Here is a 113795-nt window from a genome sequence, read left to right as displayed (position 1 = left end):
CCACCGGAACCTCGGCGGGCAGCGGCAGGACGGGGGCGGGTGCTGCGCCCGCCGCAGCGGGTGCGACGAAGGCGCAGGCGGCGGCGACGGCCACTCCGCCCAGAACACGTCGCGCTGCGACGCGCGTTCCCGTTGTCCCGATGTCCCGCATGATGTCCCCGTTTCTCCTCCGGCCGCCTCGAACCGATCCGAGGCGACCCACGATGCACTATCTGCCCGTCACCGCCGTGCGAGGCAGTCGGGCGCGGGGTCACTCTATGTACACGGAGTGACGGTTGTACAGCAGCTCACCGGTCGATCGACCCGTGTCGCTCGCTCCGATTCGAACGGTAGTCTGTTAATAGAGTGTCTGGTGTTGTCAGAGTGAACAGTGATGCGATCGTTACTGCTGTGAGCCGTGTCGCGTGACAACGCGGCGGCCCCGTGGTGCAGAAGAGTCACGTCGCACGGTGCGGATAGGCTGCGCTCTGGCTTCGACCCCCGTCGATCGGAAGAACACTCGTGAGTGAAGTACGGCGATCGGCCGGGCGCACGTTGCTGGCAGCAGCACCGGCCCTGTTCGTGATCTCGCTGATCCTGCGTGTGGTGTGGACCGTCGCCACCCCCAACGGCAGCAACTGGGTCGATCTCCACGTGTACGTCGACGGTTCGGCCCGCCTGTTCAGCGGCGACCTCTACGACTTCACCTACTCGGAGGAGACTCCCGACTTCCCCCTGCCCTTCACGTACCCACCGTTCGCCGCGCTCGTGTTCTATCCGCTGCATTTCCTGCCGTTCCCGGTGGTGGGCGCTGCCTGGATGATCGCCACGATCGCCGCGCTGTACGCGGTGGTCCGGCTCGCACAGGGCATGGTCGGGTCGGGCCTCTGGTCCGGACACCGGGCGGCGTTGCTCTGGACGACGGTGGGCCTGTGGACCGAGTCGATGCGCACCACCCTGGACTACGGCCAGGTCAACGTGTTCCTGGTTCTGCTGGCGATGCTCGCGGCCCGCAGCGCCCGCTGGTGGCTGTCGGGTGCCCCGGTCGGCGTCGCGGCAGGCGTCAAGCTCACCCCCGCCATCACCGGCCTCTACTTCCTGGCGCAGCGTCGGTGGGCGGCCGCCGCGTTCTCCGCCGTCGCCTTCGCGGCGACGGTCGCGATCAGCTTCCTGCTCGTGGGGTCCGCCGCGACGACGTACTTCACCACCCTGCTGGGCGACGCGGACCGGATCGGTCCCGTCGGCTCGGTGTGGAACCAGTCCCTGCGCGGAGCGCTGTCACGCGTGGCCGGGCAGGACGTCGGCCAGGGGCCGGTGTGGCTGGTCGCGGCGGCCGTGGTGCTGGCCGCGGCATTCCTGGCCTGGCGGACGCTGGCACGCGACGATCGCCTGGGGACGCTCGTCGTCGTCTCGTTCGTGGGCCTGATGATCTCGCCGATCTCCTGGTCCCACCACTGGGTCTGGGTGGTGCCCATGTCGATCTGGCTGATGCACGGTCCGTTGTCGGGCGCGCCGGGAGCGCGCGTGCTCGCGGGGTACTGGCTCGTGGTCACCCTGATCGGCGTGCCGTGGATCCTCAGCTTCGAACAACCGTCCATCTGGGACATCTCGCGCCCGTGGCCACTCGCTCTGGCGGGATCGGTCTACGCCGTCGGCACCCTGGCACTGTTCGTCTGGATCGCGGTGGTGGGCCGCCGCGTCACCTCGCCAGGCGGTCGATCGCGGCCGCGAGCAGGACGTCCTTCCCGGTGAGTCCACCCGCGGAGTGCGTCGACAGCCGGTAGGTCACCGACCGCCATCGGACGTCGATGTCCGGATGATGGTCCGCCGATTCTGCCTCCTCCGCGACGCGCCGGACGAGGTCGATCGCCTCGAGGAAGCTCGCCGACTCGACGGTGCGGACCAGGGTGTCCCCGTCTCGCTGCCAGTCGGTCAGGCGGGTGAGTGCGTCGTCGATCTCCGTGTCGTTCAGCAAGTCGGCCATACTGCGATGGTGCCAGTTCCCGAGCCCGCGCTGGTGGTCGCGGGCGCCCTCGTCGAGAACGGGCGCCTGCTGCTCGCGCGTCGCGCCTTCCCGCCGGAACTGGCGGGACTCTGGGAACTGCCCGGCGGCAAGGTCGACCCCGGCGAGACCCCCGAGGGCGCACTGGTCCGGGAACTGCGCGAGGAACTGGGTATCGAGGTGACCGTCGGCGAGCCCGTCGGTGTCGACGTCGCACTCTCGGCGACGCTGACACTGCGCGCCTACGCGGTCACACGGTTCTCCGGGACGGCGACGGCACTCGAGCACGAAGCCCTCCGCTGGGTCGACGCGGCGGATCTGCACGGAGTCGATCTGGTGCCGGCGGACGCCGCGTGGCTGCCGGATCTCGCGGCGCTGCTGTAGTCAGGCCGCGCGGGCCTTCTTCAGACCCTTCTTCAGGTCCTTGCCCGTGACACCTGCTTGTTCCAGTTTCTTCATCCGCATGATCACCACCGGACACGTCAGACAGCGAGTCTTGCTGCGGCAGCACTTCTTCTTGGCCTTGCCGCGAGCGACCTTCGATGCCGAGGACATCGGGTGAGGGTACCCTGAGGTGGAGCCCGTGCCGACCGTCCCGGCCTGCGTGACCGCCGTCACCCGAGCCGACCGAGTAAACTGATTCGGTCGCGCTTCTCGTCGGCGACGCAGCGCGCTCTCTGGGAGAGGAAGCCGCTCGCTCTTCACCCCGCATTCGACCCAGGAGATTTCACGCGTGACCAGCCCCACCGCCAGTCAGACCGTACCCACCACCTTCCGCAACGTCGCCATCGTCGCGCACGTCGACCACGGCAAGACCACGCTCGTCGACGCGATGCTGCGCCAGTCCGGTGCCTTCGAGGAACGCGCCGAGGCCATCGACCGCGTGATGGACTCGGGTGACCTGGAGAAGGAGAAGGGCATCACGATCCTGGCCAAGAACACGGCCGTGCACAAGCGCAACGCCGACGGCAGCACCACCGTCATCAACGTGATCGACACCCCCGGCCACGCCGACTTCGGTGGCGAGGTCGAGCGCGGCCTGTCCATGGTCGACGGTGTCGTGCTGCTCGTCGACGCCTCCGAGGGCCCGCTGCCACAGACGCGCTTCGTGCTCCGCAAGGCGCTCGCCGCGTCGCTGCCCGTCATTCTCGTGGTCAACAAGACCGACCGTCCCGACGCGCGCATCGAGGAGGTCGTCTCCGAGAGCCACGACCTGCTCCTCGACCTGGCGTCGGACCTCGACGACGAGGCCTCCGAAGCTGCCGAGCTGGCCCTCGACCTCCCCGTCCTGTACGCCTCCGGCCGTGAGGGCAAGGCGTCGACGAAGCAGCCGGAGAACGGACACGCTCCCGACGCGGAGAACCTCGACGAGCTGTTCGAGATCCTGCTCAGCTACATCCCGGCACCGAAGGGCAACGTCGAGGCGCCGCTGCAGGCTCACGTCACCAACCTCGACGCCTCCGCCTTCCTGGGCCGTCTCGCCCTGGTCCGCATCCACAACGGTGAGCTCAACAAGGGCCAGACCGTGAGCTGGATGCGCGAGGTCGACGGCGAGCCCGTCGTCCAGAAGGCCAAAATCACCGAGTTGCTCACCACCATCGGTGTCGAGCGCGTTCCCGGTCAGAAGGGCGTCGCCGGTGACATCGTCGCCGTCGCCGGCTTCCCGGACATCATGATCGGTGACACGCTGGCCGACCTCGAGAACCCGGTCGCCCTGCCGCGCATCACCGTCGATCAGCCGGCCATCTCGGTGACCATCGGTACCAACACGAGCCCCCTGGTGGGACGCGTGAGCGGCCACAAGCTGACCGCCCGCATGGTCAAGTCGCGTCTGGACCAGGAGCTCATCGGCAACGTCTCGCTCAAGGTCCTCGACATCGGTCGCCCCGATGCGTGGGAGGTCCAGGGTCGTGGCGAGCTCGCGCTCGCCATCCTCGTCGAGCAGATGCGCCGCGAAGGCTTCGAGCTCACCGTCGGCAAGCCGCAGGTGGTCACCCGCCAGGTCGACGGCAAGCTGCACGAGCCCTTCGAGGAGCTCACCATCGACACTCCCGAGGAGTACCTCGGCGGCGTCACGCAGCTGCTCGCCGCCCGTAAGGGAAAGATGGTCCAGATGACGAACCACGGCGCAGGCTGGGTTCGTATGGAGTTCATCGTCCCCTCGCGCGGTCTCATCGGCTTCCGCACGGACTTCCTCACCGACACGCGCGGCACCGGCATCGCCAACGCCGTCTTCCACGGTTACGCACCGTGGGCCGGCGAGATCCGCGCGCGCCACACCGGCTCGCTCGTCTCGGACCGTCAGGGCAGCGTCACCCCGTTCGCCATGATCCAGCTGGCCGACCGCGGCACGTTCTTCGTCGAGCCCGGTGCGGACACCTACGAGGGCATGGTCGTGGGCATCAACCCCCGCCAGGAGGACCTCGACATCAACGTCACCCGCGAGAAGAAGCTGACCAACATGCGTCAGTCCTCCGCCGACGTGATGGAGACCCTCGCCAAGCCGAAGAAGCTCGACCTCGAGATGGCGATGGAGTTCTGTGCCGGCGACGAGTGCGTCGAGGTCACGCCGGAGGTTGTCCGCGTGCGCAAGGTGCACCTCGACTCGAACGAGCGTGCGCGTGAGCGTTCGCGCAGCAAGTCGCGTGACAAGGCTGCTCTGTAATCATGTCGGTGGCGCGGGTGGGTGCGGCGCTGGCCGCTGCCCTGCTCGCGCTGTCCGCGTGCACGGCCGATCCGCCGCCGCCGATCCAGAGCACCGAGACGGCCACGACGACGCCTCCCGCAGCGCCGGCGGCCACGGGTAATCCGGTCGTGGTGGCCATCGACGACGTCGGTACGGGATTCAACCCGCACCTGCTGGCCGACCAGTCGCCCGCGAACACCGCGGTGTCCACGCTGGTGTTCCCCAGCCCCTTCCGCCCCGCGTCGGTGGGGACAGGAGTCGAGTGGCTGCCCGACGCGTCGCTGGTGCTGTCGGCCGAGGTGACGTCGCAGGCCCCGTTCACCATCACCTACCGGCTGCGCAACGAGTCGCAGTGGTCGGACGGTGCGCCCATCGCGGCCGAGGACTTCCGCTACCTGTGGCAACAGATGATCGACGCGCCCGGCGTGGTGGATCCCGCAGGCTACGAGGCGATCGACGACATCGCGTCCTCGGACGGTGGCAAGACCGTCACCGTCACGATGGCGACGCCGTACCCTGCGTGGCGCGAGCTCTTCGAGAATCTGTTGCCCTCCCATCTGCTCAAGGACTCGCTGGGCGGCTTCGAGCGCGGACTGCGCGACAACGTGTCCGTCTCCGGCGGACACTTCCGCATCGAGTCGATCGATCGTGGCCGCGACGAGATCCTGCTCGAGCGCAACGACCGCTACTGGGGGTCACCCTCCACGCCCGATCAGATCCTCCTCCGACGCGGGGGCAGCGACGCCCAGCTCGCCGACTCGATGCGCTCCGGTGACGCCCAGATCGCCGAGGTGCGTGGCGGTTCGGCGACACTGGCGCAACTGGGCGCCATCCCCAACGTCCGCACGGACACCCGGTTCCGTTCGCGGACCCTCGAACTGACGTTGAACGGCCGGGTGCCGGAACTCGCGGACGCCGACGTGCGCCGCGGCGTCATGGGTCTGCTGGACGTGGACCTGCTGTCCACCGTCGCGTCGGGTACCGGCACGGCCGCGAACACCGTTCGCGCGCAGGTTCTCTCGCCGTCCCAGCCCGGCTACGTCCCCACGGCTCCGCAGACTCTCCCGCGGGACGAGGCACTGCAGCTGCTCGCCGACGCGGGATTCGTTCCGGTGCCGCTGCCGCCGGCCCTGGCTCCCACCTCGGGCCAACCCACCGCGACGACGACGCCGGTGCCGGGTACCACGCGCGCGCTGACCGTCGTGATCGGCGCTCCCGAGAACGACGCGGTCGCGGTCGCGGTGGCCAACACGGCCGCCGATCAACTCCGCGACGCGGGCGTCGACGCCAGCGTCGCTCCCACCGATCCGGAGGAGTTGTACGGCACCGCGCTGCTTGAGGGCACGGTCGACGCCGTCGTCGGGTGGAGCCACGTGGGTACCGATGTGGCCACCGCCTGGTCGTCGCGCTACGGATGTGCAGCAACCGATCCCGCGACGTCGACGACGACGGCACCCGATTCCGACGCCGACCCGGTGGCGGCGAGCAACCTGTCCGGAGTCTGCGATCCGTCGCTCGAGCCGGTGATGGACCAGAGCCTGAGAGGCGACGTGAACCCGACCGAGGCCGTCATCGCGGCGCAGCCGCAGCTGTGGAACCTGCACACCGTGCTCCCCATCGCGCAGGACAGTTCCGTCGTCGCCGTCGGTCCCGGCGTGAGCGGCGCGACGCTCGCGGGGCCCGTCGAACTCGGTGTCTTCGGGGACGCGGACGACTGGATGCGGGTGACGCCGTGACGGAGCGGCCCCGGATGCTGGTCGTCCATGCGCACCCCGACGACGAGACCATCACCACCGGCGGCACCATCGCCCGCGCCGTGCGGGCGGGCGTGGACGTGACGGTCCTGACCTGCTCGCTCGGCGAGGAGGGTGAGGTGATCGGGGAGACGTGGGCCGGACTGGTCGCGGATCGCGCGGATCAGTTGGGCGGGTACCGCATCCACGAGCTGACCGTGGCGCTCGAGGCGCTCGGATGCCGGCCGCCGCGGTTTCTCGGCGGTGCCGGGCACTGGCGCGACTCGGGCATGGCCGGAACCCCCGCGGCACGCCACCCGCGTGCCTTCGTCAACGCCGACCCGGACGAGGCCGTCGGCGCGATGGTCGAGGTCATCCGTGACGTTCGCCCGCAGGTCCTCGTGGCCTACGACCCCGAGGGCGGCTACGGCCACCCGGACCACATGCAGGTGCACCGGCTGGCTGGACTGGCCGTCGAGGCGGCGGAGGACCCTGCCCGGTTCGCCGAGACGGGGCCGGCCTGGTCGGTGGACAAGATGTACTGGACGGTCACCGGTCTGCATCAGTTGACCGCAGGCCTGAGCGACCTCGGCGACGTCCCCCAGCAGTGGCGCATGCCTGTCGAGGGCGAGCTGCCGAGCGTGCCCGACGACACGATCACCACGTCCGTCGACGTCCGCCCGGTGCTCGATCTCAAACGACTCGCGTTGCGCGCGCACCGAACTCAGGTCACCGTCGCGGAGTCCGGTCGGGTCTACGCCCTGTCGAACGACATCGCGCAGCCAGTCCTCGAGGACGAGCAGTACATCCTCGTCCGCGGCGATCTCGGACCGGTCGACTCGTCGGGGCGCGAGACCGACCTGTTCGCGGGGATCGTGTGACGGCCCCCAGTGTCTGCCCGGGGACGGTGTGCGGGTCCGAACCGGGCTCGGTGCCGGGTTATGCTGTGAGCGGCATCACCGGACGGGGTCGGACGTACCCGGTGAGTTCGACTCGAAGGAGCTCTTCCCATGAATTTCGATCTTCAGTACGCCATCGTGGCGTTCGTGGATTCCCTGCGACCCACAGCCGATCTGCAGCGCGAGATCTACCTGAACTCCGTGGGCGGCTTCGCGACGTTCGTGAGCAACTACCTCACGTCGATCGGGTTCCCTCCTCGCTGACGTTCACGGCGCCGACAGGATCGGCGCGATGACGGGCCACGCCGGGGAGGGCGTGGTGTCCGGCATCAAGGCGTCGATCGTCGGCGCATTGGTGCTCGACGGGTTCCTGTGCGCCGTGACCGCAGTGCTGTTCCTCCCGCTGTATCTCGGAAGCACTCCGTTCCCCGTCAGTGGTGTCCTCGCCGGCATCGTCAACGTGATCCTCGTGCGGGTCGCGTTCTCGGTGACGCACAACGTCTCCCGCGCCGCTCTCCCGGTCGCGGGATTCTTCGTGGGTCTCGTGCTGGCCATGCTGGGGGGACCGGGTGGAGACGTGCTCGTCGTGGCCGACTGGCGCACCCTGGTCCTCGTGGCAGGCGGGTTGCTTCCCGCTGTGGTGCAACTGTTCGCGTTGCGCATGGGTCAGTTCGCCGAACTCGGACGCGGCTGACTCCTGTCGATTCCGGCGGCGTCGGCCGCCGCGGCGAGCACCTGCTCCACCATGGCCGGCGTGAGCCGTCCGGTGAAGGTGTTCTGCTGGCTGACGTGGAAGCACCCGAACAGATGCAGGTCCGGCAACTCCTTCTCGGGTGACGTCAGCACGACGTGCGCACCGTGGCCGAACTTCGGGCGCGGTCGGGGGATCGTCCACCCCGCGCCGTCGAGGACCGGAAGCAGTGCCTGCCAGCCGAATCCGCCCAGGACCATCACTGCCCGAACGGTCGGCGCCAGGATGTGCAGTTCCGTCTCCAACCAGTGACGGCACCGGTCGCGCTCCTCCGGTGTCGGCTTGTTGGCCGGGGGAGCGCAGTGCACCGGCGACGTGATGCGCGTGCCGATCAACTCGAGGCCGTCGGCGATGTGGGTCGCCGTGGGCTGCGTGGCGAGGCCGACGGCGTGCATGGCCGCGTAGAGAACGTCGCCGCTGCGGTCGCCCGTGAACATCCGCCCGGTGCGATTCGCGCCGTGAGCCGCCGGCGCCAGGCCGACGATCAGCAGCCGAGCGTCCACGGGGCCGAAACCCGGAACCGGTCGGCCCCAGTAGGTCTCGTCACGGAACGCGGCACGCTTCTCGCGCGCCACCAGCTCACGCCACTCCACCAGGCGCGGACACGCGCGGCACTCCGACACCGCCACATCGAGTTCGGGGATGCTCCGGGGTGTACCGGAGGCGGGTGTCACGGGCGCTCGACCCACACGTCGCCGGCACCGGGCTGAGCGCTCTCGACGATCGACCACGCGTGGTCGGCGGGTACGTCGAGGACCGTGTAGCGGCCCGTGCCGGCCGCGGTGGCGGCGACGATGGTCGCGACACCGGCCCGTCGCTGGAAGAAGGTCTGCCGGACACCCCAGGCGACCACGCCGTCGGTGTCGAGGACGACGCGTCGCCGGTCGAGGCTGCCGTGCTCGGTGATCAGAACTCCCGGGTGGGCACGGTGGCCCAGGGCGGCGTACCGATCGAGCGCCAGGGCGACGGCGGCCACCACGAGGAGCGCGACGCCGATCCACGCGGCGATCGGGACGTCCCGGCCGGTCGACCGGACCACGAGGAGTGCGACAGCGACCAGCAGGACCGGCCCGACGGCGCGGGTGAGCCTGCGCCGCAAAGCCGCCGGTCCGTGCTTCTGCAGTGTCACCGTGGCCGGCGCGCTCTCCGGCAGACCCGCCAGCACGTCGTCCATCGTGTGGCGGGCGGCCCGGAGGGGAGCGGGCGGCAGGAGCAGCGACGACTCCTTCTCCGAGGCGGACACCCCGGTCATGACTGCGTCGAGGCGCGCTCCGCGCGCCCACCGCAGGACCAGCGGTCGACGCAGCGTCGCGCCGCGGAGGCGGTCGCGGTCCAGCGTCGTGTGTCGCGTCGACAGCAGTCCGTGGCCGACGCGGAGCCTGGTGCCGTCGTCGGTCACGGAGAGGTTGCCGTAGACGACCAGGTAGCGCACCACGGAGACGATGCTCGACACGACGAGCAGCAGGGCCGCGGCGACGACCACCGCGACCACGATGCCGAGGCGCAGAACGGCCTGATAGGTGTCGTCGAGGGCCGGCGAAGAGGCGATGTCACCGGCGAACCCGGACTGGAACACGAGCCCGAATCCGGCACCGACGACGACGATGCCCGTGGCCGTGAAGGGGGCGAATCGAACCCAGCCGGTACGGAAGTGGGCGATCTCATGTTCGGGCGTCACGGCGGGTTCGGTCACTGCGACCGGATCCACTCCCACCGTCCGGCCGGTGCTCGCCAGCAACTCCTCACGCAGGGCGGGGACCAGGTCGGAGGCGAGGGCGTTCAGCTCGAACGAGTCGGCCTTGTCCGACTTCTGCTGACCGGTGCCCACGGTGAGGATCGACAGTCCCAGCAGTCGGTGCAGCGGCCCGGCTCGCACGTCCACACTGCGGATTCGACCACGCGGAATGGAGAGCACCTTCTTCTGGAACAGCCCGCGGCGCAGCTGGACGTCGTCCGAGCCGATGCGGTACCCGGTGGTGAACCAGCGCAGGATCGCCGCGCCCACGAGGAGGACCACGACGATCAGGCCCCAGACGTGCGTGCCGCTCTGCGATCCGAGGACGAGGGACAGCAGGAGCACCGGCAGCAGGCGGACCAGCTCGGTGACCGGGTGGATCAGGAGCATGCGCTTGTCGAGTCGCAGCCACGGCAACTCGTCGACGCGCAGGCCGGCGTCCTGCGTCACGTGGCGTCGCCTCGTGAGCGTGCGGCCGCCGCGGTGATGGCGGCGACGGTGCGATCGGCGGTCGCGAGGTCGAGCCCCGCGATCTCCAGAGCTCCCGCGGAGGACGCGGTCGTCACCGTCACGGTGGCCAGTCCGAGTGCCCGGTCGAGCGGCCCGCGCTCGGTGTCGACGGTCTGCACTCGGGACAGGGGAGCGATGCGCCGTTCCTGAGTCACCCAGCCGGTGCGCGTGTGGACGGCGGTGTCGCTCAGTTCCCAGCGGTGCACCCGATAGCGCCACTGCGGCGCGATGGTCACGTGCGCTCCCGCGAGGACCACCACGGCGACGGCAGCGGCCACCACGGGCGTCCAGGACGGGCGCTCGACGTTCACCGCGAGCACCACGGCCCACACGATCACGGCGACGACCACCGGGAGCCACAGCAGGGCGGCTGCCACGGCCCACAGAATCTTCGCCCGCGGATCGGGGCGATGCGCGGGGTCGGTGAGGACCACACCGGGACTGTTGTCGGACACGTCGCATCACCCCTGCTGTGGCACGCCTCCGGCCGGAGGGCGCATGATCGAACGGTGACGATGTTGCCCGATCCGAGTACTCCCGCGCGCGCCGACACCCGAGTGACGCCTCCCGACAGCCCGGCACCGACCGCATCGGCGCTGCGGCGTGCGCTGCGCCGTGCCCGCGACGGTGTGGTGATCAGTGTCGACGAGGCGACCACGCTGCTGCACGCCCGCGGCGACGACCTGACCGATCTGTGCGCGTCCGCGGCGCGGGTGCGGGACGCGGGACTGCTCGCCGAGAACCGCCCCGGCACGGTGACCTACTCGCGCAAGGTGTTCATTCCCCTCACCCGGCTGTGCCGGGACACGTGCCACTACTGCACGTTCGTGACGGTCCCCGGCAAGCTGCGCGCCGAGGGGCACGGGATGTTCCTCGAGGCCGACGAGGTGCTCGACATCGCGCGGCGCGGTGCCGAACTGGGATGCAAGGAAGCGTTGTTCACGCTCGGCGACCGCCCCGAGGCTCGCTGGCCCGAGGCGCAGGAGTGGTTGGACGCGCGCGGCTACGACTCGACGCTGGACTACCTGCGGGCGATGTCGATCCGCGTGCTCGAGGAGACGGGTCTGCTCCCGCACCTCAATCCCGGAGTGATGAGCTGGGAGGAGATGTCGCGCCTCAAGCCGGTCGCACCGTCGATGGGCATGATGCTCGAGACCACCTCGCGTCGACTGTTCGAGGAGAAGGGGCAGGCCCACTACGGCAGCCCCGACAAGGACCCCGAGGTGCGTCTGCGCGTGCTCACCGACGCCGGTCGTCTCACCGTTCCGTTCACCACCGGCATCCTCGTGGGCATCGGCGAGACGATCCGTGACCGCGCCGAGTCGATCATGGCGATCCGGAAGTCGCACAAGGCATTCGGTCACGTGCAGGAAGTGATCGTGCAGAACTTCCTGGCCAAGGACGACACCGCGATGCGGTCCGCACCCGATGCCGGCCTGGAGGAGTTCCTCGCCACCATCGCCGTGTCCCGCATCCTTCTCGGCCCGGCCATGCGCATCCAGGCGCCGCCGAATCTGGTGTCCGCGCAGGAGTGCGCGGCGTTGCTCGCCGCGGGCGTCGACGACTGGGGCGGTGTCTCGCCGCTCACCCCCGATCACGTCAATCCCGAGCGGCCGTGGCCGAACCTCGACACTCTCGCGCAGCTGTCCGCGGACGCCGGCTTCACGCTGACCGAACGCACGGCGGTGCAGCCGCGGTACGTCCTGGCGGGCTCACCGTGGATCGATCCGCGGATCTCGGCGCACGTGCGTGCGCTCGCCGACGACGCGACCGGGCTGGCGGTGCCCGAGACGATCCCGTCCGGTCTGCCGTGGCAGGAACCCGACGAGGTGTGGGAGTCCACCGGCCGCGTCGACCTCCACACCGGCATCGACACCGAGGGCCGCAACACCGAGACGCGCAGCGACATGGGCAGCGCGTTCGGCGACTGGGAGTCCATCCGCGAGCAGGTGGCGCACCTCGCGACCCTGGACAGCGTCGACCGCGACGTGGTCGCCGCCCTCCGCGCCGCGGAGAAGGATCCCGGCAACTGCACCGACGAGGAGTACCTGGCGCTGGCCACCGCCGAGGGTGCGGCGCTCGACGCGGTGACCGCCTTCGCCGATCAGCTGCGCCGCGACGTCGTCGGTGACGACGTCACGTACGTCGTGAACCGGAACATCAACTTCACCAACATCTGCTACACCGGGTGCCGCTTCTGCGCCTTCGCCCAACGCAAGGGCGACGCCGACGCGTTCTCGCTGTCGACCAGCGAGGTCGCCGACCGGGCCTGGGAGGCGCACGTCCTCGGCGCCACCGAGGTCTGCATGCAGGGCGGCATCGATCCGGAGCTGCCCGTGACCGGATACGCCGACCTGGTGCGCGCGGTGAAGGCGCGGGTGCCGTCGATGCACGTGCACGCCTTCTCGCCCATGGAGATCGTCAACGGTGCCTCGCGCGGTGGCCAGTCGGTGCGCGACTGGCTGACCGAACTGCGGGAGGCCGGGCTGGACACCATCCCCGGGACGGCGGCGGAGATCCTCGACGACGAGGTCCGCTGGGTGCTCACCAAGGGCAAGCTGCCCGCCCAGACGTGGATCGACGTCGTCACCACGGCGCACGAGGTGGGACTGCGGTCGAGCTCGACGATGATGTACGGCCACGTCGACAATCCCTCGCACTGGGTGGGACATCTGAACGTGCTCAAGCGGATCCAGGACCGCACCGGGGGTTTCACCGAGTTCGTGCCGCTGCCGTTCGTGCACCAGAGTTCGCCGCTGTACCTGGCGGGGGCGTCACGACCCGGACCGACGCAGCGCGACAACCGGGCCGTCCACGCACTGGCGCGGATCATGCTGCACGGCCGCATCGACAACATCCAGACGAGCTGGGTGAAACTCGGCGTGACGGGAACTCGGGTGATGCTGAACGGCGGCGCCAACGACCTGGGTGGCACGCTGATGGAGGAGACGATCTCGCGGATGGCGGGATCGCAGCACGGATCGGAGAAGACCGTCGAGGAACTACACGCGATCGCCGAGGGAATCGGACGACGCGCAGTCGAGCGCACCACCGCCTACGCAGACCGGACGGAAGCAGCATGAGCGCTGATCGATTGGGCGACGAGCGCGTCGCCGGAGTTCTCAAGGCCGCGGTGCGCGTGATCGTGCCGGTCCTCGAACTGCTCGCGGACCGTGACCCGCTCGGCCTCAAGAAGCGCACGTTCCGCGAGCAGGCGGACGCGAGCGGCACGAAGGTCGACGCGGCGCTGAACGCCGTCGCGTCGGTGTTCGACGCCGCCGACACACCGGGAACCAAGGCGTGGGAGTCGATGACCGTCGACCAGCGCGTCTCGTGGTGGGTCGGCCGCGTCGGCGGGATCGGCACCGTGGCGGTGGCGTTCCCCGGCATCTTCGGTGTACTCGCTCGCCGACTCCCGCTCGGCGACGTCCTCGGGTTCGCGAACCAGGCCATCGTCCTGGTGGCCGTCGCCCGCGAGTACGGCATCACCGAGCAGGACGAGCAGGTCCGCCTGCTGGCATCGGTGCTGTGCAACCGCGAGCTGCCGAAGGGTGCCAGCATCCACGCGCCCGAACCCGACGTCGACGGCGTCACGGACGACAGCCGTGTCACCGAGCCGTCCGGTCGCTTGTCCCGGTCCCCGTTCGCGTTGCTGTCGACCTTGTGGTCGGTCACCAAGATCCTCAAGGCCGTCACCGACGAATTGGACAAGCGGCCCCGCAGCCGTACCGTTTACAGATGGCTCGGTAACCTGCCCGTGGTCGGTGCGGTCGCCGGGTACTTCGGCGAGCGCGGCGCACTGTCCCGAGCTGCGAAGCTGGGGCGCCGGTGGGTCGAGCAGAACAGCACGTCCGCGTCGAACGCGTCCCCGCGGGGCCGCGACACGCTCAGAGTTCGGAAAGGCTAAGGAGAACCTCAGTGCCGTACACGATTGCTGAACCGTGCGTCGATGTCCTCGACAAGGCATGCATCGAGGAATGCCCTGTCGACTGCATCTACGAGGGTGGACGCATGCTCTACATCCAGCCCGACGAGTGCGTGGACTGCGGTGCCTGCGAGCCGGTGTGCCCCGTCGAGGCGATCTTCTACGAGGACGACGTCCCCGAGCAGTGGTCCGCCTACGTCAGCGCCAACGTCGACTTCTTCGACGAACTGGGCTCACCCGGTGGCGCGGCCAAGGTCGGCAAGACCGACTACGACCCGCCGTTCATCAAGGCTCTGCCCCCCATGGGTGAGAACTGAGCGTGACGGACGCACCCGTCGTCTCGCGTCGGTCGCCCGCTGTTCGTCGATCCGTGGCGAGCCTGTTGCCCGAGTTCCCGTGGGACACGCTGGCCGACGTCACCGCGCTGGCGCGGTCGCATCCGCACGGCATCGTGAACCTGTCCGTCGGTACGCCGGTGGACCCGGTCGCCGACGTCGTCCGTGACGCTCTCGCGGCGGCCTCCGCGCAGCCGGGGTACCCCACGACAGTGGGCACACCCGAGCTGCGGGCGGCCGCCGTCAGTGCGCTCGCACGCCGCTACGGCATCGGTGGGTTGGACGAACGCTCGATCCTGCCGGTGATCGGAACCAAGGAAGTCATCGCCTGGTTGCCGACCCTGCTCGCGCTCGGCCCGGACGATCTCGTCGTCATCCCGGAACTGGCGTACCCCACCTACGAGGTCGGGGCGCTGCTCGCGGGATGCCGCACACTGCGCGCGGACGGGGTGTCGCGTCTCGGTCCCGAACGCGCGTCGCTGATGTTCGTCAACTCGCCGTCCAATCCCAGTGGCCGGGTGCTCGGTGTCGCTCACCTGCGCAAGGTGGTCGAGTGGGCCCGCGAACGCGGCACGATCGTCGTGTCGGACGAGTGCTACCTCGGACTCACCTGGGAGGGACGCGCCGTCTCGATCCTCGACGACGAGGTGTGCGGCGGGGACACCACCGGCCTGCTGGCCGTGCACTCGCTGTCCAAGACGTCGAACCTCGCGAGCTACCGCGCCGGCTTCGTGGCCGGCGATCCCGCCCTGGTCGCGGAACTGCTCGCGGTCCGCAAGCACGCGGGCATGATGGTTCCCCTTCCGGTGCAGGCGGCCATGACCGCGGCGCTGAGCGACGACGAGCACGAGAACGTGCAACGCGAGCGTTACCGCGATCGTCGGACCGCGCTCGCCGCCGCCGTGGTGGCGGCCGGATTCACCATCGATCACTCCGAGGCCGGCCTGTACCTGTGGGCCACGCGCGGTGAACCGTGCCGGGACACCGTGCGCTGGCTCGCCGAACGCGGCATCCTCGTCGCTCCGGGGGAGTTCTACGGTCCCGACGGCGGCACCCACGTCCGCATCGCGCTGACGGCGACCGACGAGCGCATCGCCGCTGCCGTCGCCCGTCTCACGGTCTGAGCCCGGCCGTGGGAGCGCTCGACCGTGCGCAGGAGGATCTGGCCCGCGGGGAACCATGGAGTGCGCGCAAGCGCCTGACAGCGCTGCTGGATCAGGACGCCGCCTCGCAACCCGCGCTCGACCTCCTCGGCTACGCGTGCCTGGCGATGGACGACCCGGCCGGTGCCGGTGCGGCCTGGTTCCTCACCGATCGAGACGACGCCGACCCGCTGGTGCGGCACGCGCTCGACTCGTTCGTCGCCGCGTGCCCGACGCCGCTGGTGCTCGCGCGCCGGCTGCCCATCAACGCGCCGTCGCGGGCCTATCCGCCCCGCGTGCGCGAGCGGCTGGCCGTGCTCGAGTCGCGGGTGCGTGCCAGCGGCGAGGAGTGGGAGCCGCCCGGCGAGGTGCACTACTTCGCGCAGGAGGGCGTCGACGTCGAGGCGTTCGACGAGTGGTCGGACGCTCCCGCCGCGTCCCGGTCCGGTGTGAAGATGGTCGCCGCCGTCCTCGTGGTCGCCATGATCGGCACCGCGTCCATCGCGACCGTTCTCACCGTCTTCTTCTGACGACGCGCCGCCGCGAGGCCGAGGACGTGTCGGGGGCCGGTGGTACAGATGGAGTCATGAAGGATTCGCTGACCGGATGCGTCGAGTGTCTCGGCGCTCTCGACCACTGTCACGGCACGCTCGTCGTTCACCTGCACGGTGCGGTCGAGTGCACCGACGGTGCCTGTGTTCTGCTGCACGCCGTCCGGCACACCCTCGTCGTCGACTGTTCCGCGGTCGCCGGGGGCTGCACGTGCATCGAGGTCACGGAGCAGCTGCGGGCGTCGTGAGAGACTGCTCGGTGTGCTGCTCCGGTCTCTGAACTCGTACGCGATCACCCACGGCGGCGACGTCGACGACGCGGTCACCGTCGGTGACGTCGTCCTCTCTCGAAGCGATCTGCTCGGGGCAGCCACGTCGGTGGCCGAGCGCATCATGGGCGTCGACCGGGTGGCCGTCCTCGCCGAACCGACCGCCCGCACCGTCGTCGCCGTGGTCGGTGCGCTCATGGCCGGAGTGGCCGTGGTGCCCGTGCCCCCGGACTCCGGGCCGACCGAACTCGACCACATCCTCGCGGACTCCGGTGCCCGCGGGTGGCTGGGTGTCGCGCCCGAGCACGACGGCGGTCTGCCCGTCGTCCCGGTCCGCATGCACGCACGGTCCTGGCACAGCTACGCGGAGCCGTCGGACGATGCGACCGGTCTCGTGCTCTACACCTCGGGAACCACGGGCCCTCCGAAGGGCGTGATCCTCAGCCGCGGTGCGCTCGCCGCCGGCATCGACGCGCTCGCCGAGGCGTGGGGGTGGACGGCGAACGACACTCTGGTGCACGGACTCCCGCTCTATCACGTGCACGGGCTCGTGCTGGGAGTCCTGGGTCCGCTGCGACTCGGCAGTCGAGTGATCCACACCGTCAAGCCCTCCGCGGAGCGGTACGCCGCGGCGCGGGGAACGATGTACTTCGGGGTTCCCACCGTGTGGTCGCGAGTGGCGGCCGACCCGGAGTCCGCCGCGGCGCTGTCGCACGCTCGGTTGTTGATCTCGGGCAGTGCCCCGCTGCCGGTGCCGGTGTTCGAGAAGATCGCCGCTCTCACGGGTCTCGAGCCGATCGAGCGCTACGGCATGAGCGAGACCCTCATCACGCTGAGTACGCGCGCCGACGGTGAGCGACGACCCGGTTGGGTCGGAGTTCCGGTGCGCGGCATCGAGACTCGGCTGCGCGGTGAGGACGGGTCGGAGGTCCCACGCGACGGGGAGTCCATCGGTTCGTTGGAGGTGCGCGGCCGGTTCTTCGACGGTTACCTGAACAAGCCGGAGGCCACCGCGGCCTGCTGGACGGACGACGGGTGGTTCCGGACGGGAGACGTCGCGGCGATCGACCCGGCGGGCTTCCATCGGATCGTCGGCCGGGAGTCGACGGACCTGATCAAGACCGGTGGGTACCGCGTCGGCGCGGGCGAGGTGGAGACGGCGATCCTCGGTGTTCCCGGAGTGCGTGAGGTGGCGGTCGTGGGACTGCCCGACGACGATCTCGGCCAGCGCATCGTGGCGTTCGTCGTGGGTGACGAGGTGGAGCCGAGAGCAGTCGTCGACTCTGTGGCACAACAGCTCTCGGTGCACAAGCGGCCGCGTGAGGTACGCGTGGTGGACTCGTTGCCGCGGAACGGGATGGGCAAGGTCCGCAAGAACCTGTTGGAGTAGCGTCGGGAGGCATGACCTCCTCCACTCGCATCGTCCTGGCCTCTCGTCCCACCGGCGCACCCACTGCCGAGAACTTCCGGACCGAGACGGTCGATCTCCCCGAGGTCGGCGACGGTCAGGTCTCGCTGAAGACCCTGTACCTGTCGCTGGACCCGTACATGCGCGGCCGGATGAGCGACGCCGAGTCGTACGCGGAGCCCGTCGAGGTGGGCGACACGATGGTGGGCGCCACGGTCTCCGAGGTGATCGAGTCTCGAAGCGACGCCGTGTCGGTCGGCGCCGTGGTGCTCGGCTACACGGGGTGGCAGTCGCACGCGGTGGTCGACGCGTCGTCCGTGCGAGTGCTGGATCCGGAGAAGGCGCCCGTGTCCACCGCGCTGGGCGTGCTGGGGATGCCGGGCTTCACCGCGTACTCCGGCATGACGAAGATCGGGCAGCCGAAGGCGGGGGAGACCGTCGTGGTCGCGGCGGCCAGTGGGCCCGTCGGCTCGGCCGTCGGCCAGTTCGCGAAGATCAAGGGTGCGCGCGCCGTCGGCATCGCCGGCGGTCCCGAGAAGTGTGCGTACCTGATCGACGAGCTCGGCTTCGACGCCGCCGTCGATCACCGCGCCCCGGACTTCGAGGATCAGTTGAAGGCCGCGACTCCGGACGGCATCGACGTCTACTTCGAGAACGTGGGCGGCGCCGTCGCGAAGGCGGTGCTCCCGCGGCTCAACCTCTACGCACGCGTGCCGGTGTGCGGTCTGATCGCGCAGTACAACGACACGCAGGCACCGGAGGGTCCGGATCGGCTGCCCGGCTTCTTCACGCGCGTGCTGACGAAGAGCCTGACAATCCGCGGCTTCATCCAGAGCGAGTTCGTCCCGGAGCTCTACAAGGACTTCCTGCGCGAGGTCGCCGAGTGGATCGACAACGGGTCGTTCCGCTACCGGGAGGACGTGGTCGAGGGTCTCGAACACGCTCCCGAGGCGTTCTTCGGGCTGCTCGAGGGCAAGAACTTCGGCAAGCTCGTCGTCAAGGTGGCGTGACGGTTAGAGTACACGTGTGCACTCGAATCGCGATCGGAACGAAGTAGCGGGCGCTGCCGACGTCGTGGCCACGGCCATCGACATCCTCAGCCGCCCTGTCCAGGGGACCCACCGCGCGATCAACGATGTGGTGTTCGGGGTGCTGGGCCGTTCCGCGGCACCCGTGCGCATCCTGAACGAGGGCATCGCCGACCTGGTCTACGAGGCTGTGCGCGGGGGCGGTGTGGCGGCCGCCGAGGCTGTCACCGCGGTGTCCCGGCTGTTGCCCGAGGACCGCGTGTCCCACGCGGTCACGTCCACCGCGGCCGGATCGGTCGTGGTCGGCGCCGTCAACGGGCTGCTGGGCGACCGGCTCGCCGCCGAGGGCAACGACCTGACGGTGGAACTGGGGCCGCATCACGAGCGCCGCATCGTCGGGAACGACACCGCGATGCTGACCACCGCGTATCCGAAGGCCACGGGTCACGTCGCCGTGCTCGTGCACGGGCTGGGGGAGACCGAGCAGGCCTGGTACTACCGCCACGACGGGCGGGGCAGTTACGGCGAGGCGCTGGCCGCGCACGGCATCAGCGCGGTCTGTCTGCGGTACAACACGGGCGCCGGGATCGAGGACAACGGGGCGGCACTGGCCGGCCTCCTCGACGAGCTGATCGCGGTCTGGCCCGTCCCTGTCGAGCGGATCGACCTCGTCGGGCACTCGATGGGCGGGCTCGTGGTGCGGCGTGCCTGTGCGGTCGAGGCGAGCAGGGCGACCTGGCTGCCGCTGGTGCGCACGGCCTGCTACCTGGGCACCCCGCACGAGGGCGCACCGCTCGCGACGGGCGTGTACCACCTCTCCCGTGCTCTGCGGAAGGTGCGGCAGACGGCGGTGTGGGCGGACCTGCTCGACGTCCGCAGCCGCGGCGTGGACGACCTGAGACTGGCCACGGACGTGGCGCTCGCCCCCGGGATGCGGCACGTCGCGGTCGCCGCCACCCTGGCCGCCGACGACACGGCCTGGTGGGCCGACGCCGTGGGAGACGGACTGGTGACGCTGCGCAGCGCACGGGGGCCGATGACGGAGTTGCACACGCTCGTCGGCACCGGGCACCTCGCGCTGCTGTCGGATCCGCGGGTGCTCGACGTCCTCACCGAACTCATGGCGGACGCGACACCGGCAGAGATCGACGACGTCACCGAGCCGGACGAGACGGTGGCCTGAGACCACCGTCCCGCGTCAGACCAGGCTCTCCTGCCACGCCGTGTTCAGGTGCGCGAACCTGCCGTCGCCGGCGACGAGGGCCTCCGGGGTGCCGTCCTCGACGATCCGTCCGTCGGCCATGACGAGAACACGGTCCGCGATCGCGACCGTCGACAGGCGGTGCGCGATGATCAGTGCGGTCCGGCCGTGCAGGATCGTCTCGAGGGCGCGCTGGACCAGGCGCTCGCCGGGGATGTCGAGGCTGGACGTGGCCTCGTCGAGCACGATCACCGACGGTGCGGCGAGGAACACCCGCGCGAAGGCCACCAGCTGTCGCTGTCCGGAGGACAGACGTCCACCGCGCTTGCGCACGTCGGTGTCGATGCCCCGCGGCAGTGCGGCCAGGAACGGGGTGAGGCCCACGGCGTCGGCGGCCGCCCGCACCTCGTCGTCGGTCGCGGACGGTCGGCCGAGTCGGATGTTGTCCGCGATCGATCCGGAGAACAGGAACGATTCCTGCGTCACCATGACGACGTTGCGACGCAGGTCGTCGTCGGCCAGGTCGCGGAGATCGATGCCGTCGAGACGGATCCGGCCGTCCGTGGGGTCGTAGAACCGCGCGAGGAGCTTGGCCACCGTCGACTTGCCGGCACCGGTGGCGCCGACCATGGCGACCACCTGTCCGGCCGGCACGTGCAGCGAGAAGGGCTGCAGCACCAGCGCGTCCGCGGCGTAGCCGAACGAGACCCGGTCGAACTCCACGTCGCCGGCCGCGATTCCGATCGGCACCGGGGTGGTGGGAGGCGCCACGGTCGGTTCCTCCTCGAGTACGCCCGAGATCTTCTCGAGCGCCGCCGCGGCCGACTGGTACGCGTTGAACACCTGCGCGAGTTCGTCGAGCGGCCCGTAGAAGCGGCGGAGGTACAGCACGTAGGCGGCGAGCACGCCGATGTCGAGGGCACCGCCGATGACCCGCATGCTGCCCACGACCACGATGACGGCGAGGGTGGCGTTGCCGATCCAGCGCACGATGCCGGTGTAGCTCGCCATTCCGCGCAGCGCGGTGGTGGTGGCGTCCCGGTACTCGGTGTCCTCCGCGAGCAGGATCGCGTCGTTGCGGCGCTCGCGGCGGAACACCTGGACGGCGCGGATGCCGACCATCGACTCGACGAAGTGCACCACGACGCGCGCGATGGACACCCGGGTGCGTCGGTAGGCGCGGCGCTGGCGGCGCTGCGACCAGCGTGTGATCAGTAGCAGCGGAACGAATCCCGCGAGCACGACGAGGGCCAGCGGAACGTCGAGCCAGAACAGGATGATCGCGATCGAGACCATCGACAGGATCGCGGTCAACGCATCGTTGAGCGCGCTCTCGAGAAGCGTCTGCAGCGATTCGACGTCGCTGGTCAGTCGCGAGATCACCTTGCCGGACGTGTACTTCTCGTGGAAGGACAGCGACAGTGCCTGCGCATGGCGGAACACCCGCTCGCGCAGATCGAACAGGATGTCCTGGCTCAGGCGGCCCGAGACCATGAGGAACGCGTACGTCGTGGCGGCGCCGAGGAACCCGACCACGACGTATCCCGCCACGGTCCACACCAGCGGCGCCCATCGTCCGTCGACGGCAGCGGCGACGCCCGTGTCGAGAGCGTGGGCGATGAACAGCGGTCCCGCGACGAACGCCAGGTTGTCCAGGAAGATGATCGCCATCGCGAGGACCGTGCGGCGGCGGTGCGGACGGAGCAGCGAGAAGAGCAGTCGACGTGAGCGACCGGCCAGGACGAGGTTGCCTGCCCGGTCCACGGCGGTGTCCTCACCGCCGACGCCGCGCCAGTCGGTGTCAGCCATGATCTCGCTCCGCTCCCGACATCGAGCCCATCACGTCGCGGTACGCCGCCGAGGTGGCGAGCAGGTGCTCGTGCGTCCCGGTCTCCATCACCGTGCCGTGGCCGAGGTGCACGACGCGATCCGCGAGCGCGGCGGTCGAGGGGCGGTGTGCCACCAGCACGGTCGTGGAGTGCGCGAGCACGGTGCGCAGCCTGCGCTGAACCGTCGCCTCGGTGTCCACGTCGAGTGCGGAGAGCGGATCGTCCAGCACGAGCACGCGGGGCCGGCCGAGCACCGCCCGCGCCAGCGCCAGACGCTGGCGTTGACCGCCGGACAGGCTCAGTCCCTGCTCGCCGATCCGGGTGTCGAGGCCCCACGGCAGCTTCTCGACGAAATCCGTCGCGTGCGCGATCTCGAGTGCCTCCGCGACGTCCTCGTCCGTCGCGTCGGGGCGGCCCAGCGCGACGTTCTCGCGCACACTGGCCGAGAACAGCACCGGCTCCTCGAAGGCGACCGAGACCACGGAGCGCAGATCCGCCAGCCGCATCGACCGGACGTCGACACCGTCGAGAGTGATCGCGCCACCGTCGACGTCGAAGAGCCGAGGAATCAGCGTCGTCAGGACGGACTTCCCCGTTCCGGTGTTGCCGACGAGAGCCACCGTCTCGCCCGGACGCACCTCGAACGTGACGTCGTGCAGGAGGTGGTCGGATGCGTCCGGGAATGCGAAGGAGACGTGGTCGACGCGGATGTGCCCCCGCACCGGGTCGGGCAGGGGAACGGGGGAGACCGGATCCACGATGGTGTCCGGGGTGTCCATGATCTCCCAGTACCGATCCGCCGCCGTCCGCGCGTTGTTCAGCTCGGCGAGCAGGAAACCGAAGGACTCGATGGGCCACAGCAGGAAAGCGACGATGGCCATGGTCGCCACCAGAGTTCCGGCCGTCAGGGTCCCCGTCACGATGGCGTACGTCCCGTAGGCGAGCATGCCGCCGACGGCCACCGGTGGCAGTCCGACGATGACGGTCCACAGGATCGCCAGGTATCGGACCTTGGTGAGCTCGGTCGTGCGGAGCGTCGCGGCCTGCGCGAGGAAGCGGCGTCCCAGGTGGGCGCTGCGGCCGAACGCCTTGAGCACCCGGATGCCGTGGATGGACTCCTCGACGGTGGTGGTGACGTCGCCGGCCTGGTCCTGGGCGTCGCGTGCGACGACGCGATAGAGCTCCTCGAACCGGACGCACGCCCACACCAGCGGAATCGCCACGACGAGCATGATGACGCCGAACTGCCATGCGCGGGAGAGCAGGACACCGAGACCCACGACGAGGGTCACCGCGTTGATGATGATGAACGGTCCGATGAAGGCGACGAAGCGGCGCAGCGCGGAGAGGTCGGAGATGGCGCGGGAGAGCAGTTGGCCCGATTCCCAGCTGTCGTGCGCGGCCACCGACACGTGCTGCAGCTTCGCGAACACGTGCGCGCGGGCCGTGATCTCGAACTGACTCGACGGCCCCGACACCAGGTAGCGACGGATCCAGATGCCGGCGGCATCGATCGTTCCCAGCAGCAACACCAGCGCCGCAGGGCACCACACGCCGGCGACGTCGCCGCGGGTGATCGGGCCGTCGATGATGCTCTGGATGACGAGCGGGATCACCAGGCCGGTGAGCGTGGCGATCAGCGAGACCACGATGGACCCGACGAAGTACCAGCGATACGGCGCCAGGAACGGGGCGAAGCGGCGGAGCGACGAGGTCACCGTCGCGGAGGACGCCTCGACCGCACGTCTCGTTCCGCGATCGAGCACTCCGGTGGACACACACGACTCCTCACGTACCGCTCGACTGTCTCATCGAGCCGTACTCGGAGCCAACCGATTTATCGCGGGGCCTGTTCCCCCCCGTTCTCACGTCACCTCCGCTTCGCGTCACCGAACGGTTCGTCGCGTTCCTGGACGGCCTGCCGGAATCCGACGGTGGCAGCGCGGGTCTGGAACGCGAAGCCCTCCCGGGTGTGCCGGGCGACGCCGTCGAAGACCGTGCTGATCATCGTGGAGGTGTGCACGCCGGAGCTGATCAACGCGCTGTTGAGCGCCAGCTTGACCATCATCAGCTGGTTGATCGGCATGCGCGCGATCCGTGCGACCAGTTCCTCGGTGCGGGCGTCGAGCTGATCCGCGGGCACCGATTCGACGGCGAGACCCCACTCCGCCGCCTGCGCCCCGGTGAGACAGTCACCGGTCAGGAGCAGTCGTTTGGCTCGCTGGTCGCCGAGGCGGTGTGCCCACATCCCGGCGGCGGGAACGCCCCAGACGCGGGTCGGCGGGTAGCCGATCCGCGTGTCGTCCGCACAGATGATCTGGTCGGCGTACAGAGCGATGTCGGTACCGCCGGCCACGGCGAAACCGTGCAGCTTGGCCACCACCGGCTTGTTCGCATGCAGCAGGCTGGCGAATCCGCGGTTGAATCGGCTCATCATCGCGTAGTCGATCATCGGGTCCCACTGGCCCGACGGATCGTGGTTGCGGGCCTGGACGACGGGGTCGAGAACCGTCCCCGTCGTGTCCACGGCCCCGCTGTCGCCCCGATCGAGATTCTCGGCGTAGATGGACAGGTCGTAGCCGCCGCAGAACCCCTTGCCGCGGCCGGACAGCAGCACGACGTGTACTCGCGGATCGAGATCCGCCCGCTCGACGGCCGCCGCCAGTTCGACGGGGGTGTCCGCGGTGATGGCGTTGCCGTGCTCCGGTCGATCGAAGGTGATCCGGGCGACCCGCCCGTCGACCTCGTAGGTGAGCGTCCGGAACGTCGGGGAGTCCTGCTGTGGAGTCCGGCCGGTGAAGGGGGAGTCGGCTCCCTCGTCCCACCCCTCCCGCCACGGGGCGGGTGCGTCGGTCACGCCGGAACCTTCGGCATCGATCGCTCGATGATGGCGGCCGTGTCCACCCCGGTCGGCAGGGTGCCGTACACGCTGCCCCAGTCGCCGCCGAGTCGGCTCGTCGTGAACGCGTCGGCGACCGCGGGGTGGCCGTGCCGCACGAGCAGCGAGCCCTGCAGTACCAGTGCCATCTCGCCGACGACGCGGCGTGCCCGCTGTTCGAGGGTGGCGATGTCGGTGAAGGAGTCCTTCAGCGACCGCACCGCGGCGTCGAGCGCCGCATCGGCTCCGCGGCAGCCGTCGAGCTCGTCGAAGAACACGGCGAGCGTCTCCGGCTGTCGTGCCACGGCGCGCAGGGTGTCGAGCGCCGCGACGTTGCCCGAACCCTCCCACACCGACAGCAGTGGAGCCTCCCGGTAGAGCCGCGGCATCCTCGACTCCTCCGCATACCCGTTGCCGCCCAGGCATTCCAGGGCCTCCGCCGCATGCGCCGGGCCGCGCTTGCACACCAGGTACTTGCTGACGGAGAGGCTGATGCGCCGTAGTGCGGCGGCATGCTCGTCGCCCGCAGCTGCCTGATCGGTGAGCGCGGCGAGCCACAGGGCGACGGTCGTCGACGCCTCGGACTCGATCGCGAGATCGGCCAGGACGTTCCGCATGAGCGGCTGGTCGACGAGGTTCTTCCCGAACGCCTGCCGGTGCACCGCATGATGCACGGCCTGAGCGGTGCCCGCCCGCATTCCCGTGGCCGACCCCAGGGTGCAGTCGAGCCTCGTCATGTTGACCATCTCGATGATGGTCCGCACGCCGCGACCCTCGTCGCCGACGAGCCAGGCGGTCGCGTCGTCGTACTCCACCTCGCTCGAGGCGTTGGAATGGTTGCCCAGCTTGTCCTTCAGGCGCTGGATCGCCATGGCGTTGCGAGTGCCGTCCGGGAGGACGCGGGGCAGGAAGAAGCACGACAGGCCGCCGGGCGCCTGCGCGAGGACCAGCAGGACGTCCGACATCGGCGCCGACGTGAACCACTTGTGGCCGGTGATCCGGTACGAGCCGTCCGGCTGCGGCACGGCCGTCGTGCGGTTCGCCCGGACGTCGGAACCGCCCTGCTTCTCGGTCATGGACATGCCCGCGATCAGACCCGTCTTGGTCGCGGGAGGACGGTACGAGGGGTCGTACGTCGACGAGGTGAGCAGCGGTTCGTACAGCGCGGACAGTTCCGCGTTCGCTCGGAGTGCGGGAACGACGGCGTACGTCATGGAGATCGGGCACCCGTGCCCCGCGTCCACCGCGCCCCACACGCTGAACTTCGCGGCACGGATCAGATGCGCGTTCGGTGACGGGTCGCGCCACGGCGCCCCGTGCATGCCGAATTCGACTGCCGTGCGCATCAACTCGTGGTACGCCGGATCGTAGACCACCTCGTCGATGCGGTTCCCGTAGCGGTCGTGCGTGTGCAGGACGGGCGGATGCTCCTCGGCGAGATCGCCCCAGCGCTGCGCCTGCTCGCTCCCGGCCAGCCGACCGAGCCGGTGCAGCTCGTCGAGCGCGTCGTCGGCGCCCTCGCGGTGCAGGGCCTCCAGGACGACCGGGTGGTCGGCGACGTCGTGGCCGATGAGTGGCGGAACCTGATTGGTGACGGTGTGCGTGGGGGTCATGACGCTCTCCTGTCGGTCGGGGCGCCGAGGGCGCGGAGTGTGAAGGTCTCGAGTGCGGCGAGAACGCGAGCGTCGGCCTCGCCGCGGGCGAGTGGGACGACCAGTGCCTCGCCGATGGCGCCGACGATGCACGCCGCCGTCAGGGGCGCGTCCTGGTCCGGGAGTTCACCGGCCTCGACGGCGGCACGGATGGCGGCGGCGAACGCGTCCGCGAACGACTGCCGGAAGGCGAGACGCTCGGTGTCGACGAGGGCGTCGATGGGCTCGGCCAGCAGCGCGTACGCGAGAGTCGGTGCGCGACAGGCGCGATCGCAGAAGGTGCGGACCGAGGCGAGCAGGCTGTCGGTGTGGGTGCCGGTCGCGGCGGCGCGCACACCCGCCGCTGTCGCGGCGGCCACCTCGCGGCTGCAGGCGTCGCGGAAGACCTCGGCGAACAGTTCGCCCTTGCCGGGGAAGTAGCGGTAGACGGTGCCCACACCGATGCCGGCGCGGGCGGCCACGTCGGCCATCGAACATGCGGCGTACCCCCGCTCGGCCACGAGAGACAGTGCAGCGGCGACGATTCGAGATCGGGCGGCATCGAGCCGCTCCTGGACCGCAGCGGTCCGTCGGTACACCATGGCAAGAAGTGAACGCCCGTTCCGCACTGGTGTCAAGGACGGAACGGTGATTCACATGTTCGGGAGGGCAGGACTACCAGCGCGACCCGACGCGATTGTTGACCAGCAGCGTGCCGTCCGGATCGAGACGGGACTCGGGACGGAACACCATGACGGCGTCGTCCTCGTCGGGCGGTGTCGGCTCCTCCGTGTTGCCGATGCCGCCGAGCAGTCCGCGCCACAGCACCCAACCGCGCCGCTCGTAGAACCCGACGGCGTCGGGCAGGGAATTGAGCACGCCGACCACGTCGTCCGACTCGATCTGCTCCTCGATCGCGGCCATGAGCCGCGCACCCAGCCCGGTGCCCCGGAACTCCGGGTCCAGGGCGACGGCCTCGACGAAGCCGCCGTCGAACTCGTCGCCGCCGTGGTGGAGAAGGCGCGGCACCACGGCGGCATGGCCGATGATGCGGTCGCCGTCGCGGAGGATCACGTGGGTACCGCCCAGGGCGTGCTGCCAGTCGTGCGGGGTGAAGCGCTCGCCGAAGGCGCCGCGCACCAGCCCCTCGCACGTGTGGGCGTCCGCGTCACTCAGATCGTCGGTGATCACCGACTCGAGTCGCGGTTCCTGCTGTATCGCTTCCTGGCTCACGGTCCCCCCGGACGCAGCCTGCCGCCGAATCGCTCAGTCGTTGGCGTGCAGGATCGAGTTGAGCTCGACGCCCGTACCCTTCCACGGCACGACCTCGACGGCACCGGAAACGGAGTTACGACGGAAGAGCATGTTCGACTGCCCACTGAGATCGGCCGCCTTGACGACGGTGCCGTCCGGGCCGGTGACCTTGGTGCCCGCGGTGATGTAGAGGCCCGCCTCGACGACGCAGTCGTCGCCGAGGGAGATGCCGAGGCCCGCGTTGGCGCCGAGCAGGCAACGCTGTCCCACCGAGATGACGGCCTTGCCGCCGCCGGACAGGGTGCCCATGATCGAGGCGCCGCCGCCCACGTCGGAGCCGTCGTCGACGACGACGCCGGCGGAGATGCGGCCCTCGACCATGGACGAGCCGAGCGTGCCGGCATTGAAGTTCACGAAACCCTCGTGCATGACCGTCGTGCCGGACGCGAGGTGGGCGCCGAGGCGCACGCGACCGGCGTCGCCGATGCGGACACCGGTGGGGAGCACGTAGTCGACGAGTCGCGGGAACTTGTCGACGCTGAAGACGGTGACGGCGCCCCGTGCACGGAGACGGGCGCGCGTCGCCTCGAAGCCGTCGACGGCCGCCGGGCCGTGGTTGGTCCACACCACGTTGGACAGCAGGCCGAACTGGCCGTCCAGGTTGAGGCCGTGCGGCCGGACGAGGCGATGCGAGAGCAGGTGCAGGCGCAGGTAGACGTCGTGCGCGTCGACCGGGGCGTCGTCGAGGGAGGAGATGGTGGTCCGCACCGCGACGATGTCGAGGTCGCGGGCGTCGTCGTGTCCGACCAGCGCGGCCAGTTCCGGGGGAACGTCCGCCGCGTCGAGCCGTGCGGTGCCGGTCTCGGCCACCTCGGCCACCTCGGCGAGCTCGGGAGCGGGGAACCAGGTGTCCAGCACCGTTCCCGACGGGGTGATGTGTGCTATGCCGACTGCCGATGCTCCTGTGGTCACGGGGACCGAGCCTAGAGGACGACCGGACGGCCGGGCGAACGTAAGGTCGGCTGCGTGAGCGCACCGATCTCCCTGGACCTGCACGCCGATCCCGTCGACCTCACGGCGGCGCTGGTGGACGTTCCCAGCGTCTCGCGAGACGAGGCCACGCTGGCCGACGCGGTGGAGCGGGCGCTGCGCGAGCAGACCACGGGATTCGAGATCGTGCGCTCGGGCGACGCCGTGCTGGCCAGGACGAACCGGGGGCTCCCGACGCGGGTGATCCTCGCGGGTCACCTGGACACGGTCCCCATCGCCGACAACGTGCCGAGTCGTCGCGAGCGCGGGCACGCCGAGGGCGACGTCCTCCACGGATGCGGAACCGTCGACATGAAGTCGGGGGACGCGGTGTTCCTGCACCTGGCGGCGACGGTCGCGGAGCCCACCGCGGACCTGACGCTGATCTTCTACGACTGCGAGGAGATCGAGGCGTCGGCCAACGGTCTGGGTCGCATCGAGCGGGAGATGCCCGAGTGGCTGCGCGGAGATGTCGCGATCCTCGGTGAGCCGTCGGGTGGCTACATCGAGGCGGGGTGCCAGGGGACGCTCCGCATGCGGTTCACCGCGACGGGGACGCGCGCCCACTCGGCCCGATCGTGGCTGGGGGACAACGCGATCCACAAGTTAGGCCCGCTGTTCGACCGGCTCGCCGCGTACATGCCGCGCAGCGTGGACATCGACGGCTGCGTGTACCGGGAGGGACTGCAGGCGGTCCGTGTCAGCGGCGGCGTCGCCGGGAACGTGGTCCCCGACGAGGCATTCGTCGACGTCAACTTCCGCTTCGCCCCCGACCGCAGTGTGGAGCAGGCGATCGAGCACGTGCGCGAGGCGACCGACGCGGAGCATCTCGATCTCACCGTCGAGGTGACCGACAGGTCGCCGGGCGCGCTGCCGGGTCTGGCCGCACCGGCGGCGGCGGCGCTGGTCACGGCGGCGGGGGGAGAGTTCCGCGCCAAGTACGGCTGGACCGACGTCTCCCGGTTCTCCGCGCTGGGCATCCCGGCGGTGAACTACGGTCCAGGCGATCCCAACCTCGCGCACAAGCGCGACGAGCGTGTACCGGTGCAGCAGATCACCGATGTCGCCGACGTCCTGCGCCGGTATCTGACCGCCACCGACGCCCACTAGCCTCTCCCTCATGGGAGCGCACGAGAGCCGGGAGAACGCCGGCGAGAGGTCCACGAACTACCGCGGGCCCGTCATGGACCGACGGGAGTTCGGTGGGTCCACCACCGATCAGCGGCTCCTCGACTCGCGGGGCTCCGCCGACTGGCTGCACACCGATCCGTGGCGTGTGCTGCGGATCCAGAGCGAGTTCGTCGAGGGCTTCGGCGCACTGGCGGAACTGCCTCGGGCCGTCACGGTGTTCGGGTCGGCACGGACGTCGCGCGAGTCCGCGGAGTACGCGCTCGGCGTCGAACTGGGCACCGCGTTGGCCGGCGCCGGCTACGCCGTGGTGACGGGCGGGGGACCGGGCGCGATGGAGGCCGCCAACAAGGGGGCCTGCGAATCGGGCGGGTTCTCGGTCGGCCTCGGTATCGAGCTGCCCTTCGAGCAGTCGCTCAACGAGTGGGTGGACCTCGGCGTCAACTTCCGCTACTTCTTCGTCCGCAAGACGATGTTCGTCAAGTACTCGCAGGCCTTCGTCTGCATGCCGGGCGGATTCGGCACGCTCGACGAGTTGTTCGAGGCACTCACGCTGGTGCAGACCCGCAAGGTCACCCGGTTCCCCATCATCCTGTTCGGCACGCAGTTCTGGGGCGGGCTGCTCGACTGGATCCGCACCACGCTGGTGGCCGCCGGCACGGTGTCCGAGGCGGATCTCGAGCTGATCCGCTGCACGGACAGTGTCGCGGAGGTGGTCCGCTGGGTCGACGAGAGCCGGGCGGCCGAGATCGCGGCGACCGAGTCGCGGGCGAGCGAGACCGAGCAGTGACCGGGTCGATCGCGGTCTGTGTCTACTGCGCGTCCGGCCCGGTGGAGCAGCATCACCTCGATCTGGCCGCCGCCGTGGGCACCGAGATCGGACGTCGCGGCGGCACGTTGGTGTCCGGGGGCGGCAACGTCTCCATGATGGGCGCCGTCGCCGCGGCCGCACGCGCCGCGGGGGCATTCACGGTGGGAGTCATCCCGCAGGCCCTGGTGCACCGCGAGGTGGCGGACATCGATGCCGACGATCTGGTGGTCACCGAGACGATGCGCGAGCGCAAACGCATCATGGACGACCGGGCGGACGCGTTCATCACGCTCCCGGGCGGTATCGGCACGCTCGAGGAACTGTTCGAGACCTGGACCGCCGGATATCTGGGAATGCACGACAAACCGGTCGTAGTCTTGGATCCCGTGAACCACTTCACACCGCTGTTCGACTGGATGCGCTCGCTCGTCGGGACGGGATTCGTCTCCGAGCGCTCGCTCGATCGCCTGGTCGTCACGGCGGACGTGGACACGGCTCTGACGGCGTGTGGGCTCGTGCAGGGCACGCGCACCGTGAACATTACCAATCAGTAAGGTAAGCGTCGTCACAGCCGGAGACGCAGCCGGCTCGCCAGGGGAGGGAACCACAGCATGGGTGCCGAGGCTCGTCACAAGGTCGGATTGCTCGACATCGCCGCCACACTTCCGAAGATGACGGCGGCGCTGCCCAGTGTCCTCCGGGGTGTGCCCGGGTTCCTGCGCAAGCCCGACGACAAGGAGTCGATCGGCCACATCTTCCAGCGCGTCGCGGCGAAGACGCCGGACCACCCGTTCGTACGTTTCGAGGGAGACACCCTCACGTACGGCCAGGCCAACGATCTGGTGAACCGGTACGCGAGCGTGCTCACCGACCGCGGCGTCCGGCGCGGTGACGTCGTCGGTGTGCTGGCCAAGAACTCGATGCGCACGCTGCTGGTGGCCCTGGCCACCGTCAAGCTCGGCGCCACGGCCGGAATGCTGAACTTCAATCAGCGCGGCGACGTGCTCGAGCACAGTCTCGGCATCCTCGACGCGCGCGTCCTCGTCGTGGACGGCGACTGCGTCGAGGCCCTCGAGTCCCTCGACGAGGCGCTCCCGGAGAAGGTCATCCTGCACGCGGACGAGCTGGACGAGAAGGCGGCGTCGGCGAGCGCGGAGAACCCTGCCACCACGGCCGAGGTCCAGGCCAAGGAGAAGGCGTTCTACATCTTCACCTCCGGCACCACGGGCATGCCCAAGGCCAGCCTGATGAGCCACTTCCGCTGGATGAAGTCCATGTCCGGTCTCGGCAGCATGGGCGTGCGTCTGGACAAGAACGACGTCCTCTACTGCTGCCTCCCGCTCTATCACAACAACGCGCTGACGGTGTCCCTGTCGTCCGTGCTGGCGTCCGGCGCCACCATCGCCATCGGCAAGCAGTTCTCGGTGTCCAACTTCTGGAAGGACGTACGCGAGAACGAGGCCACCGCGTTCACCTACATCGGTGAGCTGTGCCGCTACCTGCTGACGCAGGACGAGACCCCGCAGGACTCCGACAACACGATCAAGCTGATCGTGGGCAACGGGCTGCGCCCGGAGATCTGGGAGGAGTTCACCACCCGCTTCGGCATCGAGCGCGTGGCGGAGTTCTACGGCGCCAGCGAGTGCAACATCGCGTTCATCAACGCCTTCAACATCGACCGCACCGCAGGCTTCTGCCCGTTGCCGTACGCCGTCGTCGAGTACGACGACGAGACGGGCAAGGCCAAGCGGGACGACAACGGTCGGCTGCGCAAAGTGGGGTCCGGCGGCGTGGGCCTGCTGCTGTCGAAGATCACCGACCGCGCGCCGTTCGACGGGTACTCCGACGAGGAGGCCACGAACAAGAAGCTCCTCAAGGACGGGTTCAAGGACGGCGACTGCTGGTTCGACACCGGAGACCTGGTGCGTCAGCAGGGCTTCCGGCACGTGGCGTTCGTCGACCGTCTCGGCGACACCTTCCGGTGGAAGGGCGAGAACGTCGCCACCACCCAGGTGGAGGGCGCGCTCAACTCGCACCCCGACGTCGATCAGGCCGTGGTCTTCGGTGTCGATGTTCCCGGTACCGACGGCAAGGCGGGCATGGCGGCGGTGACCCTGCGCCACGACAAGAGCTTCGACGGCGCGAGCTTCGCCGAGCACGCCTACAAGAACCTGCCCGGCTACGCCGTGCCGCTGTTCATCCGCGTCGTGGACTCGCTCGAGGCCACGTCCACGTTCAAGAGCAAGAAGGTCGAGCTCCGCAAGGTGGGCTACGGCGACGGCGACGGCGACCTGTTCGTCCTGAAGGGCAAGTCCGGCGGTTACGTCGAGAGCTACGACGAGTACGTCGACGAGGTCGGTGCCGGCAAGCTGCCCAAGGGCTGAGGTGGCCCCCGGGGACGGGCATCATGGTGGTGTGAGCGCACCCGAGACGTCCGTCCCCGCCGACACCCTGTGCGGTAGACCGGTCGTGACCGACCGTGCGCTGGTCATGGCCATCGTCAACCGCACCCCCGACAGCTTCTACGACCGCGGCGCGACGTTCGAGGACGACGCCGCGATGGACGCGGTCCGCCGTGCGGTGGACGAGGGTGCCGACCTCGTCGACATCGGCGGTGTGAAGGCCGGACCCGGCGCCACCGTCGACGCCGCCGAGGAGACCCGACGGGTCGTGCCGTTCGTCGCCGCCATTCGCGCCGCGTACCCGGATCTGGTGATCAGCGTGGACACCTGGCGGGCCGAGGTCGCTCGGCTCGCGTGCGCCGAGGGCGCCGATCTGATCAACGACACGTGGGCCGGCGCGGACCCCGAGCTCGTGCACGTCGCCGCCGAGGTCGGTGCCGGCATCGTCTGTTCGCACACCGGCGGAGCCGTTCCCCGGACCCGGCCGCACCGCGTTCGCTACCCCGACGTGGTCGCCGACGTGCTCTCCGAGGTGACTCGATCGGCCGAGAACGCTCTGGCCGCGGGCGTGCGAGCGGACGGGATCATCATCGATCCGACCCACGATTTCGGCAAGAACACCTATCACGGGCTCGAACTGTTGCGTCGGATCGACAGTCTTGTAAACACCGGATGGCCTGTCCTGATGGCACTGAGCAACAAGGATTTCATCGGGGAGACTCTGGGTGTAGGACTTGCCGAACGGTTGGAGGGAACATTGGCCGCGACAGCTTTGACGGCATCACAGGGTGCTCGGATGTTCCGGGTGCACGAGGTGGCAGCGACGAGACGGGTGGTCGACATGGTGGCAGCGATAGCAGGCACCAGGGCTCCCGCCCGGACGGTACGGGGTCTGGCATGACACTCGCAGGCATGCTCACCCCCGCGACCGACTGGGATCGCGAGAACAGCTGGGAATCACCCTCCTGGACCCTCGAGGAGCTCGAGGCGGCGAAGGGTGACCGGACCGTGTCGGTCGTGCTTCCCGCACTGAACGAGGAGGAGACCGTCGCCGGTGTCCTCGACACCATCTCGCCGCTCCTCGGGCGACTGGTCGACGAGTTGGTGGTGCTGGACTCCGGGTCGACCGACCGGACCGCCGTGCGTGCGACGGCCGCCGGTGCCACCGTCGTCTCCCGGGAGGAGGCGGTTCCCGAACTCGCCCCCGCTCCCGGCAAGGGGGAGGTGTTGTGGCGCGCGATCGCGGCCACGACGGGCGACATCATCGCGTTCGTGGACTCCGACCTGATCGATCCCGATCCGCAGTTCGTGCCCAAGCTCCTCGGGCCGTTGCTCATGGGGGACGGCATTCATCTGGTCAAGGGCTACTACCGCCGGCCGCTGAGCGGGTCGACCGAAGCACACGGTGGTGGGCGCGTGACCGAACTGGTGGCCAGACCGCTGTTGGCCGCGCTACGTCCCGAGCTCGGAAGGGTCATCCAGCCGCTGGGCGGGGAGTACGCGGGCACCCGCGAACTGCTGTCCTCGGTGCCCTTCGCGCCCGGGTACGGCGTGGAGATCGGTCTGCTGATGGACACGTACGACCGGTTGGGCATGGACGCGATCGGGCAGGTGAACCTCGGAGTCCGGCGTCACCGCAACCGGCCGCTCGTGGAGCTGGGGGCCATGAGCCGTCAGATCGTCGGAACCATGCTGGCGCGCGCCGGCATCGCCGACTCGGGAGCCGGTCTCACGCAGTTCGTCCTCGACGGGGAGACCTTCGTGCCCTCGATCACCGACGTCTCGCTGGCCGACCGGCCGCCCATGCGCACGGTGCGGCCGTGGGCGGGCAAGTCGGGAGTCGAGAAGTCGGGGGGCTGACAAGTCGGGGGGCTGAGAAGTCGGGGGGCTGAGAAGTCCAGGCCGGCAGAGGCGCACCACCGCCGCGGATCCTGTCGCCTCGTCGTGACAGGATCCGTGTCATGGTGACGATCCTGCTGTACGTCGTCGTGATCGCGGTCGTGGCCGCGGCCCTGTTCCTCCTCGCGTCCGTCGTCTTCGGCCGTGGGGAGGAGATGGAACCGTTGCCGGAGGGGACCACGGCCACCGCGCTGCCCGCTCGTGGCATCTCCGGGCGCGACGTGCGCGCGCTGCGATTCTCCCTCACGCTGCGCGGGTACGACGCCCGCGAGGTCGACTGGGCCCTCGATCGACTCGCGGTCGAGATCGACAGCTTGCGGCTACGCCTGCGCGAGGCCGAGCCGTCGGAAGCCGTCGTGGAGGAAGCGCCCGGTGACGACGTCTGAGTCCGGTCTCCGGATCGGTTCGGACGGACGGGCCCGCTGCCTCTGGGCCGGTGACCCGACGACCGATCCGCTGTACGCCCGGTACCACGACGAGGAATGGGGCGTCATCGTCCACGGTCGCGACGCGCTCTACGAGCGGATCACCCTCGAGGCGTTCCAGTCGGGGCTCTCGTGGATCACGATTCTGCGCAAGCGGGACGCCTTTCGAGCGGCGTTCGCGCACTTCGATCCGACCGTCGTCGCACGGTGGGGAGACGACGACGTCGAACGCCTCATCGGTGACGCGGGAATCGTCCGCAACCGCGCGAAAATCGTTGCAGCGGTGCGCAATGCGCGGGCCATCGTCGATCAGGACCTCGATCTCGACGCGCTCCTGTGGTCGTTCGCACCGCCGCGCCGCGGTCGCCCCACGAGCCTGCAGGACGTTCCCGCGGTGACACCCGAGTCCACCGCTCTCGCGCGCACTCTCAAGAAGTCCGGCTTCGCGTTCGTCGGTCCCACCACGGCGTACGCGCTGATGCAGGCGACCGGAATGGTCGACGATCACCTCGCCGGATGCTGGGTTCCCGCGCGCTAGTACACACCCGTGTCCCGCTCGTTCGAGGGTGTCCATTGCCCACGGATCCGGAGGATAGGGAACAATAAGTGCACGAGCCTCGTCGGACCCCGGCGAGGCGCGACCGAATTGATGCAGCGCGCGATGCAGGGCAGCGCAGATCTGGAGGGAGCAGAGAATGGCGGCCATGAAGCCCCGGACCGGGGACGGTCCGCTCGAGGCGACCAAAGAGGGACGAGGAATCGTCATGAGGGTTCCACTCGAAGGCGGAGGACGCTTGGTCGTCGAACTGACTCCCGACGAGGCAGCCGCTCTGGGCGACGAGCTCAAGGGCGTCACCAGCTGACACCACTCCTGTCATCACCGTGAGAACAGCCCCACCGGCCGACCCTGACCGGTGGGGCTGTTCTCGTCCCGACCGAACGAGCGACCCACCACGACGAGCGGAGGAACCGTGAACGACGATGCGGTGGCCCTGCTCGCGTGCCCACACTGCGGGTCGGACCTCGAGGCCGACGATCCGGACTCGGGATCTGCCGCGCTGCTGTGCGACCGCGGGCACACGTTCGACGTCGCGCGCCAGGGATACGTCAGCCTGCTCTCCGGGTCCGGCGGCAAGATCGTCGGCGACTCCACCGAGATGGTCGCTGCACGCGCCGAGTTCCTCGACCGCGGGCACTACGACCCGCTGATGGACGCCGTGGCCGACGCCGTGGGGGACCGGCGCCGCGTGCTCGATGTCGGAGTGGGCACCGGGCACTACCTCGCCCGCGTGCTGGACGCGGGCGTCCCCGATGCCGTCGGCGTCGGTCTCGACGTGTCCAAGGCGGCTGCGCGCCGCGCCGCACGATCGCACCCGCGGGCGTCCGCGGTGGTCGCGGACGTCTGGCAGAGCATCCCGGTCCGCTCCGGCGTGATCGACGTGGCCCTGTCGGTGTTCTCGCCGCGCAACGCCGAGGAACTCGCGCGCGTGCTCGCACCCGCCGGGGTGCTGGTGGTGCTCACCCCCACCGAGCGCCATCTCGTCGAGTTGGTCGACGATCTGGGTCTCGTCCGGGTGGACGAGAACAAGACGCAGAGGTTGGGCGACACGCTCGGCGGCCGGTTCGAGCGGGTGCGCCGGGTCCCGATCACCTACTCGACCACGCTCACGCGGGACGAGATCGTCGACGTCGTGAGCATGGGGCCGTCGGCGCGCCACATCCCGGCGGCGGATCTGCGCGCGCGGGTCGACGAGATGCCGCCCGCGCGCGAGGTCACCGTGTCGGTGACCCTCGGTGTCTACGCGCGGGCCGCGGCGTAGACCTCCATCGTCTGCTGCGCGATCGACTCCCAGGAGAACTCGGCGACGGCGCGCTCGCGACCGGCGACACCCTGCCGCGCTGCTCGACTCTCGTCGGCGACGAGGTCGTTGACCGCGGCGGCCAGGTCCGCCTCGAACGTGGCGGTGTCCGCGGCGTCGTAGTGCACGAGAGCCCCGGTACGGCCGTCGGCCACGACCTCGGGGATGCCGCCCACGTCGGACGCGACGACGGCCGTCTCGCAGGCCATCGCCTCCAGGTTGACGATGCCGAGGGGCTCGTACACCGACGGGCACACGAACACGGCGGCCGCCGAGAGGATCTGGCGGATCTGCTCGGTCGGCAGCATCTCGCGGACCCAGAACACGTTGCCGCGGCTCTCGGACAGGGCGGTGACGGCGCGCTCGGTCTCGACCGCGATCTCCGGGGTGTCGGGCGCACCCGCGCACAGCACCAGCTGAATGGACGGATCGAACGAGTGGGCCGCGGCGATGAGGTGCCCCACGCCCTTCTGCCGGGTGATGCGGCCGACGAACGCGACGATGGGGGCGTCGGTGCGCACGCCGATCGCCTCGAGCGCGGACGGCGCGCCGTCCGCGGGGCCGCCGGCGTGCCACACCTCGGTGTCGATGCCGTTGCGCACCACGTGAACTCGGTCCGGATCGATGCGTGGGTAGCAGTCCAGCACGTCGGCCTTCATGCCGTCGCTGACCGCGACGACGGCGTCGGCGTACTCCATGGCGTTGCGCTCGGACCACGACGAGATGCGGTAGCCGCCGCCCAGCTGCTCGGCCTTCCAGGGGCGGCGCGGTTCCAGCGAGTGCGCGGTGAGCACGTGCGGGATCCCGTACAGCTCGGCCGCGAGGTGGCCGGCGAGGCCGGTGTACCAGGTGTGCGAGTGCACCACGTCGGCGCCGCCGGCGGCGTTCGCCATCCGCAGTCCCGTGGAGAGCGTGGTCAAGGCCGGGTTCGCGTCGACCAGGGCCGGGTCCGGCGAGTGCACGACGGCGGTCTCGCGCGGCGCGCCGATGCAGTGCACGTCGACCTCGCACAGTGCGCGGAGACGGTCGACCAGCTGCGTCACGTGAACGCCCGCGCCGCCGTAGATCTCGGGGGGATATTCCTTCGTCATCATCGCCACTCGCATGAGAGGAACGTAACGCGTCGGTGTGCATTCGGCCTATACGTAGCGATTGCTCGTCACAACCGGATAGGTTGGCTGTTGTGAGGACCCAGCCGCATGTACTCGGAATCGTGCTCGCCGGAGGTGAGGGCAAACGCCTGTATCCGATGACAGCCGATCGCGCGAAGCCCGCGGTCCCGTTCGGTGGTGCGTACCGCCTGATCGACTTCGTGCTGAGCAATCTCGTCAACGCCGGCTATCTGCGGTTGTGCGTTCTGACCCAGTACAAGTCGCACTCGCTCGACCGGCACATCTCCCAGACCTGGCGGCTGTCGGGTTTCGCGGGTGAGTACATCACCCCCGTGCCCGCGCAGCAGCGGCTCGGGCCCCGCTGGTACACCGGCAGTGCCGACGCCATCTTCCAGTCCATGAACCTCGTGTACGACGAGGATCCCGAGTACATCGTCGTGTTCGGTGCGGACCACGTGTACCGCATGGACCCCGAGCAGATGGTGCAGCAGCACATCGATTCCGGTGCCGGTGTCACGGTGGCCGGCATCCGCGTACCGCGCGCCGAGGCAACGGCATTCGGCTGCATCGACAGCGACGCCTCGGGCAACATCACCGAGTTCCTCGAGAAGCCGTCGGACCCGCCCGGAACGCCGGACGACCCCACCATGACGTTCGCGTCGATGGGCAACTACGTCTTCACCACCAAGGTGCTCGTCGATGCCATCCGTGCCGACGCCGAGGACTCGGATTCCGATCACGACATGGGCGGCAACATCATTCCCGCGCTCGTCGCGGCCGGGAAGGCATCGGTCTACGACTTCAAGGACAACGTCGTCCCGGGTGCGACCGAGCGGGACAAGGGCTACTGGCGCGACGTCGGCACCCTGGACGCGTTCTACGACGCGCACATGGACCTGGTGTCGGTCCACCCGATTTTCAACCTCTACAACAAGCGGTGGCCGATCCGCGGCGCCGCGGACAACCTGCCGCCCGCCAAGTTCGTGCAGGGCGGTCTGGCTCAGGAGTCGATCGTCGGAGCGGGATCGATCCTGTCCGGCGCGACGGTGCGCAACTCGGTGCTGAGCTCGTCGGTGATCATCGACGCGGGCGCCACCGTGGAGGGCAGCGTCATCATGCCCGGAGTGCGCATCGGTCGTAATGCGGTCGTCCGCAACGCCATCCTGGACAAGAACGTGGTGGTGAACGACGGCGAGATCATCGGCGTCGACCGCGAGCGGGACAGCGAGCGGTTCAACGTGAGCGCCAACGGCGTGGTCGCCGTCGGCAAGGGTGTCTGGATCTAGGTCACTCCGGCACGCGCGAGGCGCACAGCAGGCCGTCGCCGAGGGGAAGGACGACCGCTGTCAGGCTGTCGTTCTCCGCGATGGCGCGGGCGGCCGCGCGGACGGCGACGGTGGCCTCGTCGCGTGACGAGGCGTCCGCGACGCGTCCACCCAGCAACGCGTTGTGCAGGATCAGGGCGCCACCGGGGCGGAGCATCCGCACGCCCTCCGTCACGAATCCGACGTGGTCCCGCGGCGTCGCGTCGACGAACACCAGGTCGTAGGACGCGTCGGCAAGGCGGGGGAGCACGTCGAGGGCGCGGCCGTTGATCAACCGGGTCCGCGATGCCCCGATGCCGCCGGAACGGAACGCCTCCTTGGCGGCGCGCTGATGCTCCGGTTCGGTGTCGATGGTGGTGAGGACCCCGTCGGGCCGCATCCCGTCCAGCAGCCACAGCCCGCTGACGCCGGCGCCGGTTCCGACCTCCACCACCGTGCGCGCTCCGGACAATTGCGCGACCATGCTGAGCACGGCACCGACGGACGCCGGTATCGGCGCGGCGCCCAGATCCACGGCGCGCTCGCGCGCGGCCTGCAGGATCTCGTCCTCCACGACGGAGGCTTCGGCGTAGTGCAGCATCTTGGCGGCGTCGGCAGTCACGAAGGGACCCTAACCCGCCCACGAACTCCTCGCGTCCAGACTCTCAGCCCACACTCAGCCTTCTCACACGGGTCGCACACCTGCCCGCGACATAGTTTCCTTACGCGGGTTCGTCGGATCGTCCTCACGCTTCGGTCGCGCCGAACACGGGTAACACCACATCGCACGTCGACACCACGCGCCGCGATGATCGCCCGAGTAGGAGGATTGAACGATCCACATGATCACCAGCCCGCGCGAACACGCTGCCCTCACGTCCCCGACCTCCCGCCCCGCCGCAGAGTCCGAGCAGACCGTCGACGGTCCGGAGGAGCTGTCCGGCACCGCGGTGTTCGACGCAACCGGAGACGCGACGTCGATGCCGTCCTGGGACGAACTCGTCCGCGAGCACGGTGACCGCGTCTACCGCCTCGCCTACCGGCTGTCCGGCAACGCGCAGGATGCCGAGGACCTCACGCAGGACACCTTCATCCGCGTGTTCCGCTCGCTGCAGAACTACCAGCCCGGCACCTTCGAGGGCTGGCTGCACCGCATCACGACGAACCTGTTCCTGGACATGGTGCGTCGCCGCAACCGCATCCGCATGGAGGCGCTGCCGGAGGACTACGACCGGGTGCCGTCCGACACCCCCGATCCCGAGCAGATCTACCACGACGCCCGGCTCGACCCGGATCTGCAGGCGGCGCTCGACTCGCTCGCTCCCGAGTTCCGTGCAGCCATCGTGCTGTGCGACATCGAGGGTTTGTCCTACGAGGAGATCGGCGCGACCCTGGGGGTCAAGCTCGGCACCGTCCGTAGCCGTATCCACCGTGGCCGCCAGGCGCTGCGCGACCACCTCGCCGCCAGTCGGCGCACCCGCGAGTCGCTGACCTCGGCCGAGTAGCCGCCGGCGCGAGTACCGTTCTGTGGGGAACGGATGCGGGCCGGGAACTCCCGGCCGGTGCCGTGCGTTTCACCCCGAGACGATCCGCACATCGGCACGGCATGAAGTGGAGGCAGCATGACTCGGTTTCGTGATCCTCGGCAGTTCAGCCCCACCGACCACCTCGCCAGTGAGGCGGTGGCCGCCTACGTCGACGGCGAACTGCGCATGAACGCCTACCTGCGCGCCGCGCGGCACGTGTCGGAATGCGCTTCGTGTGCCGACGAGGTCCAGGCGCAGCAACAGGCCCGTGTCGCCCTCCAGGGCTCGCCGGAGATGTCCATGCCGTCCTCACTCCTGGGTCTCCTGCACCAGATCCCGCACTGCACGTCTCCCGAGCCCGGCCGATCCGAACCCGGCATCGGCTCCGGCCTGCGTCATGGCCTGGGGTCGGTCGTCGGGTCACGTTTCCGGCGCCGGTAGCGTGCAGAGGTGACTCCAGCCGACGAGTACCGACCGGACCCCACGGCTTCTTCGGCGGACGGGGGAGCACCCGACGACGATGCGCCGCGGCTTCCTCCGCGTCCGCTCTACCGGCCCACCATCGACGCGCACGTGGTGCGGGCGTTCGGTCGCCCCCACGGCATCCGCGATTCCTTCGGTGACGCGCAGACCCGGCGACGGGACAGTTCGTCGATCCGCGTCGCGGCGCCCGATCCCGTCCTCACCGAGGCCTTCGGTCGGCCGCCCGGTGTCGCCGAATCCCTGGTGCGCGAGCCCGAGGCGCCCGAGGTCGAGCAGGAACCCGAACCTCAGAACCCGTGGCGCGTGCCCTCGTCGGCTGTCACGACGGTCTCGCCCGCGCTCGACGAACCGGAACCCGCGCCGCTGACGCCCGGCACGAGACTGGGTGCGCGGGACGTACTGTTCGGCCGCCGAGTCTCCGCCGGCGCTCTCGCCTCGCTCGCGGGTGTCGCTCTGGTCATCGGCCTGCTCGGCGGCGTCGTCGGTAGTGTCGCGGCCGATCTGGGCGGCTCGCTGACCAGCTCGCGCGTGACCCTGGAACAGGGCGGCAGCGAACTCCCGCAGGGCCAGGTGGCCAGGGTCGCCGAGGCCGTCCTGCCGTCCGTGGTGTCGGTCCAGGAGACGTTCGGCGGCAACGCCGGCACCGGCTCGGGAGTCGTCATCGACGGAGCCGGCTACATCGTCACCAACAACCACGTCATCTCGATGGCTGCGACCAACCCGGGCGCGACGCTCAACGTGACGTTCTCCGACGGCACCAAGGTGCCCGCGCAGATCGTCGGCCGTGACACCAAGACGGATCTGGCCGTTCTGAAGACGGACGTCGCAGACCTCAGCGTCGCCCGACTGGGCCGCTCGTCGGACGTGGCGGTCGGCGACGACGTCGTCGCCGTCGGATCTCCACTGGGACTGAGCAAGACGGTCACCCGCGGCATCGTCAGTGCGCTCGATCGTCCCGTGCGACTGTCCGGGGAGGGCACGGACACCGACGCCGTCATCGACGCGGTCCAGACCGACGCGGCGATCAACCCCGGTAACTCCGGGGGTCCCCTGATCGACGCCGAGGGTCGCGTCATCGGCATCAACTCCGCGATCCGCAGTGAGAGCGGGGGATCGGTGGGACTGGGCTTCGCCATCCCCATCGACGACGTCACCGAGGTCGCGCAGTCCCTCATCCGGACCGGCGCGATGAATCACCCCGACATCGGCGTCAACGCGCGGTCCGTCGTCAACGACGCGCTCAGCGGTGCGCAGATCGCCAACGTCACCGCCGGTGGCCCCGCTCAGCAGGCGGGTATCGCGGAGGGCGACGTGATCGTCCGCGTCGGCGACCGCACCGTCTCCGGTGCCGACGAGCTGACGGTCGCCGTCCAGGAGCAGGAGATCGGTACGCCGGTGCAGGTGCAACTCGTCCGCTCGGGGCGGACCGTCGACGTGACGGTCACTCCGGTGTCGGATGCGTAAGGTGTAGACGTGTTCTCGAACATCGGCTGGGGCGAGATGATGGTTCTTCTCGTCGCCGCACTCGTCATCCTCGGTCCCGAGCGTCTGCCCGGGGCCATCACGTGGACCACCCGGTCGCTCCGGCAGGTCCGTGACTACGCCAGTGGGGCCAGCCAACAACTCAAGGACGAGCTGGGGACGGACTTCGACGATCTTCGCAAGCCCCTGGCCGACCTGAACCAGCTCCGCGGCATGACCCCGCGCGCGGTCATCACCAAGCACCTGCTCGACGGCGACGACTCGATCTTCACCGGGAAGTTCGACGAGAAGCCGCAGTCCGGGACACAGTCGTCGACCCCGCAGTCCGGGACGCCGAACATGACGAAGTCCAGCGGGTCGGCGCCGTTGCCGACCGGGGACCGTCCCCCGATCGACCCCGACGCGACCTAGGTCCTTCCGGCCGTCAGAGGTGCCGGGTGGTGTCGATACCCAGGCTCATGCCCGCGAGGCCGCGACTACGGACCGACAGCTTCTCGGCCACCTCGATCATGGCCTTGGCCGCGGGCGACTCCGGATCGCTGAGCACGATCGGAACGCCCGAGTCGCCGCCCTCGCGCACCGCGGTGTCGAGCGGGATCTGGCCCAGCAGCGGGACCTTCGCGCCGACCGCGGTGGTGAGTCGCTCCGACACGGCCTGGCCGCCGCCGGAACCGAAGATGTCCATCCGCGATCCGTCGGGCAGCTCGAGCCACGACATGTTCTCCACCACCCCGACGACTCGCTGACGCGTCTGCAGGGCGATGGCGCCGGCACGTTCCGCTACCTCGGCCGCGGCCTGCTGCGGGGTGGTCACGACGAGGATCTCGGCGCCGGGGATCAGCTGGGCCACCGAGATGGCGACGTCGCCGGTGCCCGGCGGCAGGTCCAGCAGAAGAATGTCCAGGTCGCCCCAGAACACGTCGGCGAGGAACTGCTGCAGGGCGCGGTGCAGCATGGGACCGCGCCAGACGACGGGCGTGTTGCCCTGCGTGAATTGCGCGATCGAGATCATCTTCACGTCGTGCGCCACGGGCGGCATGATCATGCGCTCGACCTGTGTGGGGCGAGCGTCGGTACCGAGCATGCGGGGCACCGAGTGGCCGTAGATGTCGGCGTCGAGGACGCCCACCGACAGTCCCTTGGCGGCCATCGCGGCGGCCAGGTTGACGGTGACGGACGACTTGCCGACACCGCCCTTCCCCGACGCCACCGCGTACACGCGGGTGAGGGAGCCGGGCTGAGCGAACGGGATGACCGGCTCGGCGGAATCTCCCCGCAACGACTTGCGCAGTTCGGTGCGCTGCTCGTCGTTCATGACGTCGAGCTCGACGCGGATCTCACCGACACCGGCGACGTCGGCCACGGCCTTGCGTACCCGGTCGGAGATCTCCGTCTTCATCGGGCACCCGGCGGTGGTCAGATAGATGCCGACGTCCACGGATCCGTCGTTACCGAGCGCGACACTCTTGACCATGCCGAGTTCGGTGATGGGCTTGCGAATCTCGGGATCGTTCACGCGCGCGAGGGCGCTGCGAACGTCCGATTCGGTGGCTACGGGCATCTCTCCATGGTATGCGGTACCGCGTCAGTGAATTCGGGGCAGGTCCGCTTCGGAGGGGGCGATGCCGGTGGAGTAGGCGACCGACCACGCGACCACGTTGGCCACGTAGGCCATCGAGTTGTTGTAGCGCAGGATCGCCTGTGTGGCCTGGATCGGATCCGCCATGTTCAGGCCGCCGTCGCACAGGTACTTCCCGGTGGTGGCGGCGCTGTCGAACAGGTTCTGCGGGTCGGCCCTGCCGTCCCCGTTCCCGTCCGTGGCGTAGTGCTTCCACGTCGCCGGCAGGAACTGCATCGGCCCCACGGCGCGGTCGTACGTGGTGTTGCCGTCGAGCTCGCCGCCGTCGGTGTCCATGATCACGTTGTTGCCGGCGAGGCTGCCGTCCAGGACCGGTCCGAGGATCGGCTCGAACAGCGTTCCGTCGGCACCCGCCTTGCCGTCGTTCGCGTGGGTGGACTCGACCCGGCCGATACCGGCGAGGAGGGCCCAGTTCATCGAGCAGCCGGGGGTGGTCTGCGCCAGGAGGGTCTCGGCGCTCTTGTAGGCGGCGACGTTGATGCCCGGGACGCCGAGCGGGCCGGCCGCGAGGGACTCGGGCAGCGCGGGGGCGGGAGCGGGCTCCGGCGCGGGCGGTGCCACGGGCTCGGGCGCGGACTGCGTGGTGGGTGCGGGCGCGACGTCCACTGCCGGGGCCACGTCGGTGGGCTCGAGGGCGGACTCGCTGGCCGTGGTGTGCGTGCGGAGGAACGGGATGTCGGCGCTGGCGCCGTAGCCACTGGCCACGGTGATCGCTCCCGCGGGGATCAGACCGGTCAGCGCGATGACCGTGTTCCGTCGCAGAGTGGAAGACGATCGTTTGCGGTGCCGACCCACGGATACACAACCTCCTCGCCCCCGCGAGACTCGTGATCCGCGACGACTGTTCCCGCCCCGTTCCGGGGCGCTTCCGACCTTTGCTGTCGGAGCGAGGCTACCTGATCCGTTGCCGATCCGTTACCGGCCCGTGATGTGAGCCACGACCAGTCACGGTGTCGTGACGGACGTGTCCTGCTCAGGTGGGGCGGGTGGTGCCATTGGTGCAGGAGGGCACAGGAGACACGGGATCGTGGGGAGCTCGATGACCGGGAGCGGCGGCAGTCCGGGGATGCCGAACGCCGGCGGTGGTGTCACCGGAGTGAGCGAGGTGTCCGGCATCGCGGTGGTCGTGGCGGTGGTCGTCGGAGCCGCGGTCGAGGGATCCGTGACCTGGCCGGCGGCGGCGGCCGCCGCGGCGACGGCCAGCGCGTCCGCGGGGGAGGGCGCCGCCTCGCCGATCCGGCCGACGACAGGGGTGCCGCCGCCGGAGTACGCGGCGGACCAGGCCAGCACGTTGGCGGTGTACGCGGCGGAGTTGTTGTAGCGCAGGACGGCTGTGGTCGCCTGCGCCGGATTCGTCATGTCCAGGCCGCCCGAGCACAGGTACTTGCCCGCGGCGAGAGCCGCGTCGAAGACGTTGTTCGGATCGCTCCGACCGTCGCCGTTGCCGTCCGAGGCGTAGCCGGCCCAGGTGGCGGGGATGAACTGCATCGGCCCGACCGCACGGTCGTGCCCCGCGTCCCCGTCGAGCGCGCCGCCGTCGGTGTCGGTGATGACCGCGTCCGCGGCCGATCGTCCGTCGAGCACCGGGCCCAGCACGGACGTGATCGTGGTGCCGGCGGCATCGGTGCGGCCGCCGCCCGCGTGGCCGGACTCGATGCGCCCGATGGCGGCGAGCAGGTGCCACGGCAGGTGACAGCCCGGTGTCGAGGTGGCGAGCTGGGCCTCGGCGGAGCGGTAGGCCTGCAGGACGAGTTCGGGAATGCCGAGTGCGCCGACGAGCACGGCGGACAGCGGCGCCGCAGCAGCGGCCGGGGCGCCCGCGGGCGCGGCGACGGCTGGTTTCGGAGACCGGAACGCGACCGGTTGCCGATCGGCGGGCTCGACCAGGCCGACAGCGCGCTCCCGTGGTGGGAGTGTGGGCGCCGCAACCGATTCGGCGGCCGCCATCGCGACGGAACCGTGCGCGGAACTCGGCGTCACCGAGCCGGCGGCCAGCGTGACCGCGCTGAGAAGAAGAATCGAGGCACTCAGTGCACCTCCGAGTCGAGAGTCTCGACCGACGCGCATACGACAAACCCCCACGAACACTCGGCTGCGCACTCACCGAGACCCGACGCGCAGTGTGACCGAGGTTACCGTCGCGTGTCCTCGCTGTGGTCGAAACGAGTTGTTTCCTCGACGGAAGGGGCGGCGGCGAACGAGGTGGAGTCCTCGTCGACCGACTTCTTGCGAGACTTCTTGCGCGCCTTCTGTTCCTCGGCCGCCGCCTGCGCGGGATCGAGCAGCGCCGCGCGCAGGTCGTCGAGTTCGCGGCGGAGGTAGTCGCGCGTGGCGACCTCGCCGACCGCGATCCGGAGCGCAGCGAGCTCACGAGCGAGGAACTCGGTGTCCGCCTTGGTCTGCGCGGCGCGCGAGCGATCCTCCTCGAGCGACACCCGGTCGCGGTCGTCCTGCCGGTTCTGAGCGAGCAGGATCAACGGGGCCGCATAGGCGGCCTGCGTCGAGAACGCCAGATTGAGCAGGATGAAGGGGTAGGGGTCCCACTGCAGGCTCACCGCGAAGACGTTGAGCAGGATCCACACGATGACGATCCCCGTCTGGATCGCCAGGTATCGCCCCGTACCGAGGAATCGCGCGACGTTCTCGCCGGTCCGGCCGACCGAGTCGACGTCGATGTCGAGCTTGAACCGTCGGGATCCGCGTGGAGTGTCGAGGCGCTGTCTGGCGGTCGCCGCCGACTTCTCACTCATGTCCCACGTGCTCCTGTTCGCGCCAGTCGTCGGGAAGAAGGTGGTCCAGGACGTCGTCCACGGTCACGGCGCCGATCAGATGCTCCTCGGCGTCCACGACCGGTCCGCAGACCAGGTTGTACGCCGCGAAGTATCGCGTGACGGCGGCGAGACTGTCGTCCGGGGAGAGCGTCGACAGTGTCGTGTCGATCACGCCGCCGACCAGACTGGCGGGCGGTTCGCGCAGCAACTGCTGGAGATGGACGCAGCCGAGGTAGCGGCCCGTGGGCGTGGCCGTCGGCGGTCGCACGACGAAGACCAGTGACGCGAGGGCGGGCGTGAGGTCGGGGTTGCGCGCACGAGCGAGCGCCTCGGCGACCGTCGCGGACGCGCTCAGCACCACCGGTTCCGGTGTCATCAGACCACCCGCCGTGTCGGGGGAGTGCTCGAGGAGACGTCGCACCGGCTCGGAGTCCTGCGGATCCATCAGGCGCAGCAGCGATTCGGCCTCCGGCTCCGGCAACTCGCCGAGCAGGTCGGCTGCGTCGTCGGGGTCCATGGCCTCGAGCACGTCGGCGGCACGGGCGGGGGCGAGCGCCTGCACCAGGTCGATCTGATCGTCGTCGGGCATCTCCTGGATGACGTCCGCGAGGCGCTGGTCGTCCAGGGCGAAGGCGACCTCGAGTCGCCGCTTCTCCGGGAGGTCGCGGATCGCGTCGGCCACGTCGGCGGGCCGGAGTCCCTCGAACTGGGCGAGAAGCTGTGACACACCCTGACCCGGCAGGGACAGATCGGACCAGGTGAGGCCCTGCACGTTCTGCCAGTCGAGCACGTGGATGCTGCCGCGGCGACCCAGCCGGGTGCGGTGGGGGCGCACGGCGACGCGCGCGATGACCCAGTCCCGCGTGCGGGTCTGCTCGATACCGAGGTCGACGACGACGCAGTCCACGCCGTGCAGGTCCTCGGCGTCCGGATCGTCGGTCCGGACCCGCGAGTCCAGGACCTGGGCCAGGGCCAGCACCTCGCCCGGTCGCTGGACGAAGCGGCGCATACTGACGTTGCCGGTGGTCAGCGTCACCGACGTCGGTTCGACGGCCGTCACGCGCAGCATCGGAACGAAGATCTTGCGCCTCGTGGCCAGATCGACCACGAGGCCGAGGACGCGGGGTTGCTGGCGGCCGACGCGCACGGTCACGACGATGTCGCGGACGCGGCCGATGCTCTCACCGTCGGGTCCGAGCACCACGAGGCCCGCGAGCCTGGCGGCGAACACCTTGTTCACTGCTGCCATGGGCGCAACAGTAGACGGGGGCCTCGCACGCGGTGCGGGCCGATAGTGTGCCGTGGTGACCACCACAGTGCCGCGCGCCCGCCTCCGACGCTCCGTGCTCGCCGTGCCGGGCAGCAGTCCGAAGATGATGCGCAAGGCTCTGAGCCTGCCCGCCGACGCCGTCTTCCTGGATCTCGAGGACGCGGTCGCGCCGGCCGCCAAGGCGCAGGCGCGCATCGACGTCGCCGACGCGCTCGGATGGGACGGGTGGGGCACGCAGCTCCGGCTCGTGCGGGTCAACGACTGGACGACGGAGGCCACGTTCCGCGACGTGCTCGAGGTGGTCGGACGGGCGGGTGCCCACCTCGACGCCCTCGTCCTGCCCAAGGTGCGCTCGGCCGGTGAGGTGCAGGCGCTCGATCTGCTTCTGACACAACTCGAACGCGAGTCGGACCTGCCCGTCGGCCGCATCGGGATCGAGCCGCAGATCGAGGACGCCGTGGGTCTGCTCCACATCGACGCCGTCGCGACGGCCTCGCCGCGGGTGCAGACCCTGGTGTTCGGGCCGGGTGACTTCATGGCCGACGTCGGCATGCGCACCCTCACGGTGGGGGAGCAGCCGCCCGGCTACGAGCGCGGCGACGCCTACCACCACGTGCTGATGACGATCCTGCTGTCGGCGCGGGCCCACGGGCTCCAGGCCATCGACGGACCCTGGGTGCAGGTACGCGACACCGACGGGTTCACCCGCGCCGCCCGGCATTCCGCGGCTCTGGGCTACGACGGCAAGTGGGTGCTGCACCCCTCGCAGATCGACATCGCCAACGAGACGTTCTCGCCGCGCCAGGCCGACGTCGACCGCGCCCACGACATCGTCGAGACCTACCGTCGGTACCTCTCCGTCGACGGGGGAGCGCGCGGGGCCGTCATGGTGGGGGACGAGATGGTCGACGAGGCGGGTCATCGAATGGCTCGGGCCCTCGTCGAGGCCGCCGACGCGGCCGGCATGGTGCGCAGCGGTGCGCGGCCCGCACCGGACCCCACGACCGACCCGCCAGCAGGCACAATGGAGTCATGACGAACCCCATGTCGCAGTCCGGCCGCCCCGGACAGGGCCTCCCCACCCCGCCGTCGGGCTGGCCCATCGGTTCCTATCCCACCTACGCCGAGGCGCAGCGCGCGGTCGACTACCTCTCCGATCAGGAGTTCTCGGTCCAGGACGTCACCATCGTGGGTGTCGACCTCATGCAGGTCGAGCGTGTCATCGGTCGCCTCACCTGGGCCAAAGTGATTGGCGGCGGCATCATCTCGGGCGCCTGGCTCGGTGTCTTCCTCGGACTCGTTCTCGGAATCATCACGAACACCAACTACCTGAGCGCGCTCCTCGTCGGTGTGCTGGGCGGCATCGTCTTCGGACTGATCTCGGCCACCATTCCCTACGCGGCGACCAAGGGGCAGCGCGACTTCGCGTCGACGATGCAGTTGGTCGCGGGGCGGTACGACGTGCTGTGCGAGCCGAAGACGGCCGAGAAGGCGCGCGATCTGCTGGCGCGTCTCGCCATCTGACCTCTCACCACCGACCCGTCGGTACCGAAAGCATCACGGGATTGCAACAAGCCACCGTTTTCCTCTCAGCTTTCGACTAGGTTCCACTTCGCAGGGAATGCGTGTCCAACGAAGCACACGCTGCGGAGTCGGGCCGACTGTGGCGCCTTCTCTTGCGGCAGAGGAGGCGGTCGTGCCGAAGAGGTACAGGGCGAGGAAACTCGCAGCGACAGGGGCCGCCGCGGTGGTGGCCGGAAGTCTGTTGGCGGGGTGTGGATCCTCCGACGACGGAATCGTGTTGAGCTTCTACACCGCCGCCGACGGCGCGGAGCAGTACGCGGCGGCGGCGCAGGCGTGCACCGAGCAGTCGGGCGGCGCGTACCGGGTGGAGCAGCGCACGCTCCCCAAGAGCGCCAACGATCAGCGCCTGCAGCTCGCTCGCCGTCTGGCGGGCAACGACCGCACGCTCGATCTGATGACACTCGACGTCGTCTGGACCGCCGAGTTCGCCGAAGCCGGTTGGGCACTTCCGGTTCCGGACGATCTCGAGGCGAAGCTGCGTGACGGATCGGTGCTCGAGGGCCCGCTCGCCACCGCCGAGTGGCTCGACCCCGAGACAGAGCAGAAGGACAAGCTGTACGCGGTCCCGCTGAACTCCAACACCCAGTTGCTCTGGTACCGCCCGGACATGGTGCCGAACGGCCAGCCCCCGGCGACGTGGGACGACCTCATCGCCACCGCCGGCGAGAACGCCGCCTCCGGCAAGCCCGCGGCCATCGGTGTGCAGGCGAAGCAGTACGAGGGCTTCATGGTCTGGTTCAACACCCTCCTCGAGAGTGCCGGCGGATCCGTCGTCGGCGAGGACGGCACCACCGTGACACTGAACGACACCCCCGAGCACCGCGCGGCCACCGAGAAGGCGCTCTCGATCATCAAGAGCGTCGCGACCGCTCCGGGCGCCGACCCCTCGGTCTCCCAGAGTGACGAGGGCACAGCACGTCTCGGCGTCGAGGCGGGCACCATGTTCGCCGAGGTGAACTACCCGTTCGTGCTCCCCGGACTCAAGGAGAACGCCGCCGCGGGCGGCGTGTCCTTCCTCGACCTGTCCACCGTTCCCGCCGACCAGCAGGACGCGGCGGTGAACGAGGTGTTCCGCAGCGCGCCGTACCCCTCGGTGAACCCCGGTGAGCCCGCCAAGGTCACCATCGGCGGGTTCAACATCGGTGTCGCCAAGACCACCGAGCATCCCGACGAGGCGTGGGCCGCCGTCGCGTGCCTGACCGACGAGCAGAACCAGCGCAACAACGCCGTCGACGGCGGTGTGCCGCCGGTGATCCGCTCGCTCTACGACGATCCCGAGTTCCAGGCCGCCTACCCGGCATGGGAGGGCGTTCTCGGCTCGATCGAGAGTGCCGCGGTCCGACCGGTGTCGCCCGCGTACCAGTCCATCTCGATCCTCCTGACCGACGCGCTCAACCCCCCGCAGGACATCGATCCCGTGGGAGACGTCGACAGGCTCGCCGATCTGGTCCGCCAGGCCGTGAACTCCGAAGGGCTGATCCCATGACCGTCACCGACGAGCCCCGACGCCCGCAGAAGCACGCCAAGGCGGCCGAGGCGGTGTCCGAGGGCAAGAAGGCGGAGCGCCGACTGGGGCTCCTGCTGGTCGCTCCCGCCGCGATCCTGATGATCGCCGTCACCGCGTATCCCATCATCTACGCCTTCTGGCTGAGTCTGCAGAAGTACAACCTGGCATTCCCGGACGACAAGGAATTCGTCGGCCTGTCCAACTACGTCTCCGTCCTCACCGACGGCTACTGGTGGACGGCGTTCGCGGTGACCGTGGGCATCACCGTCATCTCGGTGATCATCGAGTTCGTCCTCGGCCTCGCGGTCGCGCTGGTCATGCACCGCACCATCTTCGGGCGCGGCGTCGTCCGCACCGTCGTGCTGATCCCGTACGGCATCGTCACCGTCGCCGCCGCGTACAGCTGGTACTACGCGTGGACACCGCAGACCGGCTACCTGGCCAACCTGCTTCCCGAGGGCAGTGCGCCTCTGACACAGCAGCTTCCGTCGCTCGCCATCGTCGTGCTCGCCGAGGTGTGGAAGACGACGCCGTTCATGGCACTGCTGTTGCTCGCCGGTCTCGCGCTCGTTCCCGACGATCTGCTCAAGGCGGCCCAGGTGGACGGCGCCGGCGCGTGGACCCGACTGATCCGCATCATCATCCCGTTGATGAAGCCGGCCATCCTCGTGGCGCTGCTGTTCCGCACGCTCGACGCGTTCCGCATCTTCGACAACATCTACGTTCTGACGAAGGGCAGCAACAGCACCGGTTCGGTGTCGATCCTCGGGTACGACAACCTCTTCGGGGCGTTCAACCTCGGTATCGGGTCGGCCATCAGCGTGCTGATCTTCTTCTGCGTGGCCATCATCGCCTTCGTCTTCATCAAACTGTTCGGGGCCTCCGCACCCGGCTCCGACGCGGAAGGACGCTGACCCATGGCAGCCACCACGAAGACGAAGGCCGGCTGGTCCATCGTCAACCTTCTCGTCCTGCTGTACGCACTGATCCCGCTCGTGTGGATCATCAGCCTGTCGTTCAAGCCGGTGGCGAACATCGCCGACGGCAAGTTCATCCCGACGACGTGGACGTTGGACAACTACAAGGGCATCTTCCAGACGTCCCAGTTCACCAGCGCCCTGATCAACTCCATCGGCATCGGTCTCATCACCACGCTCATCGCGGTGGTCATCGGCACGATGGCGGCCTACGCCGTCGCTCGTCTCGACTTCCCCGGCAAGAAGCTCCTCGTCGGCGCCGCGCTGCTCATCGCGATGTTCCCCCAGATCTCGCTCGTCACACCGCTGTTCGACATCGAGCGTGCGCTGGGCCTGTTCGACACCTGGCCGGGCCTGATCATCCCGTACATCACGTTCGCGCTCCCGCTCGCCATCTACACGCTGTCGGCGTTCTTCCGTGAGATCCCCTGGGAGCTGGAGAAGGCCGCCAAGATGGACGGTGCCACCCCGGGCCAGGCGTTCCGCAAGGTCATCGCACCGCTCGCGGCACCGGGCATCGTCACCGCGGCGATCCTCGTCTTCATCTTCGCGTGGAACGACCTGCTGCTCGCCATCTCGTTGACGGCCACCGAGCGTTCGGTCACGGTGCCGGCAGCGATCTCACAGTTCACCGGTAGTTCGCAGTTCGAGGAACCGACGGGCTCGATCGCGGCTGCGGCCGTGGTCATCACCATCCCGATCATCATCTTCGTCCTGTTCTTCCAACGTCGTATCGTGGCGGGCCTGACGTCCGGCGCAGTGAAGGGATAAGTCCATGGCCGAAATCGTTCTCGACAAAGTGACCAAGCTGTACCCGGACGGTGCCGCGGCGGTGAGCGACGTCGACATCACCATCGCCGACGGCGAGTTCATCATCCTGGTCGGACCCTCCGGCTGCGGAAAGTCCACCACGCTCAACATGATCGCCGGCCTCGAGGACATCTCGAGCGGCGAGCTGCGCATCGCCGGTGAGCGCGTGAACGAGCGGGCACCGAAGGATCGCGACATCGCGATGGTGTTCCAGTCGTACGCGCTCTACCCCCACATGACGGTGCGCGACAACATCGCCTTCCCCCTGACACTCGCCAAGATGAGCAAGGAGGACATCGCGAAGAAGGTCGACGACGCCGCCCGCATCCTCGACCTGGGCCAGCACCTCGACCGCAAGCCGTCCAACCTCTCCGGTGGTCAGCGTCAGCGCGTCGCGATGGGACGCGCGATCGTCCGCAGCCCCAAGGCGTTCCTCATGGACGAGCCGCTGTCGAACCTCGACGCCAAGCTGCGCGTGCAGATGCGGACCGAGATCGCCCAGCTGCAGAAGCGTCTCGAGACCACCACGGTGTACGTGACGCACGACCAGACCGAGGCCATGACGCTCGGCGACCGCGTCGTCGTGCTCCGCGGCGGACTGGTGCAGCAGATCGGCTCGCCGCAGGAGCTCTACGATCGCCCGCGAAACCTGTTCGTGGCGGGCTTCATCGGGTCGCCGTCCATGAACTTCGTGTCGGGTCGTCTGACGGACGGCGGGGTCACCACCTCGCTCGGCGAGATCCGGTTGAGCGACGAGGCGCGGCAGAAGATCGCCTCGAAGAACGCGAAGGGGGACGTCGTCGTCGGCATCCGCCCCGAGCATCTCGAGGACGCTTCGCTCGTCGAGTCGTACCAGAAGATCAACGGCAGCACGTTCTCGGCGCGAGTCGAGGTGCTGGAGTCGATGGGGTCGGACAAGTACATCTACTTCTCCGCCGAGGGCCCCAAGGTCACCTCGCGCGAACTCGACGAGCTGGCCGCGGACTCCGGCGCGGACGGCGGCCAGTTGGTCGCTCGACTCTCGGCCGAGTCCGCCGCTCGCATGGGTGAGTCCATCGAGCTGTGGTTCGACCAGAAGCGGGTGTCGGTGTTCGACGTCGAGTCGGGTGCCAACCTGACGCTCTGACCGCTCGAACGCGACGACGGCCCCCACCGCACGGTGGGGGCCGTCGCCGTCTCGGTCGGCGCCCGTCTCAGTTCGGCGCGGCCTCCTTGAGCTGCGCGATGATCTCGTCGTTCCAGATGTGACTGCGCACCAGGCGGTAACGCTCGCGCGCCACCCACATGTAGGCCTCGGCGTCGGTGTGGCGGGTCAACATGCCCCCGACGGACCGCACCATCCGGACGACCGGCAGGAACTCCTCACCGAACCAGCGGCGGGCGACGGTGCGCCGGTCGACGAACTCGCCGAGCTCCTGCATCAGCCGGAAACCCCAGGCCTCCACCGCATCCGAGAGTTCGGCGTACTGCCACGGATCCGTGAACTCGATCGCCTCGCGCGACTTCCCGGTGAGGGGGACACGGCTGAGGAAGATGCGCCGGTGATCCTTCACGAGGAGATCGCCCCTCGTGGAGATGCCGTCGGGGGAGATGCGGGTGATGATCTCGGTGACGTAGGCCTCGATGGTGAGACTGTGCATCGCGCAGGCGATGGACACGCGATGGTGCCCGTCGATGACGAAGTGCATGCCGCCGACGCGATACACCTCGATGGGCGGCATCGGTTCGCCGCGGCGCCAGGCGGTGGCGAGGCGCTGCCAGCGTTCGCGTGTCCGCGTCGACGTCGGGCGGAAGTACCGGTCGAAGTCGCGGGTGCGATCCACGCTGCCCACGATCGAGTCGACCCGGATGACCTCGAGTCCGACGCGGCGCTCCCGCACCTTGCCCAGGGCGGCGACCACCTCGTCGAACGGCAGGATCGTGTTGATGTCGTCCGGTTGACGGCGCAGCCAGCCGACCAACCGCGCCACGTCCGCGCGCCGGCGCTGGCGGGAGAAGTCGTTCTGCGCGTCGGCAGCGGGGAATCCGGTGTCACGAGCCATGACGTCGCCTCTCGATGATGGGCGCGGTGTCGCCGCCCGGGGTGATGTCGATCAGGGCGTAGCCGACGGTGTTGATCACCGTGGCTCCGTGCAGCTGTCGGTCGGCCGGCCTCGTGCCGTGCGGGTGGATGTGTCCGTGGACGAGGAGCTGAGGCCGCAACCGCTCGGTGAGCGGATCGAGACACCGGAAACCGCGGTGTGGTGCGTCCTCGGCGTCGCCGACACCGAACGGTGGGCTGTGGGTCAGCAGGACGTCGACCCCGTGTGCGTCCGCTCCGCGTCGCAGCAGCGGGTGCCAGGTGTGGGTCCGGATCAGGGAGCCGGAGCGCCGCTTCTGCTGCCGTTCCGTCCACTGGTTGGGTCCGTCGCGGTAGCGGATGGACCCGCCCAGCCCCGCGATCCGCAGACCGGCGGCGCTGACGATCCGTCGATCGGCGTTGACGGCGCCGTCCGGACCGGGCCAGCTCGACGGCAGCCCGGCACGCATCCAGCCGGCTCGACCGGCCGAGTACCCGGTGAGGTCGGCGTCGTGGTTGCCGGGGACGAAGACGCACGGGGCGTCGGCGGCCTCAGCGAGGTGCTCGAGGTACTCGAAGGGCAGGTCGCCCGCACCGAGGACCAGGTCGACGTCGAACGGGAGTGTGCGGGCGTTCCACAGGCCTTCGACCACCTCGTCGGACACGGTCAGCACAGTCACCACACGCAGGACCGTACCGGCACGCCGGTCCCGTCGGAGCCGGTACGGACGTCGTGGGGTTGGATGGACGGTGTGAGTGGGAGCGACGTGACAGCGCAGGTGCGAACCCATCTGCAGACGGTGCTCGGTCAGGACGACCCGTCCAGCGCGTCCGTGACCTTCCTGGGCCTCGAGCCGCTGGAGGTGTTGCTGTTCGCTGCCGACGTCGAGGGAGTCGTGCGGTTCACCACTCTCGGGTGCTCGCGGCATCCGATGGCCGACCCGTCCGACATGGTCACCGACTCGCAGCGAGGCCCGCGCGCCGAGCTGATCCTGGCCCTGCGCGGAGTCGACGAGTCCGTCGCCGAGGTCTGGCGCACGCTCGCCGTCTTCGCCGCGTCGCCCGCGGTGGAGGGCATCGTGCTGGTGCCCGACGCCCTGCTGGACGCCGGCGAGCCTCTCTGGCCCGGCGCTCCGTTCACGGCGGTGCTGTTGACGGCTGAGTCCGGAGTGGCCGACCTCGAGCTGCCCGAACCGTACGATCCGGTGCGGTTCCTGCGGGCAGTCCCGATCACCGGCACCGAGGCCGCGTGGGTGCGCCTGCGCGGAGCCGATGCGTTGCGCGACGCGTGGACCGAGGCGGGCATCGACATCGCCGACCCGCGGCGCTCGGCGGCGTCGCTGCGCCCGCCCACCTGAGCGCTCGCGCACCTGACAGACTGGGCGCGTGCTGATCGATCTCCACACCCATTCCACGTCGTCGGACGGAACCGAGACGCCCACCGAGCTGATCGCCACGGCGACCGCCGCGGGCCTCGACGTGATCGCGTTGACCGACCACGACACCACTCACGGCTGGGACGAGGCCGTGGCCGCGGTGACCGCGACGCCCGGTGCGCCCACCCTCGTCCGTGGCATGGAGATGTCGTGCCAGGGCCGCGGAGCCGACGGTGACCCGGTGACGGTGCATCTGCTCGCGTACCTCTTCGACCCCGGGCACGTCGCCTTCGCCGAGGAGCGCAGCCGGTTACGTGGGGAGCGGGAAGTGCGCCTGCGCAGCATGATCGACCGTATGGCGGCCGACGGCTACGACGTCGACGCCGACACCATCCTCGCCGCGGCAGGTCCGTCGGCGGGCCGCCCGCACCTCGCCCGTGCACTCGTCGCCGCCGGAGTCGTCGAGACCGTGAACGACGCGTTCACCGACCTGCTGCGGACCGATGGGACGTACTACGTCGAGAAGGCGGACACACCACTCGACCTCGCCGTCGAGTTGATCGCCGACGCCGGGGGAGTGCCCGTCATCGCCCACGCCCGCGCGCGCACGCGAGGTCGACTCCTGCACACCGACCACATTCTGGAGCTCGCCGCCGGTGGGCGACTCGGCGGACTCGAGGTCGATCACCCCGACCACAGCCCCGAGGACGCGGACGTCCTGCGCGACATCGCGCGCGAGCACGATCTCGTCGTGACCGGATCCTCCGATTACCACGGCACCAACAAGACGACGCCGATCGCGGCCCGCACCACCGCCGAGGACCAGTTCGACGCGTTGGTGAGCCGGGCGACGGGCGTGCCGCTCGTCGTACCCGGAGGCCGCCGGTGAAGGCGCTCAGCGGATCCATCACCGCGGGTCTCGTCGTCCTCACGGCGCTCGTCATCGCCGCCGCCGTCGTCGGCGGTGATCGGGGATTCCCCGGCCCCGGCACCGCGTCCATCGCGTGGCACGTCGCCGCCGTCGTCGCGGCGCTCCTGCTCCAGCGGATCGCCGACCATCGCTCGCGTGGGGTGTCGTTCCTCGGCTCACTGGGCGTGCTGGTGGTCGCGGGAGCGCTGCTGTGGACGCAATGGTGGGGCTGACGAGACAAGGGTGAGGCTGACCGGCACCTGTTTGCTCCCGAGGAACCGGCGGTGGCACACTGGCTCCACTCGCGATCACCGCCACCCCGTGGTGATCGACCCCGGTCACCGCTCGTCGGTGGCGCGCGAAGTCGGCTCACCCGCCGCGCACGCATCGAGATGTCGCCTGCCCTCGGTTCTCATCCCCCGGGCGCGCATCTCGACTTCCCCTCACGCCTGTGATCCGCACCCTCCGTGCGGACGATGAAGGAGCGCCCAGTGACCGCCGCAACAGATCCGACCGAAGATCTCACGACCATCACGGACGACGAGATCTTCCTCAGCCACGTGGGCGGCAAGCTGTCCGTCGAGCTCACCGCGCCGCTCGAGACCAAGCGCGACCTCTCCATCGCGTACACCCCCGGGGTGGCCAAGGTGAGCAGTGCGATCGCCGCCGATCAGGAGCTGGTGAACAAGTACACCTGGACCGAGCGACTCGTGGTGGTGGTCAGCGACGGCTCCGCGGTATTGGGTCTGGGCGACATCGGCCCGCGCGCCTCGCTGCCCGTCATGGAGGGCAAGGCGGCACTGTTCAAGAAGTTCGCCGGCCTCAACTCGATTCCGCTCGTGCTCGACACCAACGACGTCGACGAGATCGTCGAGACGCTGATCCGCCTGCGGCCCAGCTTCGGAGCCGTGAACCTCGAGGACATCTCGGCACCCCGGTGCTTCGAGATCGAGAAGCGCGTCGTCGAGGCACTCGACTGCCCGGTCATGCACGACGACCAGCACGGTACGGCCATTGTCGTCCTGGCTGCGCTGAAAGGCGCTGTGGCAGTGCAGAAGCGCGAGCTCGCGGGTCTGCGTGTCGTCATCTCCGGTGCGGGAGCCGCGGGCGTCGCGTGCGCGAACATCCTGCTCGCCGCGGGCATCTCGGACGTGGTGGTGCTCGACTCGAAGGGCATCGTCGGTGCGGATCGCGCCGACCTCAATCCCGTGAAGGTCGACCTCGCTTCGCGTACCAACCCGCGCGGCCTCTCCGGGACGGCTGCCGACGCCCTGACCGATGCGGACGTGTTCCTCGGGGTCTCCGCGGGGAAGATCGGGCACGAACTCATCGCCTCGATGGCAGACGACAGCATCGTCTTCGCCCTCTCCAACCCGAACCCGGAGATCCATCCGGAGGACGCGAAGAAGTACGCCGGCATCGTCGCCACCGGACGCAGCGACTTCGCCAATCAGATCAACAACGTGCTCGCGTTCCCCGGTGTGTTCCGCGGTGCTCTCGATGCGGGCGCGCGGCGCATCACCGAGAACATGAAGCTCGCCGCCGCGGACGCGATCCTGTCCGTGGTCGGCGACGATCTGAGCGTCGACATGATCGTGCCCAGCCCACTCGACCCGCGGGTCGCTCCGGCCGTCGCGGCGGCAGTGGCCGCGGCTGCGAAGGCGGACGGCGTCGCCTGAGAGGTCTCAGAGACGGGGCGCGCGGCGCAGCCGCCCCGTCCCGGGCGCCGAGACCCACACGGCGAGGGCCAGCAGGCCGTCCGCCACGAGAGCCAGCACGGCCACCAGGATCGCGCCGACCACCACTCGGTCGTAGCTGTAGAGCGCCAGACCGTCGAAGATGTACCGCCCGAAGCCGCCCAGGTTGACGAAGGCGGCGACGGTGGCGGTGGCGATGACCTGCAGGGTGGCGTTGCGGATGCCCCCGAGCAGCAGCGGCAGCGCGTTGGGAATCTCCACCCGCAGCAGCACCTGGCGTTCGGTCATGCCCATCGCCCGTGCCGCGTCCACGACGGTGGCGTCGACATTGGCCACACCCGCATACGTCCCGGCGAGGATCGGCGGAATGCCCAGGAGCACGAGGGCGATCAGTGGTGGCACCAGGCCCAGCCCGAGCAGCAGGACGAGGAACGTCAGCACGCCGAGCGTCGGCAGCGAGCGCAGACTGTTCACCAGGCCGACCAGGGCCACCTCGCCGCGGCGCAGGTGCCCGATCAGCAGTCCCAGCGGAACCGCCACGACGACGGAGAACAGCACGGCGAGAAAGCTGTACCAGACGTGCTCGGTGAGACGCGTCGCGATGCCGGTGCCGCCGGACCAGTTGGCGCCGTCGAGGATGTAGCCGATCGCGTCGGAGAAGATGCTCATGCGCGGGCCCCCGTCACTCGTCGCCGGCGCGTCGAGGGCACACCGGCGCGGGTCCACGGCGTCAACGCACGCCCGAGCAGGAACAGCAGCGCGTCGAAGACCAGGGCCAACACGACGATCGCGATGATGCCCGCCAGGATCTGGTCGGGGTAGTCGCGCTGGTAGCCCTGGGTGAAGAGCTGCCCCAGACCACCGATGCCGATGACCGACCCGACCGACACCATCGAGATGTTGGTGACCGCGACGACGCGGACGTTCGCGACGAGCACGGGAAGTGCCAGCGGCAGTTCGACGGTCGCGGCGCGGCGGAACCGTCCGAAGCCGACCGCGGTGGCCGCGTCGACGACGGCGGGGGACACCGAGTCGAGTGCCTCGGGCACTGCGCGGACGAGCAGCGCCGTGGAGTACACCGTGAGCGCGATGACCACGTTCAACGGATCGAGGACACGCAGTCCCGCGATGAGCGGGATGGTGACGAACAGTGCGAGCGAGGGGATCGTGAACGCGACGCTCGCCACCACCAGGGTCAGGCGCCGCAGCCAGCCCACCGTGCGCACGGCCGCGCCCACGGGCACCGCGACGACCAGTCCGACGAGCAGCGGCACCAGCGACAGGTACAGGTGGGTCCGCGTCAGCTCGAGGACGATGTCGATGTTGTCGATCAGCCAGCGCATCAGGGCTTCTCGAAGTACTGGCGGCCGCGCTCGCGGTCCTCGGCTCGACGCTGGTCCGCCAGCAACGCCACCACCTCGGTGGCGTCGATACCGCCGAGGACGGCGCCGTTCGCGTCGACCGCCACGCCGACGCCGGACGGCGACGAGATGGCCGCGTCCAGCGCCTGTCGCAGATCGCCCGACGGCGGGTACAGCGAACCGCCCGCGGAGGTGCTGTCCGCGATGCTGGCGCCGGACTTGAGCGCCTCGAGGCCGGTGACGTCCATCCAGCCTCGCGGACGGCCCTCGGCGGAGACGACGAGAAGCCACTGGCCCTGGTCGAGACGGATCGACGCCGCGTCCTGTTCCGACGCCGTCGTGATGGGATGCAGGGACACCCCGTCACCGTGGCGGAACGACAGTCCACGGTAGCCGCGGTCCCGACCGACGAAGGACGCGACGAAGTCGGTCGCGGGAGCCGACAGCACCACGTCCGGGGTGTCGTACTGCTGCAACGTTCCGCCGGTGCCGAACACGGCGATGCGATCGCCGAGTTTGATGGCCTCGTCGATGTCGTGCGTGACGAAGACGATGGTCTTCTTCAGATCGGCCTGCAGCCTGAGCATCTCGGTCTGCAGGTCTTCGCGCACCACCGGATCGACGGCGCTGAACGGCTCGTCCATCAGCAGGATCGGAGGATCTGCCGCCAGGGCACGCGCGACCCCGACGCGCTGCTGCTGGCCGCCCGACAGCTGAGCGGGGTACCGGGTGGCCAGCGACAGATCGAGGCCGACGCGCTCGAGGACCTCCATCGCGTCGCGACGGGCCTCCTTGCGTGAACGACCCGTCAGCACCGGAACGGTGGCGACGTTGTCGACGACGGTGCGGTGAGGCAGCAGGCCGGCGCTCTGGATGACGTAACCGATGCCCAGCCGAAGCTTGACGGCGTCGACGGTTGAGATGTCTCGACCATCGACGCTGATCGTGCCCGACGTGGGCTCGATCATCCGGTTGATCATCCGCATCGAGGTCGTCTTGCCGCAGCCCGACGGGCCGACGAAGACGGTGAACGACCGGTCCTCGATCCGGAGATCGAGAGAGTCGACCGCGAGCGTTCCGTCCGGGTACTGCTTGGTGACTCCCTCGAACGAGATCACGAGACCGGCTTGTCCAGACCCTGCTCGACGACCCAGGCGTTCGCGGCGGCGGCGGGCTCGGTCTTCGCGTCGCCCGACACCTCCTGGTTCAGCGCCAGCAACTCGACCGTCGTGAGCTTGGCCGACACGGCGTCCAGGACGGCGGTGAGCTTGTCCGACTTCTTCGACGAGTTGTAGACCGGGACCACGTTCTGCGCCGGGAAGTTGTTGTCCGGGTCGCCCAGTGCCACGAAGTCGTTCTCGACGATCGCGGGCGTGGTGGTGAACAGGTTCGCCGCGGTGATGTCCCCCGCAGCGAGGGCGGCCACGGTGGCCGGGCCGCCGCCGTCGGAGATCGGGACGAAGTTGGCGGCCGGGATGTCGACGCCGTACTTGTCGCGCAGGCCGGGCAGGCCGACGGGACGCTCGGCGAACTCGGGCGGCCCACCGAACTTGACCTCACCCGCGTACGGCGCGAGATCGGCGATGTTGGTCAGGTTCCAGCGCGTCGCGGTGTCCCGCGTGACGACGACGGCGTCCTTGTCCTCGCCGGGGGCCGGCGTGGATGCCAGGAGATCGTCGCTCAGTGCCGCCGTGAGGGCGGTGTTCACCTCGTCGGGCGCCGTGGCCGTGGCCTCGGGGTCCAAGTACAGCAACAGGTTTCCGGTGTAGTCCGGGATGAGGTCGATGGAGCCGTCGCGCACGGCCGGGATGTAGGCCTCACGGCTGCCGATGGACAGGCGTGTGCTGGCGTCGAAGCCGTTGGCCTTCAACGCGTCGGCGTAGATGTTGGCGATGATCTCGGACTCGGTGAAGTTCGCGGAACCGACGACGATGGTGTTCGGATCGCCTCCGCTACCACCCTCACCGCCGCTGCTCAGTGGATCGGAGTCGCCGCCGCAGGCGGACAGGGTGAGTGCTGCAGCGGCCACCAGAGCGGTGGCGGCGACGCGCACGGAACGTGAGGTGGTGCGACGTGTCGTGTTCACTGTTCGAGTGTAACGATAGGCCCCGACACCGGCCCGCTTTCGGCGCCGGAACGCCGGTACCGGGTTCGAGAGGATGGTCGATGCAGGTCTGCAGGTCGGCCGTCGCGGCGCTGCTCGCGGCCTCGGTGGTGGCCGGGTGTTCGAGTACCGGCGGCCCCGAGGGGACGACGCGCTCGCAGCCGCTGGTGGTCGCCGACACCGGAACTCCGGTGCAGACGGTGCTGGCGCACCTGTACGCCGACGCGCTGTCACGCGGGGGAGCGGCCGCTCGGGTGGACACGGTCGACGGTCTCCCCGGCGCGCTCGCCGGCCTCGACGACGCCTCGGTCGCGCTCGTCCCCGGCTTCACCGGATCGTTTCTGGCGCAACTGGATCCGTCGTCCGCCGCGCGGGCGCCGGAGGACGTCTACGCCGATCTGGCGCGTGCACTGCCGGAGTGGCTGGCGGTCACCGACCAGGGTCTCGCCGAGAACGGGCCGACGGTGTCCGTCACCGCGGCCGCGGGATCGGCTCTCCCCGAAGCCACTCTGTCGGCTCTGTCTCCGCAGTGTTCCCGCCTGTCCGCCGCCGTCGACCCGGCCGTCGATGCGTCCGCGGTGACACGGGCCCTCGCCGAGAGTTACGACTGTGCGTTCGCTCCTAACGGCCCCACCGAGGTGACGATCGTCCGGGCCACGGACCGGGTCGCCGTGGTCGATGCGACCGACGTGGTGCTCGCCGACGATCGAGACGGCCTCACCGCCGACGTCCTCGTCCCCCTCGTCCGCAAGGGCTCCGTGGACGAGACACTGGACCGTCCGCTGCAGATCATCGCCGGCGAACTCACCACTGCGGATCTCGCGGAGATGGTCGACCGTGTCCGCGGCGGCGAGGATCCGGGCGCGGTCGCCGCGAGTTGGCTAGGGACGCAGTCGTTCTGAGTGGGCGGTCGCGTCGCGGACGAAGGCGCCGATCTCCCGGACCGCTGTCGCCGCCTCGGCCAGCAGGGTGGCCTGCAGGTGGGCGACGTGCCACAGATCCGTGAGTTCGGTGCACCGCACGGAGACACCGGCCTCGGTCAATGCGTCGACGAAGCGAAGGATCTGGGGCCGCAGGATCTCGTCGGCGGAGTATTGGATCAACGTCGAGGGGAAGCCGGTCAACGTGCCACGCACGGGGGCGTAGCGCGGATCGGTCGGGTCGCCGTCGCCCAGATACTGCCGCGCCGAGTTCCGCAACCAGCGAGCGTCGAGCAGGAAGTCGCGCGGCGCCGGGAAGTCCTGGTCCGCCGGATCGGCCCACGGGGAGATCATCGCGACGCAGGACGGTGGTGTGCCACGGTCGACGAGCGCCTGTGTCGTCGCCGCGGCCAGACCGCCGCCGGCCGAATCACCGACCACGGCAATGTGATCGGCCGCGACACCGTCGGCGACCAGCCCCTCGAACACGGCCAGTGCGTCCTCGAGCGCGGCCGGGCAGGGATGCTCCGGAGCCAGACGGTAGTGCGCCGCCACCACGACGGCGCCAGTGTCGCGGGCGAGCGACGACGTGACGACGCGGTGCGTCAGCGGCGACCCCAGCGTGTACGCACCGCCGTGCAGATACAACACGGCGGTGCGGCGGACGGTGGCACCGACGGTGACCCGTTCGACCGGGACACCGCCCACGGTCTCGCTGCGGATCACCGTGCCCTCCGGCAGCGGTAGGGACCGGGCCGCTACCTCGAGCAGTGTGCGCTGCACCGGAACCGGGAGGCGCGGGTTCAGAATCACCCGGAACACGGGCTTCAGAACCCGCGACACCACAGGCAACGGCAGAGTCATCGGTCGCATCGCCCGAACCTACCGTCAGCCCTACCGCTGGGTGGTCGTCCGCGGCAGGACGCGCGAGGACAGCCTGACGATGATGTCCTGGTACCGCGATCCCGTGATGCGGGCGAGGGCGTCGAGCGCGCGGGCGTCGTTGCCGATGAGCACGCGGGCCTTGTTCTTCTCCACTCCGCGCAGGATCACCAGGGCGGCCTGCTCCGGGGTGGTCTTCGCGAGGCGACGGTCGAAGAACTCGGCCACCGACTTCTGGTCCTGGCCCTCGGCGACGGTCGCGTTGCGGGCGATCGCCGTCTTGATGCCGCCCGGGTGGACACACGTGACGTGCACCGGGTGGCGGGCGATCAGCATCTCCTGGCGCAACGCCTCGGTGAAGCCGCGCACGGCGAACTTGGCTGCGTTGTACGCGGACTGGGACGGGATCGACAGGAGGCCGAACAGGCTGGACACGTTGACCACGTGACCGTCTCCCGACTCGACGAGATGCGGGAGGAATGCCTTCGTACCGTTGACGACGCCCCAGAAGTCGACGTCGATCACGCGCTCGAGATCCTTGAACTCGGTCTTCTCGACGTCGCCGTGGAAAGCGATGCCGGCGTTGTTGTAGATCTGGTTCACCACACCGAAGTGCCGACGCACGATCTCCGCGTAGTCGAGCACGCTGCCGCGTTCGCTGACGTCGAGGTGGTCGCTGCGGACCTCTCCGCCGCGCTGCTCCACGGCCGCCACGGTGGCGGCCAGGCCGACCGAGTCGACGTCGGACAGCGCGAGTCGTGCTCCGCGCGAAGCCAGTTCGAGAGCCAGCGCACGGCCGATCCCCGATCCGGCTCCGGTCACCACGGCCACTCGTCCACGGAACTCGCTCATCGGGAGATCGCCTTCTCGTCGTCGTTGTCGGTCGTCGCAGGGGTGGGGGTGCCGTCGACGGCGCTCACAGGCCTCGTGACGTCGCCGGCCGCGAGGGCGTCGTATGCCTCGAGGTCGAAGTTGCGGGTGATGCGGCGGAACTCGAAGGTGAAGTCCGGCCACAGCGTCGTGTTGTTGCCGTGCTTGTCGAGGTACCAGCTCGCGCACCCGCCGTTGAGCCACACCGTCTTGTTCAGCTTGGTCTGCAGGTCGGCGTTGAACTCGTCCTGCACCTCGCGGCGCACCTCGACGACACCGAGATCGTGCTTGTCGATCGTGTTGAGCGCGTCGATCACGTAGTTCAGCTGCGACTCGATCATGAACACCATCGAGGTGTGCCCCAAGCCCGTGTTGGGTCCGACCAGGAAGAACAGGTTGGGGAAGCCCGCGACCGTGGCGCCCTTGTATCCCTGCTGTCCGCGCTCGTCGAAGACCTCGGCGAGCGAGCGGCCGTCCTTGCCGAAGATGCCCTGGAAGGTGGGGGAGTCGGTCACGTGGAATCCGGTGGCGACCACCAGGGCGTCGATCTCACGCTCGGTTCCGTCGGCCGTCACGATGGAGTGCGCCCGCACCTCACGGATACCGTCGGTCACCAGGTCGACGTTCGGTCGATCCAGTGCCGGGTAGTAGTTGTTGGAGATCAGCATGCGCTTGCAGCCGATGCGGAAGTTCGGCGTCACCTTGCGGCGCAGCTCGGTGTCGCGGATGCCCTTCGCGATCTGTCGGCGCGCGATGAACTCGAACGCCTTCATGAGCTTGGGGACGCGGGTGAGGCCGACGACCTGGGTCTCACGTGCGGCGTAGATGCCGGTGCGTGAGAGACGCTGGTAGCCGGGGAGGTACTTGAACGCCAGCTTCTCGATGCGGGTGTACTCGCGGTCGAAGCGCGGGAGGACCCACGGGGCGGTGCGCTGGTAGACGTCGAGATGGGCGACCGTCGGCGCGATGGCCGGGACGATCTGGATCGCGGAGGCGCCGGTACCGATGACGGCGACGCGCTTGCCCTCGAGGCTCGCGTCGTGGTTCCAGCGGGCCGAGTGGAAGATCTCGCCCTGGAAATCGGTGATGCCGGCGATGTCCGGGAGGTTCGGCTCGCACAGGGCGCCGACGGCGGACACGACCTTCTTGGCCGTGAAGTTCCCCCGGGTGGTCACGATGTCCCACTGCGAGGTGGCGGTGTTCCAGCGGGCCGACTCGACGTGGCAGTCGAAGACGTGGCGGTCGTACACGCGGTACTGCCGCGCGACGCTCTCGATGTACTTCTGAATCTCCGGCTGACGGGAGAACGAGCGGGTCCAGTCCGGATTCAGCGCGAACGAGTACGAGTAGAGGTGCGAGGGCACGTCGCAGGCGGCACCGGGGTAGGTGTTGTCGCGCCACGTGCCACCGACGTCGCTGCCGCGCTCGAGGACCAGGAAATCGGTGCTTCCCTGCTGGCTCAGCTTGATCGCGGCGCCCAGTCCTGCGAAACCGCTGCCGATGATGATGGTGTCGACGTAGCGTGCAGCGACAGCGTCGGTATCTGTAACTGGAAGACTCATGAACCCAGACTAGGTCCTTATTGAGCGCAGGTCAACAGTTACTGACGAACGTTCAGTAGTATGGAGCGCATGGACAGCGTGAAGCGAACGCGGCTCAGTCCGGAACAGCGGCGGGCCCAGCTCATCGACCTGGGGGTCGAGATGCTCTCGGAGCGCACGCTGGACGCCATCTCGGTCGAGGACATCGCCGACCAGGCGGGCGTGTCGCGTGGGCTGCTCTTCCACTATTTCTCGTCCAAGCACGACTTCCACGTCGCGATCGTCGAGCACACCAGCCGACAGATGCTCGACGCCACCGAGCCGCCCGTCGGGCTCGACCCGTTGACGACGCTCGCCGTGGCACTCGCGTCCTACGTCGACTACGTCACCGAGCACCGCTCCAGCTACGTCTCGCTGCTGCGCGGCACCGCGAGCGGGGATCCCGACATGCGGGCCGTCTTCGAGCGCACCCGCGACGTCATGGTCGAACGGACGGTGTCGCAGCTCCCGCTGCTCGGTGTCGAGCGCACCCCGCGGATCGCGCTGGCCATCCGCGGCTGGGTGGCGTTCTGCGAGGAGGTCACCATCACCTGGCTGAACCAGGAGGACCTCAGCCGGGACGAGCTGATCGAACTGCTGGTGCACGCGCTGCCTGCCGTGGCGCTGCCGACGGCGGACACGACCGAGTTGTCGTGGGCGAGTGCCGACGCGGGATGACACCTCGAGCGACACCCCCTTCGATCGACGGGTCCGCACCAGTAACGTGAGGGCGTACACCGGCGCACGAGCGGCGGTCGGCAGCACGAGAGGACGGCCTTCGATGGGCGCGCAGATCAGTATCCCGACCGAGACGCGACACTCGGGAATCCTGGGTATCGGGGCTTACCGGCCCGAGCGTGTCGTCACCAACGAGGAGATCTGCAAGACCATCGACTCGAGCGACGAGTGGATCCGTACCCGTACGGGCATCGAGTCCCGCCGTTTCGCCGGGGAGAACGAGAACGTGGTCTCCATGTCGATCGAGGCCGGACGCCGCGCCCTCGAGAACTCCGGCGTGGATGCCGCCGAGATCGGCTGCGTCATCATCGCGACGTCCACTCACCTGCTGCTCACACCGCCCGCCGCGTCGATCATCGCGGACGCACTCGGCACCGGTGGCCCCGGCGCCTTCGACCTCGGCGCGGGCTGCGCGGGCTTCTGCTACGGCCTCGCACTCGCCTCGGACATGGTCCGCGCGGGCACGTCGGACAAGGTGTTGGTCATCGGCACCGAGCACCTGAGCGTCACGACGCGACCCGACGATCGCGGCACGCGCATGATCTTCGGCGACGGTGCCGGCGCCATGGTCGTCGGCCGCACCGAGGAGCCCGGCATCGGACCGGTCGTCTGGGGTTCGGACGGCTCGCAGGCCGACGCCATCAAGCAGGACAAGGACTGGTTGCAGTACTTCGCGGACCTGAAGGAGGATCCGAACGCCGATCGTCCGTGGATCGCGATGACCGGTATCGCGGTCTTCCGCTGGGCGGCGTTCGAGATGGCCAAGGTGGCACGCGAGGCCCTCGACAAGGCGGGCGTCAAGGCCTCCGAGCTGGACGTCTTCGTGCCGCACCAGGCGAACTCCCGCATCACCGATCTGCTGGCGAAGAGCCTCGAGCTCGCCGAGGACATCCCGGTGGCACACGACATCGCCGAGGCCGGCAACACCTCGGCCGCCTCGATCCCGCTCGCGGTGGAGGAGGTGCTGCGCACCGGCAAGGCGAAGAAGGGCGACACCGCCCTGCTGCTCGGTTTCGGTGCCGGCCTGTCGTTCGCCGGCCAGGTCGTCACGTTGCCGGAGGCCCCGACCGCCTAGGCGTGTCAGAGGTGGCGCAGGAACCGGTCGGGGGCGTCGAAGAACGCCGACCAGTCCCGGACGACCTGCGCCTCCTCCCACGTCGTGGACGACAGACCGTCCTCGCCGAGTTCGAGCAGGCGTGCACCCGGCATGGCGGCGAGCACCGGCGAGTGCGTCGCCATCACGATCTGTGAGCCCTCCTCGACCAGTTCCTTCATCACCGAGATCAACGCCAGACACGACTGGAACGACAAGGCCGCCTCGGGCTCGTCCATCAACCAGAGTCCGACTGCGACAGGGCGATCCGCGACATAGCGCAGAAACGACTGTCCGTGGGACAGCGCGTTGTAGACGACGTCGGTGTCGCGGACTCGCCGTGCGTCCGCGGACTCGAACAATCCGTGCATCGTCTCGGCGCGCAGGAAACACCCGCCCTGCGGCCGCGGTCGGGCACCGTGGCACGTCAGGTGCTTGTGCAGGTCGGTGTCCTGCGCCCCGCCGCCGGGTGACCACATCGCGTCGGCCGCACCGAGACCGAAGGCCCAGCACGCGGCCAGCGCCTCCATCAGCGTCGACTTCCCGGTTCCGTTCTCCCCGACGATCACGGTCACGGGACTGTCGAAGTCGAGCCCGGTGCGCACGATCTCGGCGACCACGGGTACCTGCAGATACCACGAAGCCGGGTCGAATCCCCTCCGTGGAGTGAACTCGACCCGGCTCAGTGGCAGCGTCACAGGTGAACGATCACCCGTTGAAGGCCGTGTCGATGATCTCGGCCTGCTCGACCGCGTGGACCTTGCTCGAACCCGACGACGGTGCGGACATCGGACGCCGCGAGACGCGCTTGATGCCGGACAGACGCTCGGGCAGCAGCTCCGGGAACGCGAGACCGAACGTCGGCCACGCACCCTGGTTGGCCGGCTCCTCCTGGACCCACCGGTACTCGGTGGCATTGGGGTAGCCGTCCAGCGCCTCCGCGATGCGGCGGCTCGGAATCGGGTAAAGCTGCTCGACCCGCACGATGGCGACGTCGTCCCGCTTGTTCTTCTGCTTGAAGGCGAGCAGCTCGTAGTACAGCTTGCCGCTGACCATGAGCACCCGCTCGACCTTCTTGCGGTCACCGTCGCCCGAGTCGTAGGTGGGCTCGTCGAAGACGGAGTGGAACTTGCCGTCGGTGAAGTCCTCGATGTTGCTGACCGCAGCCTTGTTGCGCAGCATCGACTTCGGGGTGAACACGACCAGGGGCCGCTGGATGCCGTCACGTGCGTGACGACGCAGCAGGTGGAAGTAGTTCGCCGGCGTGGACGGCACCGCGACCGTCATCGATCCCTCGGCGCACAGCTGCAGGAACCGCTCGATGCGTCCCGAGGTGTGGTCGGGGCCCTGGCCCTCGTGGCCGTGCGGCAGCAGCAGCACGACGTCGGAGAGCTGACCCCACTTGGCCTCACCGGACGAGATGAACTCGTCGATGATGGACTGGGCACCGTTGACGAAGTCGCCGAACTGCGCCTCCCACAGCACCAGCGCGTCCGGGTTGCCCACGGAGTAGCCGTACTCGAAGCCGACCGCCGCGTACTCGCTCAGCGCGGAGTCGTAGACCAGGAACTTGCCCGGATCGTCGCTGCCGAGGTTGTGCAGCGGCGTGTACTCCTCACCGGTCTTGCGATCGATGATGACCGAGTGCCGCTGCGTGAACGTGCCGCGACGGGTGTCCTGGCCGGACATGCGCACGAGCTTGCCCTCGTCGATCAGCGTGCCGAGTGCGAGCAGCTCGCCGAACGCCCAGTCGACCTTGCCCTCGTAAGCCATCTCGCGACGCTTGTCGAGGACGGGCTGCACGCGCGGGTGCACGGTGAAACCGTCCGGGACGTTGACGAACGCGTCGCCGATGCGGTGCAGAACCGACTTGTCCACCGCGGTGGTGAGCTTGGCGGGCAGCTGCTGGTCGAGCTCGACGGACTCGCTCGGCTCCGGGGTGTACTTCTCGAGTTCGCGCACCTCGTTGAAGACGCGTTCGAGCTGGCCCTGGTAGTCGCGGAGTGCGTCCTCGGCCTCCTTGAGGCTGATGTCGCCACGACCGATGAGCGACTCGGTGTAGCTCTTGCGGACGCTGCGCTTGGTGTCGATCACGTCGTACATCGCCGGCTGCGTCATCGAGGGATCGTCACCCTCGTTGTGGCCGCGACGGCGGTAGCAGATCATGTCGATGACGACGTCCTTGTGGAACTTCTGACGGAAGTCGACCGCCAGTCGAGCCACCCAGGCGCACGCCTCCGGGTCGTCGCCGTTCACGTGGAAGATCGGTGCGCCGATCATCTTCGCGACGTCGGTGCAGTACTCGCTGGAGCGCGAGTGCTCCGGCGCCGTCGTGAAGCCGACCTGGTTGTTGACGACGATGTGCACGGTGCCGCCGGTGCGGTACCCGCGCAGCAGCGCGAGGTTCAGCGTCTCCGCCACCACGCCCTGGCCCGCAAAGGCCGCGTCGCCGTGCAGCATGAGCGGCAGGACGGAGAAGCCGTCGGACGAGTCGCCCTTGTTCAGCATGTCCTGCTTGGCGCGGACCAGGCCCTCGAGGACCGGGTCGACCGCCTCGAGGTGCGAGGGGTTGGCCGTGAGCGACACCTTGATGTCGTTCTCGCCGAACATCTGGATGTAGTTGCCCTCGGCACCGAGGTGGTACTTCACGTCGCCCGACCCGTGTGCGGCGGCCGGGTTCATGTTGCCCTCGAACTCGGTGAAGATCTTCGAGTACGGCTTGCCGACGATGTTGGCGAGCACGTTCAGGCGTCCACGGTGCGGCATGCCGATGACGACCTCGTCGAGGGCGTGCTCGGCGGACTGGTCGATGACCGAGTCCATCATCGGGATGACGGACTCCGCGCCCTCGAGCGAGAAGCGCTTCTGTCCGACGTACTTCGTCTGCAGGAACGTCTCGAACGCCTCGGCCGCGTTGAGCTTGCTCAGAATGTACTTCTGCTGAGCGACCGTCGGCTTGACGTGCTTGGCCTCGACGCGCTCCTGGAGCCACGCCACCTGGTCGGTCTCGAGGATGTGCGTGTACTCGATGGCGGCGTGCCGGCAGTAGGAGTCGCGCAGCACGCTGAGCACGTCGCGCAGCTTCATCTTGTCCTGGCCGTGGAAGCCGCCGACCTGGAACTCGCGGTCGAGGTCCCACAACGTCAGGTCGTGGCTGATCACGTCGAGGTCCGGGTGCATCCGGAACTTGTCCTTGGTGAACATCAACGGATCCGTGTCGGCCATGAGGTGGCCACGGTTCCGGTAGGCCGCGATGAGCTCGAGGACGCGCGTGTTCTTGTCGACGCCGCCGGTGGGCAGGTCACGACGCCAGCGGATCGGCTCGTACGGGATGGCCAGACCGTGAAAGATCTGGTCGTAGAACTCGTCGCTGATCAGCAGGTTGTGGATCGTGCGAAGGAAGTCGCCCGACTCCGCACCCTGGATGAGGCGGTGGTCGTACGTCGAGGTGAGCGTCATCAGCTTGCCGACGCCCATCTCGGCGATGCGCTCCTCGCTGGAGCCCTGGAACTCTGCGGGGTACTCCATGGCGCCGGCGCCGATGATGGTGCCCTGGCCGTTCATCAGACGTGGAACCGAGTGCACGGTGCCGATGGTGCCCGGGTTGGTCAGCGAGATCGTGACGCCGCTGAAGTCGGCGGCGGTGAGCTTGCCGTCGCGCGCACGACGGACGATGTCCTCGTAGGCAGTGTGGAACTGGTTGAACGTGAACTCCTCGCACCCCTTGATCGCGGCGACGACGAGTGACCGCGAACCGTCCTTGCCCGGCAGGTCGATGGCGAGGCCGAGGTTGGTGTGCGCGGGGGTGACCGCGTTGGGCTTGCCGTCGATCTCGGCGAAGTGCCGGTTCATGTTGGGGAACGACTTGACCGCCTGCACGATGGCGTAGCCGAGCAGGTGAGTGAACGAGATCTTGCCACCGCGGGTGCGCGCGAGGTGGTTGTTGATCACGAGACGGTTGTCGATCATCAGCTTCGCGGGGATGGCGCGCACGCTGGTGGCCGTCGGGATCTGCAACGAGGCGGCCATGTTCTTGGCGACCGCGGCCGAGGCGCCGCGGAGCACCTTGGTCGTGTCCTCCTTCGGCGCGTCCGACTCCGGCTGTGCGGGCGGCACGGCCGCGGACTTCTTCTCGGCCGGACCGGCGGCGGCGGTCGACTTCGCGGGGGCAGCTGTGGTCACGGGCTTGGTCTCCGCCTTCGGTGCCGGCTTGTCGGTCTTCGCGGCGGCCGGCTTGTCGGCCTTCGGCGCGGCAGGCTTCTCCGCCTTCGGCGCAGCAGGCTTCTCCGCCTTCGGCGCAGCTGCCTTCGCGGAAGCGGGTGCGGCTGTGGTGGTCTCGGTGTCGGTGGCGGGATCGCCGCTACCGTTCTGCTCGGGCGTGTAGTCGGCGAGGAACTCGTGCCAGCTCTCGTCGACCGACGACGGATCGGTCTTGAAACGCTGGTACATTTCGTCGACCAACCACTGATTCTGTCCGAACTGTGTTGTAGAGCTGCTGCTCACGGCAGGTGTTCGCCTCGTTTCCTTCTTCGTTCTCGCTCAGCGCACGGCACGATCAAGGTTAGACCTTTCGGTCCGCGGCCGTGTGTCCGGATCACCCTTGTGATCGGCTTCACCGGTGTGTGGCGTGGTCGTGCCGTCGCCGGGTGCGTGACCCGCGCCACTCGCAGCCGTGGTACGGCCCTCGGTGGTTTCCCAGAGTTCGGCGTAGAAACCGTCCGAGCGCACCAGGTTCTCGTGGGTTCCGCTCTCCACGATGCGCCCGTCGTCGACCACCACGATGAGATCGGCCCGCGCGGCGGTCGCGAGGCGGTGCGCCACGATCACCGATGTCCGACGGGTGGTCACGGTGCGGCCGGCGTCCAGGACGGCTCGTTCCGTCGCCGGGTCCAGGGTCGCCGTCGCCTCGTCGAGCAACAGGATGTCGGGATCGACCAGCTCGGCGCGCGCCAGCGCCAGTAACTGCCGGGTTCCCGCCGCGAGGCCGCGGCCACGTTCTCCGACGGGCGTCGCCATGCCGAGGGGGAGCGCGGCGATGGCGGGCAGTGCCCCCACGGCGCGGGCCGCGCTCTCGATGTCGGCGCGCGTCGCGTCCGGACGCCCGAAAGCGATGTTGGAGGCGATGGTGCCGCTGAAGAGATGCGCCTCCTGCGGAACGACTCCCAGACGTCGGCGGTAGTCGCCGAGCGGGTACGACCGCACGGGCACGTCGTCCACGACGACGTCCCCGGTGGTCGGGTCGTAGAACCGCGCCATCAACTTCACGATGGTCGACTTGCCGGCGCCGGTGCGACCCACCAGTGCCACCGTCGATCCCGCCGGAACGTGCAGGTCGACCGACGTCAGCGCATCCCGCGGAGCCCCGGCGTAGCGGAAGGTGACGTCCTTCAGCACGATGTCGCCGCGCAGTCGCGGTGGGACCGAGACCGGTGTCGACGACCCGGTCTGCTCGATCGAGCTGCGGGTGCGCAACAGGTCACCGATGCGAGTGAGACCCACGGACGCCTGCTGATAGCCGTCGAACACCTGGGACAACTGTTGGATGGGGCCGAAGAGCAGACCCAGGTACAGCACGAAGGCGACGAGGGCGCCGGCCGAGGTGCGCCCGTCGGCCACGCGGTACGCACCGACGAGGACCACGGCGGCGAGGGCGAGGTCCGACAGGAACGCGATGAACGGGAAGAACACCGAGATGGCCCGTTGCGACCGCATCCGGCTGCGGCGGTACGACTCGGAGCGGGCGAGGAACGAGCGTGCCGCAGCCGGCTGATGCCGGTACGCCTGCGTGACCCGTAGTCCGGTGACGTTCTCCTGGAACTCCGCGTTGACGGCCGAGATGCGCTCGCGTGACGTCGAGTACGCGCGAGCGGAGATGCGACGGAACACCAGCGTCGCCACCACCAGGATCGGGACGACCGACAGGGCCACCGCGGCGAGGACGCCGTCGGTGAGGATCAAGGCGGCCGACACGCCGACGATCGTCAGGAGGCTGACGACGGCCGTCGAGAGACCCGTCTGCATGAACGCCGACAACGCGTCCACGTCGGTCGTCATGCGGGTCATGATCCGGCCGGACAGTTCTCGCTCGTAGTAGTCGAGGCCGAGACGCTGCAGGTGTGCGTAGCTGCGGACGCGGAGCCCGAAGAGCACGCGCTCACCGGCCCGCGCGGTCACCACCGTCATGGTGCGGACCACGAGCCAGTCGACGATCACCAGCGCCAGCGCGATTCCCGACACCGCCGCGAGGATTCCGGTGGACCTCTCGGCGACACCGTGGTCGACGGCGAACCGCACGATCGACGGGAAGGCGATGGTGACGGCCGAGTCGAACGCCAGGCAGACCATGACCACCGCGAGCAGTCCGGCGACGGGGGCGAGGGTGCGCCGCAGGGTGAACGTCGACTCGTCCCGCCGAGCCGTCGCGGTGTCGACGCGCGGGTCCTCGTCGGCCGGGGCGAGTCGGGTCAGGATCTCGGTCATGGCCTCGGTGGGCACGGCGCCGCCGAGTGACGACGCCATGTGACCGCCCGGACCGGGAGGGCCGCCGGCAGCCGCGCCGTCCGCGCTCGCGCGGGAGGCGGGTGAGGACGCGAACTCGGTGGAGTCGCCGTCGTCCGGCCACAGCGAGTCGGCGGACACGTCGTCCTGCGCCGGCTCGGACTTCTCGCCTGCGCCGGACATCAGCGCGCGGAACAGGGGGCAACGCTCGTCGAGTTCGGCCTCGGTACCGATGTCGACGATGCGCCCCCGGTCCAGGACGGCGACGCGATCGGCCAGCGCGAGCGTCGACCTACGGTGCGCGAGCACCACCGTCGTCCGGCGTGGACCGGAACGCAGCCGGTCGAAGATCGCTGCCTCCGTGCGGGCATCGACGGCCGAGGTGGCGTCGTCGAGGACCAGGACGCGCGGGGAGGACAGCAGGACCCGCGCGAGCGCGATGCGTTGGCGTTGGCCACCGGACAGCGAGAGCCCGCGCTCACCCACCGTGGTGTCGTAACCGTCGGACAGGTCGCGGACGAAGTCGTCGGCCATGGCGCGCGTGGCCGCGTCGCGGACACTCGCCTCCGACGCGTCGGGGGCACCGAGGGCGATGTTGCGCGCGACGCTGGAGGAGAACAGGAACGGATCGTCGAACGCGACCGACACCGCCGCGCGGAGGTCGTCGGCGGACAGGTCGGCGATGTCGACGTCGCCGTTCTCGGACGTGAGCACGATGCTGCCCGACGACGGTCGGTAGAACCGCGGCAGCAGCATGGACAGGGTCGACTTGCCGCTGCCGGAGGGGCCCACCACCGCCACCGTCTCGCCCGGCGCGACCGTGAGGTCCAGTCCGTCGAGCACGGGGGCGTCGGGGTCGAAACCGAATCGGACGTCGCGCAGACGCAGCCCCAGCGGTCCGTCCGGGATCGGTACCGGATTCTCGGGTTCCTCGTGCGCCGGCCGGGTGTCGATGACGCCGTACACCCGTTCGACCGCGGCACGGGACAGCTGGGCCATGACCACGACGGACGTGAGTGTCCGGGTCACGGCGGCCATCGTGGCGACGTAACTCGCGAAGGCCAGGAACGTGCCGACGGTGATGGAACCGGACAGAGCCAACCACCCACCCAGGGCCACCACACCCACCAGACCGAGCTGCGGCAGCGCCGCCATGCCAGGGGCGAATCGGGAGTTCACGACGGCGGCGCGCAGGCGCTCGGCGTACAGCCGCCGGCCGATGCGCTCCAGCGTGTCCACGGCACGCGATTCCTGGCCGAAGCCTTTGACCACGCGCACACCGGTGACCGTCTCCTCCACGTGCCCGGCCAGTTCCGCGGCCTGCTGCTGGGCCGACCAGGTGGCCGCGTACAGCGTGGGGCGCATGCGGACGACCAGCACGCTGATGGCCGGTACGACGGCGAGCGCCACCAGGGTGAGCAGCGGCGACAGGTACGCCATCACGCCGAGAGCCAGGACGAACTGCAGCAGGGCGCCCGCCGACAACGGGACCATGGCGAGCAGACCCTGCACCAGCTGCAGGTCGGTGATCGAGCGCGACACCACCTGACCGACCTGCACCTCGTCCTGCCGCTCGCCGTCGAGGCGGTGCAGCGACGCGAGCAGGCGTTGGCGCAGTCCGTGTTGCACGTCGATGGACAGGGCGCCGGCGAGGAGGCGCCGCCCGAACTGGCACGCGAAGCGGACGACGGCCAGTCCGGCGATGGCCGCGGCGATGGTGGCGATGTGGTCGGTGCGGCTGGCCGACGCGCCGTCGACGGCGGCGCGGGTGAGGAGGGGGAACATGATGTCGATGGCAGCGGCCACGAAGGTCACCGCGAGTGCGCCCACCGCGACGCGGCGATGAGCGAAGCAGTCCGACGCCAGCCTGCGGATCCACCCTCGCGAATCGGGAGTGCTCACGTCACGTCTCGGCGAGTGGTGCGCAGCCACCCGGCTCCGGCGATGCCGATGGTCCACAGCAGCAGTCCGATGACGGCAGCGGAGAACGGAAGCAGCATGTCGCCGTCCGTCCCCTTGTCCGCTGCCATGATCGCGACGGTGGTGGCTCCGGGGAGCAGGGCGGCGACCGCCTCCGCGCCGATGCCGCTGAGCACCGCGATCACGACGAGCTCTCCGATCGGTATCCACGCGACCACGACGATCGCCGCGATGGCAGGGGAGCCGGTGAGCAGCCCGAGCCCGCAGCCGAGGACACACCACAGCGCGGAGACGACGATGCCGAGAAGACAGACCGCGATCACCAGTCCGTCGTCCACCACTGTGTTGCCCCCGAACAGTGCGAGCGACGCCACGCTGACGAGGACGGACACCACGGCGTACGCGGCACCGACGGCGGCCGAGACGAGAATCCTGGCGGCCACCACCTGACCGCGACGCGGCGCGGCGAGGAAGGTCGTGGACGCGGCGCCGTGGCGCAGGTCGGTCGCGGCGTGCACCGCGCCGAACACGGCGGCGAACAGCACCGACACGCCCACGGTGACGTACAACCCGATGAGAGCGGCGACGCGATTGGCGTCGTCGACGCCGGTGAGCGCGTCCGACGACGCGATGGCGGCGTACACGGCGCTGGCGAATCCGCCGATCAGCACGGGCGGTAGACCCAGTGCCCACCACGACCGCAACGATCCGACCCGGCGGATCTCCGCTCGGAGCAGACCGCCTGCCGTGGGGCTCATCGCCGAGCTCCGGTGAGGGCTGGATGCGGACCGACTGGGGTCGTGAGGGACAGGTAGATCTGCTCGAGGTCCACGGCGGACACCACGGTTCCGTGGACGGTCACCCCGGACGCGTGCGCCGTCGACCGGATCACGGCCTCGCCGACACCGGTGACCACGAGTCGGCCGTCGGGACCCAGCACGGCGTCGGTGTGGCCGGACGCGGCGAGGCCCAGTGCCAGGGCGGCGGGGTTCGAACTGTGCACCAGAATTCGGGCGGGACGGGTACCGCGGAGCTCACCGATACTGCCGTGGAAGACGACCGAGCCGCGGTCGAGGATCACGACGTGGTCGACGACCGCCTCGAGCTCGCGAACGACGTGGCCGGACACCAGAACGGAGCCGCCCGCACGAGCGAATCCGCGCAGGAAGTCGCGGAGCCACACGATGCCGCCGGGGTCGAGACCGTCGGTCGGCTCGTCCAGCACGAGGATGCGAGGTGTGCCGAGCAGTGCCGCCGCGAGCGCGAGGCGCTGCCGCATCCCGAGAGAGAACTCGCCGACGCGGCGACCGGCGACGTCGTGCAGACCGACGAGTGCGAGCACCTCCTCCACACGGGAGTCGGCGACACCGAGGACGGGCGCGAGAGTGCGCAGGTGTGCGCGCGCCGTGCGGCGGGGGTGCGCGCCGCCGCCGCCGAGCACGGCACCGACGGCGCGGCCCGGCTCGACGAGTGCCGCGTACGGCAGGCCCTCCACCAGCGCCGCACCCTCGTCGGGCTGTACGAGCCCGAGGAGCATTCGCAGCGTGGTCGACGTGCCGGAACCGACGGGTCCGAACAACCCGGTCACCGATCCGCGCGGTACGACGAACCCGATCCGCGCGGCGGCGACCGCGGTTCCGTACGTCTTGGTGAGGTCACGCGCCTCGAGCGCGTGTCCGGGGCTCGTCTCGGTGGTGACGTGCACGCGTCAGGCGTCCGGCTCGACGACGCCCGGTGCGTCCTGCCACCGCGCCGGCGGCGGCCCGAAGGCGTCCCGTGCATTGGTGACGACGCCTTTGCCCAAGGCGCGGTTGCCGGCTCCGCCGATGACGGCTCCGATGCCCGCGGGCAGCAGCGTGCCGAGCATGACCGCCCCTCGCTTCGCGGCGTACTTGGCGACGAACTTGCGGACGAGCCGCTTGTTCAGACTGCCGAGGTTCGCGCCGGGGATCCCGGCGGTGAGCACGCGGCCGACGTTGCCGCGGCCCAGTGTCCTGCCGACGATCTCCCGGCCGGACTCACCGAGAGCGACCGCCAGCACCAGCGCACGCCGCTGTTCGTGGTCGTGCACGGCGATGCCGTGGACAGCGGCCACCGACAGGGTGAGCAGTGCGGAGGCCTCGACGAAGAAGGCCGTCTCGGTGCCGACGGCAGCGACCGACGCGACGGTGCCGATGCCGGGCACCGCGGCGGTGGCCCCGGCAGCCCCGCCGCTTCCCGTCACGGCGTTCAGGAACGTCTTCTCCAGGCGACCGATGATCTGCGCCGGCGACTCGGTGGGATGCGCGCGGCGAATTCGCCAGACGTACTTCTCGACGGCGGGGCCTTGCAGTCGGCTCCCGTTGTCGAGGATCGACACCAACGCCTTCTCGACGCGTCCTGGATCCTCGGCCATCGATCGGTCCTCCTCGTCCGCAGCGTGTGCACGAATGCCGTGCGGCCTCGCTCGTACCGTTCTACCGTGTGCCCATGACAGCCGTGTCGGACGGCGCGACCGCGGTGCCGTCGCTGCCACTCCGCGGCCTCGTGCGTCGCTACGAGGGGTACCGCCTCTCCGGCTTCGCGCCGGGCTCGCACGTCGGCATGCCGTCCGTCGACCTGACGATCATTCTGCCGATCGGGCCACCGCTCACGATCTCCCGCACCGCGATGGCGGATCAGCGGCCGGGGGAGTTCGGTGCCCTCGCGTCGGGTCTGGGGACCGAACCCGTCGTGATCGAGCACGACGGCGAGCAGCATGGTGTCCAGATCACGGTGACGCCGGCGGGGTGCCGCGCGCTGCTCCACGTCCCGCCCGCCGAGTTGCGCCAGTACATCGTGCCGTTGGAGGGCCTGCTCGGGCGCGATGCCGCTCGGCTTCTCGACGGCGTGCACGCAGCGACCGGATGGCGTGAGGCATTCGCGCTGCTGGACCGCACGCTGTGCGCGCGACTGGGCCGGGCCCCGCAACCGGATGCCCGGCTGGAACGGGCGTGGGCGCGGACCACCGGCCCCACCGCGATGTCGGTGGAGCAGGTCGCCGCGGAGGTCGGATGGAGCCGTCGACGCCTCGAGACCGCGTTCGCCTCCGAGTACGCCGTCACGCCGCGGGACGCGGTCCGGCTGGGGCGCTTCGCCCGAGCGCACGCGATGCTGCGGGTGGCCGAACCGCCCCGGCTCGCCGAGGTGGCGTCGGTCTGCGGCTACTTCGACCAGGCACACATGGCACGGGACTGGCGCGCGCTGGCGGGATCGGCGCCCTCGGTGTGGCGTGCGAACGAGGTGTTCGCATCCGTACAAGACGAGCGCACCTCCGCGGCGACAGGATCGACGGCATGACCGAGACACAGCACACCGAGACCACCCCGACCGTCGTCTGGCCCGCACTCCGCTACGACGACGCGCGTGCCGCGATCGCCTTTATCGTCGACGTCCTCGGCTTCACCGAGGCCGCCGTGTACGGCGAGGGGGAGCGCGTCGACCACGCCGAGCTCGTCCGCCCCGGCGGCGGAGCCGTCATGCTCGGCTCGGCGCGACCGGACAGCACCATCGCGGGCCTGCCGCCCGGAGTCGGCGCCGTCTACGTTGCCGTGGGACAGGACGAACTGACGCGACTGCACGATCGCGCACGGGATGCAGGGGCTCGTATCGTGGAACCGTTGCGTGACGAGGACTACGGGGGACAGGGCTTCACCTGCCGCGATCCCGAGGGCGTGCACTGGTCCTTCGGCACCTATCGGGGCCATTCGGGCTGATAGTGCTCCGCGCCTGTCGACGGCTGGTTTGGCCTGCTCGCTCCGACCCGGTAGCATGGAACGTCGGTGCGTTCACGCGTGCCTGCACGAAGTGTGGTTACGAGACGTCAATCAGGTGTGCAAACCAGGATCGCGGAGGATATGGCAAAGAAGGACGGCGCAATCGAGGTCGAGGGCCGAGTAGTCGAACCCCTGCCCAATGCGATGTTTCGCATCGAGCTGGAGAACGGTCACAAGGTGCTCGCTCACATCAGCGGCAAGATGCGGCAGCACTACATCCGCATCCTCCCCGAGGATCGCGTCGTGGTCGAGCTGTCTCCCTACGACCTGACACGCGGGCGGATCGTCTACCGCTACAAGTAGTCAAGAGTCCCCGGTTCCTCGCGAGCCGGGGATCAACCATGTCCGAGGTTCGACGCGTTCGCGCGTGATCCTCGGACGCGACCAGGAGATCGAACAGACGTGAAGGTCAAGCCGAGCGTCAAGCCGATCTGCGAGAAGTGCAAAGTGATCCGCCGTAACGGCCGGGTCATGGTGATCTGCGACAACCTGCGCCACAAGCAGCGTCAGGGCTGATCAACCCCCCTCTCGAAGATCTACTTGGCTCCACATGCCAGAAGAAGACCTCCCAGCACCAGCTGCCCACACGCGGGTAGTACACCCCCGGCCGCGGAGGCCGGGGCCCCGAGCACCACATGTATGGGGACGGACTGGGAGCAGACCTCCGCACGAATGAAGGAAAACGCCACATGGCACGTCTAGCCGGTGTGGATCTTCCGCGCGAGAAGCGCATGGAGATCGCACTCACCTATATCTACGGCATCGGCCGTACCCGTTCGCAGGAGATTCTCTCCGCCACGGGCGTCAGCCCCGATCTCCGGAGCAAGGACCTCACCGACGAGGATCTGACCAAGCTCCGCGAGTACATCGAGGAGTCGCTCAAGGTCGAGGGCGACCTGCGCCGCGAGGTGCAGGCCGACATCCGTCGCAAGATCGAGATCGGCTGCTACCAGGGCCTTCGCCACCGTCGTGGTCTGCCCGTCCGTGGACAGCGCACGAAGACCAATGCGCGCACCCGTAAGGGACCGAAGCGCACCATTGCCGGCAAGAAGAAGGCGAAGTAATGCCCCCGAAGTCACGCACCTCCGGTCCGAAGAAGACCCAGAAGACGCGCCGCAGGGACAAGAAGAACGTCCCGCACGGCAGCGCTCACATCAAGAGCACGTTCAACAACACGATCGTGTCGATCACCGACCCGTCGGGCAACGTCATCTCGTGGGCGTCCTCGGGCCACGTGGGCTTCAAGGGCTCGCGCAAGTCGACTCCGTTCGCCGCTCAGCTCGCTGCCGAGAGTGCCGCGCGCAAGGCGCAGGAGCACGGCGTCAAGAAGGTCGACGTCTTCGTGAAGGGTCCCGGCTCCGGCCGCGAGACCGCGATCCGTTCGCTCCAGGCGGCAGGCCTCGAGGTCGGCACCATCTCCGATGTCACCCCCCAGCCGCACAACGGCTGCCGTCCGCCCAAGCGCCGTCGCGTCTAGCGGGAAGGAAGTAACAGAACATGGCTCGTTATACCGGACCCATCACCCGCAAGTCGCGTCGACTGCGCGTCGACCTCGTCGGAGGCGACCAGGCCTTCGAGCGTCGCCCGTACCCGCCCGGCCAGCACGGCCGCGCGCGCATCAAGGAGAGCGAGTACCTGCTCCAGCTGCAGGAGAAGCAGAAGGCACGCTTCACCTACGGCGTCATGGAGAAGCAGTTCTCGCTGTACTACAAGGAAGCGAACCGCCTCAAGGGCAAGACGGGTGAGAACCTGCTCCGCATCCTCGAGACGCGTCTCGACAACGTCGTCTACCGTGCGGGCCTCGCTCGCACGCGTCGTCAGGCACGCCAGCTGGTCACGCACGGCCACTTCTTGGTCAACAACAAGAAGGTCGACATCCCCAGCTACCGCGTCTCGCAGTACGACATCATCGACGTCCGAGAGAAGTCGCTGAGCACGCTGCCTTTCCAGATCGCCCGCGAGACCTACGGCGATCGTCCCGTTGCCGGTTGGCTGCAGGTCGTTCCGAACCGTCTCCGCATCCTGGTCCACCAGGAGCCGGAGCGTTCGCAGATCGACATCCCGCTGACCGAGCAGCTCATCGTCGAGTACTACTCGAAGTAAGGCGCTTCGCGCCCCGTGCGCCTTTTGCGTATCTCCGGATACGCAAAAAGCGCACGGGGCCGTAGGCCACATCCCGAGCGTCAAATAGCGGACGCTCTTCCCAGGAGGACATCAATGCTCATTTCTCAGCGACCCACGCTGACCGAAGAGGTCATCGCTGACAACCGCTCGAAGTTCGTCATCGAGCCCCTCGAGCCTGGCTTCGGGTACACCCTCGGCAACTCGCTTCGCCGCACGCTTCTCTCGTCGATCCCCGGCGCTGCTGTCACCAGCATCCGTATCGACGGCGTTCTGCACGAATTCACCACGGTCCCCGGCGTGAAGGAGGATGTCACCGACATCATCCTGAACCTCAAGGGTCTCGTCGTGTCCTCGGAAGAGGACGAGCCGGTCACCATGTACGTCCGCAAGCAGGGCCCCGGCACTGTCACTGCAGGCGATATCGTTCCTCCGGCCGGCGTCACCGTGAACAACCCGGATCTGCACATCGCGACCCTGAACGACAAGGGCAAGCTCGAGATCGAGCTCGTCGTCGAGCGTGGCCGCGGATACGTTCCGGCTGTTCAGAACAAGGCGTCGGGCGCCGAGATCGGCCGTATCCCGGTCGACTCGATCTACTCGCCCGTGCTGAAGGTGACCTACAAGGTGGAGGCCACCCGCGTCGAGCAGCGCACCGACTTCGATCGGCTCGTTCTCGACGTGGAGACCAAGAACTCCATCACCGCGCGGGACGCGCTCGCCTCGGCGGGCAAGACCCTGGTCGAGCTGTTCGGGCTTGCCCGTGAGCTCAACGTCGAAGCAGAAGGCATCGAGATCGGACCCTCGCCCGCCGAGGCCGATCACATCGCATCCTTCGGTCTGCCGATCGAGGATCTGGACCTCACCGTCCGGTCCTACAACTGCCTCAAGCGCGAGGGTGTTCACACCGTCGGCGAGCTGGTCGGCCGTACCGAGTCGGATCTGCTGGACATCCGTAACTTCGGACAGAAGTCCATCGACGAGGTCAAGGTCAAGCTGCACTCGCTCGGCCTCTCGCTCAAGGACAGCCCCGCGACGTTCGATCCGAGCACTGTCGCCGGATACGACGCCGCCACCGGTACCTGGAGCGACACCGACACCGCCGTGAGCGATGCCGACGGCGCCGAGCAGGACTACGCCGAGACCGAACAGCTCTGACGCACTCGCGTCCCGAGCTCTTGATCAGGAGAGATTGACATGCCCAAGCCCACCAAGGGTCGCCGTCTCGGCGGATCGGCGTCGCACCAGAAGGCGATTCTCGCCAACCTGGCGACGGCGCTGTTCGAGCACGGACGGATCACCACCACGGAGTCGAAGGCCAAGCGCCTCCGCCCCTACGCCGAGAAGATCATCACGCACGCGAAGGCCGGCTCGCTGGCTCACCGTCGTGAGGTCATGAAGGACATCCGCAACAAGGACGTCGTTCACACTCTGTTCGCAGAGATCGGCCCGCACTTCGCCGAGCGCGCAGGCGGCTACACCCGCATCATCAAGACCGTCCCCCGCAAGGGTGACAACGCTCCTCAGGCCATCATCGAGCTCGTTCGCGAGCAGACGGTGTCCAACGAGGCGGACCGTGCTCGTCGTGTCCAGGCATCGCAGGCCGCGCCTGCCGCCACGAACGACGAGACCGCCGCTGACGAGGCTGCATCCGATCAGAACGTCGTCGAGGCCGTCGAGGCCGAGGCAACCGACGCTCAGGTCGAGAATGCAGACGCTGTCATCGAGGGTGTCGAGGCAGAGGACGCTCACGCGGCCAACGCCGATGAGGCAGACAAGAAGTAAGAGTGTCCTCGGACTCTCTGGGCGAGCCCGTCACCCCTTCCGGGGGTGGCGGGCTCGCCCGTTTGCGTCTCGATGTCGCCTACGACGGCACTGCCTTCGCCGGCTGGGCTCGACAACGCGACCAACGGACCGTGTGCGGTGTGCTCGAGCAGCGACTGTCCGCCATCTTCGGTACCCCACTCGAGCTCACCGTGGCCGGGCGGACGGATGCCGGCGTGCACGCCGAGGGCCAGGTCGCCCACGTCGACGTGCCGCGAACCGCGTTGGCCCGCATCGATCCTCGCGATCCCGACCGCGCACCCGACCCGTCGTTGCTGGTGCGGCGACTCGCGCGTTTCCTGCCGACGGACGTCCGCGTCCTGCGTGTGACGTTCGTGTCCGACGATTTCGACGCCCGGTTCTCCGCACTGCGGCGGCACTACGAGTATCGATTGTCCACCGCGCCCTACGGAACTCCGCCCCTCCGAGCGGGTTTCGTGGTGCCGTGGACCCGCACACTCGACGTGGCGGCGATGCAGGAGGCGTCGTCGACCCTCGTCGGCCTCCACGATTTCGTCGCCTTCTGCAAGCGCCGTGACGGTGCCACCACCGTGCGGGAGCTGCAGCGCTTCGACTGGGTGCGGGACGGAGACGATCTCACCGCGCACGTGAGCGCGGACGCGTTCTGCTGGTCGATGGTGCGTTCCCTGGTCGGGGCGATGCTGGCTGTGGGCGAAGGACGCCGTGACCTGACGTGGGTACGCGGCCTGCTGGGAGCCGGTGCGAGGTCGAGTTCGATCACCGTGGCCCCGGCGCACGGCCTGTCGCTGGTGCGTGTCGACTACCCGGTCGATGCGGAGCTGGCCGATCGCAGTCGCACGACCCGGGCCACGCGATCGTTGCCCGGTGCCTGCTGCGGCTAGCCTCTTCAGGCATGGCTCCTGTTCTCGGCGTGATCATCGGCTCGGTCCGGACGGGGCGTGTCGGCCCCACAGTGGCTCATTGGTTCGTGCGCCGCGCCTCGGCGGACGGGCGATTCGAGGTCCGGGTACTCGACCTCGCGGATGTCGTTCTGCCGATGGATCTCTCGGGTGGCCCCGGTGTCGACGAGCTGACGCGCTGGGTGGACGTCTGCGATGCCTTCGTGCTCGTCACTCCCGAGTACAACCACGGTTACCCGGCATCGCTGAAGCTGGCACTGGACTCGGTGAAGCTCGAATGGCGAGGTAAGCCGGTGGGTTTCGTCTCCTACGGCGGCACGGCCGGGGGAGTGCGCGCTGTGGAGCAGCTGCGCCAGGTGGTCGCGGAGCTGCACATGGCATCCGTGCGCGACGCCGTGCTGTTCCCCCGAGTGAAGAAGGCGTTCGACGCGCACGGTGAGACGTCCGACGGTGCCGCGATCGATGGCGCACAGCGGATGATCGATCAGTTGCTGTGGTGGTCAGAGGGCGCCGGTCAGCCCTACCCGCGCGGCTGAGCCCGGTCGTGGGAGACCCCGCGGTCGACCGATGGCCTCGGTCTCGGCCGCGGTGGTGACGAGCCGCAGGGTGATGCTCCGCGACGCCATCGTCAGGGACACCTCGTCGGTGACGTCCGGGGACTGGTCGATCACGATGTCGGTCCCGCCGGTCGACGAGGCAGGGTTCACCCGCAGCACCGTTCCCGGTACCGGAGTCGGTCTGTCTCCGGCATGATCGGCGACCACCAGATCCACCGCGGTGCCGGACTCGACGTCCGACACGGGAGTCACCACCGAGAGGGTGCCCGAATCCGCCACCGCGACGGCGAGATGGCGCCATGCATGGGGTCGGTCGGTCATCACCAGGACCACCGCACCGACGGCCACGGCGCGGAAGACGATCTGGTGGACCACGTACAGCTCGCCGTGGACGTCGACGGTGTCGACGTCCTTCCCGAACACACGTGCGGTGACGGTGGTTCCGTCGGAGTCGACACCGACGACCTGACCGCATCCCGCGACCGGCAGCACGAGGGTGCTCCACTGCGCTCCCTCGACGGGGTGCGTGGGCGTCGCCGGCCGGGCGGTCGACACGAGGACGTCCTCCAGGCCCTGTCGATGCAGGCCGTCGAGCGTGCTGGATCCCGCGACCCGGATCGATCGGCGCTGCGGCGATTCGGCCGACAGGTAGCCGTAGGTCGCCGTCGCTTCGGTGGTGGTCGAGAGGGCCGCCCGGACGGCGAGACTCGTGACGTCCGCGTCGTGATCGCCGATCGAGTCGACCGCCGCCGCGGTCCAGGCGGACGGTGCGAGCCGCCGTGAGCGCCAGGTCGATCCGCCGAGCCGGGCGAAGCGCCACTGCGGACGGACGTGACGCAGGGGAACCCCACTCGTCACCAGAAGATCCGCCGCACGGATCTGATCGGCGGTGAGAAGGCTGCCCACGAGACCGTGGGTGCGCAGGACGTGCTGCAGTCGGGCCATGGTCGTGGCGAGCATCTGCACCGACCCCGCAGCAGTTCCGCCCCGACGCGCCGCGGCCGTCTCACCCTCGTGGACGTCGGTCGAGAGGGAGAGGAAGGTTCGCCGCCGCGCCACCGACGCGAGCGGTCCGGCCATGGACAGGTAGCAGTCCGCGGCGCGGCGACCCCGTGCCGGACGCGTGCCGACGGAGGTGACACCCAGGTGGGTGGGCGTGTCCGTGCCCTGCGACAGTCGGTCGACGAGGTCGCGGAGCGGCACCACGGCGTCGGGTGTCGCACCGCGTGAGCCGACCGTCGACCATCCGGCCGCAGCCGGTTCGACGTGGAGTTCCGCGACGATCGTCAGGTCGGATCCGTTCCACACCACACCGATCGGACCGCCGGGACGATCGAACGACAGCACCGTGCGCGCGGGTACCGGTCGATGCGCGAGAAGCCGTGGCCACGCCGAGAGGTGACCCACGACAGGACGCCGGTCCCGGGGGAGGCAGAGTCCGATCACGACGACCACTGCGGCCGTGATCGCCCATCGTGCAGGCACTCCCGACGTCGTGAGCGCGACGGCCACGCCGAGCGCCACTGTCTGCGACACCACGACGTCGCGTGCGGCCGTCATCCCCGGGCGAGTCTCGGACACCATGGCTCCTTCTCTGCGGTCGATGTACTGTGCCCTCACGCGGGACCCCTCCATCGGGTCCGGCGTGTCCGGCGGGGGGCCGGGCCGCGTCGCCGCGGCACCGAGGGCAGGGGATATCGATGGCAGGAACACCGACCACGCGATGGCAGATCGGTGCGCATCGGTTCTCTGTGAGACGGCTCGATCACGCACTGGTCCTGGGCGACACGTCGATGCGGCACGAACCGCTGCGATCGACGGCGCGGGCCTCCGCGGTCGGCGTCGTCGTGGCGGTCCTGATCCTCGCCGGTTGCGCCGCACTCGCCTTCGTCCGACCGGCCGCACGTATCGGTGATGCCGTGATCGTGCTGGACGACGAGAGTGGCGCTCTGTACGTCGTCGAGGACGACACGCTCCACCCCGCGTCCGATCTGGCGTCCGCCCGGTTGTTCGCCGGTCGGCCGGACGAGCCCACCGCGGTCGGTCCGGACGAGATCGCTCGACGCGCCCGAGGCGCCGCGATCGGTATCGGCGGTGCGCCGCAGGCGCTTCCGGTCACGACCGGTGCGATGGTCTGGTCCGTGTGCGAGGAGTCGGACAACGGCACGACCGATGTGACCGTCGAACCGGTGGGGACGCAGTCCGTCGCACCGCGTCGCGCACTCGACCCCGACGACGCGCTGGTGTGGCGCCGCGACGGCGTCGACTACCTGGTGCACGGACAGGTGCGCGCGCGGGTGGACCTGCAGAACACCGCCGTGACCCGAGCCCTCGGCCTGGAGGACGCGGTACCCACTCCGGTGTCGGCGGGGCTCTTCGACGCGGTGCCCGAAGCGCCGGAGATCGTGACCCCCACGGTGATCGGGTCGGGCGCTGCTGCCCCGTACCCGATCGGGGGTCGGCCCGTCGGATCCGTGGTGACAGTCGATCTCGGGGATCGCAGCGAGCACTACGTCGTTCTGCAGGACGGCGTGCAGGCGATCGGAGCGGCCACCGCGCAGTTGCTGCGCTTCTCCGATTCGGCCGGCCGGGTGGGTGTCGACGCCGTCCCGCCCGATGTGATCGCCCGGGCTCCGAGAACCGCTGCACCTCTGGCGGTCGACACGTTTCCGGAGCGACCACCGATCATCGTGACGGGCGGCGACGCCACCTGCGTGGAGTGGGTCGGGCCGGACGAGTCGACGGGGCGCGGGGCGCAGACGAGGATGACGATCGGTGCGACTGCCGACTCGCGCGCCGTGGCGCTGGCCGGGGCGGACGGTGCAGGGGATGGGCTGGACACCTTCTTCGTGGCACCGGGGTCCGGGCTGTACGTCGCCACCACCGGGCAGGCCGCCGACGACCCGCGCCGCGATTCCGCCTTCTACGTCGCCGACACGGGAACCCGCTTCGGCGTCCCGTTCACGCAGGACGCGGAGGCACTCGGACTCGGCGATCCGGCACCGGCGCCGTGGCCCGTCGTGGGACTGCTGCCGCCCGGTCCGGCGCTGACCGTCGATGCGGCCCGTGTGGGTCACGACGGGTCCTGACGCCGGACCACCGCGCGTACCGCCAGTGCGCCGGACACGAGCAGCAGGATCCCGACGGAGGACGCCAGGGCAAGTAGTGCGTCGCGACGGTCGGTGACCGGCGGTGTCGTGCGCGGGGGCAGTCGCACGGACGCGTCGTCACCCCGTGCGACCGCGCTGCCCGTCACCGCCGCCACCGGATCCAGACTGCCGTGGCCGACAGCCGAGTCCCAGTCACCTGCCGGTGAGTGCGCCGTCGTCACGATGCGGTCGATGACATCTGCCGCGGACAGCTCCGGATGACGCGCCCGCACCAGGGCGGCCGTCGCGGAGACGAACGGTGTGGCGAAACTCGTTCCCGTGAAGGCTGTTCGGCGCCCCTCCTCGTCGAGGGTGCCGTCGGCCAGACCGGTACCCGTGGCACCGAGGGACGTGACCTCGGTACCCGGAGCCGCGACGTCGACCCACGGCCCGTTCAAGCTGAACGACGACGGCTGCCCGTCCGGGTCCAGCGACCCCACGGTGAGGACGTACTCGTCGAACCACGCCGGCGACGCGAGAGTCACCGGCAACGCCGTGTCTCGTCCGTCGATGCCGCGGATGAGGTCGTTCTGCGTCCGGCACCGACGGCCGTCCAGATTCCCCGCAGCTGTGACGATCACGGCATCCCTGTCCACCGCGGCGTACCGCACGGCGGCTCCCAGTGCGCCGTCGCCCATCGACGATCCAGCGCTCGCACAGGCGACCTCCGAGATGTTGACGACGTCCGCGCCCGCGTCGACAGCGGTGCGGATCGCCGCAGCCATCGACTCGACGTCGCCGTACCCCGCGGAGGTGGAACCGTTCTCGTCGGCCTCCCGCTCGGAGGACGTCGCGGCGAAGGCTGCACTGGACTGACGAATGGCGAGGATCGTGGCGTCCGGCGCTCCGCCGGCGAAGCCGGATCCCGCGACCGGCCGAGCAGCGATGAGTCCGGCGACGACGGTGCCGTGTGCATCGCAGTCCTCGAGCCCGTCGCTCGTCGAGACGTAGTCGCCGCCGGCGCGCAGAGTCGGGAGGAGCGGATGTGGTGCGACCCCGGTGTCGATGACGGCGATGATCTGACCGGCGCCTCGGGTGAGGCTCCACACGTCCGAGAACCGGAGCGTCCTCTGAGCCGCGGGTACCACCGACGTCACGGGCGCCTCGGAGACGGCCGCGCACCGGGTGCGCTGCTCGGTCGGTTCGGACGGGGCCGCGGCAGCCGGCTCGGGGAGCAGTCCGGGATCGATCAACGGTGTGTCCGCGGTTGCCGTACCCGTCGTGGGCAGGGCCAGAACGACCATTGCTGCGACGAGGCATGCGGTCACCCCTGGTCGTCGCTGAGTCGTCACAGGCCGCGCGCTGCCGAGTAGGCCCCGACGACGAGACAGACGAGAGGAACGATCGAGACCACGACGGCCAGTTCGGCCAGTTCGGCCGCCCGGCGCGCGACGGGGGAGAATCGCCGACCCGGCGCGACGACACCGATCAGGATCGCGAGGACGCCGACCGCCACCGCAGCCCCGGTCCACCACGGCCACAGGTCGGCACGTGTGGACGCACCGACTGCGAGGACGACGAGGACGACCGCGACACCCGCGGTGACAGCGACGGCGCAGCGCAGACGATCGACACCCACGCGGCCCCGGCAGCACAGGACGGAGGCGATCGCGGCAGCGGCAGCGAGTCTGCCCGGATCGACGGTCGCGGCGATGTCGTGCGTGGCCACGACGATCGCCCCCATCGAGGCGAGCAGGGACAACCCCGTCGTGTAGCCGGTCAGGTACTGCTGAGCTGTGCGAGCACGTTCCGCGACGACGTCGACGTCGGCGAGAGCGGACTCGTGTGCGGCGACGAGGGCGGCTTCCGACGGCCGCGTCGGCGGTCCCTCGTGTCCCGGGTGGTCGAGACGAGCGCCGGCATCGGCGAGTGGTACCGGGGGAAGGCGTATTCCGGCTCGTGCGGCCGACAGTCGCGGGGCGCGGGTGAGCGCCAGGGTGCACACGCCGGCGGTGACCGCCGCGATCGTCACGGTGGGCACGTCACTCAGCGCCTCGACAGCAGCGGCGACGGCGCCCACGAGGCTCACGGTCGACACCGCGGTGAACGTGGCGCGTCCCTCGCGGCCGGCGACCATCGAGGTGACGACGGACGCCGCCGCGCTCAGCGCGAATCCGAGCACTGCGTCGGCCGCGGCATCCTGGCCGGGAACGAGCATCGTGCCCGCGGCGAACGCGAGGAGACACCCGGTCGACCTGAGACCGAAGCTCAGGGCCGAGGGGACGCGCGCCGCGGTGCACACACACGCGGCCACGACGGTGAGCAGCGCGAGGACGGCGAGACTCGCTGCCGCAGGGACTCCGCTCGTTCTCGTCGCGGTCCATCCCGCGGTCGCCAGTGCCGCCGTCGACACGACGGTGGCTGCGACGACCGAGTCGGACCGGGTCCACGAGTGGCCGTTGCAGAGAACGGCCACCGCCTCCGTCAGATCGTCGAAGACCGGCGGTGAGGACTCTCGTCCGCGGTGGAGAACCAGCACGTCGCCGTCCCGAACACCGTTGTCCAGCAACGAGAGACGCGCGTCGAGCGGCACTCCCACCATCGTCGAGAGCGACCGTGGGCCCGGCGAACGATCCGAGTCCGCGCGCTCGTCGATCAGCGCCGTCAGAGCGGGCACCGTCGCGGCGACGGCGACTCCGCCGGGAACCGAGACGTCCACCTCGACGTCCCCCGTGATCACGGTGATGCGCAGCACGGCCGGCTCGATCCGGCGTACCGCGGATTCGCGCGTCGTGGACAGCGGCGCAGCGGTCGGCGCGATGGTCATCGAAAGTCCCCCCGAACTCTCTTCCCGCGGTCGCACCGCGGGTCGTGCGAGCACTATAGGTCAGTTCGGTGACATCGCCTCGCGATATGCACAGGCACGAGGGTTCGTCCACAACCCTCGTCGTCTTCCCTCCCGGTCGTCGGCGTCCGGCGCTACGGTCTGACCCGACTCGCCGAACGGGGCGGCGAGCCACTGGGGGTGGACGTGGTGGTCGGACGTGAGGGCGAGTACGCGACGGCGGTGGACACGCGGGTGGTCCATGGTCGACCGCCGCGCGAGGACGCGCCGCGGGTGCCGGGCGGCACCGTCGAGATGGAGCCGCCACCGGAGATTCCGCGGGTGGTCCCGGGGAACCCGCTCCTGAAGATGCTGCCTCTGGTCATGGTGGTCGCGATGGTCGGCATGGTTGCCCTCATGATCACGTCGGGCGCGGCCGCCAACCCGATGACGCTGCTGTTCCCGGCCATGATGGTGGTGTCCATGCTGGGGATGTTCGCCGGTGGGGGCCGCGGCGGCGGGCCACGGACGGCCGAACTCGACGAATCGCGCAAGGACTATCTGACGTACCTCGGTGCGATGCGCGAGCGGGTCCGGTCGACGGCGTCGGCGCAGCACGAGGCACTGGCCTTCTCCCATCCTGATCCGTCGACGCTGTCCTCGTTCGCCGGAACCTCACGCATGTGGGAGAGGCGGTCGACAGACGACGACTTCGTCCATCTGCGGGTGGGCGTGGGCGACCAACGACTCGCCACTCGCCTCGTCACACCCGACACGGGTCCGCCCGAGGGTCTCGAGCCGGTGTCGGCCGCCCTCCTGCGCTCGTTCGTCCGGACCCATGCCATCGTGTCGGACCTTCCCACCGCGGTCTCGTTGCGCGCGTTCTCCGTGATCGGTGTCGACGGCCCCGTCGAGGCGGCGAGAGCGCTCGTGCGCTCGATGGTGTTGCAGGCGTGCACTTTCCACAGTCCGGACGACATCAGTGTGGTGGTCGTCGTGGACGACTGCATCGCGGCGACGTGGGACTGGACGAAGTGGTTGCCGCACCACGGGGACGAGACCGCGTCGGACGGTGGCGGGCGACGGCGGCTGACCTTCGGATCGCCGGCGGAGGCAGCGCGGGACCTCGCCGTCCCGGCGGCAGACTCGTCGACCGTTGCGCGGCCCCATCGCATCGTGGTCGTGGATCGCAGTGCCGAGGACGGTGTCGAGGATGCCGAGACATGGGAGACCGTGACGAGGGGCGGGGACGTGACGGTCCTGACCGTGTCCGGTGCGGGCCGGGACGGCACCGCGGATCGCACACTCGTCCTGGTCGTCGGCGACGGCGCGGACAGGCCTGCGCTCGGCGCACGGAGCGCGGCCGGAGTCGAGATGTTCGGTACCGCGGACGGTGTGGACGTGGTCACCGCCGCCGTGGTGGCGCGGGGACTCGCTCGATTCCGGACGGGCGACACCGTCGTGCGGGCGGAGGGTGGCCCGCGCGTCCGAGCATGGGAACACCTGCCCGGCATGACGTCTCCCGACAGTCTCGACCCCGGCGTCGCCTGGTCCTCCCGTTCCGGGCGGTCGCGACTGCGCGTCCCGTTCGGACTCGACGACGACGGTCGCGTCGTCGAGCTCGATCTGAAGGAGGCCGCCGAGGGGGGTATGGGACCGCACGGACTCTGTATCGGCGCCACGGGATCGGGAAAGTCGGAACTGTTGCGGACGCTGGTGCTCGGACTCGTCGCGACGCACCCGCCCGACGTCCTGAATCTCGTCCTCGTCGACTTCAAGGGTGGGGCCACGTTTCTCGGACTGGAATCGGCGCCTCACGTCGCGGCCGTCATCACCAATCTGTCCGAGGAAGCGCAGATGGTCGAGCGGATGCGCGACGCGCTCGCGGGCGAGATGACTCGACGGCAGGAACTGCTCAGGGCCGCCGGCAATTACGCGAACGTCTCCGATTACACCCGTGCGCGCGAGGGTGGTGCCGCACTCGCGCCTCTACCGGCGCTCTTCGTCGTCGTCGACGAGTTCTCCGAACTGCTGACCCGGTTCCCGGAGTTCGCCGAGCTCTTCGTCGCGATCGGGCGACTCGGGCGCTCGCTGCACATCCATCTGTTGCTGGCGAGCCAGCGGCTCGACGAGGGTCGGCTGCGCGGACTCGACAGTCATCTCTCCTACCGCATCGGTCTGAAGACGTTCTCGGCCTCCGAATCTCGATCGGTTCTGGGTGTCGCCGACGCGCATCACGTGACCGGGGGTCCGGGAGTGGGGTTCCTCAGAACGGACTCCAGCGAGCTGGTGCGCTTCACCGCGATGTACGTCTCGGGTCCCCGTCTGCGGAGCGACGAGCCCGCAGCGCTCTCGGTCGGCGCAGGCTCGACCGGGCCCCGTCTCTTCACGGCGGCGCCGGTGCCGCTGCTCGACGAGACCGCCCTCGAACCGGCGGGCGAACCGCCGTCTCCGTCCGAGTCGTCGGACGGCGGCACCATCCTCTCCGCCGTCGTCGCGCGAGTGCGCGGTCACGGGCGTCCCGCACACCGGGTGTGGCTACCGCCGTTGGACCGGCCCGTCACACTCGACTCGGTGTCACCGGACACGGCGCTCGGCGGTGACCGGCCCGACGCGGCGGGGTCACTGCGCGCCGTGGTCGCACTGGTCGACCGGCCGTACGACCAGCGACGCGATGCACTCGAACTCGACCTCACCGGTGCGTCCGGGCACGTGGCGATCGTCGGGGGACCGCAGTCCGGCAAGTCCACCGCGCTCTGCACGCTCGTCCTCGATCTGGCTCTGCGGTACTCCCCGCACCACGTGCAGTTCCACGTCCTGGACTTCGGCGGTGGATCCGTCGGACGGCTGGTAGGCCTTCCTCACGTCGGATCCGTCGCGGTCCGCTCGGAGGCGGACGCCGTGCGACGCATCGTCGCCGACGTGGTCGGAACCGTTCGACGCCGCGAGGAGTTGTTCCGCACCGGCGAGATCCGGTCGATGGCCGACGCGCGGCGCAGGCGAGAGTCGGGTGGAGACAGTGCACCGCCGGTGCCGGACATCGTTCTGGTCGTCGACGGGTGGGGCACGATCCGAGCCGAGTTCGAGGCCCTCGAACCGTCGCTGCACCAGCTGGTGTCGAGCGGACTCTCCTACGGGGTGCACGTCGTCCTCGCCGCGAGTCGGTGGGCCGAGCTCCGTCCCGCGGTGAAGGATGCCGTCACCACGAGAGTCGAACTGCGCATGGGTGATCCGTCGGACTCGGACATCGGCCGAGCACGGGCAGTGCACGTCCCGACGCGTCGGCCCGGTCGAGGCATCACCCCGGACGGGTTGCATCTGCTCGTCGCGCTCCCGCGTGTCGACGGCATCGCCGACACGGACGATCTCGGACACGGGACCGACCGCGCGATCGCCGAGTCGGTCCACCGGTGGCGGGGTGACGCACCGACGCCCCCGGTGCGACTGTTGCCGCGTCGACTCGAGCGCGACGACCTTCTGTCGTCCGTGTCGGCGTGGTGGCCACCGTCCGCCTCGGGGACATTCGTCGCCACCGTGCCGGTGGGTGTCGACGAGAACGATCTCGCGCCGGTCGTTCTGGATCTGGCCGAGCATCCGCACCTTCTCGTCCTCGGCGACTCGGGCTGCGGGAAGACCAGTCTGCTGCGATCGATCTGCCGTTCGCTCGCGCAGGCCAACGACGCCACGTCGCTGAGAATCCTCGCCGTCGACTACCGACGAACCCTGCTGGGCGACATCCCGTCCGATCGGCTCGCCGGTCACGCGTCCACGGCCGAGCAGGCCACGACGATGGTCGCCGAACTCGCGACCTACCTGCGTGCCCGCCGTCCGGGACCGGACACCACTCGTCGCGAACTCGCTGCGAGATCCTGGTGGACCGGTCCCGAGATCGTCGTGGTCGTCGACGACTACGACCTCGTCGTCACGCCGCACGGAAACCCGCTGACCGAGTTGCTGGAACTGCTGTCGCAGGCGCGGGACGTCGGTCTGCATCTCGTCGTCGCACGTCGGTGCGGCGGATCCGCCCGGGCACTGTACGAACCGGTCCTCGCGAGGCTCAAGGACCTGGCATCACCGGGACTGGTCATGAGCGGGAGCCGAGAGGAGGGCGTCCTGCTCGGCTCCGTCCGTCCGTCCGAACTCCCACCCGGACGCGGTGTGCTGGTCGGGCGCGGAACGGCGACACTGGTGCAGACCGCGCTGTGCGAGACCGCGCCGGACGAGCGGTGACGTCGCCCGTCGGGCTCGTCACGACCGTGGACGCGGTGTGGTGTTCACGGTTCGGGGTGCTGTCGAGAACTCCCGCAGACGGTTCCGCGTCCGTGGACGTCCTCGGCCACATCGACGACCGCGTCGTCACTCTCGCCGACGGACGCGAGGTCGAGGTGTCGACGATGGTGTCCGAGATGTTCACCGACGCTCTGCGCGATGCGGGGGTGCACGGTGGGGACCACGACCTGGTGCTGGTGCACCCACCGCACTGGGGAGCCGTGCGCTGCAGCGTCCTCACCGCGGCCGCGCGACCCCTCGCGCGTGACGTCCTCCTCGTGTCGTCGGCGCTCGTCGCGCGGGACGCGGCGCAGTCGGCCCGGCCCTGCCCGTGCGGTGGATCACGCTGCCGAACAGTGGTTCTCGACCGCACACCGCACCGCACCACGGTCTCGACCGTGGTGAGTACGGCCATCAGCAGCGACGTCGTGGACTGTGTTCTGACCGACCCCGCGATCGGAGGGGACGACGAGCTGACGGTGTCGCGCACTCGTGCCGCGGTGGACGGAGCTCTCGCTGCCGCGCCGGCCTGCCGACTCGTCGTGCACGGCACGAGTGAGACCTTGCCGCGAGCCGTACTCGACGAGATGAGCGATCTGACGGTGGTGACGGTGGACGACGAGGAGATGGCGGCAGCCGTGGTCCCGAGCGCGGGCGCGAGCCCCCTCCCGGTTCCGCCCGTCACATCGTCCGTACCGGCCGAGCTCACGCCCGGTAGGACGGGCGCGTGGCTGGCCGAACGAGCCGCCGCGGCGGCCGTGGACCGTCGGCGCACGACCCGACGGCCGGTCCTGGTGGCAGCGGTGGCGACCGCGGTGGTGTGCGTCAGCATCGGCGTCGCGGCACTGACCAGCGGACAGTCGCCCGCGCCTGCGACGGAGCGACCACGAGCCGCAGAACCGTCCATGGTCCCGGCCGGGCCCACTCGACCCACCGCGCCCACCACCGAGCCGGCCGCCGCGACGACGACGAGCGCCCCTGCCGGTACCGACTTCTCGATCGCCGGAACACACCTGATCGTGCCGGTGGGGTGGCATGTCGAGCCGGGTACGGAGCGGGTCGAGATCCGTCCCGACGCACCCGCCGGCATGCGACTGGTGCTGGTGGTCCGCGAACTCGGTGTGGGCGTCGGACTACCCGACGTGCAGGCCACCCTGTCGGCCGGGGTCGACGCCGCACCCGATCGACTCGGCGGGCTCGATCGACGGTCGGACGTATCCGATCGTCCCGCGCTCGTCTACACCGAGAAGGCGTCCGACGGCTCGACGGTGGCGTGGACGGTGATCGTGTCACCGGGGGAGCAGACGAGTCTCGGCTGTCAGAGCACCGAGGCCGCGAACCCTGTGATGGCGGAGGTCTGCACCGCGGTCCTCGCGTCCCTCGTCGTCGGGTGACGCGGTGGCGGAGACGGAACCGTTCGCCGAGTCGTCGCGTCGAAGGAGGTGCAGGGGAAGTTCCGGGTACCGGCCCGGACCACACCGAGGGGGGATCGAGAGACCATGTCGCAGATGAAGACCACCGTCGAGACGATGCACGTCACCGCAGGGAAGGTGGACCAGCTGACGCTCGAGATCAAGGCGCTGCTGGACCAGCTGCGTGGCGACGTCCAGGCCGTCGGAGGGAGTTGGGAAGGCGCGGCGGCGATCGCGTTCCAGAACGTCATGACCAGCTGGGACGGCAGCGCGAACAAGTTGCAACTCGCGCTGGGTTCGATCGGGGACGCCATCAAGTCGAGCGGGACCGCCTACGGCGCTGCCGACGACGACAACACGCGCACCGTCACCGCCGCGGGCGGTTCGCTCAACCTCTGACCCGCCGATCATCCGATCTGCCCATCACTCACGTCAGGAAGGACGTTCACCATGAGATACGTGTTCGGTGCCATCGACCAGGTCACTGCTCAGATCGACGCGAAGCAGGCCACTCTCAACAGCAAGCTCGACGAACTGCGCCAGATCATCTCGCCGCTGGTGGCGGAATGGGAAGGCACGGCGTCGGAGTCGTACCAGGACAAGCAGCGCCAATGGGACTCGGCGGCCCTGGAACTCAATCAGGTTCTCGAGGCGGTCGGCAGTGCCGTCGGTCAGGGCAACGCCGACATGCAGGCACGCGAGGCGGCGAACCGGGGAATGTTCGCCTGATCACGGACGAGGTGGGCAACCGGGGCGTGAGGGGTGTCCGGTTGCCCATCTCCGACGGTCCGTACGACTCCGGTCGGCGCGGGGCGGATACTGGACGTCGTCATGACACAGCCGGATCAGCCCGTCACCGACCCGAGCGACCGCGACCACGCGGCTCGGGCGATCGCCCGCAGCCGGGTCGCGGCGGAACGTGCGCTCACCGAGGCCCGCATCGTGTCGCTCGCACGACAGCACCAGGCCATCGTCGAAGGGTCCCGGTGGACCACGGACGACGACGAGCACGATCCCGAGGGGTCGACCATCGCGTTCGAGCGCGCCGCCATCGCATCGATGTCGAGAGAGGCGCGGGAGGACCTGCGCGAACTCGACGACGCGGAGATGCGGATCGAGCGCGGCACCTACGGACAGTGCGAGGTGTGCGGCGGGGCGATCTCCGACCCCCGCCTCGAGGCGCTGCCGACTGCTCGCCGCTGCATCGAGTGCACCTCTCGTCGGCGATGACGGTCGAGGGGTTTTGACCTGCCAGTACGTGGGCCGGTAAGGTACACCGTTGGCGTTCGGTACATCGAGTCGTCATGCACGACCGATACCGGTCCCTCGGGTCTCCACTGGCCGCCGAGACGACCGACCACGCGCCTGGCCAGCACCATCAGCGATGAGACAAGGAAGTTCTGTGTCCACGTACAGCCAAAAGGCCGGGGATGTCACCCGGACCTGGCACGTGATCGACGCCACCGACGTCGTTCTCGGCCGCCTCGCAGTCCAGGCAGCAACTCTGCTGCGTGGCAAGCACAAGCCCACGTATTCCCCCAACCTCGACGGCGGAGACTTCGTCATCGTCATCAACGCTGAGAAGGTCGCGATCAGCGGCAACAAGCGGACCGACAAGTTCCACTACCACCACTCGGGCTTCCCGGGCGGTCTCCGTGCGCGCAGCATCGGTGAGGTTCTGGACAAGAACCCCGACCGCGTCGTGGAGAAGGCCATCAAGGGCATGATCCCCAAGACCAAGCTCGGCAACCAGATCGCCGGCAAGCTCAAGGTCTACGCAGGTCCCGATCACCCCCACACGGCTCAGCAGCCCGTCCCGTACGAGATCAAGCAGGTGTCCCAGTGACCGCTCCCGAAGAGAACGTCGTGACCGAGACGGCCGAAGAGACCGTCCCCATCGGTGACTCCGTCGAGATCGCCGACGAGTTCGTCTCCGTCGAGGAGCCCGAGGTCGTCGCCGACATCGAGGCCGCCGCTCGTCCCGCCATCTACATCGATCGCCCCGTCACCACGGTCGGTCGTCGTAAGGAAGCCGTCGTGCGCGTGCGCATGACCCCCGGCTCGGGCGACTTCAAGCTCAACGGCCGCACCCTCGAGGACTACTTCCCCAACAAGGTGCACCAGCAGCTCATCAAGTCCCCGTTCGTCACCGTCGAGCGTGCGGACGGCTTCGACATCGTCGCCCTCCTGCACGGTGGCGGCCCGTCCGGCCAGGCAGGCGCCCTGCGTCTCGCCATCGCCCGTGCCCTCATCGAGGTCACCCCGGACGATCGCCCCGCCCTCAAGAAGGCCGGCTTCCTCACGCGTGACCCGCGTGCCGTGGAGCGCAAGAAGTACGGCCTGAAGAAGGCTCGTAAGGCATCGCAGTACTCGAAGCGCTGATCTCAGCACTTCTGGAGAAGCAGGCGCTCCGGCTGGTCCTCGGACCGCCGCGGGCGCCTGCTTCGTGTCACGGCACCTGCATTCGCTCAACCTGCTCGGAAGAGGTAACTGTCATGGCCCGGTTGTTCGGTACCGACGGAGTTCGGGGACTGGCGAACGAGGAGGTGACGGCAGACCTCGCACTACGACTCGGCCGTGCCGCCGCAGCGGTGCTCGGCGAGGTCGCCTCGTCGACCACCCGCCCCCTGGCCGTGGTCGGACGGGACCCGCGCGCGAGCGGCGAGATGCTCGAAGCCGCGATCGTGGCCGGACTGTCCTCCGCCGGAGTCGACGTCCTCACGGTCGGTGTCGTCCCCACCCCGGCCCTGGCCTACTTGACCGACGACTACGACGCGCAGCTCGGCGTCATGATCTCCGCATCGCACAACGCGATGCCCGACAACGGCATCAAGTTCTTCGCGGCCGGCGGCCACAAGTTGGACGACGACCAGGAGGACCGCATCGAAGCGTTGCTCGACGCGCCCGCCACGGGCCCCGTCGGTGCCGCGATCGGCCGCGTGCGACAGGCCCCGGACGCCCTCGCCCGCTACGAGAGCCACCTCGCGACCATCGTCTCCCGACGCCTCGACGGCATCACCGTCGTCGTGGACTGCGCTCACGGAGCCGCCTCGACCGCCGCGCCGGACGCCTACCGCGCCGCGGGTGCGACCGTGATCGCCATCAACGCCGACCCGGACGGCCTCAACATCAACGACGGATGCGGGTCCACTCACCTCGACGTGGTGCAGAAGGCCGTCGTCGAGCACGGCGCAGACCTCGGACTCGCCCACGACGGCGACGCGGACCGCTGTCTCGCAGTGGACGCGAGCGGCGCCGTGGTCGACGGGGACGCGATCATGGCGATCCTCGCGATCGCGATGCACCAGCGCGGCGAGCTTCCCGACGACACGCTGGTCGCCACCGTCATGAGCAATCTCGGACTGCACATCGCGATGCGTGACGCCGGAATCACGGTGCGTACCACCGCTGTCGGCGATCGCTACGTTCTCGAAGAACTGCGCGCCGGCAATTACGGACTCGGCGGTGAGCAGTCGGGGCACATCGTCCTGCCCGCCTTCGGCACCACCGGTGACGGTGTGCTGACGGGCCTGCAGATCATGGCCAGGATGGCCGAGACGGGACGCACCCTCGAGGACCTCGCGTCCGTCATGCGCACGCTGCCCCAGGTGCTGATCAACGTGCCCGTGCAGGACAAGTCCGCCGCGACGTCGGCTCCGCTCGTGCAGGACGCGGTGACCCGTGCAGAGGACGAACTCGGACGAGAGGGGCGAGTGTTGTTGCGTCCCTCGGGAACCGAGCAGCTCGTCCGCGTGATGGTGGAAGCGGACACTGCAGACACCGCCCGCCGGCTCGCCGACCACATCGCGGATGTGGTCGGCGCCGTCGGCTGACGTCTCGGCCCGTCAGCCGATGAGGGCCTTGAGCTGCTCCACCTGACCCACGCGGCCAGCGGTGTCGGCTGCGATGGGGTGGATGTTCAGTGTGGTCACACCCGCGGACTCGAAGGCGGCGAGGCGCTCCTTGACGTAGCTCTCGGTGCCGATCAGCGAGATCGACCGGACCAGCTCGTCGGGAACGGCGGCCGTGGCCTCCTCCTTCTTGCCGGCCAGGTAGAGGTCCTGGATCTTCTCTGCCTCCGCCTCGTACCCGTACCGCACCGCGAGGTCGTTGTAGAAGTTCTTGCCCTTGGCGCCCATGCCACCTATGTAGAGCGCGAGCTGGGGCTTGATCCACGGAAGGAACTGGTCGGCGTCGTCGCCGATGGCCACGGCGGGGCTGGCGTAGACGTCCAGCTCACCCAGAGACGGGTCGCGCTTCGCCTTACCGGCCGCGAGCGACTCGCCCCACACCGACTCGGCCTTCTCCGGATGGAAGAAGATGGGCTCCCAGCCCTGGGCCAGCTCGGCGGTGAGCGCGACGTTCTTGGGTCCGAGTGACGCGATGACGATCGGAATGTCGGCTCGCACAGGATGATTGATGAGCTTGAGCGGCTTGCCCAGACCCGTGCCCTGATCGGCGGGCAGCGGAATCTGGTAGTACTTGCCCTCGAACTGCACCTTCTCGCGGCGCCACACCTGGCGGCAGATCTCGATGATCTCGCGGGTGCGGCCGAGCGGGGCGTCGTACTTGACGCCGTGGAATCCCTCGATCACCTGGGGGCCGGACGCGCCGATACCCATCACGAATCGTCCGCCGGAGACGTAGTCGAGACCGGCGGCAGTCATCGCGAGCAGCGACGGCGTGCGGGTGTAGATCTGGAAGATGCCCGATGCCAGCTGGATCGTCGAGGTCTTCGCCGCGAGGAAGCCGATCTGGCTCACCGCGTCGAACGAGTACGCCTCGGGAATGAACGCGATGTCCATTCCCGCCCTCTCCAGGGCCCCGACCTCCTCGACCGTCTCGCTGAACCCGCCCGAGTAGTTCAATTGCATACCGATGCGCATGGGGCTCCCTGATCGCCGAAGTGTGTGTTACTCACCTGTGAATTCGGAGGTTACCGGTCCTACCGGCCGTGCCCACCGACGGCTGCCGTTTCGCGGGAACGCGGGGAAGCGGCGGTGCGTCTGATCTGTGGGGATCGCGCTCTCGAGCATCACTTCGGAAGGGACGACATGGCCAGTGGAACGTCGCGAGGCGGAACGACGCTGGACGAGGGGGCAGCCCGGGCGGCGATCGCGGCCCTCGAGGAGTCCGCGACAGCCGTACGAAGGTCCGCCGAGCGCGGTGTGGGCGGTCTGTTCGGTGTCGAGTCGGCGGGCCGGAACCACCGGGCGGAGGCGGCCGCCCTGCAGGACAGCCTCGGGCGGTTGTCGGAGGGCCTGCGGTCCTGGTCGGACGCCACCGCTGCGACGTCGGCCGCCCTGCGGGCGTCGATCGACGGCTCGGTGTCGCTCGACGATGTCACCGCCCTGCGCGTCGCGGCGCCGGGTGTGCCGGCACAGCGAGGTGACCGGTGACCGCACCGGTGCCGTCGACGATCGACGGTCTGCTGGATCTCGGGAGTGAGGGCCTGACGTTCTTCGCGACGTTCCTCCCGCTGGTCGGAGCGAGCGGCGCGCCGATGACCACGACCCACGTCGCGCTCTGCGCTCGCTACGACGAGCAACGCGGACTCGACACCGAGGCTCTCCGGGCTGACGCCGACCGGCTCGGCGCCGCGGCGGCCGAGGCGCGCGCGGAGATCGGGCGTCAGTCCGACGCAGCGGAGTCGTTGGGGCAGGCCTGGTCGGGAGATGCCGCCGACGCCGCGCTCGACCTCCTTCGACGGCAGTGCGCGAGGTCGGCCGGCCACGCCGATCAGCTCGAGGCGATCGGTTCAGCGATGGCCTCCGCGTCGGCGGGGTTGCACGCGATCGTCGAGGACAAGTCGATCGCCGCCTCCGCGTTCCGCACCGACGAGGTGGGCGGTCGCGATGCAGCGCAGGTCGCGGCCACCATCGCCGGAGCCGGAGGTGCATCCGCACCCGACGCGGTGCGGACGCTGGCCTCGGTGTTCCCGGGCCTCGAGGCGATGCTGCTGTCCGCGTCGGATCCCGGCCGGCGGCAGGCCGAGGTCCTCGAACCGGTCGCAGCCCGATGCCGAGAGTGGTTGGACACCGTGTTCGTGCCGGCGATGACCGAGCGTGTGGCCGCATTCGAGGAACTGTGCACCTCGACGGAGACCGCCGTGTCCGAGATCTACGCGGCACTCTGCGCCGCTGCGGCGGACATCGACGGCTCCCCGTGGCCGAGTGGTCACCGGTCCGTCGAGGACGACGCGTGCGAGTGTGTGCCGGCGGAAGGCACCGTGCCGGCTGCAGCGACCACGCTGGCGTCGGTGACGGCGCCGGCCGCTGCACCCGAGCCGCCGTCGCTCGCCGTCACGCCCTCTCCTGTGGTCGCGGAGCCGCCCGCGACGCTGCCTGTCGCTCCCGTCGAGGATCGCTCACCGCTCGCCGAACTGATCGGGCGGGCGGTGCGGGACGCGGTGACCGAGGTGGTGTCGACTGCGGCGCCGTGCGACCCACCGCCCGCCGAGGCGCAGATCTCACCGGAGGCGGCGCTGACTGCGCCTGCCGAGAACGTCGAGCGCGGTCACCTCGAGGCGGAGCTCGAGGGTCGCGGGGTGAGTGTCGCCGTCGGCGCGGACGGGGCTGTGGACATCCGCACCCACGACGCGGCGGGGGAGTCCCGTCACTTCGCTCTCGCTGCCGGGCCTCTCGGACTGCCCGTCCTCACCGAGGTGATGGACGAGGCGGCGCCGCAATCGGATCAGCCGTCGGAGCCGTCGTCCGAGACCCCGGACACAGCGGAACGGGACGAGCCGCATCGGGAGGCAGTCGAACAGGACGCAGCGGATGAAGGGCTCCCGGTCGTCGAGGCCCCGGTCGTCGAGGCCCCGGTCGTCGCACCACCGGACTGCATTCCCATCGCTGCGGAATCCGGCGGTGTCACGGAACCCGCTGCGCCGCAACCCGTCACGGACCCGATCGGTGAGGCAGCGACGGTCGGCGAGCCGGCGCGACCCGAGCTCGCGGAAGCCGGTCCGCTGTGAACTCGCAGAACACCGCGGACATCATCGACGCCGTCGTGCGGGAGCACCGGCGGGCGACGCGACGTGTGCGGACCCGCCTCGCAGCCATCGACGAGGAGGCTCGGAAGCGCTCGGAGGCCGCGCGGGTGGTGCCGCGTCGCGCCGGAGTGATCCTGCGATCGCCCACAGAGGCGGTGGCCGGCGACGAGGCTCCGCCGGCGGCGCCTCAGCGACCGGCGAGGTGGCTCAGCTGACGGATCGCGCTGACCTTCTTGGGGGCGTCCGCGGTCGGCGCGTTCGGGTCGACCACCTCGGTGCCCTTGACGACGGCGTCGGGATCGGAGAAGTCGGAGTACGTGTCGTCGCCCGCGAGGCGGTGCAGGAGGAAGCCGGTGAGCAGTGCCTGCACCGAGCGCCGAGTCTTCGGCTGGGCGTTGCCGACGCCGAGGAAGCTGAGCAGCTTCCGGCCCTCGACCATGCCGTCACCTTCCGACTTGTCGATCACGCGGAGCAGGGTGGGGCCACCGAGCGCATCGGCGAGCGCGACGGGCTCGGCGGTGAGGGAGTTCAGTTCGGAGGGACTGCCGAGAACCAGAGCGGGCGCCGTGACCGCGTCGGCGATGCCGGGCGACAGGGCGCGCGGAGAGGTGGGCGCCGGATAGAGCGCACCGAGAGCGGCGACGTCCGATCGCTGAGCCGCGGCGATCACCGCGGCGCCCGCGCCCATGGAATGGCCCACCAGGCCGAGCTTGGCGGGGTGCACGCTGATGTCGCCGGTGCCGAGACGGATGCCGGTGCACACGTCGAGCGCGACGAGGAGATCCTGCGCCAGGGCACTGTGGGAGGGCACCGGTCCGCGCTGCGTGTTCGGCGCGACGACGACGATGCCCCACGACGCGAGGTGCCGCAGCGTGGAGTCGTAGTGCGAGGCGCCGGTCATCCAGCCGTGCGCGAAGGCGATCGCCGGCAGTCCCGTGCCCTCACTGGGCGTGTAGATCACACCGGGCAGGCCCGCGAGAGCGAGGTCACCGCGCAGCACGCGATGGGGACCCCGCTCGGTCAGGTCGGCGACCAACTTCTGCGTCTTCGGCACAGCACTGACCGTAGTCGACGCGGCAGTTCGCCATGCCGTCGACGTGCGGGCGGCCGGAGCGCCGTCCGCGCCGAAGTAGGCTGTCGTCCCATGTGCGGAATCGTCGGGTACGTCGGACATCGTCGAGCGCTACCGGTGGTGGTGGAGGCGTTGCGCCGGATGGAGTACCGCGGATACGACTCGGCCGGCATCGCCGTCCTGGACGGGTCCGGGGGAATGGCCGTCGAGCGCAAGGCCGGAAAACTGGCGAACCTCGAGGCCGAACTGGACGAACTCGGGCGGGACACCTTCGTCGGCACCAGCGGGATCGGCCACACCCGGTGGGCCACCCACGGACGGCCCACCGATCGCAACGCCCACCCGCACCGCGACCGCGCCGACCGCGTCGCCGTCGTGCACAACGGCATCATCGAGAACTTCGCGCCGCTGCGCGCCGAACTCGAGAACGCAGGCGTCGAGTTCGAGTCGGACACCGACACCGAGGTGGCCGTCCATCTGGTCGCCGCCGCCTACGACGAGGGCCCCACGGCCGGAGACTTCGTCCAGAGCGCCCTCGCGGTGCTGCAGCGCCTCGAAGGCGCCTTCACGCTCGTGTTCACCCACGTCGATCACCCCGACACCATCGTCGCGGCCCGTCGCTCCACCCCGTTGGTCGTCGGCGTCGGCGAGGGCGAGATGTTCGTCGGGTCCGATGTCGCCGCCTTCATCGAGCACACGCGCGACGCGGTCGAGCTCGGGCAGGACCAGGTCGTGGTGATCACCGCCGACGGCTACGACGTCATGAACTTCGACGGGTCCGAGGCCGAGGGGCGTCCGTTCCGCATCGACTGGGACCTCGCCGCCGCCGAGAAGGGCGGTCACGACTACTTCATGTTGAAGGAGATCCAGGAGCAGCCCGCGGCGGTCGCGGACACCCTCCTCGGACACTTCACCGACGGTCGCATCGTCCTCGACGAGCAGCGACTGTCGGATCAGGAGCTGCGCGACGTCGACAAGGTGTTCGTCGTCGCGTGCGGCAGCGCGTACCACTCGGGGCTGCTGGCGAAGTACGCGATCGAGCACTGGACGCGCCTCCCCGTGGAGGTGGAGCTGGCCAGCGAGTTCCGTTACCGCGACCCCGTTCTCGACCGCTCGACACTCGTGGTGGCCATCTCCCAGTCGGGCGAGACCGCCGACACGCTGGAGGCGGTCCGGCACGCGAAGGAGCAGAAGGCCCGAGTCCTGGCCGTCTGCAACACCAACGGTTCGCAGATCCCGCGCGAGGCCGACGCGGTGCTCTACACGCGGGCGGGACCGGAGATCGGTGTCGCGTCGACCAAGGCGTTCCTCGCCCAGGTGACGGCCAACTACCTGGTCGGTCTGGCGTTGGCGCAGGCTCGCGGTACCAAGTATCCGGACGAGGTCGCACGGGAGTACGCGGATCTCGAGGCCATGCCGGAGCTGGTGAGGAAGGTGCTCGAGACGGTCGAGCCCGTCCGTGCCCTGGCCCGCGAGTTGGCGTCGTCACCGACGGTGCTGTTCCTGGGTCGCCACGTCGGTTACCCGGTGGCCCTCGAGGGTGCGCTCAAGCTCAAGGAGCTCGCGTACATGCACGCCGAGGGCTTCGCCGCCGGCGAGCTCAAGCACGGTCCGATCGCCCTCATCGAGGACGACCTGCCCGTGATCATCGTGATGCCGTCGCCGAAGGGCCGAGCGGTGCTGCACTCGAAGATGCTCAGCAACATCCGTGAGATCCAGGCGCGCGGCGCCCGGACCGTCGTGATCGCCGAGGAGGGCGACGAGACGGTGCGGCCGTTCGCCGATCACCTCATCGAGATCCCGGCCGCGCCGTCACTGCTGCAGCCGCTGTTGTCGACGGTGCCGCTGCAGGTGTTCGCCGCCGAGGTCGCGCAGGCGCGCGGCTACGACGTGGACAAGCCGCGTAACCTGGCGAAGTCGGTCACCGTCGAGTGATCAGCTCTCTCGGACGATGACCGTGCCCGTCATGTTCGGGTGCACCGAGCAGAAGTACGGGTACGTGCCGGGGTCGTCGAACGTCTGACTGAACTGACCCGACGAGATCATCGGGCTGTGCAGCAGACGGGACGCCGCGTCGATGCCGATCACGTTGTGCGCGACACCGGTGTCGTCGAAGAACCACGTGACGGTGTCGCCGGGCGAGATGGTGACGCTGGCAGGGGAGTAGGCCATCGCGGCGACCGTGACGACGTTCGGCCCGGTCGGACGTTCGGCGGTGGGGGCGTCCTCGGTGCACGATGTGAGCGACAGTGCCAGTGCGGCAGTGACTCCGATCGTCGCCGCGAGTGTTGTCAGGCGAGCCATGATTCCCACGGTAGACCTGCCGTGCATCGTGGCCGGTCGGCGCTACCGTGGGACGCATGCGTCACTTCCACACCGCCGACGAGGTGCGAGCGGCGGAAGCCCCGCTGCTGGCCCGACTGCCCGAGTACGCGGCGATGCGCCGCGCGGCCCACGGACTGGCGACGGTCGTCGCTCGTGAACTCCGGGCCCGCACCGGCGGGGTGGTCGGCAGACGGGTGCTCGTTCTCGCCGGATCCGGGGACAACGGCGGCGACGCGCTGTTCGCCGGCGCCGAACTACGCCGGCGCGGCGTTGCCGTGGAGGCACTGCTGCTCCGCCCCGATCGCGCCCACCCCGCCGCACTGGCGGCGTTCCGGGCCGCCACGGGACGTGTGGTGACGCGGGCCGGCGACCCCGATCTGGTGATCGACGGCATCGTCGGCCTGTCCGCGCGGGGATCGCTCCGACCGGACGCGGCCGCGATCGTCGACGGACTCACCGCCCCCGTCGTGGCTGCGGACCTGCCGTCGGGTGTCGACCCGGACACGGGCGCCGTCGACGGTCCCGCCGTCCGTGCCGCCGTGACGGTGGCGTTCGGCGCCTACAAGCCGGTGCACGTGCTCGCGAGCGCGTGGTGCGGCGAGCTGCACCTGATCGACATCGGCCTCGTTCCGGACGCCGCGACGATCACGTCTCCCGACGACGGCGAGGTGGGCCGCGCGTGGCCGGTACCCGGACCTGCGGACGACAAGTACTCCCAGGGCGTCACCGGCATCATGGCGGGCAGCGAGAAGTATCCCGGCGCGGGCGTGCTGTGCACGGGCGCTGCGGTGGCGGCGACGTCCGGCATGGTCCGCTACGTCGGGCAGGGCGGCGCCGAGGTGGTGCATCACTACCCGGAGGTGGTCACCGCCCGTTCGGTCGACGAGGCAGGACGTGTACAGGCCTGGGTGGTCGGGCCCGGCTTCGGCACCGACGACGACGCGGCCGACCGGCTGCGCTCCGTCCTGGAGTCCGACGTCCCGGTCCTCGTCGACGCCGACGGACTGACCGTGCTGTCGCGGCGACCCGAGCTGGTGCGCGGACGGTCGTCGGCGACCGTGCTGACACCGCACGCGGGAGAGTTCGAGCGACTCACCGGGTCCGCGCCCGGACCCGATCGTGTCCGGTCCGTCCGCGCCCTCGCGGCCGACTGGAACGTGACGGTGCTGCTCAAGGGGCGAGCGACGGTGATCGCGGATCCGGACGGCGCCGTCTCCGTCGACGACGCGGGGTCGTCCTGGTCCTCGACGGCCGGGTCCGGCGACGTGCTGTCCGGCATGATCGGAGCGCTCCTCGCGGCGGGCGTGCCGGCCCGTACCGCCGCCGTCATGGGCGCTCGCGCGCACTCGCGGGCGGCCGCGCTCGCCGCCACCGATCGAGGTCGGCGTACCGCTGCTCCCATCTCCGCCTCACCGCTGCTCCGCGCCGTTGCGGACGCGGTCGGCGACCTCCGCGCACAGGCCTGACACCCGCCACCGCACGTCGGTGCGGGGTGTCGATGGCAGAATGACGCCGGTGAACAGCGCGCAGGAGGTGCCGACGAGTCCGGTCGCACCGGCTCCGACTTCTCGCCCGCAGGCCGAGGCGCTGATCGATCTGGACGCCGTCGCGCACAACACCCGCATCCTGATCGAGCACGCCGGCGATGCTGCGGTGATGGCCGTCGTCAAGGCGGACGGCTACAACCACGGCGGAGTGGAGGTCGCTCGGGCGGCGCTCGCGGCCGGTGCTCGCGAACTCGGTGTCGCCACGGCTGCGGAGGCGCTCGGACTGCGCACCGCGGGTCTCACGGCGCCGGTGCTGTGCTGGTTGCACGCCCCCGGCACCGACTTCACGGGACTGATCGACTCGGACGTCGAGATCGGCGTGTCCTCGCCCCGTCAGATAGCGGAGGTCGCCGACGCCGCACGCCGTGTCGGCCGTCCCGCCGTGGTGTCCCTCAAGGTCGACACCGGCATGAATCGCAACGGGGTGGGTGCGGACGAGTTCGACGCGGCCGTCGACGCCCTGGTGGCGGAGCAGCGTGGTGGCGCGCTGCGCGTGCGCGGCCTGTTCTCCCACCTGGTCGATGCGGACGTACCCGGCGATCCGATCAACGACCGGCAGAAGGAGCGCTTCGACGCCGCCGCGGACGCGATGGCCCGAGCGGGCGTGGCACCCGAGGTACGGCACATCGCCAATTCCGCCGGTGCCCTTATCCGCCCCGACCTGGCCTACGACATGGTCCGACCGGGCATCGCGCTGTACGGCCTGTCCCCGGCACCCGATCTCGGATGGTTCGGACTGCGCCCCGTGATGACGCTGCGCGCCACGGTGATCCTGCTCAAGCGGGTGGCTGCCGGCGACGGCGTCTCCTACGGCCACGAGTGGATCGCTCCCGTCGACACGACGGTGGCGTTGCTGCCCGTGGGCTACGCCGACGGCATCACGCGTGCGCTGAAGAACCGGTACGAGGTGTCGATCCACGGCGTGCGGTATCCGGCGGTGGGCCGGGTGTGCATGGACCAGATCGTCGTCGACCTCGGACCCGGCCGTCCCGACGTCGCCGAGGGGGACACCGCGTACCTCTTCGGACCGGGCGACCACGGGGAGCCCACGGCCCAGGACTGGGCGCAGACGCTCGACACGATCAACTACGAGGTGGTGACCGGTATCCGCGGTCGAGTACGACGGACGTTCGCCGGAGGGGTCTCGTGATCAGCGCCCGTCTCGCCGGAATGGCCGGGGGCGCAGCGAGTATCGCGGCCGTGGCCGCCGTGGCCGGCATCACGGCGGTGCGGCGCCGGGTGGGCCCGCCGGTGCCCGACGCCGGTCGGCGCGAGGACTTCGAGTCGATGGAGTTCGATCGCGGGTGCGTCGTCGCCAGCGGAGACGGAGTGCCGCTGGCGGTGCGCGAGGTCGGTCCACTCGAGGCGCCGCTGACCGTGGTGTTCGTGCACGGGTACTGCCTGCGCATGGAGTGCTGGCACTACCAGCGCCGCGAGCTCGCCCGCCGGTGGGGCGACGACGTGCGGATGGTGTTCTACGACCAGCGCGGTCACGGCCGATCCGGCGACGTCTCGCCGGACGAGTGCGACATCGCCCGCCTCGGCATCGATCTCGCCGACGTGATCCGGGCCGTCGCACCGCGTGGGCCGCTGGTGCTGGTGGGCCACTCGATGGGCGGCATGTCGGTGCTCGCGGCCACTCGCCAGTTCCCCGACGCGGTGGCCGAGCGGGTCGTCGGAGTCGCGCTGATGTCCACCACCGCAGCGGGTCTCGCGCGTACCGGTCTCGGACGGAACCTCCAGAATCCGGCCGTCGACGCGTTCCGGCTCGCGGTGCGGACCGCTCCGGGTGCGGTCCAGTTCGGCCGCGGTGTCGTGCGCGGGGTCATCGCCCCGGTGCTGCGCGCGGCGTCGTTCGGCACCGCGGTCAGTCCCGCCCTCGAGGCGTTCGCCGAGCAGATGATCCACGACACCTCGGTGGTGACGATGGTCAACTTTCTCCAGGCGCTCGAGCTGCACGACGAACTGGAGGCGCTGCCCGTCATCGCGGACACGGCGACCCTGGTGCTGTGCGGCGACGACGACTGGGTCATCCCGTTCGACAAGTCGGAGCAGCTGGCCGACGCGCTCCCGCACGCCGAGATGGTCCGGGTCCGCCGCGCCGGTCACCTGGTGCAGCTCGAGTTCCCCGACGAGGTGAACGACGCCCTGGACCGTCTGGTACAGCGTGCACGCGACGGACGGGTCCGCGCCGAACCGACGAGGCGAACCGTTGGCTGACGCGGTGCCGGTCGAGGGGGAGGCCGTCCTCTCGACGGCCGAGGACACCGAGCTCCTGGGCGAGCGCCTCGCCGCGGAGCTCGAAGCGGGCGACGTCGTGGTGCTCGACGGACCCCTCGGCGCAGGTAAGACGACGCTGACGAAGGGTCTCGCCCGCGGACTCGGCGTGCTCGGCCGCGTGAGCTCGCCGACGTTCATGATCGCGCGCACCCACCGCGCCGGCGGGGACACCGGCCCCGGGCTCGTGCACGTCGACGCCTACCGGCTGGGGCTCGGAATCGGCGCCTCGGCGATGGACGAGCTCGACGCCCTCGACCTCGACACCGAGCTGGCGGACTCCGTCGTCGTCGTGGAGTGGGGCGAGGGCATCGCGGAGGCCCTCGCCGACCGGCACCTGCTGATCCGGCTGCGGCGCGAGCCGGAGTCCGACGTCCGCACCGCCACGTGGCAGTGGATCGGGTGAGCACGGGTAATCTGGATCCCCGTGCTGATACTCGCCGTGGACACCTCCACTCCCGCCGTGACGGCCGGGGTGGTGCGGCTCGACGACACCGGCCCGCAGCCGCTCGCGACGCGCGTCACCGTCGACGCCCGTAAGCACGCCGAAGTTCTCACCCCATACATCCTCGAGTGCCTCGCCGACGCCGGCATCACCGCGGACGACCTGTCCGCTGTCGTCGTCGGCACCGGACCGGGGCCGTTCACCGGCCTGCGCGTGGGCATGGCGACGGGAGCCGCCTTCGGTGACGCCCTCGGCATCCCGGTGCACGGTGTCGGCAGTCTCGATGCCATCGCCGCGGCCGTGCCCGGTGATCGCGAGGTCCTCGTCGTCACGGATGCGCGTCGCCGGGAGGTGTACTGGGCACGGTTCCGCGGCGCCGAGCGCGTCGCCGGACCGTTCGTCTCGCCCGCCGCGGACATCGTCGTGGGGGAGTCGACGGTGGTGGCCGGATCGGCACTGTACGTCGATCTGGTGGACCTGCCCGTGGAACCGGTCGAGAGTCCGTCCCCGGAATGCCTCGTCGCCGTGGCCGCGCAGGCGCTGCGCTCCGGCGCGGAGCCGACGTCGTTGGTGCCGCAGTATCTCCGGCGTC

The 113795-nt window shown here is 69.6% G+C and carries 114 protein-coding genes (2 of these 114 running past the window's edge); 73 read left to right on the top strand and 41 right to left on the bottom strand.

Annotation, left to right across the window (positions count from 1 at the left end; genetic code table 11):
• On the bottom strand, positions 1-151 hold the 5' portion of the coding sequence (locus HQ306_RS02355; protein WP_222627419.1) for a hypothetical protein. Its footprint begins 617 nt before the window's first position; the window shows 151 of its 768 coding nt (coding positions 1-151); its start codon is at positions 149-151; its stop codon lies beyond the left edge, outside the window.
• Positions 152-501: 350 nt separating this feature from the next.
• Here HQ306_RS02355 and HQ306_RS02350 point away from each other — a divergent pair, with 350 nt between their 5' ends.
• Positions 502-1731: a mannosyltransferase gene (locus tag HQ306_RS02350; RefSeq protein WP_222627417.1), complete on the top strand. Its 1230-nt coding sequence runs from the start codon at positions 502-504 to the stop codon at positions 1729-1731.
• Here the strand turns inward: HQ306_RS02350 and HQ306_RS02345 are convergent.
• A complete protein-coding gene (locus tag HQ306_RS02345; RefSeq protein ID WP_027503888.1) occupies positions 1679-1963 on the bottom strand; it encodes a 4a-hydroxytetrahydrobiopterin dehydratase in 285 nt (94 codons plus the stop codon). The genes HQ306_RS02350 and HQ306_RS02345 overlap by 53 nt on opposite strands.
• A 9-nt stretch (positions 1964-1972) precedes the next feature.
• Here HQ306_RS02345 and HQ306_RS02340 point away from each other — a divergent pair, with 9 nt between their 5' ends.
• Complete coding sequence (locus HQ306_RS02340; RefSeq protein WP_308115384.1) at positions 1973-2365, top strand: (deoxy)nucleoside triphosphate pyrophosphohydrolase; 393 nt, start codon at positions 1973-1975, stop codon at positions 2363-2365.
• Here the strand turns inward: HQ306_RS02340 and HQ306_RS02335 are convergent, their stop codons facing one another.
• Entirely contained in the window at positions 2366-2536 is a 171-nt protein-coding gene (locus HQ306_RS02335) for a hypothetical protein (protein WP_204866762.1), read from the bottom strand.
• 178 nt (positions 2537-2714) lie between these two features.
• On the opposite strand from HQ306_RS02335, the gene typA reads away from it, so the two are divergent.
• The 5 genes from typA to HQ306_RS02310 all read left to right on the top strand — a co-directional run bounded on the left by typA (position 2715) and on the right by HQ306_RS02310 (position 7993).
• Positions 2715-4646: a translational GTPase TypA gene (gene typA, locus HQ306_RS02330; RefSeq protein ID WP_037183854.1), complete on the top strand. Its 1932-nt coding sequence runs from the start codon at positions 2715-2717 to the stop codon at positions 4644-4646.
• 2 nt (positions 4647-4648) lie between these two features.
• Positions 4649-6403 carry an ABC transporter family substrate-binding protein gene (locus HQ306_RS02325; RefSeq protein ID WP_222627413.1) on the top strand — a complete coding sequence of 585 codons (1755 nt, stop codon included), beginning with the start codon at positions 4649-4651 and terminating at the stop codon, positions 6401-6403.
• Positions 6400-7281 (top strand): N-acetyl-1-D-myo-inositol-2-amino-2-deoxy-alpha-D-glucopyranoside deacetylase, encoded by an 882-nt coding sequence (mshB, locus tag HQ306_RS02320; protein ID WP_285188415.1) that lies wholly within the window; start codon positions 6400-6402, stop codon positions 7279-7281. The genes HQ306_RS02325 and mshB overlap by 4 nt, the downstream gene beginning before the upstream one ends.
• A gap of 129 nt (positions 7282-7410) precedes the next feature.
• Entirely contained in the window at positions 7411-7563 is a 153-nt protein-coding gene (locus tag HQ306_RS02315) for a glycoside hydrolase family 6 protein (protein ID WP_162246780.1), read from the top strand.
• A 28-nt stretch (positions 7564-7591) separates the two neighbouring features.
• Positions 7592-7993, top strand: coding sequence for a hypothetical protein (locus HQ306_RS02310; protein WP_027503883.1), 402 nt, complete (start codon positions 7592-7594; stop codon positions 7991-7993).
• On the opposite strand, the gene HQ306_RS02305 is transcribed toward HQ306_RS02310, so the two are convergent.
• The 3 genes from HQ306_RS02305 to HQ306_RS02295 are packed head-to-tail and all read right to left on the bottom strand — an operon-like array spanning position 7966 to position 10750.
• Positions 7966-8724 (bottom strand): uracil-DNA glycosylase, encoded by a 759-nt coding sequence (locus HQ306_RS02305; RefSeq protein WP_056447629.1) that lies wholly within the window; start codon positions 8722-8724, stop codon positions 7966-7968. The genes HQ306_RS02310 and HQ306_RS02305 overlap by 28 nt on opposite strands.
• A complete protein-coding gene (locus tag HQ306_RS02300) occupies positions 8721-10235 on the bottom strand; it encodes a PH domain-containing protein (protein WP_308115385.1) in 1515 nt (504 codons plus the stop codon). The genes HQ306_RS02305 and HQ306_RS02300 overlap by 4 nt, the downstream gene beginning before the upstream one ends.
• Positions 10232-10750: a PH domain-containing protein gene (locus tag HQ306_RS02295; protein ID WP_027503881.1), complete on the bottom strand. Its 519-nt coding sequence runs from the start codon at positions 10748-10750 to the stop codon at positions 10232-10234. Before HQ306_RS02295 ends, HQ306_RS02300 begins: the two co-directional genes overlap by 4 nt.
• A gap of 60 nt (positions 10751-10810) precedes the next feature.
• Here HQ306_RS02295 and HQ306_RS02290 point away from each other — a divergent pair, with 60 nt between their 5' ends.
• From HQ306_RS02290 to HQ306_RS02250, 9 genes are read left to right on the top strand one after another with little or no spacing between them, the layout of a single operon-like run.
• The gene (locus HQ306_RS02290; protein ID WP_056447631.1) at positions 10811-13378 is read left to right on the top strand and encodes a bifunctional FO biosynthesis protein CofGH; all 2568 of its coding nucleotides are present in this window, start codon (positions 10811-10813) and stop codon (positions 13376-13378) included.
• Positions 13375-14202 (top strand): hypothetical protein, encoded by an 828-nt coding sequence (locus HQ306_RS02285; protein ID WP_155956891.1) that lies wholly within the window; start codon positions 13375-13377, stop codon positions 14200-14202. Before HQ306_RS02290 ends, HQ306_RS02285 begins: the two co-directional genes overlap by 4 nt.
• 11 nt (positions 14203-14213) lie before the next feature.
• Entirely contained in the window at positions 14214-14537 is a 324-nt protein-coding gene (gene fdxA, locus HQ306_RS02280) for a ferredoxin (RefSeq protein WP_027503879.1), read from the top strand.
• A gap of 53 nt (positions 14538-14590) precedes the next feature.
• Positions 14591-15679, top strand: a complete 1089-nt coding sequence (gene dapC, locus HQ306_RS02275; protein ID WP_222628728.1) for a succinyldiaminopimelate transaminase — start codon at positions 14591-14593, stop codon at positions 15677-15679.
• Between the two features lie 8 nt (positions 15680-15687).
• Positions 15688-16227: a DUF6584 family protein gene (locus HQ306_RS02270; protein WP_056447428.1), complete on the top strand. Its 540-nt coding sequence runs from the start codon at positions 15688-15690 to the stop codon at positions 16225-16227.
• A gap of 56 nt (positions 16228-16283) precedes the next feature.
• Positions 16284-16496: a hypothetical protein gene (locus HQ306_RS02265; protein ID WP_222627411.1), complete on the top strand. Its 213-nt coding sequence runs from the start codon at positions 16284-16286 to the stop codon at positions 16494-16496.
• A 13-nt stretch (positions 16497-16509) separates the two neighbouring features.
• The gene (locus HQ306_RS02260; protein WP_222627409.1) at positions 16510-17907 is read left to right on the top strand and encodes an acyl-CoA synthetase; all 1398 of its coding nucleotides are present in this window, start codon (positions 16510-16512) and stop codon (positions 17905-17907) included.
• Between the two features lie 11 nt (positions 17908-17918).
• Entirely contained in the window at positions 17919-18935 is a 1017-nt protein-coding gene (locus tag HQ306_RS02255; RefSeq protein WP_222627407.1) for an NADP-dependent oxidoreductase, read from the top strand.
• A gap of 16 nt (positions 18936-18951) precedes the next feature.
• Positions 18952-20136, top strand: coding sequence for a triacylglycerol lipase (locus tag HQ306_RS02250; protein ID WP_222627405.1), 1185 nt, complete (start codon positions 18952-18954; stop codon positions 20134-20136).
• A 15-nt stretch (positions 20137-20151) separates the two neighbouring features.
• Here the strand turns inward: HQ306_RS02250 and HQ306_RS02245 are convergent, their stop codons facing one another.
• The 7 genes from HQ306_RS02245 to dapD form a co-directional block, all read right to left on the bottom strand.
• Positions 20152-21963 (bottom strand): ABC transporter ATP-binding protein, encoded by a 1812-nt coding sequence (locus HQ306_RS02245; RefSeq protein ID WP_222627403.1) that lies wholly within the window; start codon positions 21961-21963, stop codon positions 20152-20154.
• On the bottom strand, positions 21956-23761 hold the full coding sequence (locus HQ306_RS02240; RefSeq protein ID WP_222627401.1) for an ABC transporter ATP-binding protein: 1806 nt from the start codon (positions 23759-23761) through the stop codon (positions 21956-21958). The genes HQ306_RS02245 and HQ306_RS02240 overlap by 8 nt, the downstream gene beginning before the upstream one ends.
• Positions 23762-23853: 92 nt before the next feature.
• Entirely contained in the window at positions 23854-24840 is a 987-nt protein-coding gene (locus HQ306_RS02235) for a crotonase/enoyl-CoA hydratase family protein (protein ID WP_308115386.1), read from the bottom strand.
• On the bottom strand, positions 24837-26474 hold the full coding sequence (locus HQ306_RS02230) for an acyl-CoA dehydrogenase family protein (protein ID WP_222627399.1): 1638 nt from the start codon (positions 26472-26474) through the stop codon (positions 24837-24839). Before HQ306_RS02230 ends, HQ306_RS02235 begins: the two co-directional genes overlap by 4 nt.
• Positions 26471-27094, bottom strand: a complete 624-nt coding sequence (locus tag HQ306_RS02225) for a TetR/AcrR family transcriptional regulator (RefSeq protein ID WP_222627397.1) — start codon at positions 27092-27094, stop codon at positions 26471-26473. Before HQ306_RS02225 ends, HQ306_RS02230 begins: the two co-directional genes overlap by 4 nt.
• A gap of 73 nt (positions 27095-27167) precedes the next feature.
• Positions 27168-27725, bottom strand: coding sequence for a GNAT family N-acetyltransferase (locus HQ306_RS02220; protein ID WP_222627395.1), 558 nt, complete (start codon positions 27723-27725; stop codon positions 27168-27170).
• A gap of 33 nt (positions 27726-27758) precedes the next feature.
• Positions 27759-28718: a 2,3,4,5-tetrahydropyridine-2,6-dicarboxylate N-succinyltransferase gene (gene dapD, locus HQ306_RS02215; protein WP_222627393.1), complete on the bottom strand. Its 960-nt coding sequence runs from the start codon at positions 28716-28718 to the stop codon at positions 27759-27761.
• Positions 28719-28772: 54 nt separating this feature from the next.
• Here dapD and dapE point away from each other — a divergent pair, with 54 nt between their 5' ends.
• The 10 genes from dapE to HQ306_RS02165 all read left to right on the top strand — a co-directional run bounded on the left by dapE (position 28773) and on the right by HQ306_RS02165 (position 37260).
• Positions 28773-29885, top strand: a complete 1113-nt coding sequence (gene dapE / locus HQ306_RS02210) for a succinyl-diaminopimelate desuccinylase (protein ID WP_027503867.1) — start codon at positions 28773-28775, stop codon at positions 29883-29885.
• Between the two features lie 10 nt (positions 29886-29895).
• Positions 29896-30693 carry a TIGR00730 family Rossman fold protein gene (locus HQ306_RS02205; protein ID WP_027503866.1) on the top strand — a complete coding sequence of 266 codons (798 nt, stop codon included), beginning with the start codon at positions 29896-29898 and terminating at the stop codon, positions 30691-30693.
• The gene (locus HQ306_RS02200) at positions 30690-31268 is read left to right on the top strand and encodes a TIGR00730 family Rossman fold protein (RefSeq protein ID WP_222627391.1); all 579 of its coding nucleotides are present in this window, start codon (positions 30690-30692) and stop codon (positions 31266-31268) included. The genes HQ306_RS02205 and HQ306_RS02200 overlap by 4 nt, the downstream gene beginning before the upstream one ends.
• 57 nt (positions 31269-31325) lie before the next feature.
• Positions 31326-33098: a long-chain-acyl-CoA synthetase gene (locus HQ306_RS02195; RefSeq protein ID WP_027503865.1), complete on the top strand. Its 1773-nt coding sequence runs from the start codon at positions 31326-31328 to the stop codon at positions 33096-33098.
• 106 nt (positions 33099-33204) lie between these two features.
• Positions 33205-34017, top strand: coding sequence for a dihydropteroate synthase (folP, locus tag HQ306_RS02190; protein WP_081821090.1), 813 nt, complete (start codon positions 33205-33207; stop codon positions 34015-34017).
• Between the two features lie 11 nt (positions 34018-34028).
• The gene (locus HQ306_RS02185; RefSeq protein WP_222628707.1) at positions 34029-34976 is read left to right on the top strand and encodes a glucosyl-3-phosphoglycerate synthase; all 948 of its coding nucleotides are present in this window, start codon (positions 34029-34031) and stop codon (positions 34974-34976) included.
• Between the two features lie 101 nt (positions 34977-35077).
• Positions 35078-35401, top strand: coding sequence for a DivIVA domain-containing protein (locus HQ306_RS02180; protein ID WP_222627389.1), 324 nt, complete (start codon positions 35078-35080; stop codon positions 35399-35401).
• Between the two features lie 13 nt (positions 35402-35414).
• Positions 35415-35978, top strand: coding sequence for a DNA-3-methyladenine glycosylase I (locus HQ306_RS02175; RefSeq protein ID WP_222628681.1), 564 nt, complete (start codon positions 35415-35417; stop codon positions 35976-35978).
• Between the two features lie 157 nt (positions 35979-36135).
• Positions 36136-36303 (top strand): DUF3117 domain-containing protein, encoded by a 168-nt coding sequence (locus HQ306_RS02170; RefSeq protein WP_003406247.1) that lies wholly within the window; start codon positions 36136-36138, stop codon positions 36301-36303.
• Between the two features lie 108 nt (positions 36304-36411).
• On the top strand, positions 36412-37260 hold the full coding sequence (locus HQ306_RS02165; protein ID WP_222627387.1) for a methyltransferase domain-containing protein: 849 nt from the start codon (positions 36412-36414) through the stop codon (positions 37258-37260).
• Here HQ306_RS02165 and glgA read toward each other — a convergent pair.
• Positions 37239-38405 (bottom strand): glycogen synthase, encoded by a 1167-nt coding sequence (gene glgA, locus HQ306_RS02160; RefSeq protein ID WP_056442603.1) that lies wholly within the window; start codon positions 38403-38405, stop codon positions 37239-37241. The genes HQ306_RS02165 and glgA overlap by 22 nt on opposite strands.
• Positions 38406-38482: 77 nt before the next feature.
• Here glgA and glgC point away from each other — a divergent pair, with 77 nt between their 5' ends.
• Positions 38483-39697 carry a glucose-1-phosphate adenylyltransferase gene (gene glgC / locus HQ306_RS02155; RefSeq protein ID WP_027503860.1) on the top strand — a complete coding sequence of 405 codons (1215 nt, stop codon included), beginning with the start codon at positions 38483-38485 and terminating at the stop codon, positions 39695-39697.
• 1 nt (position 39698) lies between these two features.
• On the opposite strand, the gene HQ306_RS02150 is transcribed toward glgC, so the two are convergent.
• Positions 39699-40316 carry an O-methyltransferase gene (locus HQ306_RS02150; RefSeq protein WP_027503859.1) on the bottom strand — a complete coding sequence of 206 codons (618 nt, stop codon included), beginning with the start codon at positions 40314-40316 and terminating at the stop codon, positions 39699-39701.
• 241 nt (positions 40317-40557) lie between these two features.
• Here HQ306_RS02150 and sigE point away from each other — a divergent pair, with 241 nt between their 5' ends.
• The 4 genes from sigE to tatB all read left to right on the top strand — a co-directional run bounded on the left by sigE (position 40558) and on the right by tatB (position 43617).
• Positions 40558-41220 carry an RNA polymerase sigma factor SigE gene (gene sigE, locus HQ306_RS02145; protein ID WP_204866810.1) on the top strand — a complete coding sequence of 221 codons (663 nt, stop codon included), beginning with the start codon at positions 40558-40560 and terminating at the stop codon, positions 41218-41220.
• A 117-nt stretch (positions 41221-41337) separates the two neighbouring features.
• Complete coding sequence (locus HQ306_RS02140) at positions 41338-41682, top strand: hypothetical protein (RefSeq protein WP_056442598.1); 345 nt, start codon at positions 41338-41340, stop codon at positions 41680-41682.
• A gap of 9 nt (positions 41683-41691) precedes the next feature.
• On the top strand, positions 41692-43188 hold the full coding sequence (locus HQ306_RS02135) for a trypsin-like peptidase domain-containing protein (protein ID WP_222627385.1): 1497 nt from the start codon (positions 41692-41694) through the stop codon (positions 43186-43188).
• A gap of 9 nt (positions 43189-43197) precedes the next feature.
• A complete protein-coding gene (gene tatB, locus HQ306_RS02130; RefSeq protein ID WP_027503856.1) occupies positions 43198-43617 on the top strand; it encodes a Sec-independent protein translocase protein TatB in 420 nt (139 codons plus the stop codon).
• Positions 43618-43630: 13 nt separating this feature from the next.
• Here the strand turns inward: tatB and HQ306_RS02125 are convergent, their stop codons facing one another.
• The 5 genes from HQ306_RS02125 to HQ306_RS02105 all read right to left on the bottom strand — a co-directional run bounded on the left by HQ306_RS02125 (position 43631) and on the right by HQ306_RS02105 (position 48865).
• Positions 43631-44767, bottom strand: coding sequence for an Mrp/NBP35 family ATP-binding protein (locus HQ306_RS02125; protein ID WP_027503855.1), 1137 nt, complete (start codon positions 44765-44767; stop codon positions 43631-43633).
• 24 nt (positions 44768-44791) lie between these two features.
• Positions 44792-45640 carry a lytic murein transglycosylase gene (locus HQ306_RS02120; RefSeq protein ID WP_222627383.1) on the bottom strand — a complete coding sequence of 283 codons (849 nt, stop codon included), beginning with the start codon at positions 45638-45640 and terminating at the stop codon, positions 44792-44794.
• Between the two features lie 150 nt (positions 45641-45790).
• A complete protein-coding gene (locus HQ306_RS02115; RefSeq protein ID WP_222627381.1) occupies positions 45791-46912 on the bottom strand; it encodes a lytic transglycosylase domain-containing protein in 1122 nt (373 codons plus the stop codon).
• A gap of 65 nt (positions 46913-46977) precedes the next feature.
• Positions 46978-47595 carry a DUF1003 domain-containing protein gene (locus tag HQ306_RS02110; RefSeq protein ID WP_081821023.1) on the bottom strand — a complete coding sequence of 206 codons (618 nt, stop codon included), beginning with the start codon at positions 47593-47595 and terminating at the stop codon, positions 46978-46980.
• Positions 47588-48865 carry a magnesium transporter MgtE N-terminal domain-containing protein gene (locus HQ306_RS02105; RefSeq protein WP_027503853.1) on the bottom strand — a complete coding sequence of 426 codons (1278 nt, stop codon included), beginning with the start codon at positions 48863-48865 and terminating at the stop codon, positions 47588-47590. The genes HQ306_RS02110 and HQ306_RS02105 overlap by 8 nt, the downstream gene beginning before the upstream one ends.
• 55 nt (positions 48866-48920) lie before the next feature.
• On the opposite strand from HQ306_RS02105, the gene HQ306_RS02100 reads away from it, so the two are divergent.
• The 6 genes from HQ306_RS02100 to HQ306_RS02075 all read left to right on the top strand — a co-directional run bounded on the left by HQ306_RS02100 (position 48921) and on the right by HQ306_RS02075 (position 54890).
• Positions 48921-49922 carry a CoA ester lyase gene (locus HQ306_RS02100; RefSeq protein WP_268788555.1) on the top strand — a complete coding sequence of 334 codons (1002 nt, stop codon included), beginning with the start codon at positions 48921-48923 and terminating at the stop codon, positions 49920-49922.
• A complete protein-coding gene (locus HQ306_RS02095) occupies positions 49919-50410 on the top strand; it encodes a general stress protein (protein WP_027503852.1) in 492 nt (163 codons plus the stop codon). Before HQ306_RS02100 ends, HQ306_RS02095 begins: the two co-directional genes overlap by 4 nt.
• Before the next feature lie 172 nt (positions 50411-50582).
• Positions 50583-51956, top strand: coding sequence for an extracellular solute-binding protein (locus tag HQ306_RS02090; RefSeq protein WP_231476097.1), 1374 nt, complete (start codon positions 50583-50585; stop codon positions 51954-51956).
• Positions 51953-52891: a carbohydrate ABC transporter permease gene (locus HQ306_RS02085; RefSeq protein WP_027503850.1), complete on the top strand. Its 939-nt coding sequence runs from the start codon at positions 51953-51955 to the stop codon at positions 52889-52891. Before HQ306_RS02090 ends, HQ306_RS02085 begins: the two co-directional genes overlap by 4 nt.
• 3 nt (positions 52892-52894) lie before the next feature.
• Complete coding sequence (locus HQ306_RS02080) at positions 52895-53725, top strand: carbohydrate ABC transporter permease (RefSeq protein ID WP_027503849.1); 831 nt, start codon at positions 52895-52897, stop codon at positions 53723-53725.
• A gap of 4 nt (positions 53726-53729) precedes the next feature.
• On the top strand, positions 53730-54890 hold the full coding sequence (locus HQ306_RS02075; protein WP_222627379.1) for an ABC transporter ATP-binding protein: 1161 nt from the start codon (positions 53730-53732) through the stop codon (positions 54888-54890).
• Positions 54891-54957: 67 nt separating this feature from the next.
• On the opposite strand, the gene HQ306_RS02070 is transcribed toward HQ306_RS02075, so the two are convergent.
• Together HQ306_RS02070 and HQ306_RS02065 are read right to left on the bottom strand one after the other, a co-directional pair.
• Positions 54958-55806: a hypothetical protein gene (locus HQ306_RS02070; protein ID WP_027503847.1), complete on the bottom strand. Its 849-nt coding sequence runs from the start codon at positions 55804-55806 to the stop codon at positions 54958-54960.
• Positions 55796-56506 (bottom strand): metallophosphoesterase, encoded by a 711-nt coding sequence (locus tag HQ306_RS02065; RefSeq protein ID WP_027503846.1) that lies wholly within the window; start codon positions 56504-56506, stop codon positions 55796-55798. The genes HQ306_RS02070 and HQ306_RS02065 overlap by 11 nt, the downstream gene beginning before the upstream one ends.
• Before the next feature lie 60 nt (positions 56507-56566).
• On the opposite strand from HQ306_RS02065, the gene HQ306_RS02060 reads away from it, so the two are divergent.
• The 4 genes from HQ306_RS02060 to HQ306_RS02045 all read left to right on the top strand — a co-directional run bounded on the left by HQ306_RS02060 (position 56567) and on the right by HQ306_RS02045 (position 59788).
• Positions 56567-57181 (top strand): suppressor of fused domain protein, encoded by a 615-nt coding sequence (locus tag HQ306_RS02060; protein ID WP_222627377.1) that lies wholly within the window; start codon positions 56567-56569, stop codon positions 57179-57181.
• A gap of 28 nt (positions 57182-57209) precedes the next feature.
• Positions 57210-58088, top strand: a complete 879-nt coding sequence (locus HQ306_RS02055; RefSeq protein WP_222627375.1) for a PHP domain-containing protein — start codon at positions 57210-57212, stop codon at positions 58086-58088.
• Positions 58085-58342: a hypothetical protein gene (locus tag HQ306_RS02050; protein WP_027503843.1), complete on the top strand. Its 258-nt coding sequence runs from the start codon at positions 58085-58087 to the stop codon at positions 58340-58342. The genes HQ306_RS02055 and HQ306_RS02050 overlap by 4 nt, the downstream gene beginning before the upstream one ends.
• A 243-nt stretch (positions 58343-58585) precedes the next feature.
• Positions 58586-59788 (top strand): NADP-dependent malic enzyme, encoded by a 1203-nt coding sequence (locus HQ306_RS02045; protein WP_222627373.1) that lies wholly within the window; start codon positions 58586-58588, stop codon positions 59786-59788.
• Between the two features lie 6 nt (positions 59789-59794).
• Here the strand turns inward: HQ306_RS02045 and HQ306_RS02040 are convergent, their stop codons facing one another.
• From HQ306_RS02040 to HQ306_RS02025, 4 genes are read right to left on the bottom strand one after another with little or no spacing between them, the layout of a single operon-like run.
• The gene (locus tag HQ306_RS02040; RefSeq protein ID WP_027503841.1) at positions 59795-60475 is read right to left on the bottom strand and encodes an ABC transporter permease; all 681 of its coding nucleotides are present in this window, start codon (positions 60473-60475) and stop codon (positions 59795-59797) included.
• A complete protein-coding gene (locus tag HQ306_RS02035) occupies positions 60472-61149 on the bottom strand; it encodes an ABC transporter permease (protein ID WP_027503840.1) in 678 nt (225 codons plus the stop codon). The genes HQ306_RS02040 and HQ306_RS02035 overlap by 4 nt, the downstream gene beginning before the upstream one ends.
• On the bottom strand, positions 61149-62285 hold the full coding sequence (locus tag HQ306_RS02030; RefSeq protein WP_027503839.1) for an ABC transporter ATP-binding protein: 1137 nt from the start codon (positions 62283-62285) through the stop codon (positions 61149-61151). The genes HQ306_RS02035 and HQ306_RS02030 overlap by 1 nt, the downstream gene beginning before the upstream one ends.
• Positions 62282-63253, bottom strand: a complete 972-nt coding sequence (locus tag HQ306_RS02025) for an ABC transporter substrate-binding protein (protein WP_027503838.1) — start codon at positions 63251-63253, stop codon at positions 62282-62284. Before HQ306_RS02025 ends, HQ306_RS02030 begins: the two co-directional genes overlap by 4 nt.
• An 80-nt stretch (positions 63254-63333) precedes the next feature.
• Here HQ306_RS02025 and HQ306_RS02020 point away from each other — a divergent pair, with 80 nt between their 5' ends.
• Positions 63334-64173, top strand: coding sequence for a glycine betaine ABC transporter substrate-binding protein (locus HQ306_RS02020; RefSeq protein WP_222627371.1), 840 nt, complete (start codon positions 63334-63336; stop codon positions 64171-64173).
• Here HQ306_RS02020 and HQ306_RS02015 read toward each other — a convergent pair.
• The 3 genes from HQ306_RS02015 to HQ306_RS02005 are packed head-to-tail and all read right to left on the bottom strand — an operon-like array spanning position 64153 to position 67505.
• Positions 64153-65064 carry an alpha/beta hydrolase gene (locus HQ306_RS02015; protein ID WP_222627369.1) on the bottom strand — a complete coding sequence of 304 codons (912 nt, stop codon included), beginning with the start codon at positions 65062-65064 and terminating at the stop codon, positions 64153-64155. The genes HQ306_RS02020 and HQ306_RS02015 overlap by 21 nt on opposite strands.
• A 21-nt stretch (positions 65065-65085) precedes the next feature.
• The gene (locus HQ306_RS02010) at positions 65086-65925 is read right to left on the bottom strand and encodes an SDR family oxidoreductase (protein WP_222627367.1); all 840 of its coding nucleotides are present in this window, start codon (positions 65923-65925) and stop codon (positions 65086-65088) included.
• Positions 65922-67505 carry an NAD(P)/FAD-dependent oxidoreductase gene (locus tag HQ306_RS02005; protein ID WP_027503834.1) on the bottom strand — a complete coding sequence of 528 codons (1584 nt, stop codon included), beginning with the start codon at positions 67503-67505 and terminating at the stop codon, positions 65922-65924. The genes HQ306_RS02010 and HQ306_RS02005 overlap by 4 nt, the downstream gene beginning before the upstream one ends.
• Positions 67506-67574: 69 nt before the next feature.
• Between HQ306_RS02005 and HQ306_RS02000 the strand changes: the two genes are divergently transcribed.
• Positions 67575-68201, top strand: a complete 627-nt coding sequence (locus tag HQ306_RS02000; protein ID WP_027503833.1) for a TetR/AcrR family transcriptional regulator — start codon at positions 67575-67577, stop codon at positions 68199-68201.
• A gap of 103 nt (positions 68202-68304) precedes the next feature.
• Entirely contained in the window at positions 68305-69336 is a 1032-nt protein-coding gene (locus tag HQ306_RS01995; RefSeq protein ID WP_027503832.1) for a beta-ketoacyl-ACP synthase III, read from the top strand.
• 5 nt (positions 69337-69341) lie between these two features.
• On the opposite strand, the gene HQ306_RS01990 is transcribed toward HQ306_RS01995, so the two are convergent.
• From HQ306_RS01990 to HQ306_RS01965, 6 genes are read right to left on the bottom strand one after another with little or no spacing between them, the layout of a single operon-like run.
• The gene (locus HQ306_RS01990) at positions 69342-70052 is read right to left on the bottom strand and encodes an AAA family ATPase (protein ID WP_307806153.1); all 711 of its coding nucleotides are present in this window, start codon (positions 70050-70052) and stop codon (positions 69342-69344) included.
• 10 nt (positions 70053-70062) lie between these two features.
• Positions 70063-73857: a multifunctional oxoglutarate decarboxylase/oxoglutarate dehydrogenase thiamine pyrophosphate-binding subunit/dihydrolipoyllysine-residue succinyltransferase subunit gene (locus HQ306_RS01985; protein ID WP_222627365.1), complete on the bottom strand. Its 3795-nt coding sequence runs from the start codon at positions 73855-73857 to the stop codon at positions 70063-70065.
• A 36-nt stretch (positions 73858-73893) separates the two neighbouring features.
• Positions 73894-77754 (bottom strand): ABC transporter ATP-binding protein, encoded by a 3861-nt coding sequence (locus HQ306_RS01980; RefSeq protein ID WP_308115387.1) that lies wholly within the window; start codon positions 77752-77754, stop codon positions 73894-73896.
• Positions 77751-78530 (bottom strand): hypothetical protein, encoded by a 780-nt coding sequence (locus HQ306_RS01975; RefSeq protein ID WP_222627361.1) that lies wholly within the window; start codon positions 78528-78530, stop codon positions 77751-77753. The genes HQ306_RS01980 and HQ306_RS01975 overlap by 4 nt, the downstream gene beginning before the upstream one ends.
• Positions 78527-79477 (bottom strand): ATP-binding cassette domain-containing protein, encoded by a 951-nt coding sequence (locus tag HQ306_RS01970; protein WP_222627359.1) that lies wholly within the window; start codon positions 79475-79477, stop codon positions 78527-78529. The genes HQ306_RS01975 and HQ306_RS01970 overlap by 4 nt, the downstream gene beginning before the upstream one ends.
• A 3-nt stretch (positions 79478-79480) precedes the next feature.
• Positions 79481-80167: a hypothetical protein gene (locus tag HQ306_RS01965; RefSeq protein ID WP_056442559.1), complete on the bottom strand. Its 687-nt coding sequence runs from the start codon at positions 80165-80167 to the stop codon at positions 79481-79483.
• A gap of 74 nt (positions 80168-80241) precedes the next feature.
• Between HQ306_RS01965 and HQ306_RS01960 the strand changes: the two genes are divergently transcribed.
• From HQ306_RS01960 to HQ306_RS01910, 11 genes are all read left to right on the top strand, one after another.
• Entirely contained in the window at positions 80242-81090 is an 849-nt protein-coding gene (locus tag HQ306_RS01960; RefSeq protein ID WP_222627357.1) for an AraC family transcriptional regulator, read from the top strand.
• Entirely contained in the window at positions 81087-81506 is a 420-nt protein-coding gene (locus tag HQ306_RS01955) for a glyoxalase/bleomycin resistance/extradiol dioxygenase family protein (protein WP_222627355.1), read from the top strand. The genes HQ306_RS01960 and HQ306_RS01955 overlap by 4 nt, the downstream gene beginning before the upstream one ends.
• A gap of 141 nt (positions 81507-81647) precedes the next feature.
• A complete protein-coding gene (gene infA, locus HQ306_RS01950) occupies positions 81648-81869 on the top strand; it encodes a translation initiation factor IF-1 (RefSeq protein WP_005140011.1) in 222 nt (73 codons plus the stop codon).
• A gap of 99 nt (positions 81870-81968) precedes the next feature.
• Entirely contained in the window at positions 81969-82082 is a 114-nt protein-coding gene (rpmJ, locus tag HQ306_RS01945; RefSeq protein WP_009679193.1) for a 50S ribosomal protein L36, read from the top strand.
• A 173-nt stretch (positions 82083-82255) separates the two neighbouring features.
• The gene (rpsM, locus tag HQ306_RS01940; RefSeq protein WP_027503825.1) at positions 82256-82630 is read left to right on the top strand and encodes a 30S ribosomal protein S13; all 375 of its coding nucleotides are present in this window, start codon (positions 82256-82258) and stop codon (positions 82628-82630) included.
• Positions 82630-83043, top strand: coding sequence for a 30S ribosomal protein S11 (rpsK, locus tag HQ306_RS01935; RefSeq protein WP_027503824.1), 414 nt, complete (start codon positions 82630-82632; stop codon positions 83041-83043). Before rpsM ends, rpsK begins: the two co-directional genes overlap by 1 nt.
• Before the next feature lie 20 nt (positions 83044-83063).
• Positions 83064-83669 (top strand): 30S ribosomal protein S4, encoded by a 606-nt coding sequence (gene rpsD, locus HQ306_RS01930; protein ID WP_027503823.1) that lies wholly within the window; start codon positions 83064-83066, stop codon positions 83667-83669.
• Between the two features lie 114 nt (positions 83670-83783).
• Positions 83784-84845, top strand: coding sequence for a DNA-directed RNA polymerase subunit alpha (locus HQ306_RS01925; RefSeq protein WP_027503822.1), 1062 nt, complete (start codon positions 83784-83786; stop codon positions 84843-84845).
• Between the two features lie 39 nt (positions 84846-84884).
• Positions 84885-85472 carry a 50S ribosomal protein L17 gene (gene rplQ, locus HQ306_RS01920; protein WP_027503821.1) on the top strand — a complete coding sequence of 196 codons (588 nt, stop codon included), beginning with the start codon at positions 84885-84887 and terminating at the stop codon, positions 85470-85472.
• 62 nt (positions 85473-85534) lie between these two features.
• A complete protein-coding gene (gene truA, locus HQ306_RS01915) occupies positions 85535-86374 on the top strand; it encodes a tRNA pseudouridine(38-40) synthase TruA (RefSeq protein ID WP_222628666.1) in 840 nt (279 codons plus the stop codon).
• 11 nt (positions 86375-86385) lie between these two features.
• Complete coding sequence (locus tag HQ306_RS01910; RefSeq protein WP_222627353.1) at positions 86386-86928, top strand: NADPH-dependent FMN reductase; 543 nt, start codon at positions 86386-86388, stop codon at positions 86926-86928.
• Here the strand turns inward: HQ306_RS01910 and HQ306_RS01905 are convergent.
• Positions 86893-88530 carry a type VII secretion protein EccE gene (locus HQ306_RS01905; RefSeq protein ID WP_222627350.1) on the bottom strand — a complete coding sequence of 546 codons (1638 nt, stop codon included), beginning with the start codon at positions 88528-88530 and terminating at the stop codon, positions 86893-86895. The genes HQ306_RS01910 and HQ306_RS01905 overlap by 36 nt on opposite strands.
• A gap of 119 nt (positions 88531-88649) precedes the next feature.
• On the opposite strand from HQ306_RS01905, the gene eccB reads away from it, so the two are divergent.
• A complete protein-coding gene (eccB, locus tag HQ306_RS01900; RefSeq protein WP_222627348.1) occupies positions 88650-90038 on the top strand; it encodes a type VII secretion protein EccB in 1389 nt (462 codons plus the stop codon).
• Here eccB and mycP read toward each other — a convergent pair.
• Positions 90023-91366 (bottom strand): type VII secretion-associated serine protease mycosin, encoded by a 1344-nt coding sequence (gene mycP, locus HQ306_RS01895; protein WP_308115388.1) that lies wholly within the window; start codon positions 91364-91366, stop codon positions 90023-90025. The two genes, eccB and mycP, sit on opposite strands and share 16 nt — an antisense overlap.
• Before the next feature lie 20 nt (positions 91367-91386).
• Positions 91387-92865, bottom strand: a complete 1479-nt coding sequence (gene eccD / locus HQ306_RS01890) for a type VII secretion integral membrane protein EccD (RefSeq protein ID WP_222627346.1) — start codon at positions 92863-92865, stop codon at positions 91387-91389.
• A 312-nt stretch (positions 92866-93177) separates the two neighbouring features.
• On the opposite strand from eccD, the gene eccCa reads away from it, so the two are divergent.
• The 8 genes from eccCa to glmM all read left to right on the top strand — a co-directional run bounded on the left by eccCa (position 93178) and on the right by glmM (position 102376).
• Entirely contained in the window at positions 93178-97092 is a 3915-nt protein-coding gene (gene eccCa / locus HQ306_RS01885) for a type VII secretion protein EccCa (RefSeq protein WP_222628633.1), read from the top strand.
• Complete coding sequence (locus tag HQ306_RS22500; protein ID WP_222627344.1) at positions 97089-98525, top strand: type VII secretion-associated protein; 1437 nt, start codon at positions 97089-97091, stop codon at positions 98523-98525. Before eccCa ends, HQ306_RS22500 begins: the two co-directional genes overlap by 4 nt.
• Positions 98526-98639: 114 nt before the next feature.
• Positions 98640-98942, top strand: a complete 303-nt coding sequence (locus tag HQ306_RS01875) for a WXG100 family type VII secretion target (RefSeq protein WP_162246747.1) — start codon at positions 98640-98642, stop codon at positions 98940-98942.
• A 51-nt stretch (positions 98943-98993) separates the two neighbouring features.
• A complete protein-coding gene (locus HQ306_RS01870) occupies positions 98994-99272 on the top strand; it encodes a WXG100 family type VII secretion target (protein WP_027503812.1) in 279 nt (92 codons plus the stop codon).
• Positions 99273-99374: 102 nt separating this feature from the next.
• Complete coding sequence (locus tag HQ306_RS01865; protein ID WP_222627342.1) at positions 99375-99773, top strand: TraR/DksA C4-type zinc finger protein; 399 nt, start codon at positions 99375-99377, stop codon at positions 99771-99773.
• 172 nt (positions 99774-99945) lie between these two features.
• Positions 99946-100389, top strand: coding sequence for a 50S ribosomal protein L13 (gene rplM, locus HQ306_RS01860; protein ID WP_027503810.1), 444 nt, complete (start codon positions 99946-99948; stop codon positions 100387-100389).
• Between the two features lie 50 nt (positions 100390-100439).
• Positions 100440-100925 carry a 30S ribosomal protein S9 gene (gene rpsI / locus HQ306_RS01855; RefSeq protein ID WP_371831715.1) on the top strand — a complete coding sequence of 162 codons (486 nt, stop codon included), beginning with the start codon at positions 100440-100442 and terminating at the stop codon, positions 100923-100925.
• 113 nt (positions 100926-101038) lie between these two features.
• Positions 101039-102376, top strand: coding sequence for a phosphoglucosamine mutase (glmM, locus tag HQ306_RS01850; protein WP_222627340.1), 1338 nt, complete (start codon positions 101039-101041; stop codon positions 102374-102376).
• Between the two features lie 12 nt (positions 102377-102388).
• Here the strand turns inward: glmM and HQ306_RS01845 are convergent, their stop codons facing one another.
• A complete protein-coding gene (locus HQ306_RS01845) occupies positions 102389-103429 on the bottom strand; it encodes an LLM class F420-dependent oxidoreductase (RefSeq protein WP_222627338.1) in 1041 nt (346 codons plus the stop codon).
• Between the two features lie 168 nt (positions 103430-103597).
• Between HQ306_RS01845 and HQ306_RS01840 the strand changes: the two genes are divergently transcribed.
• From HQ306_RS01840 to HQ306_RS01830, 3 genes are read left to right on the top strand one after another with little or no spacing between them, the layout of a single operon-like run.
• Positions 103598-103942, top strand: coding sequence for a hypothetical protein (locus HQ306_RS01840; protein ID WP_222627337.1), 345 nt, complete (start codon positions 103598-103600; stop codon positions 103940-103942).
• The gene (locus HQ306_RS01835) at positions 103939-105519 is read left to right on the top strand and encodes a hypothetical protein (RefSeq protein ID WP_222627335.1); all 1581 of its coding nucleotides are present in this window, start codon (positions 103939-103941) and stop codon (positions 105517-105519) included. Before HQ306_RS01840 ends, HQ306_RS01835 begins: the two co-directional genes overlap by 4 nt.
• Positions 105516-105752: a hypothetical protein gene (locus HQ306_RS01830; RefSeq protein WP_222627333.1), complete on the top strand. Its 237-nt coding sequence runs from the start codon at positions 105516-105518 to the stop codon at positions 105750-105752. The genes HQ306_RS01835 and HQ306_RS01830 overlap by 4 nt, the downstream gene beginning before the upstream one ends.
• Here HQ306_RS01830 and HQ306_RS01825 read toward each other — a convergent pair.
• The gene (locus tag HQ306_RS01825; RefSeq protein WP_308115389.1) at positions 105725-106591 is read right to left on the bottom strand and encodes a hypothetical protein; all 867 of its coding nucleotides are present in this window, start codon (positions 106589-106591) and stop codon (positions 105725-105727) included. The genes HQ306_RS01830 and HQ306_RS01825 overlap by 28 nt on opposite strands.
• Before the next feature lie 90 nt (positions 106592-106681).
• On the opposite strand from HQ306_RS01825, the gene glmS reads away from it, so the two are divergent.
• The gene (gene glmS, locus HQ306_RS01820; RefSeq protein WP_222627330.1) at positions 106682-108544 is read left to right on the top strand and encodes a glutamine--fructose-6-phosphate transaminase (isomerizing); all 1863 of its coding nucleotides are present in this window, start codon (positions 106682-106684) and stop codon (positions 108542-108544) included.
• On the opposite strand, the gene HQ306_RS01815 is transcribed toward glmS, so the two are convergent.
• Entirely contained in the window at positions 108545-108913 is a 369-nt protein-coding gene (locus HQ306_RS01815) for a plastocyanin/azurin family copper-binding protein (RefSeq protein WP_037184149.1), read from the bottom strand.
• A 56-nt stretch (positions 108914-108969) separates the two neighbouring features.
• On the opposite strand from HQ306_RS01815, the gene HQ306_RS01810 reads away from it, so the two are divergent.
• The 5 genes in view from HQ306_RS01810 to tsaB are tightly spaced (at most 40 nt apart) and all read left to right on the top strand, a layout consistent with a single transcriptional unit that may run on beyond the window.
• Positions 108970-110400 (top strand): NAD(P)H-hydrate dehydratase, encoded by a 1431-nt coding sequence (locus tag HQ306_RS01810; protein WP_222627328.1) that lies wholly within the window; start codon positions 108970-108972, stop codon positions 110398-110400.
• Between the two features lie 40 nt (positions 110401-110440).
• Positions 110441-111631: an alanine racemase gene (gene alr, locus HQ306_RS21995; RefSeq protein WP_374197705.1), complete on the top strand. Its 1191-nt coding sequence runs from the start codon at positions 110441-110443 to the stop codon at positions 111629-111631.
• Between the two features lie 20 nt (positions 111632-111651).
• Entirely contained in the window at positions 111652-112701 is a 1050-nt protein-coding gene (locus HQ306_RS01805) for an alpha/beta fold hydrolase (RefSeq protein ID WP_027503799.1), read from the top strand.
• A gap of 4 nt (positions 112702-112705) precedes the next feature.
• On the top strand, positions 112706-113164 hold the full coding sequence (tsaE, locus tag HQ306_RS01800; RefSeq protein ID WP_308116134.1) for a tRNA (adenosine(37)-N6)-threonylcarbamoyltransferase complex ATPase subunit type 1 TsaE: 459 nt from the start codon (positions 112706-112708) through the stop codon (positions 113162-113164).
• A gap of 21 nt (positions 113165-113185) precedes the next feature.
• A protein-coding gene (tsaB, locus tag HQ306_RS01795; RefSeq protein ID WP_222627322.1) for a tRNA (adenosine(37)-N6)-threonylcarbamoyltransferase complex dimerization subunit type 1 TsaB crosses the window boundary here: on the top strand, positions 113186-113795 show its 5' portion. It continues 47 nt past the right edge of the window; the window shows 610 of its 657 coding nt (coding positions 1-610); the start codon lies at positions 113186-113188; the stop codon falls past the right edge of the window.

This window comes from Rhodococcus sp. BP-160, assembly GCF_019836205.1.
GTDB lineage: Bacteria > Actinomycetota > Actinomycetes > Mycobacteriales > Mycobacteriaceae > Rhodococcoides.
The sequence above is the reverse complement of the archived record's forward strand: the minus strand, read 5'-3'. Positions and strand labels throughout refer to the sequence as shown.

Excerpts from the sequence above, each read along its gene's own strand:
- alr (WP_374197705.1), top strand. The coding sequence starts at position 110,441 with ATGACGCCGGTGAACAGCGCGCAGGAGGTGCCGACGAGTCCGGTCGCA.
- folP (WP_081821090.1), top strand. The coding sequence starts at position 33,205 with ATGGCCATCGTCAACCGCACCCCCGACAGCTTCTACGACCGCGGCGCG.
- HQ306_RS01865 (WP_222627342.1), top strand. The coding sequence starts at position 99,375 with ATGACACAGCCGGATCAGCCCGTCACCGACCCGAGCGACCGCGACCAC.
- HQ306_RS01805 (WP_027503799.1), top strand. The coding sequence starts at position 111,652 with ATGGCCGGGGGCGCAGCGAGTATCGCGGCCGTGGCCGCCGTGGCCGGC.
- HQ306_RS02205 (WP_027503866.1), top strand. The coding sequence starts at position 29,896 with ATGGGAGCGCACGAGAGCCGGGAGAACGCCGGCGAGAGGTCCACGAAC.
- rpsD (WP_027503823.1), top strand. The coding sequence starts at position 83,064 with ATGGCTCGTTATACCGGACCCATCACCCGCAAGTCGCGTCGACTGCGC.
- rplQ (WP_027503821.1), top strand. The coding sequence starts at position 84,885 with ATGCCCAAGCCCACCAAGGGTCGCCGTCTCGGCGGATCGGCGTCGCAC.
- HQ306_RS01815 (WP_037184149.1), bottom strand. The coding sequence starts at position 108,913 with ATGGCTCGCCTGACAACACTCGCGGCGACGATCGGAGTCACTGCCGCA.
- HQ306_RS01875 (WP_162246747.1), top strand. The coding sequence starts at position 98,640 with ATGAAGACCACCGTCGAGACGATGCACGTCACCGCAGGGAAGGTGGAC.
- HQ306_RS02000 (WP_027503833.1), top strand. The coding sequence starts at position 67,575 with ATGGACAGCGTGAAGCGAACGCGGCTCAGTCCGGAACAGCGGCGGGCC.
- eccD (WP_222627346.1), bottom strand. The coding sequence starts at position 92,865 with ATGACCATCGCGCCGACCGCTGCGCCGCTGTCCACGACGCGCGAATCC.
- rpsM (WP_027503825.1), top strand. The coding sequence starts at position 82,256 with ATGGCACGTCTAGCCGGTGTGGATCTTCCGCGCGAGAAGCGCATGGAG.
- HQ306_RS02070 (WP_027503847.1), bottom strand. The coding sequence starts at position 55,806 with ATGGCTCGTGACACCGGATTCCCCGCTGCCGACGCGCAGAACGACTTC.
- HQ306_RS02310 (WP_027503883.1), top strand. The coding sequence starts at position 7,592 with ATGACGGGCCACGCCGGGGAGGGCGTGGTGTCCGGCATCAAGGCGTCG.
- HQ306_RS02020 (WP_222627371.1), top strand. The coding sequence starts at position 63,334 with ATGCAGGTCTGCAGGTCGGCCGTCGCGGCGCTGCTCGCGGCCTCGGTG.
- glmM (WP_222627340.1), top strand. The coding sequence starts at position 101,039 with ATGGCCCGGTTGTTCGGTACCGACGGAGTTCGGGGACTGGCGAACGAG.
- HQ306_RS02010 (WP_222627367.1), bottom strand. The coding sequence starts at position 65,925 with ATGAGCGAGTTCCGTGGACGAGTGGCCGTGGTGACCGGAGCCGGATCG.
- HQ306_RS02040 (WP_027503841.1), bottom strand. The coding sequence starts at position 60,475 with ATGAGCATCTTCTCCGACGCGATCGGCTACATCCTCGACGGCGCCAAC.
- HQ306_RS02125 (WP_027503855.1), bottom strand. The coding sequence starts at position 44,767 with ATGCCCGTAGCCACCGAATCGGACGTTCGCAGCGCCCTCGCGCGCGTG.
- HQ306_RS01955 (WP_222627355.1), top strand. The coding sequence starts at position 81,087 with ATGACCGAGACACAGCACACCGAGACCACCCCGACCGTCGTCTGGCCC.
- HQ306_RS02095 (WP_027503852.1), top strand. The coding sequence starts at position 49,919 with ATGACGAACCCCATGTCGCAGTCCGGCCGCCCCGGACAGGGCCTCCCC.
- HQ306_RS02195 (WP_027503865.1), top strand. The coding sequence starts at position 31,326 with ATGGGTGCCGAGGCTCGTCACAAGGTCGGATTGCTCGACATCGCCGCC.
- HQ306_RS01845 (WP_222627338.1), bottom strand. The coding sequence starts at position 103,429 with ATGCGCATCGGTATGCAATTGAACTACTCGGGCGGGTTCAGCGAGACG.
- HQ306_RS02140 (WP_056442598.1), top strand. The coding sequence starts at position 41,338 with ATGACTCGGTTTCGTGATCCTCGGCAGTTCAGCCCCACCGACCACCTC.
- HQ306_RS02255 (WP_222627407.1), top strand. The coding sequence starts at position 17,919 with ATGACCTCCTCCACTCGCATCGTCCTGGCCTCTCGTCCCACCGGCGCA.
- eccCa (WP_222628633.1), top strand. The coding sequence starts at position 93,178 with ATGGAGCCGCCACCGGAGATTCCGCGGGTGGTCCCGGGGAACCCGCTC.
- HQ306_RS02035 (WP_027503840.1), bottom strand. The coding sequence starts at position 61,149 with ATGCGCTGGCTGATCGACAACATCGACATCGTCCTCGAGCTGACGCGG.
- HQ306_RS02185 (WP_222628707.1), top strand. The coding sequence starts at position 34,029 with ATGCTCACCCCCGCGACCGACTGGGATCGCGAGAACAGCTGGGAATCA.
- HQ306_RS02265 (WP_222627411.1), top strand. The coding sequence starts at position 16,284 with ATGAAGGATTCGCTGACCGGATGCGTCGAGTGTCTCGGCGCTCTCGAC.
- HQ306_RS02060 (WP_222627377.1), top strand. The coding sequence starts at position 56,567 with ATGGACGGTGTGAGTGGGAGCGACGTGACAGCGCAGGTGCGAACCCAT.
- HQ306_RS02110 (WP_081821023.1), bottom strand. The coding sequence starts at position 47,595 with ATGAGTGAGAAGTCGGCGGCGACCGCCAGACAGCGCCTCGACACTCCA.
- HQ306_RS02085 (WP_027503850.1), top strand. The coding sequence starts at position 51,953 with ATGACCGTCACCGACGAGCCCCGACGCCCGCAGAAGCACGCCAAGGCG.
- HQ306_RS02045 (WP_222627373.1), top strand. The coding sequence starts at position 58,586 with ATGAAGGAGCGCCCAGTGACCGCCGCAACAGATCCGACCGAAGATCTC.
- rpsK (WP_027503824.1), top strand. The coding sequence starts at position 82,630 with ATGCCCCCGAAGTCACGCACCTCCGGTCCGAAGAAGACCCAGAAGACG.
- HQ306_RS02170 (WP_003406247.1), top strand. The coding sequence starts at position 36,136 with ATGGCGGCCATGAAGCCCCGGACCGGGGACGGTCCGCTCGAGGCGACC.
- HQ306_RS01965 (WP_056442559.1), bottom strand. The coding sequence starts at position 80,167 with ATGGCCGAGGATCCAGGACGCGTCGAGAAGGCGTTGGTGTCGATCCTC.
- HQ306_RS01910 (WP_222627353.1), top strand. The coding sequence starts at position 86,386 with ATGGCTCCTGTTCTCGGCGTGATCATCGGCTCGGTCCGGACGGGGCGT.
- HQ306_RS01995 (WP_027503832.1), top strand. The coding sequence starts at position 68,305 with ATGGGCGCGCAGATCAGTATCCCGACCGAGACGCGACACTCGGGAATC.
- HQ306_RS02180 (WP_222627389.1), top strand. The coding sequence starts at position 35,078 with ATGGTGACGATCCTGCTGTACGTCGTCGTGATCGCGGTCGTGGCCGCG.
- glmS (WP_222627330.1), top strand. The coding sequence starts at position 106,682 with ATGTGCGGAATCGTCGGGTACGTCGGACATCGTCGAGCGCTACCGGTG.
- HQ306_RS02115 (WP_222627381.1), bottom strand. The coding sequence starts at position 46,912 with ATGCGCGTCGGTCGAGACTCTCGACTCGGAGGTGCACTGAGTGCCTCG.
- HQ306_RS01925 (WP_027503822.1), top strand. The coding sequence starts at position 83,784 with ATGCTCATTTCTCAGCGACCCACGCTGACCGAAGAGGTCATCGCTGAC.
- HQ306_RS02285 (WP_155956891.1), top strand. The coding sequence starts at position 13,375 with ATGAGCGCTGATCGATTGGGCGACGAGCGCGTCGCCGGAGTTCTCAAG.
- sigE (WP_204866810.1), top strand. The coding sequence starts at position 40,558 with ATGATCACCAGCCCGCGCGAACACGCTGCCCTCACGTCCCCGACCTCC.
- HQ306_RS02015 (WP_222627369.1), bottom strand. The coding sequence starts at position 65,064 with ATGCGACCGATGACTCTGCCGTTGCCTGTGGTGTCGCGGGTTCTGAAG.
- HQ306_RS02245 (WP_222627403.1), bottom strand. The coding sequence starts at position 21,963 with ATGGCTGACACCGACTGGCGCGGCGTCGGCGGTGAGGACACCGCCGTG.
- glgA (WP_056442603.1), bottom strand. The coding sequence starts at position 38,405 with ATGCGAGTGGCGATGATGACGAAGGAATATCCCCCCGAGATCTACGGC.
- HQ306_RS02230 (WP_222627399.1), bottom strand. The coding sequence starts at position 26,474 with ATGACCCCCACGCACACCGTCACCAATCAGGTTCCGCCACTCATCGGC.
- HQ306_RS02005 (WP_027503834.1), bottom strand. The coding sequence starts at position 67,505 with ATGAGTCTTCCAGTTACAGATACCGACGCTGTCGCTGCACGCTACGTC.
- HQ306_RS02105 (WP_027503853.1), bottom strand. The coding sequence starts at position 48,865 with ATGGCAGCAGTGAACAAGGTGTTCGCCGCCAGGCTCGCGGGCCTCGTG.
- HQ306_RS01975 (WP_222627361.1), bottom strand. The coding sequence starts at position 78,530 with ATGAGCCCCACGGCAGGCGGTCTGCTCCGAGCGGAGATCCGCCGGGTC.
- HQ306_RS01810 (WP_222627328.1), top strand. The coding sequence starts at position 108,970 with ATGCGTCACTTCCACACCGCCGACGAGGTGCGAGCGGCGGAAGCCCCG.
- HQ306_RS02080 (WP_027503849.1), top strand. The coding sequence starts at position 52,895 with ATGGCAGCCACCACGAAGACGAAGGCCGGCTGGTCCATCGTCAACCTT.
- HQ306_RS01960 (WP_222627357.1), top strand. The coding sequence starts at position 80,242 with ATGACAGCCGTGTCGGACGGCGCGACCGCGGTGCCGTCGCTGCCACTC.
- HQ306_RS02150 (WP_027503859.1), bottom strand. The coding sequence starts at position 40,316 with ATGCTGCACTACGCCGAAGCCTCCGTCGTGGAGGACGAGATCCTGCAG.
- HQ306_RS01840 (WP_222627337.1), top strand. The coding sequence starts at position 103,598 with ATGGCCAGTGGAACGTCGCGAGGCGGAACGACGCTGGACGAGGGGGCA.
- HQ306_RS01870 (WP_027503812.1), top strand. The coding sequence starts at position 98,994 with ATGAGATACGTGTTCGGTGCCATCGACCAGGTCACTGCTCAGATCGAC.
- eccB (WP_222627348.1), top strand. The coding sequence starts at position 88,650 with ATGGCAGGAACACCGACCACGCGATGGCAGATCGGTGCGCATCGGTTC.
- HQ306_RS02290 (WP_056447631.1), top strand. The coding sequence starts at position 10,811 with ATGTTGCCCGATCCGAGTACTCCCGCGCGCGCCGACACCCGAGTGACG.
- HQ306_RS02225 (WP_222627397.1), bottom strand. The coding sequence starts at position 27,094 with ATGGTGTACCGACGGACCGCTGCGGTCCAGGAGCGGCTCGATGCCGCC.
- HQ306_RS02335 (WP_204866762.1), bottom strand. The coding sequence starts at position 2,536 with ATGTCCTCGGCATCGAAGGTCGCTCGCGGCAAGGCCAAGAAGAAGTGC.
- HQ306_RS02325 (WP_222627413.1), top strand. The coding sequence starts at position 4,649 with ATGTCGGTGGCGCGGGTGGGTGCGGCGCTGGCCGCTGCCCTGCTCGCG.
- HQ306_RS02315 (WP_162246780.1), top strand. The coding sequence starts at position 7,411 with ATGAATTTCGATCTTCAGTACGCCATCGTGGCGTTCGTGGATTCCCTG.
- HQ306_RS02345 (WP_027503888.1), bottom strand. The coding sequence starts at position 1,963 with ATGGCCGACTTGCTGAACGACACGGAGATCGACGACGCACTCACCCGC.
- infA (WP_005140011.1), top strand. The coding sequence starts at position 81,648 with ATGGCAAAGAAGGACGGCGCAATCGAGGTCGAGGGCCGAGTAGTCGAA.
- HQ306_RS02075 (WP_222627379.1), top strand. The coding sequence starts at position 53,730 with ATGGCCGAAATCGTTCTCGACAAAGTGACCAAGCTGTACCCGGACGGT.